Origin of the sequence: Yokenella regensburgei (assembly GCF_051486985.1) — a bacterium.
Lineage (GTDB): Bacteria > Pseudomonadota > Gammaproteobacteria > Enterobacterales > Enterobacteriaceae > CBFFRJ01.
Map to the genome: position 1 here is coordinate 1 of NZ_JAHVDV010000012.1, position 115,343 is coordinate 115,343.

General features: G+C 54.2%; 106 protein-coding genes, 1 rRNA gene and 1 pseudogene (1 of these 108 running past the window's edge). 47 read left to right on the forward strand and 61 right to left on the reverse strand.

What is annotated here, in order from left to right:
• Positions 1–19: 19 nt before the first annotated feature.
• Positions 20–135, forward strand: a 5S ribosomal RNA gene (gene rrf / locus KXR87_RS10355).
• Between the two features lie 86 nt (positions 136–221).
• Here rrf and mobB read toward each other — a convergent pair.
• Both mobB and mobA read right to left on the reverse strand, forming a co-directional pair.
• Entirely contained in the window at positions 222–755 is a 534-nt protein-coding gene (gene mobB / locus KXR87_RS10360; protein WP_437432182.1) for a molybdopterin-guanine dinucleotide biosynthesis protein MobB, read from the reverse strand.
• Complete coding sequence (gene mobA / locus KXR87_RS10365; protein WP_437432183.1) at positions 737–1,312, reverse strand: molybdenum cofactor guanylyltransferase MobA; 576 nt, start codon at positions 1,310–1,312, stop codon at positions 737–739. Before mobA ends, mobB begins: the two co-directional genes overlap by 19 nt.
• 77 nt (positions 1,313–1,389) lie before the next feature.
• Here mobA and KXR87_RS10370 point away from each other — a divergent pair, with 77 nt between their 5' ends.
• The 3 genes from KXR87_RS10370 to dsbA all read left to right on the forward strand — a co-directional run bounded on the left by KXR87_RS10370 (position 1,390) and on the right by dsbA (position 3,373).
• Entirely contained in the window at positions 1,390–1,659 is a 270-nt protein-coding gene (locus KXR87_RS10370) for a YihD family protein (protein WP_437432184.1), read from the forward strand.
• Positions 1,660–1,735: 76 nt separating this feature from the next.
• Complete coding sequence (locus tag KXR87_RS10375; protein ID WP_437432185.1) at positions 1,736–2,722, forward strand: serine/threonine protein kinase; 987 nt, start codon at positions 1,736–1,738, stop codon at positions 2,720–2,722.
• A 27-nt stretch (positions 2,723–2,749) separates the two neighbouring features.
• Positions 2,750–3,373, forward strand: a complete 624-nt coding sequence (gene dsbA / locus KXR87_RS10380; protein WP_437432186.1) for a thiol:disulfide interchange protein DsbA — start codon at positions 2,750–2,752, stop codon at positions 3,371–3,373.
• An 11-nt stretch (positions 3,374–3,384) separates the two neighbouring features.
• Here the strand turns inward: dsbA and KXR87_RS10385 are convergent, their stop codons facing one another.
• Positions 3,385–4,293, reverse strand: coding sequence for an acyltransferase (locus KXR87_RS10385; protein WP_437432287.1), 909 nt, complete (start codon positions 4,291–4,293; stop codon positions 3,385–3,387).
• A 422-nt stretch (positions 4,294–4,715) separates the two neighbouring features.
• Between KXR87_RS10385 and polA the strand changes: the two genes are divergently transcribed.
• Positions 4,716–7,499: a DNA polymerase I gene (polA, locus tag KXR87_RS10390; protein ID WP_437432187.1), complete on the forward strand. Its 2,784-nt coding sequence runs from the start codon at positions 4,716–4,718 to the stop codon at positions 7,497–7,499.
• Positions 7,500–7,800: 301 nt separating this feature from the next.
• Here the strand turns inward: polA and yihA are convergent, their stop codons facing one another.
• Positions 7,801–8,433 (reverse strand): ribosome biogenesis GTP-binding protein YihA/YsxC, encoded by a 633-nt coding sequence (yihA, locus tag KXR87_RS10395; RefSeq protein WP_437432188.1) that lies wholly within the window; start codon positions 8,431–8,433, stop codon positions 7,801–7,803.
• Between the two features lie 559 nt (positions 8,434–8,992).
• Between yihA and yihI the strand changes: the two genes are divergently transcribed.
• The gene (gene yihI / locus KXR87_RS10400; protein WP_437432189.1) at positions 8,993–9,493 is read left to right on the forward strand and encodes a Der GTPase-activating protein YihI; all 501 of its coding nucleotides are present in this window, start codon (positions 8,993–8,995) and stop codon (positions 9,491–9,493) included.
• Between the two features lie 185 nt (positions 9,494–9,678).
• Positions 9,679–11,052 carry an oxygen-independent coproporphyrinogen III oxidase gene (hemN, locus tag KXR87_RS10405; RefSeq protein WP_437432190.1) on the forward strand — a complete coding sequence of 458 codons (1,374 nt, stop codon included), beginning with the start codon at positions 9,679–9,681 and terminating at the stop codon, positions 11,050–11,052.
• A gap of 37 nt (positions 11,053–11,089) precedes the next feature.
• On the opposite strand, the gene KXR87_RS10410 is transcribed toward hemN, so the two are convergent.
• The 4 genes from KXR87_RS10410 to glnA form a co-directional block, all read right to left on the reverse strand.
• Positions 11,090–11,212, reverse strand: a complete 123-nt coding sequence (locus KXR87_RS10410; protein WP_437432191.1) for a YshB family small membrane protein — start codon at positions 11,210–11,212, stop codon at positions 11,090–11,092.
• Between the two features lie 111 nt (positions 11,213–11,323).
• The gene (gene glnG, locus KXR87_RS10415) at positions 11,324–12,733 is read right to left on the reverse strand and encodes a nitrogen regulation protein NR(I) (RefSeq protein ID WP_437432192.1); all 1,410 of its coding nucleotides are present in this window, start codon (positions 12,731–12,733) and stop codon (positions 11,324–11,326) included.
• A gap of 8 nt (positions 12,734–12,741) precedes the next feature.
• Entirely contained in the window at positions 12,742–13,791 is a 1,050-nt protein-coding gene (gene glnL / locus KXR87_RS10420; protein WP_437432193.1) for a nitrogen regulation protein NR(II), read from the reverse strand.
• A gap of 342 nt (positions 13,792–14,133) precedes the next feature.
• The gene (gene glnA / locus KXR87_RS10425) at positions 14,134–15,543 is read right to left on the reverse strand and encodes a glutamate--ammonia ligase (RefSeq protein WP_437432194.1); all 1,410 of its coding nucleotides are present in this window, start codon (positions 15,541–15,543) and stop codon (positions 14,134–14,136) included.
• Between the two features lie 382 nt (positions 15,544–15,925).
• Here glnA and typA point away from each other — a divergent pair, with 382 nt between their 5' ends.
• A complete protein-coding gene (gene typA, locus KXR87_RS10430) occupies positions 15,926–17,752 on the forward strand; it encodes a ribosome-dependent GTPase TypA (protein WP_437432195.1) in 1,827 nt (608 codons plus the stop codon).
• A 54-nt stretch (positions 17,753–17,806) separates the two neighbouring features.
• Here typA and ompL read toward each other — a convergent pair whose 3' ends face one another.
• From ompL to yihU, 7 genes are all read right to left on the reverse strand, one after another.
• Positions 17,807–18,493 (reverse strand): porin OmpL, encoded by a 687-nt coding sequence (ompL, locus tag KXR87_RS10435; protein WP_437432196.1) that lies wholly within the window; start codon positions 18,491–18,493, stop codon positions 17,807–17,809.
• 73 nt (positions 18,494–18,566) lie between these two features.
• Positions 18,567–19,991, reverse strand: a complete 1,425-nt coding sequence (locus tag KXR87_RS10440) for an MFS transporter (RefSeq protein ID WP_437432197.1) — start codon at positions 19,989–19,991, stop codon at positions 18,567–18,569.
• 45 nt (positions 19,992–20,036) lie between these two features.
• Positions 20,037–21,419, reverse strand: coding sequence for an MFS transporter (locus tag KXR87_RS10445; RefSeq protein WP_437432198.1), 1,383 nt, complete (start codon positions 21,417–21,419; stop codon positions 20,037–20,039).
• A gap of 44 nt (positions 21,420–21,463) precedes the next feature.
• Entirely contained in the window at positions 21,464–23,488 is a 2,025-nt protein-coding gene (locus KXR87_RS10450) for an alpha-glucosidase (RefSeq protein ID WP_437432199.1), read from the reverse strand.
• A gap of 118 nt (positions 23,489–23,606) precedes the next feature.
• On the reverse strand, positions 23,607–24,848 hold the full coding sequence (gene yihS / locus KXR87_RS10455; protein WP_437432200.1) for a sulfoquinovose isomerase: 1,242 nt from the start codon (positions 24,846–24,848) through the stop codon (positions 23,607–23,609).
• Between the two features lie 13 nt (positions 24,849–24,861).
• Positions 24,862–25,737 (reverse strand): sulfofructosephosphate aldolase, encoded by an 876-nt coding sequence (gene yihT, locus KXR87_RS10460; RefSeq protein WP_437432201.1) that lies wholly within the window; start codon positions 25,735–25,737, stop codon positions 24,862–24,864.
• A 27-nt stretch (positions 25,738–25,764) separates the two neighbouring features.
• Entirely contained in the window at positions 25,765–26,649 is an 885-nt protein-coding gene (yihU, locus tag KXR87_RS10465; protein WP_437432202.1) for a sulfolactaldehyde 3-reductase, read from the reverse strand.
• A gap of 169 nt (positions 26,650–26,818) precedes the next feature.
• Here yihU and KXR87_RS10470 point away from each other — a divergent pair, with 169 nt between their 5' ends.
• The 6 genes from KXR87_RS10470 to fabY all read left to right on the forward strand — a co-directional run bounded on the left by KXR87_RS10470 (position 26,819) and on the right by fabY (position 31,566).
• Entirely contained in the window at positions 26,819–27,715 is an 897-nt protein-coding gene (locus tag KXR87_RS10470; RefSeq protein WP_437432203.1) for a sugar kinase, read from the forward strand.
• A 34-nt stretch (positions 27,716–27,749) separates the two neighbouring features.
• On the forward strand, positions 27,750–28,559 hold the full coding sequence (locus KXR87_RS10475) for a DeoR/GlpR family DNA-binding transcription regulator (RefSeq protein WP_437432204.1): 810 nt from the start codon (positions 27,750–27,752) through the stop codon (positions 28,557–28,559).
• A 121-nt stretch (positions 28,560–28,680) separates the two neighbouring features.
• The gene (yihX, locus tag KXR87_RS10480; RefSeq protein ID WP_437432205.1) at positions 28,681–29,280 is read left to right on the forward strand and encodes a glucose-1-phosphatase; all 600 of its coding nucleotides are present in this window, start codon (positions 28,681–28,683) and stop codon (positions 29,278–29,280) included.
• Entirely contained in the window at positions 29,274–30,146 is an 873-nt protein-coding gene (locus KXR87_RS10485; protein WP_437432206.1) for a virulence factor BrkB family protein, read from the forward strand. The genes yihX and KXR87_RS10485 overlap by 7 nt, the downstream gene beginning before the upstream one ends.
• Positions 30,143–30,580 carry a D-aminoacyl-tRNA deacylase gene (gene dtd / locus KXR87_RS10490; protein WP_437432207.1) on the forward strand — a complete coding sequence of 146 codons (438 nt, stop codon included), beginning with the start codon at positions 30,143–30,145 and terminating at the stop codon, positions 30,578–30,580. Before KXR87_RS10485 ends, dtd begins: the two co-directional genes overlap by 4 nt.
• 44 nt (positions 30,581–30,624) lie before the next feature.
• Positions 30,625–31,566: a fatty acid biosynthesis protein FabY gene (gene fabY, locus KXR87_RS10495; protein WP_437432288.1), complete on the forward strand. Its 942-nt coding sequence runs from the start codon at positions 30,625–30,627 to the stop codon at positions 31,564–31,566.
• Positions 31,567–31,609: 43 nt separating this feature from the next.
• Here fabY and KXR87_RS10500 read toward each other — a convergent pair.
• Positions 31,610–32,517: pseudogene (locus KXR87_RS10500) on the reverse strand (alpha/beta hydrolase).
• A 226-nt stretch (positions 32,518–32,743) separates the two neighbouring features.
• Between KXR87_RS10500 and KXR87_RS10505 the strand changes: the two are divergent.
• Positions 32,744–33,055, forward strand: a complete 312-nt coding sequence (locus KXR87_RS10505) for a type II toxin-antitoxin system RelE/ParE family toxin (RefSeq protein ID WP_437432208.1) — start codon at positions 32,744–32,746, stop codon at positions 33,053–33,055.
• Positions 33,056–33,346, forward strand: a complete 291-nt coding sequence (gene nadS / locus KXR87_RS10510) for a NadS family protein (RefSeq protein WP_437432209.1) — start codon at positions 33,056–33,058, stop codon at positions 33,344–33,346.
• A gap of 37 nt (positions 33,347–33,383) precedes the next feature.
• Here the strand turns inward: nadS (KXR87_RS10510) and fdhE are convergent, their stop codons facing one another.
• Genes fdhE through fdnG form a run of 4 tightly spaced genes read right to left on the reverse strand, consistent with a single transcriptional unit; the run spans position 33,384 to position 38,907 of the window.
• On the reverse strand, positions 33,384–34,313 hold the full coding sequence (fdhE, locus tag KXR87_RS10515) for a formate dehydrogenase accessory protein FdhE (RefSeq protein WP_437432210.1): 930 nt from the start codon (positions 34,311–34,313) through the stop codon (positions 33,384–33,386).
• Positions 34,310–34,945 (reverse strand): formate dehydrogenase cytochrome b556 subunit, encoded by a 636-nt coding sequence (fdoI, locus tag KXR87_RS10520; protein ID WP_437432211.1) that lies wholly within the window; start codon positions 34,943–34,945, stop codon positions 34,310–34,312. The genes fdhE and fdoI overlap by 4 nt, the downstream gene beginning before the upstream one ends.
• On the reverse strand, positions 34,942–35,844 hold the full coding sequence (fdxH, locus tag KXR87_RS10525) for a formate dehydrogenase subunit beta (RefSeq protein WP_437432212.1): 903 nt from the start codon (positions 35,842–35,844) through the stop codon (positions 34,942–34,944). The genes fdoI and fdxH overlap by 4 nt, the downstream gene beginning before the upstream one ends.
• 12 nt (positions 35,845–35,856) lie before the next feature.
• Entirely contained in the window at positions 35,857–38,907 is a 3,051-nt protein-coding gene (fdnG, locus tag KXR87_RS10530) for a formate dehydrogenase-N subunit alpha (RefSeq protein ID WP_437432213.1), read from the reverse strand.
• Positions 38,908–39,098: 191 nt separating this feature from the next.
• Between fdnG and fdhD the strand changes: the two genes are divergently transcribed.
• Together fdhD and KXR87_RS10540 are read left to right on the forward strand one after the other, a co-directional pair.
• Positions 39,099–39,899, forward strand: coding sequence for a formate dehydrogenase accessory sulfurtransferase FdhD (gene fdhD / locus KXR87_RS10535; RefSeq protein ID WP_437432214.1), 801 nt, complete (start codon positions 39,099–39,101; stop codon positions 39,897–39,899).
• 129 nt (positions 39,900–40,028) lie between these two features.
• Positions 40,029–40,238, forward strand: a complete 210-nt coding sequence (locus KXR87_RS10540) for a YdgH/BhsA/McbA-like domain containing protein (protein ID WP_437432215.1) — start codon at positions 40,029–40,031, stop codon at positions 40,236–40,238.
• Between the two features lie 91 nt (positions 40,239–40,329).
• On the opposite strand, the gene nadS (KXR87_RS10545) is transcribed toward KXR87_RS10540, so the two are convergent.
• Positions 40,330–40,602, reverse strand: a complete 273-nt coding sequence (gene nadS, locus KXR87_RS10545; protein ID WP_437432216.1) for a NadS family protein — start codon at positions 40,600–40,602, stop codon at positions 40,330–40,332.
• A gap of 60 nt (positions 40,603–40,662) precedes the next feature.
• A complete protein-coding gene (locus tag KXR87_RS10550; RefSeq protein ID WP_437432217.1) occupies positions 40,663–40,944 on the reverse strand; it encodes a type II toxin-antitoxin system RelE/ParE family toxin in 282 nt (93 codons plus the stop codon).
• Between the two features lie 266 nt (positions 40,945–41,210).
• Here KXR87_RS10550 and KXR87_RS10555 point away from each other — a divergent pair, with 266 nt between their 5' ends.
• Positions 41,211–41,423, forward strand: coding sequence for a YdgH/BhsA/McbA-like domain containing protein (locus tag KXR87_RS10555; protein WP_437432218.1), 213 nt, complete (start codon positions 41,211–41,213; stop codon positions 41,421–41,423).
• Positions 41,424–41,502: 79 nt separating this feature from the next.
• Here the strand turns inward: KXR87_RS10555 and KXR87_RS10560 are convergent, their stop codons facing one another.
• Both KXR87_RS10560 and KXR87_RS10565 read right to left on the reverse strand, forming a co-directional pair.
• Positions 41,503–41,826: an AzlD domain-containing protein gene (locus KXR87_RS10560; RefSeq protein WP_437432219.1), complete on the reverse strand. Its 324-nt coding sequence runs from the start codon at positions 41,824–41,826 to the stop codon at positions 41,503–41,505.
• Positions 41,826–42,488 carry an AzlC family ABC transporter permease gene (locus KXR87_RS10565; RefSeq protein ID WP_437432220.1) on the reverse strand — a complete coding sequence of 221 codons (663 nt, stop codon included), beginning with the start codon at positions 42,486–42,488 and terminating at the stop codon, positions 41,826–41,828. The genes KXR87_RS10560 and KXR87_RS10565 overlap by 1 nt, the downstream gene beginning before the upstream one ends.
• A 104-nt stretch (positions 42,489–42,592) precedes the next feature.
• On the opposite strand from KXR87_RS10565, the gene KXR87_RS10570 reads away from it, so the two are divergent.
• The 6 genes from KXR87_RS10570 (at position 42,593) to KXR87_RS10595 (ending at position 48,377) form a co-directional block, all read left to right on the forward strand.
• On the forward strand, positions 42,593–43,141 hold the full coding sequence (locus KXR87_RS10570; protein WP_437432221.1) for a helix-turn-helix domain-containing protein: 549 nt from the start codon (positions 42,593–42,595) through the stop codon (positions 43,139–43,141).
• Between the two features lie 60 nt (positions 43,142–43,201).
• Complete coding sequence (locus KXR87_RS10575; RefSeq protein WP_437432222.1) at positions 43,202–44,197, forward strand: LacI family DNA-binding transcriptional regulator; 996 nt, start codon at positions 43,202–43,204, stop codon at positions 44,195–44,197.
• A gap of 114 nt (positions 44,198–44,311) precedes the next feature.
• Entirely contained in the window at positions 44,312–46,435 is a 2,124-nt protein-coding gene (locus KXR87_RS10580; RefSeq protein WP_437432223.1) for an alpha-galactosidase, read from the forward strand.
• 45 nt (positions 46,436–46,480) lie between these two features.
• Entirely contained in the window at positions 46,481–47,743 is a 1,263-nt protein-coding gene (locus tag KXR87_RS10585; protein ID WP_437432224.1) for an MFS transporter, read from the forward strand.
• 84 nt (positions 47,744–47,827) lie between these two features.
• Positions 47,828–48,094 carry a type II toxin-antitoxin system ParD family antitoxin gene (locus KXR87_RS10590; protein WP_437432225.1) on the forward strand — a complete coding sequence of 89 codons (267 nt, stop codon included), beginning with the start codon at positions 47,828–47,830 and terminating at the stop codon, positions 48,092–48,094.
• Positions 48,081–48,377: a type II toxin-antitoxin system RelE/ParE family toxin gene (locus KXR87_RS10595; RefSeq protein ID WP_437432226.1), complete on the forward strand. Its 297-nt coding sequence runs from the start codon at positions 48,081–48,083 to the stop codon at positions 48,375–48,377. Before KXR87_RS10590 ends, KXR87_RS10595 begins: the two co-directional genes overlap by 14 nt.
• Positions 48,378–48,403: 26 nt before the next feature.
• On the opposite strand, the gene rhaM is transcribed toward KXR87_RS10595, so the two are convergent.
• The 9 genes from rhaM to rhaB form a co-directional block, all read right to left on the reverse strand.
• Positions 48,404–48,718 carry an L-rhamnose mutarotase gene (gene rhaM, locus KXR87_RS10600; RefSeq protein ID WP_437432227.1) on the reverse strand — a complete coding sequence of 105 codons (315 nt, stop codon included), beginning with the start codon at positions 48,716–48,718 and terminating at the stop codon, positions 48,404–48,406.
• Positions 48,715–49,863, reverse strand: coding sequence for a lactaldehyde reductase (gene fucO / locus KXR87_RS10605; RefSeq protein ID WP_437432228.1), 1,149 nt, complete (start codon positions 49,861–49,863; stop codon positions 48,715–48,717). The genes rhaM and fucO overlap by 4 nt, the downstream gene beginning before the upstream one ends.
• A gap of 280 nt (positions 49,864–50,143) precedes the next feature.
• Complete coding sequence (locus tag KXR87_RS10610) at positions 50,144–51,148, reverse strand: ABC transporter permease (RefSeq protein ID WP_437432229.1); 1,005 nt, start codon at positions 51,146–51,148, stop codon at positions 50,144–50,146.
• On the reverse strand, positions 51,145–52,149 hold the full coding sequence (locus tag KXR87_RS10615) for an ABC transporter permease (RefSeq protein ID WP_437432230.1): 1,005 nt from the start codon (positions 52,147–52,149) through the stop codon (positions 51,145–51,147). Before KXR87_RS10615 ends, KXR87_RS10610 begins: the two co-directional genes overlap by 4 nt.
• A complete protein-coding gene (locus tag KXR87_RS10620; protein ID WP_437432231.1) occupies positions 52,149–53,660 on the reverse strand; it encodes a sugar ABC transporter ATP-binding protein in 1,512 nt (503 codons plus the stop codon). Before KXR87_RS10620 ends, KXR87_RS10615 begins: the two co-directional genes overlap by 1 nt.
• Positions 53,661–54,119: 459 nt before the next feature.
• Entirely contained in the window at positions 54,120–55,106 is a 987-nt protein-coding gene (gene rhaS, locus KXR87_RS10625; RefSeq protein ID WP_437432232.1) for a rhamnose ABC transporter substrate-binding protein, read from the reverse strand.
• A 333-nt stretch (positions 55,107–55,439) separates the two neighbouring features.
• Positions 55,440–56,270 carry a rhamnulose-1-phosphate aldolase gene (gene rhaD / locus KXR87_RS10630; protein WP_437432233.1) on the reverse strand — a complete coding sequence of 277 codons (831 nt, stop codon included), beginning with the start codon at positions 56,268–56,270 and terminating at the stop codon, positions 55,440–55,442.
• A gap of 257 nt (positions 56,271–56,527) precedes the next feature.
• Positions 56,528–57,787 (reverse strand): L-rhamnose isomerase, encoded by a 1,260-nt coding sequence (locus tag KXR87_RS10635; RefSeq protein ID WP_437432234.1) that lies wholly within the window; start codon positions 57,785–57,787, stop codon positions 56,528–56,530.
• Positions 57,784–59,253 carry a rhamnulokinase gene (gene rhaB, locus KXR87_RS10640; RefSeq protein WP_437432235.1) on the reverse strand — a complete coding sequence of 490 codons (1,470 nt, stop codon included), beginning with the start codon at positions 59,251–59,253 and terminating at the stop codon, positions 57,784–57,786. Before rhaB ends, KXR87_RS10635 begins: the two co-directional genes overlap by 4 nt.
• 303 nt (positions 59,254–59,556) lie before the next feature.
• Between rhaB and rhaS (KXR87_RS10645) the strand changes: the two genes are divergently transcribed.
• The 4 genes from rhaS (KXR87_RS10645) to kdgT all read left to right on the forward strand — a co-directional run bounded on the left by rhaS (KXR87_RS10645) (position 59,557) and on the right by kdgT (position 63,364).
• A complete protein-coding gene (gene rhaS / locus KXR87_RS10645) occupies positions 59,557–60,393 on the forward strand; it encodes an HTH-type transcriptional activator RhaS (RefSeq protein WP_437432236.1) in 837 nt (278 codons plus the stop codon).
• 79 nt (positions 60,394–60,472) lie between these two features.
• Positions 60,473–61,321, forward strand: a complete 849-nt coding sequence (gene rhaR, locus KXR87_RS10650) for an HTH-type transcriptional activator RhaR (protein WP_437432237.1) — start codon at positions 60,473–60,475, stop codon at positions 61,319–61,321.
• Positions 61,322–61,499: 178 nt separating this feature from the next.
• Complete coding sequence (gene sodA / locus KXR87_RS10655) at positions 61,500–62,120, forward strand: superoxide dismutase [Mn] (protein WP_437432238.1); 621 nt, start codon at positions 61,500–61,502, stop codon at positions 62,118–62,120.
• 260 nt (positions 62,121–62,380) lie between these two features.
• The gene (gene kdgT, locus KXR87_RS10660) at positions 62,381–63,364 is read left to right on the forward strand and encodes a 2-keto-3-deoxygluconate transporter (RefSeq protein ID WP_437432239.1); all 984 of its coding nucleotides are present in this window, start codon (positions 62,381–62,383) and stop codon (positions 63,362–63,364) included.
• A gap of 44 nt (positions 63,365–63,408) precedes the next feature.
• Here the strand turns inward: kdgT and KXR87_RS10665 are convergent, their stop codons facing one another.
• Entirely contained in the window at positions 63,409–64,305 is an 897-nt protein-coding gene (locus tag KXR87_RS10665) for a dihydrodipicolinate synthase family protein (protein ID WP_437432240.1), read from the reverse strand.
• A 157-nt stretch (positions 64,306–64,462) separates the two neighbouring features.
• On the opposite strand from KXR87_RS10665, the gene yiiM reads away from it, so the two are divergent.
• Positions 64,463–65,137 carry a 6-hydroxyaminopurine reductase gene (gene yiiM / locus KXR87_RS10670; RefSeq protein WP_437432241.1) on the forward strand — a complete coding sequence of 225 codons (675 nt, stop codon included), beginning with the start codon at positions 64,463–64,465 and terminating at the stop codon, positions 65,135–65,137.
• Positions 65,138–65,176: 39 nt separating this feature from the next.
• On the opposite strand, the gene cpxA is transcribed toward yiiM, so the two are convergent.
• Positions 65,177–66,550 carry an envelope stress sensor histidine kinase CpxA gene (gene cpxA, locus KXR87_RS10675; RefSeq protein ID WP_437432242.1) on the reverse strand — a complete coding sequence of 458 codons (1,374 nt, stop codon included), beginning with the start codon at positions 66,548–66,550 and terminating at the stop codon, positions 65,177–65,179.
• Entirely contained in the window at positions 66,547–67,245 is a 699-nt protein-coding gene (gene cpxR / locus KXR87_RS10680) for an envelope stress response regulator transcription factor CpxR (protein WP_437432243.1), read from the reverse strand. The genes cpxA and cpxR overlap by 4 nt, the downstream gene beginning before the upstream one ends.
• A gap of 150 nt (positions 67,246–67,395) precedes the next feature.
• Between cpxR and cpxP the strand changes: the two genes are divergently transcribed.
• The 6 genes from cpxP (at position 67,396) to KXR87_RS10710 (ending at position 73,474) form a co-directional block, all read left to right on the forward strand.
• Positions 67,396–67,899, forward strand: coding sequence for a cell-envelope stress modulator CpxP (gene cpxP, locus KXR87_RS10685; RefSeq protein ID WP_437432289.1), 504 nt, complete (start codon positions 67,396–67,398; stop codon positions 67,897–67,899).
• A 147-nt stretch (positions 67,900–68,046) separates the two neighbouring features.
• Positions 68,047–68,931 (forward strand): CDF family cation-efflux transporter FieF, encoded by an 885-nt coding sequence (gene fieF, locus KXR87_RS10690; protein WP_437432244.1) that lies wholly within the window; start codon positions 68,047–68,049, stop codon positions 68,929–68,931.
• A gap of 202 nt (positions 68,932–69,133) precedes the next feature.
• The gene (gene pfkA / locus KXR87_RS10695) at positions 69,134–70,096 is read left to right on the forward strand and encodes a 6-phosphofructokinase (RefSeq protein WP_437432245.1); all 963 of its coding nucleotides are present in this window, start codon (positions 69,134–69,136) and stop codon (positions 70,094–70,096) included.
• A 149-nt stretch (positions 70,097–70,245) separates the two neighbouring features.
• Positions 70,246–71,235, forward strand: a complete 990-nt coding sequence (locus KXR87_RS10700; RefSeq protein WP_437432246.1) for a sulfate ABC transporter substrate-binding protein — start codon at positions 70,246–70,248, stop codon at positions 71,233–71,235.
• Between the two features lie 105 nt (positions 71,236–71,340).
• Positions 71,341–72,096, forward strand: coding sequence for a CDP-diacylglycerol diphosphatase (locus tag KXR87_RS10705; RefSeq protein ID WP_437432247.1), 756 nt, complete (start codon positions 71,341–71,343; stop codon positions 72,094–72,096).
• A 73-nt stretch (positions 72,097–72,169) separates the two neighbouring features.
• Complete coding sequence (locus KXR87_RS10710; RefSeq protein WP_437432248.1) at positions 72,170–73,474, forward strand: SLC13 family permease; 1,305 nt, start codon at positions 72,170–72,172, stop codon at positions 73,472–73,474.
• Positions 73,475–73,523: 49 nt separating this feature from the next.
• Here KXR87_RS10710 and tpiA read toward each other — a convergent pair whose 3' ends face one another.
• Together tpiA and KXR87_RS10720 are read right to left on the reverse strand one after the other, a co-directional pair.
• Complete coding sequence (gene tpiA, locus KXR87_RS10715) at positions 73,524–74,288, reverse strand: triose-phosphate isomerase (RefSeq protein WP_437432249.1); 765 nt, start codon at positions 74,286–74,288, stop codon at positions 73,524–73,526.
• A 107-nt stretch (positions 74,289–74,395) separates the two neighbouring features.
• Positions 74,396–74,983 (reverse strand): DUF1454 family protein, encoded by a 588-nt coding sequence (locus KXR87_RS10720; protein ID WP_437432250.1) that lies wholly within the window; start codon positions 74,981–74,983, stop codon positions 74,396–74,398.
• A gap of 112 nt (positions 74,984–75,095) precedes the next feature.
• On the opposite strand from KXR87_RS10720, the gene KXR87_RS10725 reads away from it, so the two are divergent.
• Positions 75,096–75,515 (forward strand): DUF805 domain-containing protein, encoded by a 420-nt coding sequence (locus tag KXR87_RS10725; RefSeq protein WP_437432251.1) that lies wholly within the window; start codon positions 75,096–75,098, stop codon positions 75,513–75,515.
• On the opposite strand, the gene fpr is transcribed toward KXR87_RS10725, so the two are convergent.
• From fpr to KXR87_RS10745, 4 genes are all read right to left on the reverse strand, one after another.
• Positions 75,516–76,262, reverse strand: coding sequence for a ferredoxin--NADP(+) reductase (fpr, locus tag KXR87_RS10730; protein WP_437432252.1), 747 nt, complete (start codon positions 76,260–76,262; stop codon positions 75,516–75,518).
• Positions 76,263–76,479: 217 nt separating this feature from the next.
• Positions 76,480–77,490 (reverse strand): class II fructose-bisphosphatase, encoded by a 1,011-nt coding sequence (gene glpX / locus KXR87_RS10735; protein WP_437432253.1) that lies wholly within the window; start codon positions 77,488–77,490, stop codon positions 76,480–76,482.
• A 270-nt stretch (positions 77,491–77,760) separates the two neighbouring features.
• Positions 77,761–79,269: a glycerol kinase GlpK gene (glpK, locus tag KXR87_RS10740; protein WP_437432254.1), complete on the reverse strand. Its 1,509-nt coding sequence runs from the start codon at positions 79,267–79,269 to the stop codon at positions 77,761–77,763.
• 21 nt (positions 79,270–79,290) lie between these two features.
• Positions 79,291–80,136 carry an MIP/aquaporin family protein gene (locus KXR87_RS10745; protein WP_437432255.1) on the reverse strand — a complete coding sequence of 282 codons (846 nt, stop codon included), beginning with the start codon at positions 80,134–80,136 and terminating at the stop codon, positions 79,291–79,293.
• Between the two features lie 447 nt (positions 80,137–80,583).
• Between KXR87_RS10745 and zapB the strand changes: the two genes are divergently transcribed.
• Positions 80,584–80,829: a septal ring assembly protein ZapB gene (gene zapB / locus KXR87_RS10750; RefSeq protein ID WP_121497563.1), complete on the forward strand. Its 246-nt coding sequence runs from the start codon at positions 80,584–80,586 to the stop codon at positions 80,827–80,829.
• A 450-nt stretch (positions 80,830–81,279) separates the two neighbouring features.
• Here the strand turns inward: zapB and rraA are convergent, their stop codons facing one another.
• The 7 genes from rraA to priA all read right to left on the reverse strand — a co-directional run bounded on the left by rraA (position 81,280) and on the right by priA (position 89,231).
• Positions 81,280–81,765, reverse strand: coding sequence for a ribonuclease E activity regulator RraA (gene rraA / locus KXR87_RS10755; protein WP_437432256.1), 486 nt, complete (start codon positions 81,763–81,765; stop codon positions 81,280–81,282).
• Positions 81,766–81,857: 92 nt separating this feature from the next.
• Positions 81,858–82,787: a 1,4-dihydroxy-2-naphthoate polyprenyltransferase gene (gene menA / locus KXR87_RS10760; RefSeq protein WP_437432257.1), complete on the reverse strand. Its 930-nt coding sequence runs from the start codon at positions 82,785–82,787 to the stop codon at positions 81,858–81,860.
• A gap of 69 nt (positions 82,788–82,856) precedes the next feature.
• A complete protein-coding gene (gene hslU / locus KXR87_RS10765; protein ID WP_437432258.1) occupies positions 82,857–84,191 on the reverse strand; it encodes an HslU--HslV peptidase ATPase subunit in 1,335 nt (444 codons plus the stop codon).
• Positions 84,192–84,200: 9 nt separating this feature from the next.
• Complete coding sequence (hslV, locus tag KXR87_RS10770) at positions 84,201–84,731, reverse strand: ATP-dependent protease subunit HslV (protein WP_014072345.1); 531 nt, start codon at positions 84,729–84,731, stop codon at positions 84,201–84,203.
• Positions 84,732–84,821: 90 nt separating this feature from the next.
• Entirely contained in the window at positions 84,822–85,790 is a 969-nt protein-coding gene (gene ftsN / locus KXR87_RS10775) for a cell division protein FtsN (protein WP_437432259.1), read from the reverse strand.
• A gap of 95 nt (positions 85,791–85,885) precedes the next feature.
• A complete protein-coding gene (gene cytR, locus KXR87_RS10780) occupies positions 85,886–86,911 on the reverse strand; it encodes a DNA-binding transcriptional regulator CytR (RefSeq protein ID WP_437432260.1) in 1,026 nt (341 codons plus the stop codon).
• A gap of 124 nt (positions 86,912–87,035) precedes the next feature.
• Positions 87,036–89,231, reverse strand: a complete 2,196-nt coding sequence (gene priA, locus KXR87_RS10785; RefSeq protein WP_437432261.1) for a primosomal protein N' — start codon at positions 89,229–89,231, stop codon at positions 87,036–87,038.
• A 249-nt stretch (positions 89,232–89,480) separates the two neighbouring features.
• Between priA and rpmE the strand changes: the two genes are divergently transcribed.
• Both rpmE and KXR87_RS10795 read left to right on the forward strand, forming a co-directional pair.
• Positions 89,481–89,693: a 50S ribosomal protein L31 gene (gene rpmE / locus KXR87_RS10790; RefSeq protein WP_437432262.1), complete on the forward strand. Its 213-nt coding sequence runs from the start codon at positions 89,481–89,483 to the stop codon at positions 89,691–89,693.
• A 372-nt stretch (positions 89,694–90,065) separates the two neighbouring features.
• Positions 90,066–90,746 carry an oligogalacturonate-specific porin KdgM family protein gene (locus KXR87_RS10795; protein WP_437432263.1) on the forward strand — a complete coding sequence of 227 codons (681 nt, stop codon included), beginning with the start codon at positions 90,066–90,068 and terminating at the stop codon, positions 90,744–90,746.
• Positions 90,747–91,154: 408 nt separating this feature from the next.
• Here the strand turns inward: KXR87_RS10795 and metJ are convergent, their stop codons facing one another.
• Positions 91,155–91,472 carry a met regulon transcriptional regulator MetJ gene (gene metJ, locus KXR87_RS10800; RefSeq protein WP_437432264.1) on the reverse strand — a complete coding sequence of 106 codons (318 nt, stop codon included), beginning with the start codon at positions 91,470–91,472 and terminating at the stop codon, positions 91,155–91,157.
• A gap of 278 nt (positions 91,473–91,750) precedes the next feature.
• On the opposite strand from metJ, the gene metB reads away from it, so the two are divergent.
• The 3 genes from metB (at position 91,751) to metF (ending at position 96,506) form a co-directional block, all read left to right on the forward strand.
• The gene (metB, locus tag KXR87_RS10805) at positions 91,751–92,911 is read left to right on the forward strand and encodes a cystathionine gamma-synthase (RefSeq protein ID WP_437432265.1); all 1,161 of its coding nucleotides are present in this window, start codon (positions 91,751–91,753) and stop codon (positions 92,909–92,911) included.
• 2 nt (positions 92,912–92,913) lie between these two features.
• Positions 92,914–95,346, forward strand: a complete 2,433-nt coding sequence (locus KXR87_RS10810; RefSeq protein ID WP_437432266.1) for a bifunctional aspartate kinase/homoserine dehydrogenase II — start codon at positions 92,914–92,916, stop codon at positions 95,344–95,346.
• A 269-nt stretch (positions 95,347–95,615) separates the two neighbouring features.
• On the forward strand, positions 95,616–96,506 hold the full coding sequence (gene metF / locus KXR87_RS10815) for a methylenetetrahydrofolate reductase (protein ID WP_437432267.1): 891 nt from the start codon (positions 95,616–95,618) through the stop codon (positions 96,504–96,506).
• A 27-nt stretch (positions 96,507–96,533) separates the two neighbouring features.
• Here metF and nagA read toward each other — a convergent pair whose 3' ends face one another.
• The 10 genes from nagA to argE form a co-directional block, all read right to left on the reverse strand.
• Positions 96,534–97,679: an N-acetylglucosamine-6-phosphate deacetylase gene (gene nagA, locus KXR87_RS10820; protein WP_437432268.1), complete on the reverse strand. Its 1,146-nt coding sequence runs from the start codon at positions 97,677–97,679 to the stop codon at positions 96,534–96,536.
• Between the two features lie 4 nt (positions 97,680–97,683).
• On the reverse strand, positions 97,684–98,427 hold the full coding sequence (nagB, locus tag KXR87_RS10825; RefSeq protein ID WP_437432269.1) for a glucosamine-6-phosphate deaminase: 744 nt from the start codon (positions 98,425–98,427) through the stop codon (positions 97,684–97,686).
• 9 nt (positions 98,428–98,436) lie between these two features.
• A complete protein-coding gene (locus tag KXR87_RS10830; protein WP_437432270.1) occupies positions 98,437–99,351 on the reverse strand; it encodes a glycyl-radical enzyme activating protein in 915 nt (304 codons plus the stop codon).
• A gap of 30 nt (positions 99,352–99,381) precedes the next feature.
• The gene (locus tag KXR87_RS10835; RefSeq protein ID WP_437432271.1) at positions 99,382–101,805 is read right to left on the reverse strand and encodes a glycyl radical protein; all 2,424 of its coding nucleotides are present in this window, start codon (positions 101,803–101,805) and stop codon (positions 99,382–99,384) included.
• Positions 101,806–101,966: 161 nt separating this feature from the next.
• A complete protein-coding gene (locus tag KXR87_RS10840; RefSeq protein WP_437432290.1) occupies positions 101,967–102,716 on the reverse strand; it encodes a DeoR/GlpR family DNA-binding transcription regulator in 750 nt (249 codons plus the stop codon).
• Between the two features lie 572 nt (positions 102,717–103,288).
• Positions 103,289–104,392, reverse strand: a complete 1,104-nt coding sequence (gldA, locus tag KXR87_RS10845; RefSeq protein ID WP_437432272.1) for a bifunctional L-1,2-propanediol dehydrogenase/glycerol dehydrogenase — start codon at positions 104,390–104,392, stop codon at positions 103,289–103,291.
• A gap of 53 nt (positions 104,393–104,445) precedes the next feature.
• Positions 104,446–105,108, reverse strand: a complete 663-nt coding sequence (fsa, locus tag KXR87_RS10850) for a fructose-6-phosphate aldolase (RefSeq protein ID WP_437432273.1) — start codon at positions 105,106–105,108, stop codon at positions 104,446–104,448.
• Between the two features lie 249 nt (positions 105,109–105,357).
• The gene (locus tag KXR87_RS10855) at positions 105,358–106,212 is read right to left on the reverse strand and encodes a helix-turn-helix transcriptional regulator (RefSeq protein ID WP_437432274.1); all 855 of its coding nucleotides are present in this window, start codon (positions 106,210–106,212) and stop codon (positions 105,358–105,360) included.
• Between the two features lie 95 nt (positions 106,213–106,307).
• The gene (gene ppc, locus KXR87_RS10860; RefSeq protein ID WP_437432275.1) at positions 106,308–108,959 is read right to left on the reverse strand and encodes a phosphoenolpyruvate carboxylase; all 2,652 of its coding nucleotides are present in this window, start codon (positions 108,957–108,959) and stop codon (positions 106,308–106,310) included.
• A 260-nt stretch (positions 108,960–109,219) separates the two neighbouring features.
• Positions 109,220–110,371 carry an acetylornithine deacetylase gene (gene argE, locus KXR87_RS10865; RefSeq protein WP_437432276.1) on the reverse strand — a complete coding sequence of 384 codons (1,152 nt, stop codon included), beginning with the start codon at positions 110,369–110,371 and terminating at the stop codon, positions 109,220–109,222.
• 172 nt (positions 110,372–110,543) lie between these two features.
• On the opposite strand from argE, the gene argC reads away from it, so the two are divergent.
• The 4 genes from argC to oxyR all read left to right on the forward strand — a co-directional run bounded on the left by argC (position 110,544) and on the right by oxyR (position 115,027).
• Positions 110,544–111,548, forward strand: coding sequence for an N-acetyl-gamma-glutamyl-phosphate reductase (argC, locus tag KXR87_RS10870; RefSeq protein ID WP_437432277.1), 1,005 nt, complete (start codon positions 110,544–110,546; stop codon positions 111,546–111,548).
• Positions 111,549–111,563: 15 nt separating this feature from the next.
• A complete protein-coding gene (gene argB, locus KXR87_RS10875) occupies positions 111,564–112,340 on the forward strand; it encodes an acetylglutamate kinase (protein WP_437432278.1) in 777 nt (258 codons plus the stop codon).
• A gap of 86 nt (positions 112,341–112,426) precedes the next feature.
• Positions 112,427–113,800 carry an argininosuccinate lyase gene (argH, locus tag KXR87_RS10880; protein WP_437432279.1) on the forward strand — a complete coding sequence of 458 codons (1,374 nt, stop codon included), beginning with the start codon at positions 112,427–112,429 and terminating at the stop codon, positions 113,798–113,800.
• Between the two features lie 309 nt (positions 113,801–114,109).
• A complete protein-coding gene (gene oxyR / locus KXR87_RS10885; RefSeq protein ID WP_437432280.1) occupies positions 114,110–115,027 on the forward strand; it encodes a DNA-binding transcriptional regulator OxyR in 918 nt (305 codons plus the stop codon).
• Here oxyR and sthA read toward each other — a convergent pair.
• Positions 115,010–115,343, reverse strand: the 3' portion of a protein-coding gene (gene sthA, locus KXR87_RS10890; RefSeq protein WP_437432281.1) for a Si-specific NAD(P)(+) transhydrogenase. Its footprint extends 1,067 nt past the window's final position; the window shows 334 of its 1,401 coding nt (coding positions 1,068–1,401); the start codon falls outside the window, past its right edge; the stop codon is at positions 115,010–115,012. The two genes, oxyR and sthA, sit on opposite strands and share 18 nt — an antisense overlap.

Below are 115,343 nucleotides of genomic sequence, written 5' to 3' on the forward strand. Positions count from 1 at the left end.
ACAGAGCACAAAGAATTTGCCTGGCGGCACTAGCGCGGTGGTCCCACCTGACCCCATGCCGAACTCAGAAGTGAAACGCCGTAGCGCCGATGGTAGTGTGGGGTCTCCCCATGCGAGAGTAGGGAACTGCCAGGCATCAAACAAGTGAAGAGCCCATCCTGACGGATGGGCTTTTTGCGTTTCTGCTGCAAAAAAACCACCTGACGGTGGCTATCCTACGCTTATTCACCCCTTTTTGATGATTCCCGCCACTGGAGTACAAATTCCACGATCTGTGGAATATCATTAATATCCAAATTCGGTACATCCAGAGTAAGCGGAATATCACTGGCAACGGCAATAACATGTGTATCAACGCTGAGTTCGCTGATGTCATGCCCGCATCCCTGACGAAATAACAGGATTTTGGGAACGGCTTCATCTTTGAACCCTTCCACCAGCACCAAATCCAGCGTGGATGGATCCATCCGGCTGACTAACCAGGCAAGATCCACATCAGGTTCTTCAGGGGTTTCCGTGATCAATGCCCAACGACGAGCACTGGCCACAATGGTCTGCGCGGCACCTGCTTTACGTAACCTGTAACTGTCCTTTCCTGGTTCATCCACATCCATATCATGATGAGTATGCTTAATCAGCCCAGGCCGTAACCCCTTTTCACACAGCGCCGTGATGAGTGCTTCTAAGAGGGTCGTCTTACCTGTACCACTCCATGCGGCAATAGCCAGCAGTGGAATTACACTTTGTCTTCCCAACGTGCTAAATCCTCCGGCGTATTTACGTTAATAAACGCCTGCGGCCTGTCGCTGAAATCGACGGAACGTCCACCTGCGCTCTTTAAAAAAACCATGACTCTGCGCTCACCCCTATCAATATAGTGTTGAAGCTCTGGCACAATATCCCGATGCATTAATGCAATGGTTGGATGATCGCGTTCACCATCATGCACCCATATGGCCCGAGAGGCTGCTGTCGCAGGATATAAACGTATAGCCAGATCAGCAGGGATAAAAGGGGTATCGCAGGGCGAAAATAAAAACCAGTCACTGTCCCACTGCGACATCACTGAAAGCATTCCAGCCAAAGGACCCGGATAGTCGGCAATACAATCCTGAATTACGGGCAATCCACTCGCCCGGTACACTTCCAGGTTGCGGTTTGCACTGACAACAAGGTTATCCACTTGCGGCCTCAATAGGTGCGCCACGTGCTGCCATAAAGGTTTACCTTTTAATTCAAGCAGGCCCTTATCTTGCCCACCCATACGTGAGGCTTTGCCTCCCGCCAGAATGACACCCGTTACCCTACCCATGCCAATCACCTTACCGCCTCTTTTATTGTGGGTTTGACCCTGCTAACGTATCTGCACCCAGAGTAAGGAGCACGACCATGAAATGTAAACGTCTGAACGAAGTTATCGAACTCCTTCAGCCCGCATGGCAGAAAGAGCCGGAATTAAATCTGATCCAATTTTTGCAGAAACTGGCAAAGGAGTCAGGTTACGAAGGCGAACTGAGTGATTTAAGTGATGACATTCTGATCTACCATCTGAAGATGCGTGATTCTGAAAAAGATGCCGTCATCCCAGGACTTAAAAAAGACTATGAAGAGGACTTCAAAACCGCCTTACTGCGCGCGCGTGGCGTAATTAAAGAGTAAAAGCTTGTAAGAGGCGCCACCGAAAGCGCAGTGAAATGATATCCTGAATCATTCGTTTTTATTTGCGGATAATGGGATGAACCATAACGCTTTTACTTTCCAGACTCTTCATCCAGACACCATTATGGATGCGCTGTTTGAGCTGGGATTACGGGTCGATTCGGGCCTGACGCCGCTCAACAGCTATGAAAATCGGGTCTATCAGTTCCAGGATGAAGATCGTCACCGCTATGTGGTGAAGTTTTATCGCCCTGAGCGTTGGTCCGCCGATCAAATTCGGGAAGAGCATCAGTTTGCCGGGGAACTTCTGAATGACGAGGTTCCCGTCGCCGCCCCCCTTTCATTTCATCAGCACACGTTATTAACCCACCAGGGTTTTTACTACGCCGTTTTCCCCAGTATGGGGGGGAGGCAGTTTGAACCCGATAACCTTGATCAGATGGAGTGGGTGGGTCGTTACCTTGGACGCATGCATCAGACAGGGCGTAAATCCTGCTTTACCCATCGTCCTGACATTGGCGTGAAAGAATATCTCATTGAACCCAGGCAGGTATTTGAGACTACAACACTTATACCATCGGCATTAAAACCCGCTTTTCTGAGCGCGGCTGATAAGCTTATTGATGCAGTAATGGCGCAATGGCACTCCCGCTTTACCAGCCTCCGGCTGCACGGTGATTGTCATGCCGGGAATATACTCTGGCGAGATGGCCCTTTATTTGTGGATCTTGATGATGCCCGCAATGGCCCGGCCGTACAGGATCTCTGGATGCTTTTACATGGTGATAAAGCCGAACAGCGTATCCAGCTTGAGACAGTTATCGAAGCGTATGAAGAATTTTGTGAGTTCGATACGGCGGAATTAAGCCTTATTGAACCCTTACGGGCCATGCGCCAGGTGTATTACCTGGCATGGATAATCCGCCGTTGGGAAGATCCTGCTTTCCCAAAAAACTTCCCGTGGTTGACCGGAGAAGATTACTGGCGTGAACAAACTTCTACTTTTCTCTGGCAAGTGAAGGCGCTTCAAGAGCCGCCTTTGCAATTAACGCCATTTTATTAATGTGACACATCCTGGAGAGTATTAACCATGAAGAAAATTTGGCTGGCGCTGGCGGGAATGATTCTGGCATTTAGCGCATCTGCTGCTCAGTTCAGTGACGGCAAACAGTACATCACACTTGATAAGCCAGTAGCGGGAGAACCACAGGTACTTGAGTTTTTCTCATTTTATTGCCCACACTGCTACGATTTTGAACATGTCTGGCATATCGCGGATGCGGTAAAACAGAAGCTGCCGGAAGGCACTAAAATGACCAAATACCATGTGGAGTTCCTCGGCCCGCTGGGTAAAGAGATGACGCAGGCATGGGGCGTAGCAATGGCACTGGGAGTGGAAGATAAAATTACCGCGCCTATGTTCGAAGCGGTACAGAAAACACAAACCGTTCAGAGCGTTGCCGATATTCGCGATGTCTTTATTAAGGCGGGCGTAAAAGGTGAAGAGTACGACGCTGCCTGGAATAGTTTTGTGGTGAAATCCCTGGTTGCTCAGCAGGAAAAAGCAGCAGCCGACCTGCAGTTACGCGGCGTCCCTGCCATGTATGTCAACGGTAAATACCAGGTGAATATGCAGGGCATGGATACCAGTAGTATGGATATCTTTGTTCAGCAATATGCCGATACGGTAAAATTCCTGGTCGAGAAGAAATAAAAAAACGCCGGTCATTGACCGGCTTTTTTATATTCATTTTTTAGCGCGCTGAGTTGCTTGTCTTTTTCATCCCAAAGATTATTCAGCCATTGCTGAAAACCACGCTTGAAATGCTTATCTCCAACGTAATCGCCATGCAGTTCTTCTTGAACAGGCAATACGTTCACGCGAATGACAATGCGGGTGAGTTTCCCGCTAAGCATGTCATAAAACGGCTTTGCGTCATTTTCCGGATAGCACAAGGTGACGTTAAGTAATTTATCGAATTGCGAACCCAACACGCTCAGCGTCATTGCGATACCTGCGGCTTTTGGCGGTAACAGATTCGTAAATGACGAGCGGGTGTTAAGGCGTTTTTCTTCCGTAAAGCGTGAGCCTTCAACAAAGTTTACGATAGTTGTCGGGTGCGTACGAAATTTCTCGCATGAGCGGCGGGTTGTCTCGACATCTTTACCGCGACGCTCCGGGTGGCGGATAAGATAGTTGCGCGAGTACCGACGCATAAAAGGCATATCCAACGCCCAGCATGCGAGTCCGATAAAAGGCACCCAGGCGAGCTGTTGTTTAAGGAAATACTTATTCATGGGGATATGCTTACGAAAAAGCACACAGAGCACCACGATATCCGCCCAGCTGTGGTGGTTACAAATAAGCAGATACCAGTTTTTCTTATTAAGCCCATCCAGGCCTTCAATATCCCATTGTAAATGTGGATTCAGGCGCAACAACCGGGCCAGCCCCTGACACCAACAATACATCATGAAATTACAAAAAACGGAAATGGCGCGCCATAAGGGGGGTACAGGTAAAAGCAGCTTTATCATACCGGCCATAATGATGGGCACAGCACAGAGAATGGTCACCACGATGGTAAGCACACTGCTTATCATTAAGGTAAAAACAGCGAGTAATCTCGACATAATTAATTTATTCAAAACGTTAATAGCAAAATGGTGTTTTAACGAGGCGCAAGGCGGCGATTCTACCAGAATATGCCCGGCGTTTTTGTAGAAAGGAGGTCTGATTTCCGCAACGTCCGAACGAGGACGTAAGTAAGGCTTTTTTCTTATATCCACAAAGAGCAAATAATCGCCAAAACGCAATAATGATCGCTAATATTTTTTTAAGCTATTGAAAATAAAGTATAGATACAATTCTGCGATCGTCAGTAATGCACAATAATCCAGACCGGAAGAAACAATTCACAAACTTATCCACAGATAATTCGCGCATGCGATCTCCAGGATCGTCAATTCTTTGCGAGCAATGAGGGCGAAAAACTGATGTTTTTGCTCGTATGTGGCATCCTTTAACCATAAATTGATAAACAGGCATGGTCATCATGGTTCAGATCCCAGAAAACCCCCTTATCCTCGTAGACGGTTCTTCCTACCTTTATCGCGCCTACCACGCGTTTCCTCCGCTGACTAACTCAGCGGGAGATCCTACCGGTGCGATGTACGGCGTGTTGAATATGTTACGCAGCTTGATTTTGCAGTATCAGCCTACGCATGCGGCGGTGGTATTTGATGCGAAGGGTAAAACCTTCCGCGATGAACTCTTTGAACACTATAAATCTCACCGTCCTCCAATGCCGGACGATCTGCGCGCGCAGATTGAGCCTCTTCACGAAATGGTCCGGGCGATGGGGTTGCCGCTGATGGCGGTATCCGGGGTGGAAGCGGATGATGTCATTGGTACACTTGCCCGTGAAGCGGAAAAGATGGGGCGTCCGGTGTTGATAAGCACGGGTGATAAAGACATGGCGCAACTGGTAACACCAGGGATCACCCTCATTAATACGATGACCAATACCATTCTTGGGCCGGAAGAGGTGGTGACGAAATACGGTGTTCCACCTGAACTGATTATCGACTTCCTGGCGCTGATGGGTGACTCGTCGGACAACATTCCTGGCGTACCGGGCGTGGGGGAGAAAACTGCACAAGGTCTGCTTCAGGGGCTGGGTGGGCTGGATACGCTTTATGCAAATCCGGATAAAATTGCCGGACTCTCTTTCCGCGGAGCCAAAACTATGGCCGCGAAACTTGAGCAGAATAAAGAGGTCGCCTACCTCTCCTACAAACTGGCGACCATCAAGACGGATGTGGAACTCGAACTGACCTGCGAGCAGCTTGAGGTCCAGCAACCTTCAACTGAAGCGCTGGTGGATCTGTTTAAAAAGTATGAATTCAAGCGCTGGATTGTTGATGTCGAAGGCGGGAAGTGGCTGCAGGCAAAAGGGGCTAAACCCACTGCTACTCCTAAGGAACCTGTCGTTGTTGAAGAGGATGCAACGCCTGCCGTGCAGCTTTCAGCAGAGAATTATGTCACCATTCTTGATGAGTCTGTGCTGCAGGAGTGGATCACGAAGCTAAAAAAAGCGCCTCTCTTTGCCTTTGATACAGAAACAGACAGCCTGGACAATGTCAGTGCCAACCTGGTAGGACTCTCATTTGCAATCGAACCTGGCGTGGCGGCCTATGTGCCTGTCGCGCATGACTACCTCGATGCGCCTGAACAGATTTCGTGCGAAAGGGCACTGGCGTTGCTCAAGCCGCTGCTGGAGGACGAAAACGCGTTGAAAGTCGGGCAAAATCTGAAGTTCGACCGCGGCATCCTGCAAAACTACGATATTGAGCTTAGGGGGATCGCCTTTGACACTATGCTTGAGTCCTACATTCTCGACAGCGTAGCCGGGCGCCATGATATGGACAGCCTTTCTGACCGCTGGCTGAAGCATAAAACCGTCACCTTTGAAGAGATCGCAGGTAAAGGCAAGAACCAACTCACTTTCAATCAGATAGCGCTTGAACAGGCAGGGCATTATGCCGCGGAAGATGCGGACGTTACCCTTCAGCTGCATCTGAAAATGTGGCCGGAGCTGCAAAAACACGCAGGCCCCCTGAATGTCTTTCAGAATATTGAGATGCCGCTGGTGCCCGTCCTTTCGCGTATCGAGCGTAATGGCGTCAATATTGATCCCGCTGTTCTGCGTAAACACTCATCTGAGATTGCATTGCGCCTGACAGAACTGGAAAAGAAAGCGCACGAGATTGCCGGCGAGCCGTTTAATCTGGCCTCAACCAAACAGCTGCAAACCATCCTCTTTGAAAAGCAAGGCATAAAACCCCTGAAAAAAACGCCGGGCGGCGCGCCGTCTACGTCAGAAGAGGTGCTGGAGGAGCTGGCGCTGGATTATCCGCTGCCAAAAGTCATCCTCGAACACCGTGGTTTATCGAAGCTGAAATCAACCTATACCGACAAGCTGCCGCTGATGATCAGCGAGAAAACAGGCCGTGTGCACACCTCTTACCATCAGGCGGTGACGGCGACAGGGCGTTTGTCCTCAACCGATCCAAACCTGCAAAACATTCCGGTGCGTAACGAAGAAGGCCGTCGTATCCGTCAGGCGTTTATTGCGCCGAAGGATTATGTGATTGTCTCTGCCGACTATTCACAAATCGAGCTGCGTATCATGGCGCACCTGTCTCGTGACAAAGGCCTGCTGTCTGCATTTGCTGAAGGCAAAGACATTCACCGCGCCACCGCGGCCGAAGTCTTTGGTATGCCACTGGAAAGCGTGACGAATGACCAGCGTCGCAGCGCGAAAGCCATTAACTTTGGTCTGATCTACGGCATGAGCGCGTTTGGATTGTCGCGCCAGCTCAACATTCCGCGTAAAGAATCGCAGAAGTATATGGACCTCTATTTCGAACGTTATCCGGGCGTTCTGGACTATATGGAGCGTACCCGCGCACAAGCGAAAGAGCAGGGCTATGTTGAAACGCTTGAAGGACGCCGCCTCTACCTGCCAGATATTAAGTCCAGTAATGGTGCTCGTCGTGCCGGTGCTGAGCGTGCGGCAATTAACGCTCCGATGCAGGGTACTGCCGCTGACATCATCAAGCGCGCCATGATCGCGGTAGACGCCTGGCTGTTAAGCGAAAAACCCCGCGTGAAAATGATCATGCAGGTCCACGATGAACTGGTATTTGAAGTCCATAAGGATGATGTGGATGCGGTGTCGAAAAAGATCCATGAACTTATGGAAAGCAGCACCACCCTGGATGTGCCGTTGCTGGTGGAGGTAGGTAGTGGGCAAAACTGGGATCAAGCGCACTAAGTATTCGTCTGCAAAGGCCATTTTTATGTAAGTAAGCAACATAACCTATAGGTTTTGTGACGATCATTAGAAATCCCTATGTAAAGATTGAAAAAAAACTACAAAAAATGCTTTGTGCGGAATCGAAAAGGGAGTAGAGTTAAACGCGTAGGGTACAGAGGTAAGATGTTCTATCTTTCAGACCTTTTACTTCACGTAATCGGATTTGGCTGAATATTTAGCCGCCCCAGTCAGAAATGACTGGGGCGTTTTTTATTGGGCGAAAGAAAGAAAAAACGCGGGCAGATGCCGCGTCTGGGGGTTATGCTTCGCTGCTGTTTTCGGTAACTGGTGGGATCGTGTTAAACCAGTTGTCGAGTTTTTCACGCAGTTTATCCACACCTATCTTTTTCAGTGAGGAAAATGCTTCAACCTGCACATCTCCATTAAAAGCAATAACCGCTTCACGTACCATTTTCACCTGCGCCTTACGTGCGCCGCTGGCCAGTTTATCGGCCTTGGTCAATAACACCAGAATCTGCACGTTACTCTCTACAGCCCACTGGATCATCTGCTGATCGAGGTCTTTAAGCGGGTGGCGAATGTCCATCAGCACCACCAGACCCTGCAGACACTGACGCTTTTCCAGATACTCGCCGAGCGCGCGCTGCCACTTAATTTTCATCTCTTCCGGCACTTCAGCATAGCCATAGCCGGGAAGGTCAACGAGACGCTTGCCATCTGCAACCTGAAACAGGTTAATGAGCTGGGTTCGTCCCGGCGTCTTCGAAGTACGCGCCAGGCTCTTCTGATTGGTCAGCGTATTAAGCGCGCTGGATTTACCTGCGTTGGAGCGGCCGGCAAATGCCACCTCAATGCCTGTGTCAGAGGGTAAGTGGCGAATATCAGGCGCACTGGTCACGAAGTGCGTCTGTTGATAGTTCCAGGTAGTCAAAATGGTCGTCTCCGTAATCTTTAGCTTGGGTGGATTATACCTGAACCCACGTAAAAGACTGTTTTTCTCGAAAGGGGGTCATTAACCATCCTTCCTGTAAGAGATTGGCTACAGATGACCGACGACTTTTCGGAGAAGTTGCAGGGTTGAAAAAAGGTAAATCAAAGTAAATCAATGATTTGATTTTATGGAATTATCTGAATTTATCTTTTTTGGCCCTATTGTTGCTTGTGCGTTTGGATTTTGCAGGTAAAGTAGTTGTCAGGGCGAGGAAGCCAACAGGATAGAGACTTAAGGATGAGGGGTCAGGAGCGCCAGGAGGCGAAGACCAGGATACTGTCAGGATGGCAGTCATAAGGAAAAAGGACCGCAACAGGGATTGTGACACGCTAAGGGAAAAACAGGGTAGGTTGTTAGCAAACAAGGAATGTCATACCCCATGAGGGTAGAGGGTCAGAAAAAAAGGCGACAGATTGCTCTGTCGCCTTTTTTCTTTGCTTGCTTTCTGCTAGATTCCGCCGCAATTCTATACTGAATAAAACCATCAAAGCTGAGCATCATGAAAAAACCTTCGACCACTCCACGCGGTAAAACGCACCGTAAAACACGTGAAGAACTGAATCAGGAATCACGTGATCGCAAGCGTGATAAAAAACATCGCGGCAATGCGCCGGGCAGTCGTGCGAGTGGGGCAAGCGAAAGTACGGGCTCCGGCAAACGTTCTCAGCAGAACGATCCACGCATTGGCAGCAAAAAAGCCATCCCACTGGGCGTAACAGAGGCGCCCGTTAAGACGCAAAAAAAACCCAAGAGCGAGAAACCTATGCTTTCACCGCAAGCTGAACTGGATTCGCTGGAAACTGATGAGCGCCTGGACGCGCTGCTGGAACGTTTAGAAGAGGGCGAAAGCCTGAGTGCCGAAGAACAAAGCTGGGTGAACGCCAGACTTGATCGTATTGATGAGCTGATGCAACAGCTGGGGCTCTCTTACGATGATGAAGACGACGAAGAGGAAGAAGGCCGGGAAGATATGATGCGTCTGCTGAAAGGCGGCCAGTAACGGCCACGCATGGGCTTACCCGTCCTGCTTATAACCCTTCCGGTTATATGTTATCTGGTGTGGTTATTCGTTAAACTACAGCGGTTGTCGCAGCGCAAGGTGTGGCTGCGCAACCGGCTTCTGACCCGACAAGCGGTCAGGCCGGGCCGCCGTAAACGACAGCGGCATCATCGGAAGGAGTGAGCATGTCTGAGCAATGTATTGACTGGGATCTGGCCCTCATCCAGAAATATAACTATTCCGGGCCGCGCTATACGTCCTACCCTACCGCGCTCGAGTTTTCTGCCGATTACGGTGAAGATGATTTTCGTGCTGCCGTTGCCCGCTATCCGGGTCGTCCGCTCTCGCTCTATGTGCACATCCCGTTCTGCCACAAGCTCTGCTACTTCTGTGGCTGTAATAAGATTGTCACCCGCCAGCAGCACAAAGCCGATCAGTATCTGGATGCGCTTGAGCAGGAAATTATTCATCGTGCACCTCTGTTTACCGACCGCAGAGTCAGCCAGTTGCACTGGGGGGGCGGTACACCCACCTATCTGGATAAAACGCAAATAAGCCGCCTGATGGGGCTGTTGCGCGGCCATTTCCATTTTGACGAGCAAGCGGAAATCTCAATTGAAGTTGACCCGCGCGAGATTGAACTCGACGTGCTTGATCACCTTCGCGCGGAGGGCTTCAATCGCCTGAGCATGGGGGTGCAGGACTTCAACAAAGAGGTTCAGCGTCTGGTCAACCGTGAGCAGGATGAAGACTTTATTTTTGCGCTGATCAACCGCGCGCGTGAGATTGGCTTCACCTCAACCAATATCGACCTGATTTACGGCCTGCCTAAGCAAACACCTGAAAGTTTCGCCTTTACCCTTAACCGGGTCGCGGAGCTCAACCCGGACCGTCTGAGCGTGTTTAACTATGCGCATCTGCCCACCCTGTTTGCCGCGCAGCGTAAAATCAAAGACGCCGATCTGCCCTCCCCGCAACAAAAGCTGGATATTCTGCAGCAGACCATTACCTCGCTGACTGATGCGGGTTATCAGTTCATTGGCATGGACCACTTTGCCCGTCCGGATGATGAACTGGCCGTGGCGCAGCGGGAAGGCCTGTTGCACCGTAATTTCCAGGGGTACACCACCCAGGGTGATTCGGATCTGCTGGGAATGGGCGTGTCGGCCATCAGCATGATTGGTGACAGCTACGCCCAGAACCAGAAAGAGTTAAAGGCGTATTACCAGCAGGTTGATGAAACCGGCAATGCACTATGGCGTGGTATTGCGCTGACACGCGATGACTGCATACGACGTGACGTCATCAAAGCGCTGATTTGCCACTTCCGCCTGGATTTTGCGGCGGTGGAAAACCAGTGGGATCTTACCTTTAACGATTACTTTGCTGACGATCTGAAGCTGCTTGCGCCGCTGGCAAAAGATGGGCTGGTGGCTATTAACGAGCAGGGGATCAGGGTTACCGCAAAGGGGCGATTGCTCATCCGCAATATCTGTATGTGCTTTGACGTCTATTTGCGTCAGAAAGCGCGCATGCAGCAGTTCTCTCGGGTGATTTAGGGGTTTATCAGGCCTACAGAACGTAGGCCCGGTAAGGTTAGCTAAAAAGTCCAAACAGCGCAGCGCAGAGTACTGCCGCTACGGCTGCTTGCGGTGTATGACCTACCGCAGCGCCGACTTCAACGCTGCCCGACACCATATTAATTAATGATTCCAGCATGATTCAGTTCCCCCGTGAACGGGCAAGATCATACTGAACTCATCGGAACAGTAAAGTGCAAGATTGCAGCAATTTGCGCTCACTATTCAATCTTTACAATATGGCGAGCCGTTACTCCATTCCCAGCTCTTTCAGCTTGCGAGTCAGCGTGTTACGTCCCCACCCCAGCAGACGAGCGGCTTCCTGTTTATGCCCTTGAGTATGACGAAGCGCGGTCGTGAGCAGGGTGCGCTCCATCTCTGGCTGCGCTTCAGAAAGCAGGTTTTGATGACCGGAACGCAGCGCACGATCGGCCCACTGTGCCAGCAGCGTTGCCCAGCTGTCGGGCAGTGATTGTGATGGGTTGTCCGGCACGGTGGTTTCAAACAGTTCTGCTGGTAAATCCTGAATCAATACTTCCTGGCCTGCGGCCATCACGGTCAGCCAGCGACAGGTATTTTCCAGCTGGCGAACGTTACCCTGCCAGGCGAGACGGGTCAGGGCGGCTTCCGTTTCCGGATGTAGCAGCTTCGCTTCGACACCCAGTTCGCGGGCGGCGACCTGCAGGAAGTGACGTGCCAGACGAGGGATATCTTCACGACGTTCGCGCAACGGCGGCAGATGGACGCGAATGACATTCAGGCGATGGAACAGATCCTCACGGAATTTTCCCTCCTGCACACGCAGTTCGAGGTTCTGATGGGTCGCGGCAATAATACGCACATCCACTTTCACCGGCGCGTAGCCACCCACACGATAAAACTGGCCGTCTGCCAGCACACGCAGCAGGCGCGTCTGTACATCCAGCGGCATATCCCCGATCTCATCCAGGAACAACGTCCCGCCATCTGCCTGCTCAAAACGGCCCTGGCGAATCGTATTCGCGCCGGTAAAGGCCCCTTTCTCGTGACCAAACAGCTCAGATTCAATCAAGTCTTTGGGAATGGCCGCCATATTCAGCGCAATAAATGGCGCTTTAACGCGTGGGCTGTGACGATGCAACGCATGAGCCACAAGCTCTTTACCGGTTCCGGATTCCCCGTTAATCAGCACGCTGATGGAGGAGCGTGACAGGCGTCCAATGATGCGAAACACATCCTGCATAGCGGGCGCTTCACCAATAATGTCGGTGGTTGGGCCGCTTACCTGCACGTTGCGTGGCTGTTGCTGCTCCTGATAGTGACTGATGGCACGCTCTACCAGCGCTACCGCTTCGTCAATATCGAAGGGTTTTGGCAGATAATCAAACGCCCCTTGTTGATAGGCGCTGACGGCGGCGTCCAGATCCGAATGGGCGGTCATTATGATGACCGGAAGCATGGGATGACGCTGTTTTATCTGCTTTAACAGGGCAAGACCGTCCATCCCCGGCATACGGATATCCGACAGCAGTACGTCCGGGGTTTTGGTGGTCAGCGCATCAAGCACGTCAGTTGCATTTTCAAAGGTCGTGCAGCTCAAGCCAGCACCGGTGAGCGCGCGTTCAAGCACCCAACGGATGGAGCTATCATCATCAACGATCCAGACTATCCCTCGTTGCATAAACACCTCTATTTCCGAATAGGCAGGAACACCGAAAACTCGGTATGGCCTGGCCAACTGGTGAATTCAATTTTGCCAGAGTGTTGATCGATCAAACTGCGAGCGATGGATAAACCCAGTCCGGTGCCGCCTTCACGCCCGCTGACCATCGGGTAGAACAGCGTATCCTGTAAATGTGAGGGAATGCCCGGGCCGTTATCTTCCACATCAATGCGCGCGGCCAGGCGATAACGTACACCGTGCAGCGTTAACTGGAAGGCGGTGCGCGTCCGCAGAATGATCTCGCCGCCTTCCGGGCCAAGGGCCTGTAAAGCGTTGCGGACGATATTCAGTAACACCTGTTCTATTTGATCGGGGTCGTGCGCCAGTTCCGGTAAGCTCGGATCATAATCACGTACCAGAGTGACATTATCCGGCAGCTCCATCGACACCAGTTTCACCACGCGCTCAGCAACTTTGTGAATACTTTCGGTAACGTGCATGCCGGGCTGCTGCGGTCCGAGCAGTCTGTCGACCAGGTTACGTAACCGATCAGCCTGTTCGATAATCACCTTGGTATATTCCGTCAGCGAGGGGTCAGGCAGTGCTTTTGCAAGCAGCTGCGCCGCGCCGCGTAAACCACCGAGCGGGTTTTTGATTTCATGCGCCAGGCCACGAACCAGATCGCGCGCCGCCACCTGCTGAGCATGCTGTAACTGCTCCTGGCTAAGGCGTCGCTGATTATCCATCGGAGCCATCTCCAGCAGGATGAGGCCTTCAGGTAAGCGTTGTGCCGTTAACGAAAGAATGTGTGAGCGACCATCAATCACCAGGGTCACTTCGTTGTCGGTAAAGCCCTGACCAGCATTAAGGCTCTCGCGCATTAAGACGATGTTCAGTGAAAAATAACTCAGCAGTTCCGGCAGCGGCGTGCCGAATAATTTACGCGAACTCTGCGCCAGTAGTTGTTGTGCGGCTGGGTTGGCGTAATGCACCGCCAGCTCATCATCAACCAGCAAGATGCTGTTGATTAAAGAATTGAGGATCTGCCCAGCATCGGGCAACGAGCCACTCGCCATTCAGCAGTCTCCCAAAAGGTTGCACTAATTTAGTGCATTATAGCTTTTAACCGCTGTTAAAAGCCCGATATCTCAGGGTGGGCGGAGAAAAAAGCCCATCCGAAGATGGGCTACAGATGACGAACAAACTCTGCTACCAGGTGGCAAAGTTTGTTATCAATCTCAAGCCTGCCAGGGCAGGCTAAAAGTTTCCACGGCAACGAAATATCCTGCGTCTTTCTCGCCCCTGCCGCGTCGGCCGCTTTCGCGCACCCCAGTCACATAGGTTGCTATGCTCCTGGGGATTCGCTCAGTGGCCATCTTGCCGGGACAAGAAAAACGTTGGCTATTATTACTAAGGTATTAAACGCTGTAGTACAGTTCGAACTCTACCGGGTGCGGCGTCATGCGCACGCGGTCGTTTTCTTCGGTACGCAGTGCGATGTATGCATCGATAGCGTCGTCAGTGAACACGCCGCCCGCCGTCAGGAATTCGCGGTCTTCATTCAGTGCGTTCAGTGCTTCTTCCAGAGAGCCTGCAACCTGTGGGATCTCTTTCGCTTCTTCCGGCGGCAGGTCATACAGGTTTTTGTCCATTGCTTCGCCCGGGTGGATTTTGTTCTTGATACCATCAAGGCCAGCCATCAGCAGGGCAGCAAAGCACAGGTACGGGTTAGCAGCCGGGTCCGGGAAGCGCACTTCGATGCGACGTGCTTTCGGAGAGGCAACAACCGGGATACGGATAGAAGCAGAACGGTTACGGGCAGAGTAAGCCAGCATAACAGGTGCTTCATAACCCGGGACCAGACGCTTGTAGGAGTTGGTGGTCGGGTTTGCCAGGGCGTTGATCGCTTTAGCGTGTTTGATAACACCGCCAATGTAGTACAGCGCCTGCTCAGACAGACCGGCATATTTGTCACCAGAGAAGAGGTTTACGCCGTTCTTGGACAGGGACATATGGCAGTGCATACCGGAGCCGTTATCGCCGAACATCGGTTTCGGCATGAAGGTTGCTGTTTTGCCGAAACGGTGCGCAACGTTGTGCACTACATATTTATAAATCTGAATTTCGTCCGCTTTCTTGGTCATGGTGTTAAAGCGGGTTGCGATTTCGTTCTGACCTGCCGTCGCCACTTCGTGGTGATGCGCTTCAACCACCAGACCCATCTCTTCCATGATCAAACACATGGTGGAACGGATGTCCTGTGAAGAATCGACTGGCGGAACCGGGAAGTAACCGCCTTTCACACCCGGACGGTGGCCTTTGTTGCCGCCTTCGTATTTGGTGGAGGAGTTCCAGGCACCTTCGATATCATCGATAGCAACGTGAGAACCGGAGATGGACGCGCCAAAACGGATGTCGTCAAACAGGAAGAACTCTGGCTCTGGTCCGAAGAGAACGGTATCAGCAAGGCCGGTAGAACGCAGATATTCTTCAGCACGTTTAGCGATAGAACGTGGGTCACGATCGTAGCCCTGCAGAGTACCAGGTTCCAGGATGTCACAGCGAATGATCAGGGTCGATTCTTCGTAGAACGGGTCAATGAGCGCGGTAGAGGCATCCGGCATCAGAACCATGTCGGATTCGTTGATGCCTTTCCAGCCGCCAATCGAGGAGCCGTCAAACATTTTGCCTTCTTCAAAGAATTCGGCATTAACCTGATGAGCAGGAATAGTGACGTGCTGTTCTTTACCTTTGGTATCGGTGAAGCGCAAATCAACAAATTTCACTTCATGCTCATTCAGCATCGTCAATACGTGTTCAGCGGACATACTTAAACTCTCCCGGATTTTTTCATTGTCGTCGTGGTAACGAGGTCTGCAGATACTGCGTCAATCTGGCGGTGTTGCCATAAATTTTATAAAGCGAAATCTATGCCAACTTTTAAATGTCACTAAAAAGGCGCTATTATGCGCACCATAGTGCAAAAGGGCTGCACCATGATGGTCACATTGCACCAATATAGTGCTTTTATGTGAACAACAAGCACCGTATTGGTGCAATTTTTGTTAAAGTAGCCCAATTCCGCTTCGTGAAAGTGATCACAAAGCATCCCTGCGATACTTGTTTGCGGGGGATGTTTGTGATCCTGTTTTGTAGTGCGATTAATCCGTGTACAATAACGCGCTATTTCTAAATGCCTGAGGCAAAGTTGTGATCGAAAATCTGCGTAATATCGCCATCATCGCGCACGTTGACCATGGTAAAACTACCCTGGTTGATAAGCTGCTGCAGCAATCTGGTACCTTCAGTAACGAACGTGCTGAAGCCACCGAACGCGTGATGGACTCCAATGACCTGGAGAAAGAGCGTGGGATTACCATCCTCGCTAAAAACACCGCTATCAAATGGAATGACTACCGTATCAACATCGTTGATACCCCGGGTCACGCCGACTTCGGTGGTGAAGTTGAACGTGTAATGTCCATGGTAGACTCCGTACTGCTGGTTGTTGACGCAATGGATGGCCCAATGCCGCAGACGCGCTTCGTAACCAAAAAGGCCTTTGCCCACGGTTTGAAGCCAATTGTTGTTATCAACAAAGTTGACCGTCCTGGCGCGCGTCCTGACTGGGTTGTCGATCAGGTATTTGACCTGTTCGTAAACCTGGATGCGACTGACGAGCAGCTCGATTTCCCTATCATCTATGCATCCGCACTGATGGGTATCGCGGGTAACGATCACACTGAGATGGCGGAAGACATGACCCCGCTGTACCAGGCGATTGTTGACCACGTACCGGCACCGAACGTTGACCTGGACGGCCCGTTCCAGATGCAGATCTCTCAGCTCGATTACAACAACTATGTTGGTGTTATCGGCATTGGTCGTATCAAGCGCGGTAAAGTGAAACCTAACCAGCAGATCACCCTGATCGACAGCGAAGGTAAAACACGTAACGGTAAAGTCGGTAAAGTACTGACTCACCTCGGCCTGGAACGTATTGAGTCCACCGAAGCCGAAGCGGGTGACATCATCGCCATTACCGGTCTTGGCGAACTGAACATCTCAGACACGCTCTGCGATCCGCAGAACGTAGAAGCGCTGCCAGCGCTGTCTGTCGATGAACCGACTGTAACCATGTTCTTTAACGTCAACACCTCTCCGTTCTGTGGTAAAGAAGGTAAATTCGTTACCTCTCGTCAGATCCTTGAGCGTCTGAACAAAGAACTGGTACACAACGTGGCACTGCGCGTTGAAGAAACCGAAGACTCTGACGCATTCCGCGTTTCGGGTCGTGGTGAGCTGCACCTGTCCGTGCTTATCGAAAACATGCGTCGTGAAGGCTTCGAACTGGCTGTGTCCCGTCCGAAAGTTATCAACCGTATGATCGATGGCCGCATGCAGGAGCCGTTCGAGAACGTCACGCTGGATATCGAAGAGCAGCATCAGGGTTCTGTGATGCAGGCGATGGGCGAACGTAAGGGCGATGTCAAAGACATGATCCCTGACGGCAAAGGTCGTATCCGTCTGGACTACCTGATCCCGGCTCGTGGCCTGATCGGCTTCCGTACCGAGTTCATGACCATGACCTCCGGTACCGGTCTGCTGTACTCCACCTTCAGCCACTATGACGACGTGCGTCCGGGCGAAATCGGCCAGCGTAACAACGGCGTGCTGATCTCCAACGGTCAGGGTAAAGCTGTTGCGTTTGCCCTGTTCAGCCTGCAGGACCGCGGTAAGCTGTTCCTGGGTCACGGTGCAGAAGTCTATGAAGGCCAGATCATCGGTATTCACAGCCGTTCTAACGACCTGACGGTAAACTGCCTGACCGGTAAGAAACTGACCAACATGCGTGCGTCTGGTACAGACGAAGCAACGGTTCTGGTTCCGCCGATCAAGATGACGCTGGAACAGGCACTGGAATTTATCGATGACGACGAACTGGTAGAAGTGACTCCTACCTCCGTGCGTATCCGTAAACGCCATCTGACTGAAAACGACCGTAAACGTGCGGGTCGTGGTGCGAAAGAAGCGTAATTAACGCTCCCTTTCGTAAAAAAGCCGGGCACTGTGTTGCCCGGCTTTTTTGTTTCAGAACGAATACCGTAAACCTAAACGAATACGGTACTGCTCGCTATTGTAAGCGTTCCAGCGGTCCAGCCATTGCAGTTCGAGGTAGGGCATCCAGTTTGGGGTTATTTTGTAGCTAAATTTATTGGTTATCTCCCAGTGATGATCTTTGCCATTCTTACTATGGTAATCGTTTATGCGCTGGAAATAGTGTGGCTCAAAAGTGTAGAAAAACGAATCAGTCAATCTGAAATTCCAGTAGCTGGCAAATTCATGAGTATCGTTTTTATCCATCTTGCCATTAAGGTCGACGGTGTCGTAATTGCTGTGGTTATAACGATAACGGAACGTAAGGTTAAACCAGGGGACGAATTTATAATTTGTATCGAAATAAACTGCTCCGCCTGAACCATCTCGATTATCGTTAATCAAGCCACCCGGCTGAAAGGTTAATTTATCAGTAGGCTTAAATAACGGATACCAGCCCTCAATTTCATTGTAACTGTGCTTTATTTCATCCCAGCGCCCAACATTATAGGCATTCGTCGCCATTAACCCTGCGCCCATGTCAAAGTTATAGCCTGCACGGAGAATGACTTCATGCAGGTCAGAGGCGGTGTTATATGCTTCGCGTGTTTCAACATAAGCGCCAGCAAAGGCGGTGCCAGGGAGGGTCAAAACAAGCAGGGCGGTCATTATTTTATTCATAGTTTTTCCAGGTATCAGATACAAAGGGGCCACCCCTCCTGCAGAGCAGGAAGGGAGAGGTACATTTTTTTATTTATAAAGTCACTGTTGACGCTTTATTTTCTGCGTTTACCTCTGTGGATATAGTTTGGTTGTTTTTCCGGTTGCTGATTTCCTCAATAATAAAAGCAAAACGCTGCTCATTTAGTTTATAAAAGAATCCCATCGTGAGGGCGGCAATAATAGCGAGCGAACAAGGCCAAAGGAATATGAGCTGACGTAACCCCAACAACGTAGCATCGCTTTGCGCAATGTTAGGAATGTAACCAATTTGCGTCAGCATTATGCCAGGTAAAAAACCCGCCAGCGCGGCGGAAATTTTTCGTGAAAAGGTATAGCCAGTATAAACAGAGCCTTCTGCACGAATTCCCGTTTTCCATTCGCCATAATCGACGGTGTCTGGCACCAGGGCCCAGTTCAGGCTATTCACAAAAGCGGTGCCAAAAAATGCCATGCATGAAAAACAAATAAATAACAGAGAGTTAGTGCCGAGGAAAAAATTAAGCACATCGCCTACTGCCCAGAGTGCCAGCCCGCCCAGGTAAACCTGTTTTTTGCCAAAGCGTTTTACTGCACCCGGCACCAAGAATACGCCCACCAGAATGCAGCCCATGCTGAAAAAACCCATCCACGACAGCAGATGAATATCGTTCAGCACATACTGGGTGTAATAGACCTGGATAGCCAGTTTGATATTGAATGCGGCCAGGGTACAGAGGTTGGCGATACACAATACCAGCAGGGGAGGATTACGGAAGATGGCGTAAAACGATTTCATAATCCCAGGCTTATGCCCTTCCGGAGAGAGTTCGACATAACGCTCTTTTACGCCGCTATAACACCACCACATGCAGAACAAACCGCAGGTAACAAAAAGCAGTGCAGCAATGAGGTAGCCGAGTGACGATCTGCCAACAAAGAGTGATTGCACCGGCATAAAGCCCACCGTACACAGCAGAAGCCCTATCGTCGCTCCTCCCTGCCGCCAGGCAGCAAGATGCGCGCGTTCCTGCGGGTTTTTGGTGATCGCAGGTACCATGGCGCCGTATGAGCAGTTCATCAGACTGTAGAACAGTCCAAACATCATGAACAGCACCGTGGCAAGGGCGGTTTTAACCGTCAGACTGAAATCGTTGGTCATAAACTGTGCCGTGGCAACCAGCGCCACCGGGACAGAAGCATAAAGAATGAAGGGGCGGAACTTGCCTGCGGGTCCAATTTTACGCCGAGAGTCGAGCAACACCCCGGTTAACATATCGGTAAAGGCGGTAAAGAATTTCGCCACAAGGAAGATGATGCCGCCATAGAACGCCGGCATCCCCAGCTCATCGGTATAAAACTTCAGTAAATAGAGTGTGCCGATGCATAGCATCAAATTGGAGCCAAAATCACCCATTCCATAGGCGAACTTCTCGCGCAGGCTTAGTTTCAGGGTTAACGGATCAGTGATGTGGTTCATAAGCGATCCTCGTAGCGCCCCGCAGGGCGCTAACTTGTTGACTTATCAGGCGGTGCGTTTACGCGTTTCAATCTCTGTAACGATACGTATGTACATTTTTTCGTTGAGATTGTAGAAACAGCCCATGGCGACGATCGTGGCAACCGCGAGCGCGCAGGGATAGATGAAGATCAGTTGCCGTAATCCTTCCACCGTTCTCTCCGACTGCACGACGTTTGGCACATAGCCTATCTGGGTCAGCATCCATCCCGGGAAGAAGCCTGCCAGCGCTTGCGACACTTTACGGAAGAAGGTAAATCCGGTGTAGACCGTACCTTCGGAACGAACGCCGGTGCGCCACTCGCCATATTCGACCGTGTCGGAGACCAGCGCCCAGTTGAGGCTGTTAACAAAAGCAGAGCCAAAGAACGCAAGGCAGGAGAAGGCCACGAAGCTGACTGAACCGCCGCCGAACATGTAGTTGAGCAGGTCGCCCGCAACCCAGGTCAGCAGGCCGCCAATATAGACTTTCTTCTTACCGAAACGACGCACCGCACCGGGCATCAAAAAGACGCCGATGAAGATACAGCCCATGCTGAAGAAGCCCATGTAAGAAAGTAAAATAGGGTCATTCAGAACGTATTGGGTGTAGTAAACCTGGATGGCGAGCTTGACGTTAAACGCCCCCAGCGTACAAAGGTTGGCGATACACAGAATAAACAGCGGACGGTTACCGGCAATGGCGCGAAATGACTTCAGCAGGCCCGGTTTTTGCGCCGGATTAGCGGGTTGAGTTTCAACGTAGCGCTCCTTCACGCCGTAGAAGCACCACCACATAAAGAACAGACCAAACAGTGAAAACAGCGTGGCGGCGAAGATGTAGCCCAGCTGTTGATTCCCCTCAATCAGGTTCATCACCGGCACAAAACCCACTGTACACAGCAGTAACCCGAGGGTCGCCCCTCCCTGACGCCATGCCGCCAGCGAGGCACGTTCATCCGGATTTTTGGTAATGGCAGGCACCATTGCACCGTATGAACAGTTCATCATGCTAAAAAACAGGCCGTAAAGCATAAACAGCACCGTGGCCATGACGGTTTTACCGGTGACTTCGAAGGGGGTGCCAACAAAGTTCGCGATCGCCAGGAGCGTGACCGGGAAGGCCGCATAAAGCACAAAGGGACGAAACTTTCCTTTGGGGCCAATGTTACGGCGGGAATCCAGCATGATGCCGGTACCCATGTCGGTAAACGCGGTAAAGAATTTGGCGATCAGAAAAATGATGCCGCCATAGGTACCCGGAAGTCCCAGCACATCGGTATAAAACTTCAGAAGATAAAGCGTACCGATATCCAACAGGATATTGGAACCCAGGTCACCTATCCCATAGGCGAGTTTTTCTTTGAATGGCAATCGTAGGGTCGCCGGATCGGCAGAGGTCTGACTCATTGTTATTCTCCTGATGCCCGCAGTTTTCCTGCGGGCGAGCCTGATTAGATGTTCTTCAATGTGGCAAACAGTGAGGCCCATTCGCTTTGTGCGCGGTAAAAGACCGGGGGTTTGCCGAGCGGTGCATCAACCGTGATATCGCCGCCGGTATACTGCTCACCTGTCCATGCGTTGATCCAGTTGTCTTCTGGCAGATAAAGCGACCAGTCACTGCGGCCTTGTTCATGCACGGGGGCCACCAGCAGATCGCGGCCAAACAGGTACTGATATTTCAGGCTGTAGGCGCGAGCATCTCCTTCGTAATGCAGGAACAGTGGACGCATTACCGGCAGGCCGGTGGCGGCGTTTTGCGCAACCGCTTGTTTGATATAGGGTTTAAGCGTGGTGAACACGGTGGTCATACGGGCAAAGTGGGCGATGGTTTCTGCATCACCATCAAATTGCCAGTTATCGCCGGGACGGTTGCCTTCATGGGTGCGCATCATCGGCGTAAAAGCACTGAAGTCGCACCAGCGCAGCAGTAACTCTTTGCTGCGTTTCATCTCGAACAGGGTGGTGTAACCGCCGATATCGCTATGGTGCAGACCATGACCGGTCATCGCCAGGGACAGAGCAGCAGGAACGACGGAAGCCAGACCATCATCCAGACTCCAGTCCACATTCTGGTCGCCTGCCCACATCATCACGGAGTATTTCTGGCTGCCTGTCGAGCCGGCGCGCATAAAGAAGAGTATTTCCCCCAGCTTGCCGGTCTCCTGCAACGCTTCGTAGTTACATTTCGCCCAAAGTGCAGGCCAGGCGTTATGCATGATTTCCGCGCTGACCCCGTTGTGCAGGTAGGTATCGGTCGGCAGGTATTCGCCGAAATCGGCCATCCAGCCGTTACAGCCGAGCTCAATCAGGTTCTGCTTAATGACATTTTTGAACCAGTCATAGGCCTGCGGGTTAGTCAGATCGACCACGCCACCGTAGAACTCCCCGAACTCAACCAGGTAATCTTCTCCGGCGGCATCTTTTGCCAGATAACCCTGTGCAGCTGCTTCAGCACACAGATCTTTATCGCTGGCGACATAGGGGTTGATATAGGAGAGGAACTGAATGCCTTCACGGTTCCACTGCTTAATCTGCGTATCAAGCTGCGGGTAAAGCTCGCTGTTCCATTTCCAGTTCCACATGACGCGCTTACCAAAGGAGGTCATGCGGATGCCCGACCAGTCCTGCGCCCAGATGCCGTTCACTTTCACACCACCGTTGCGCATGGTGTCCAGCTTCTGCTGGCATACCTGCGTACCGCCCTGAATGCCCAGTGTGACGCCGTCGTAGACCCAATCCGGAAGCTCAGGCTGGCGGCCCAGTAACGCCGTCAGTTTTTCCAGCAAGGCAATGTAGTTGTCTGCGTGTTCGAAGCGCAGGGTTGCATTATCTTCCCACAATGCCAGTTCGTGATAGTCCGGCGCGCTGAAGTCGAAATTCATGTAGCAGCTGTTATCGACGTGGCAGTAGTACTTTTGCGTACTGACAAAAGTGGGCTGAGGGAAGAAGGTCCAGTAATAGTCGCCGCCCGCGTTCTCTTTACAGTCAGCAAGCCAGGTCACATGGCTCTGTTTATTGCGGCCCACGCCCTGTTCACTGGTCCAGAGCGGGAAGGGTTTGCCGCGCAGATCGAAACAGGAGAACTGTTCACCGCAGCCGTAAATATGGTCGTCCGGGTTAGCTGCAAGGCGTAGCCAGATACGGTTGTGGCTGGTGGCGTCGTTTTTGAGTTTAAACTGCAGGCGGCCTTCAGCGTCAGTACCAATGTGCAGTGTGGCACTGATGGCGTCGCCACGGGTAAAGCGGACCACCCAGCCTGAATCCTGTTTAACCACGGTCGCACTGGTAAGAGCGATTTTTTCGTTCAGTTTATCTTTAATGCTGAAGTTACCGCGGAACATATCGATGTCGGCAACACCGGCACCGACCCACAGGCAGGGATTCTCTGTGGTGTGGCGTAAGATGAGACGCTCCTGCCAGCTCAGGGTAAAACCGTTATCGGTCGTTATCAGAGTAATATTGTGTAGGGTACTCATAGGATCTCCATTCGTATGCTGACAGCGTCTTACCCCGCCTGTGAAAGAACAGATGGCACAGAGCGGGTAAGAGAAGCGCCGTCAGGTGATTCACGGTGTCTTCTTTATTTGGGTGTGGTTATCTGGCCTGGCTATCCAGCAGCCCCGCCGCAACGGCCGGTGCCAGACCCGGTGCGAGAGGAAGACGCGGTATTACCAGGCAGTGCAGGAGATGGTAGATGTCCTGTTTGCCATCCCAGACTTTTGTCGTCACCTTGTTGTGAATATCCAGCTCCTGCCACCAGGATCCGTTTTCGTAATCCATCAGGTATGTAATGCAGTAGTCCCACCAGCGCTGATACCAGGCTTCGTATTGCGGATCGCCGGTGACGGTATAAAGCGCGTAGGCGGTACCCATAGCTTCCACAATGGGCCAGCGCACACGTTCCCGCACGATAGGGGTGCCATCCCAGTCCACGGAGTAGACAAAACCGTCTGCGCCATCTGGTGCCCAGGCGTCGCGGATAGTGGCGTGGAAAAGACCTTTTGCATCTTCCAGCAGCCATTCAGGTGGGGTTTCGAAGCGGGCTTCCAGCGCGGCGCGCAGGTGCAGCATCAGGCGGCCCCACTCGATCCAGTGGCCTGGTGTGCCGCCGTAGGCGCGAAAGCGATGCGCCGGGTTGTCTTTGTTGTAATCCCGCAGGGGGTTCCAGTTGGCATCAAAATGTTCGTTAACGCGATATTCACCCCGGCGAGCGACGTCATGAATAATGACTGAGGCAATTCGCAGCGCGCGATCCAGCCATTTGCGGTCGTGCGTCACGTCATAAACAATCAAAAATGCCTCAACGGCATGCATGTTGGCGTTACCGCCGCGGTAATCTTCCGTTTTGCTGAAGGCTTCATCCCAGGACTCAAGGCACATCTGTTCCTCTTCGCTCCAGAAATAGCGCTCAATTACCGCAATCGCCTCATCGAGGAGAGGGCGTGCTTCAGGGTGTCCGGTAGTGACGGCGCTTGCCGCGCCCAGCAGAACGAAGAAGTGCTGATAGCCCTGTTTTGATGCATCAATCACGCCTTCATCATTGACGCAGGCGTACCAGCCGCCATGTTTTTTATCCCGCAGTGGCCCGTTCAGGGCTTTGATGCCATGCTCAACGAGCGCCAGGGCGCCCGGGCGACCCATCGCTGCCGCAACCGCATAGACATGCAACATGCGGGCGGTGATCCAAAGATGGGTGCCCATGTCCTCTCTGACCTGACCGTTATTGCCTAACCAGCCAAAACCGGTGGGGACGGCCGCGTTTTTGCCGAAATCCAAAATTCGGTCTGTTTCCTGCTCCAGCCAGCGGTTGTGGCTGAGTGTGTTAAACCATTTCATCGTTCCGTTCTCCTCAGCGACGGGCCATCATTTCGTCAACGATTTCACCCAGCCGCTGCAGTTTGGGCACGGAGATATCGCGAAGCATCATTTCAGTGTCGGGCAGACCAACCACCGAGGACCAGACAGCACGCCCCGCCAGGAAGCCCGATGCACCTGCTTTCATGGCGATGCTCACGGCGCGAGGGAATAATTTTTCGTCAATACCCGATGAGAGGATGACCCAGGGCATGCTGATGTTGTCATTCAGCCGTTGTGACGCGTTCAGGAGAGCCTCTTGGCTCCCTTTGCCAAACAGCGGCATCTCGACTTTATAGAGATCGGCACCGCTATCCCCCAGCTCTTTGGCGGCATCAATAATGGCCTGTTCGCGATCGAATGTTGCGCCACGGCGGGGGGGACGTACGACTGGCTCGATGATGCTGACCAGGCCGTGGGTGTGGCATATCTGATTAAATTCTTTAACCATCTCAAGGCGTTGTTGAGGGTCTTCATCGCTGCGCCACAGCACCAGCAGCTTCAGTGCCTTGCCGCCGTCACGTTTCACTGCCTGGGGGTCGACGCTTTTGTCGATGATGACGCTATCAACAGGAATTCCATTACCAGGAATAAATTCATCCGCTGCCACAATCATTGCGCAGCTCTGGGCAACGGCGTTCTGCTCCACCACCTGGCGGTAGCAGAATTGCTGATCAACCAGAATAGCCGAGGCATAAGGGGAAAGGATTCTGGCGGCGTTTACTTTAAAGTCGGTGAGAACCTGATCGGTCACCGGCTGCGGTGCGCCTGCGGCGGCAAACATCAAACGCATGGCCTCACGCTGGTCAACGGCCAGCATGGAGAAACCGCCAGAAGGGCGGGTTATATCTTTCAGGGTGTAGTGCGTCATTGTTTTGTCCTTAGTTATTCATGAATGCTATTGAGTCAACCCGGCGCTGTTGCGCACCTGTTCCAGGATGGCGGTCCAGTCTTCGCGACCACGTCCGGCGGCGCGTGCCTGGTTGTAAACTTCGCGGGAGGCCGCGCCCAGTGGCATGGGGACATGCAGTTGGTTGGCGACATCCAGCGCGATGCCAAGATCTTTGTGAGCAAGGTCGATCATGAAGGCAGGGGAAAGATCGCCTTTGAGCACCTTATTCGGCCAGGAGGTGGTGAAATGGCCTTTTCCGGCGGGCGTACCGCTCATGACTTTCAGCGCCACGTCGAAGGAGAGGCCAAGTGCCTCACATAACACCGCCGCTTCGGCTGACAACGCATTCAGTGCGATACTCATGTAGTTGTTAATCAGCTTCACGCGAATACCCATGCCTGGACCACCCGCATTGACCAGCTCATTACCCATGGCCATTAAAATGGGGGCGGCGCGTTCTACTTGCTGCTCGGTGCCCCCGGCCAGTAACAACAGCGTGCCGGCAATAGCATGGTCGGATGTACGTCCTACGGGGGCATCCATCATGGCGAAACCTTTTTTACGCATGTCGTTGATAAGCGCGTCGGTTTGCAGGGGGTGGATGGTTGACATATCGATAACCAGGGCGTCAGGAGATAACCCTTCGCAGACGCCGTGTTCGCCAAACAATACCGTGCGCACCAGGTCACCATTCGGAAGCATGGTTATCACGAACTCAGCATCGGTAGCGGCTTGTGCGGGTGTCGAAGCCTGTTGAGCGCCCTTACTCACCAGATGTTGCACTGCGGCAGGATTTACGTCGTAGACCTTTAACTGATGACCCTTTTTAAGCAGATTGCTCGCCATTGGCGCGCCCATCTGCCCAAGTCCTATAAATGCAATGACCGGCATACCGTTCTCCTGTAAGTGAGTAGATGTCATATTTTGTCAATTATTGCGCACTTGTGGTGTCTGTTTTTGATCGTATTTGTAATTTATGGTTGAAAAATTGACAGCTGTCACTTTTTAAACATTTCGTGAAATTAAAATGATCCCATCTCAAATCAGTGAAGGAATGACCATGATTCGCGTTGCTTGTGTAGGCATTACCGTGATGGATCGCATCTATTACGTGGAGGGATTACCAACGGAAGGCGGTAAATATGTGGCGAAACGTTATACGGAAGTGGGCGGAGGTCCGGCGGCGACTGCCGCAGTAGCGGCAGCGAAACTCGGTGCGCAGGTAGACTTCATTGGCCGCGTCGGAGATGACGACACCGGAAACAGCCTGCTGGCGGAGCTGGAATCCCAGGGGGTCAATACACGCTATACCCGACGCTACGCGGGGGCGAAGTCGTCACAATCGGCGATCATGGTGGATGCAAAAGGGGAGCGAATCATTGTTAACTTCCCCAGCCCGGATTTGCTGGCGGATGCTGACTGGTTAACGGAGATCGATTTCTCGCAGTGGGATGTCGTACTGGCGGATGTACGCTGGCATGACGGAGCAAAACAGGCCTTTACCTTAGCGCGCCAGCAGGGGGTGATGACGGTACTGGATGGTGACGTTACGCCACAGGATATCAGCGAGCTGGTGGCGCTCTGCGATCATGCGGCTTTCTCTGAGCCGGGTCTGGCGCGTCTGACGGGGCTGAAAGAGACGAACGCGGCCCTGAAGCAAGCGCAAACGCTCACAAATGGACATGTCTACGTGACCCGCGGCCGCGAAGGTTGTGACTGGATAGAGCACGGCCACTTACAGCATCAGTCCGGATTTGCTGTCGACGTTGTCGATACCACCGGAGCCGGGGATGTTTTTCATGGCGCCCTGGCATTCAGCCTGGCATCCGGCACCACAATAACGGAAGCGGTAAGGTTTGCCAGTGGCGTGGCAGCGCTTAAATGCACACGACCAGGTGGGCGTGCCGGGATCCCCGACTGTGATCAAACCCGCTCTTTCTTGTCACTTTTTGTATAAAATGCGGGGCACGATGGTGTTAAGAGGGATACCCATGAGCCTTACCGAACTAACCGGTAATCCACGGCATGACCACCTGCTGGCACTGATTGCCGAGCGTGGCTATATGAATATTGACGAACTGGCGCAACTGTTGGATGTGTCTACTCAAACCGTTCGACGCGATATCCGTAAGTTAAGCGATCAGGGGTTGATCACCCGCCATCACGGGGGGGCAGGGCGCGCCTCCAGTGTCGTGAACACGGCATTTGAACAGCGCGAAGTCTCTTTGCTGGATGAGAAAAAAGCGATTGCTGAAGCCATTGCCGATTACATCCCTGACGGTTCGACGGTGTTTATTACCATCGGGACAACGGTCGAGCATGTCGCCAGAGCCCTGCTTAATCATCAGCACCTTCGTATCATTACTAATAGCTTACGTGTAGCGCATATCCTGTATAAAAATCCGCAGTTTGAAGTGATGGTCCCTGGTGGAACGCTACGCGCGCACAATGGCGGAATTATTGGTCCGGCGGCGGCGAGTTTTGTGCAGGGGTTCCGGGCTGATTATCTGGTGACCAGTATTGGGGCCATTGAACATGACGGTGCGCTGCTGGAGTTTGATGTCAACGAGGCTGCTGTCGCCAAAGCGATGATGGCCCATTCGCGGCAAATTTTACTGGCGGTCGATCATACTAAATTCCATGCCTCTGCAGCCGTGGAAATTGGTAATATCAGCCAGATTACCGCCCTGTTTAGTGACAAAACGCCGCCAACACCGATCAACCTGGTGCTGAGAAGCAACCAAATCGAAATGAATCTCATCGCGGTTGAACAGATCGCGTCTGAGATAAATGCTGGATAGTCAGCCAGACCACGGTCTTACCACACCATTACTTTTCCCTTCGCCTGCGTGAGTGGGCGAACTATTCAACCTCAGACTTTCCCGCTACAGTTAACTTTCCACGGCAAACAAGGAGAGGAAAATGCTCTATATCTTTGATTTGGGTAATGTGATCGTCGATATCGACTTCAACCGGGTGCTGGGTGCATGGAGTGATTTCAGCCGCGTGCCGTTGGCAACACTGAAGCAGAGCTTTACGATGGGCGAACCGTTTCACCGGCACGAACGCGGGGAGATCAGTGATGAAGATTTTGCCAAAGCGCTGTGTGAAGAGATGGCATTGCCGCTCAGCTATGAGCAGTTTTCCACGGGATGGCAGACTGTCTTCGTTTCGCTGCGAAAAGAGGTCATCACTATCATGCAGAAACTGCGTGAGCAGGGGCATCGCGTCGTCGTGCTTTCAAACACTAATCGCCTTCACACCACGTACTGGCCCGACCAGTACCCGGAAATCCGCGCCGCCGCAGACCACATCTATCTCTCTCAGGAGATGGGCATGCGTAAGCCAGAGGCAAGGATTTATCAGCAGGTGCTGGCGCGTGAAGGGTTCAGTGCCGCAGATACGGTTTTCTTTGATGACAATCCTGACAATATCGAAGGGGCTAACCAGCTGGGGATCACCAGCATACTGGTCGTCGATAAACAGACCGTGACGGACTATTTTGCGAAGCAGCTATGTTAAAACTTTTTCGTCATAAGGCGAAACACCATTCAGGGCCGATCCTGGCCTGGCTCAAACTCCTCTGGCAGCGTATTGATGAAGACCATATGACGACGCTGGCGGGGAACCTGGCCTATGTGTCTTTGTTGTCACTGGTACCGCTGGTGGCAGTCATCTTTGCGTTGTTTGCGGCATTTCCGATGTTCTCAGATGTCAGTATTCAGCTGCGACACTTTGTCTTTGCCAACTTTATCCCTACCACGGGCGATGTCATTCAGAACTACATCGAGCAGTTTGTGGCAAACTCCAGCAAGATGACGGCGGTGGGGGCATGTGGCCTGATTGTCACCTCCCTGTTGTTAATGTATTCCATTGACAGTGCGCTCAATGCTATCTGGCGCAGCACCCGCGTGCGCCCACGCGTCTACTCTTTCGCCGTTTACTGGATGATATTAACGCTGGGGCCACTGCTGGCCGGAGCAAGTCTGGCTATTAGCTCATATCTGCTGTCGCTACGTTGGGCAAGCGAGCTGAATAGTGTCATTGATGATGTGCTGCGCATCTTTCCCCTGATTTTATCCTGGCTCTCTTTTTGGTTGCTTTACAGCGTTGTACCAACCACCCGGGTACCCAATCGGGACGCTATTATTGGTGCTTTTGTCGCTGCGGTACTCTTTGAGGCGGGTAAAAAAGGGTTCGCGCTTTATATCACCACATTTCCTTCTTATCAGCTTATCTATGGCGTGCTGGCTGTTATCCCTATTCTGTTTCTTTGGGTCTACTGGACCTGGTGTATCGTCTTGCTTGGTGCGGAAATAACTGTCACTCTCGGAGAATACCGAAAACTAAAAACCGCAGCAGAACAAGAAGAAGCAGACCAACCATGATTGCATTGATTCAGCGCGTATCTCAGGCCAGCGTGTCCGTGGCGGGAGAAGTGACGGGTGAAATCGGCCCGGGACTTTTGGTGTTGTTAGGTGTCGAAAAGGAAGATGATGAGCAGAAAGCGAACCGTCTTTGCGAGCGCGTTCTGGGATATCGCATTTTCAGTGACGCTGACGGCAAGATGAACCTCAACGTTCAACAATCCAGTGGTAGTCTACTGGTCGTATCACAATTTACGCTGGCGGCGGATACGGAACGCGGCATGCGTCCGGGCTTCTCCAGGGGGGCAGCCCCGGAAAAAGCCGAAGCCCTGTATGACTATTTCGTGAGTCGTTGCCGCAGCCAACAAATTGAAACACAAACCGGACGATTCGCTGCCGATATGCAGGTTTCGCTGGTCAACGATGGCCCCGTAACGTTCTGGTTGCAGGTATGAGCCAGCTTGCGGTGTTGCCCCGGGTCACAAGAGAGAATACAGCCATGTATCACCTTCGCGTACCGCAAACAGAAGAAGAGCTAGAGCTTTACTACCAGTTCCGTTGGGAGATGCTCCGCAAGCCGCTGCATCAGCCAAAAGGTTCCGAACGTGATGCCTGGGATGCCATGGCCCATCATCAAATGGTTGTGGATGAAGAGGGTAAGCTGGTGGCCGTAGGCCGGCTTTACATCAACGCGGATAACGAGGCGTCTATCCGCTTTATGGCGGTCCATCCCTCAGTGCAGGACAAGGGGTTAGGGACGCTGATGGCGATGACCCTGGAATCCGTCGCCCGTCAGGAAGGCGTCAAGCGTGTGACCTGCAGCGCACGTGAAGATGCCGTGGAGTTCTTTGCCAAACTGGGGTTCGTCAACGAGGGTGAGATAACCGCGCCACAGACCACCCCGGTGCGTCACTTTTTGATGATTAAACCCGTTGCCACCCTGGATGACATATTGCACCGCGGGGACTGGTGCGGGCAGTTGCAGCAGGCATGGTATGAACATATTCCGCTGAGCGAAAAGATGGGTGTTCGTATCCAGCAGTATACCGGGCAAAAATTTATCACCACGATGCCGGAAGCGGGCAACCAGAATCCGCACCACACGCTCTTTGCCGGAAGTCTGTTTTCGCTGGCAACGCTCACGGGCTGGGGGCTTATCTGGTTAATGCTGCGGGAACGCCACCTTGGTGGAACGATTATCCTCGCGGATGCGCATATTCGTTACAGTAGTCCTATCACCGGAAAACCGAGCGCAATTGCCGATCTGGGCTCGTTAAGTGGCGATCTCGACAGGCTGGCACGCGGGCGCAAGGCGCGCGTGCAACTTCAGGTTGAACTGTTTGGCGATGATAAACAGGGCGCTGTGTTTGAAGCGGTTTACATCGTTCTTCCCGCCACACCCTTTGGGCCGCTTGAAGAAGGTGGCAACGAAGAGGAGTAATAAACGCGTCCGGCGAAAGCCGGACTCTGTTTCTCCAGCTTCTTTAAACTGCTATTCGCCATGCCACGTCCCGTACTGCGCCACGGGCCGCCTCGCTAATGCCCCCTAACTGGAAGAAGCCGTGTGTCACCCCGAGGTAGTGCTGACAGGTGCATGCCACGCCTTGCTCAATGAATCACTGATAAAGCGCTTCGCCTTCGTCACTCAGTGGATCAAATTCCGCGGTAATGATGTGGGTGGGAGGAAGACCGTGAAAATCATCTCGCCAGAGTGGACTGGCTTCCGGGTGCATAAAATCGGTGTCACCAAGGTACATCTCGTAGCCGCTCAGGAGCGAATCGCGTGTGATGATATAGTCCGCGCCATTACTGACATAACTTTCAAAATAAGCCGTTGCGTCCAGCATCGGGTATATCAGGATCAACTGCGCAGGCTGCCATGTGTGGGCTGCTTTTAAGCGAAGCGCTGTGACCAGGGCCAGATGCCCTCCTGCGCTGTCACCCGCCAGCGTGATTTTCTGGCGGTCGACGCCAAGCCCGGCGGCATGGTGCCAGATAATGTCTGCCCCTTTCTGTGCGTCATCATGTGCCGCCGGGAATTGTGCTCGGGTGCGAGACGGTACTGGAGTGCAATGACCCGGCAGCCGCTGTAAAAGGCGAGTTGGCGTAATTGTTTGTCATGGGTAGCAAACTCTCCGCTGACAAAGCACCCACCATGATAGTAAATCAGCGTCGGTAATGCGCCAGCCGCAGCAAGGGGAGAGTAGAGACGAAATGCCATCCCCTCCCGTTCGATATCCTTCACGTTTACTCGGATTTCTGTCTCGTCGGCTAACACCACGCTCGCAAGATAACCCGCCCTCCGATCGTCAATACTCTGCGCCCGCACTGAAGGCCGCCCGGCGGCGATAAACGCTTTTACCTGCTCTGCAATACCCTTTTCCAGCGCCATGTCTAATGTCTCTTTCTGTATGAATATACAGTGTTACACCCTGAAAAAGTGCAGAGGAAAACGGTGATTTTCAGTAGGGGGCAGGTTCTGGAAAGCGGCTCGCAAAAGATTATTCCTGACGTTGTACTAGTCACTTTTTCGGTTCTAAATTCTGGATTTGAATTTACAGGTATACGTCATTGACGTATGAAAATCGTTGTCAGACTCAGCCAATGGCGTAGAATCCATGCTATTTATAGAGACGGAAATCTTTACTGAGGATGTAAAAAAGCTGCTGAAAGAGGAAGAGTATCATCGTCTTCAGGTTTTTCTTGCTACGCAGCCTGACTACGGCGACCTGATTCCAGAAACAGGCGGTTTGAGAAAGATGCGCTGGGGATCTTCAGGGAAAGGAAAGCGAGGCGGTGTCCGGGTTATTTACTTTTATCAAGCCCGTCGTTTCGAAATCAGGTTGCTTCTACTCTATCAAAAAGGCGTTAAAGATAATCTCTCATCGCAGGAAAAAGAGATGCTGAGGCTACTGAATAAGAGGTGGTAAATGGATAAGGCACTGTTTGAACGATTAACCAAAAGCATGGAACAAATGAATGAAATTGTTGACGGGAATCGACAGCCTTCCCGCACTTTTCATATTGATGCGATGAAGATTAAAGAAATCCGGCAGGTGTCGGGGTTATCGCAGACTAAATTTGCGAATCTCATTTCTGTAAGCGTAGATACTTTACGCAACTGGGAACAGGGCCGCCGTTCACCTACCGGGCCAGCAAAGGCTTTATTACGAGCCATTGCTAATGATCCTCAGCATGTCATTCCTGCATTGGCACAGTAGAGCGCCCGGGAGAACTCAGATCTGCCGGGCTTTTCAATTACTCCCCTTCACCAGGGAAGAGGAACGGGTTGATCGAGCTGCGGGCAAAACCCTCTTGCTCCATGCGTGCATCGAGCACCAGTGACGCCAGGTCATCGGCAACGGCTTCCACGTTCGGGTCTTTTTCCTGATAGAGAATTTTCAGGTAAGTCCCGCAATCGCCACAGGTTTCTGTTTTGATTGCCGCCTGTTCGCTGTCCAGTGACCAGTAATGCAGATCGCGGGTCTGTTCGCAGTTGCTGCATTTGATGCGTACCACGTGCCACTCGGTCTCACACAAATTACAGTGCAGATAGCGTAAACCCTGCGTGGAACCAATATGCACCATGCTTGAAACAGGCATGGAGCCGCATACCGGGCAAAACTGACGCTGCTCACCATATTCTGCGCGGGCTTTGCCGGGAATGAGGCTGGCCATCTGTGCCCAATAGAGCGACAGGGCCGCCCAGATGAACGGTGCCTTATCACTGCTGACAGCGCTAAAGTCAGCGGCAAAGAGCGCGCCTGCCATTGCTTCCAGCTCCTGCTCTGACGCCTTTTCGAGATTCTCGATAACCGCCAGCGCCGGGCCGCTCATCTCAGGCTTCAGCTCAGCAATGAGCGAATGCAGCAGCCGCTGCCAGTGCTTGTCGCGCGGCAGGACGTGAATATCCAACGGTGGCTTACCCTGATCGTTGGCCTCTTTGATGCGGGCGGTCAAATCCATCTGCAACGGGTGGTCGTACAGAACCACTTCCTGAGCATGGGCGATAAGAGCGGCGAAGCGCAGATAGTCGCCCAGCGGATTATTTTCAGCCAGTTCGCGCAGGCGTTCCGCCCGGCGGTTATAGAGATTTTTCAGCCTGGGGAATAATAACGGCGGAATCACTTCCGCCGTGCGTTTCTCGCTCTTCTCCAGCTCATCTTGCGGGATTATGCGAATACTCATTCAGTCGTATTTTCCTTTTTCTGGCGGACTTCCCGGTACCAGCGTGGGTGATGCTTTTTCGCCCACGTTCTGGTGACCCAGCCTTCCACCATGGCGGTAATGGTGCCTTTTACCCACAGGGCAGCATAGATATGCACCATGATAACCACAATTAACCCGACGGCGGCAAACGAATGCAACATGATGGCAAATCGGATAACCGGAATAGAGAACGCGGGTGCGAAATACGGACGCCACATGATGATGCCGCTCACTAGTAGCAGTACCAACAGAATAATAGCGGCCCAGAAGACACACTTCTGACCGAAATTATAGCGCCCGGTGTCACCGACTTCCTCGTTGACGACGATCTTATGAATATTCTTCGCCCAAAAGATATCATCCCGATTGATTAGGTTGTGGTGCCAGTAGCGGAAAAACATAATGATGAAGGAGGCAAACATCACCACCCCGACAAAGGGGTGCAGAATGCGCGCCAGCTGCGGTGTGCCGAGAATATGCATCAACCAGTTGAAGGATGGGAAGAAAAACCCCAGCCCGCTCACCGCTGCCAGCACGAAGCAGAAGGCGGTGACCCAGTGGTTAATACGTTCCGGCGCCGTGTAGCGCACGATGGTGTCACGTCTTTTCATTTGCGCACCTCGTCTTTCTCTTCATGCAGATTATCGTCTTCTTCCTCTGCACGGTTTGGACCCACACCGACATAGTGGAAGATGCTGGCGGCAAAGGTCGCGGCGAAGCCAACGGCAGCCAGTGGTTTCCAGATACCTTTCCAGAATTTCACGGTGGCGCTGATTTCCGGGTTTTCCGGCAAGCCGTGGTAAAGCGTCGGCTTGTCAGCATGGTGAAGCACATACATCACGTGCGTTCCCCCTACACCCGCCGGATCGTACAGACCGGCATTGTCATAACCACGGGTTTTCAGCTCAGCGACGCGCTCGCCTGCCAGTTCCTTCATATCCTCTTTAGACCCAAAGTGGATAGCGCCGGTCGGGCAGGTTTTCACGCAGGCCGGTTCCTGCCCGACGGTCACACGGTCTACGCACAGCGTACATTTGTAGACGCGGTTATCGTCCGGGTTCAGTCGCGGTACATCGAACGGGCAACCAGCGATACAGTAGCCACAACCGATGCACTGCTCTGACTGGAAATCGACAATCCCATTAGCATACTGAATGATAGCCCCTTCTGACGGGCACGCTTTCAGGCAGCCAGGATCGGCGCAGTGCATACAGCCATCCTTACGAATGAGCCACTCCAGTTTGTCGTTCTGCTCCACTTCTGAGAACCGCATCACCGTCCAGGATTTCGCGGTTAAGTCGGCAGGGTTATCGTAAACCCCCACGTTGTGTCCCACTTCATCACGGAGATCGTTCCACTCTGAACAGGCCACCTGGCAGGCCTTGCAGCCGATGCAGGTGGTGACGTCGATGAGCTTTGCCACTTCCTGTTGATGATCCCGCGCCTGAGGCGCGGGAGTGAAGCCGTTAGTCGCGGAACGACGGATAATATCTTGAGATTGATAAGCCATAAGTCGTCTCCGTTACACCTTTTCCACATTCACCAGGAACGCTTTAAACTCCGGCGTCTGGGTGTTGGCATCGCCAACAAACGGGGTGAGGGTATTGGCGATAAAGCCTTTCTTCGCCACGCCTTCATAGCCCCAGTGAATAGGAATGCCGATGGTATCCACATCCTGCCCGTGCACTTTCAATGTGCGAATACGCTTGGTCACCACGGCCTTGGCTTTGATATAGCCACGGTTTGAGGAGACTTTTACGGTGTCGCCCTGAACAATGCCGAGCTTGCCCGCCAGCTTTTCCCCTATCTCCACAAACTGTTCCGGCTGCGCGATGGCGTTCAGCAACGCGTGTTTCGTCCAGTAGTGGAAATGTTCGGTCAGACGATAGGTCGTACCGACATACGGGAATTTATCTGCTTTGCCCAGCGCGTCAGCATCGTCCTTGAAGATACGGGCGGCAGGGTTAGAGATAACGTTTGGATGCAGCGGGTTCGTACCGAGCGGCGTTTCAAAGGGTTCGTAATGTTCCGGGAACGGCCCTTCCGCCATCTTATCGGTAGCAAACAGACGCCCCATGCCCTCTGGTTGCATGATAAACGGCCCGACATTACTGCCCGGTGCGGCTGTGCTGTAGTCCGGAATATCCATCCCGCTCCATTTCGCCCCGTCCCATTTCAGGAGCTGGCGTTTAGGATCCCAGGGTTTACCCTGCGGGTCAGCAGAGGCGCGGTTATAAAGAATGCGGCGGTTGAGCGGCCACGCCCACGCCCAGCCCAGGGTGTTACCGAGGCCTGACGGATCGGCGTTATCACGACGCGCCATCTGGTTGCCTTCCGGCGTCCAGCTTCCGGCGAAGATCCAGCAACCGCTTGAGGTGGTGCCATCATCGCGCAATTGGGCAAACGAACTGAGCTGCTGACCTTTCTTCACGATCACGGCACCCGTTGCCGGGTCCATCACGTCTGCAAGGGCCTTGCCGTTGCTCTCCATCGCCACTTCTTCGGAAGCGGGTTCGTGAGGCGTGGTGTAATTCCAGGTCATATTAAGAACCTGTTCCGGATTAGCACCGCCTTCTTCGGCATACATTTTACGCAGACGCAGGAAGATGCCCGCCAGAATTTCGCCGTCCGTCACCGCATCGCCCGGCGCATCCTGACCTTTCCAGTGCCATTGCAGCCAGCGCCCGGAGTTAACGATAGAACCGTTTTCTTCGGCAAAGCAGGTGCAAGGCAGACGGAATACTTCGGTCTGGATTTTTGACGAGTCCACGTCGTTCGACTCACCGTGGTTTTGCCAGAAGGTGGACGTCTCGGTGTTGAGCGGATCGATGGTTACCAGGAATTTCAGTTTCGACAGCGCTGCGACGACCTTATTCTTGTTCGGGAACGACGCTACCGGATTGAAGCCCTGGCAGATATAGCCGTTCACCTGACCTTTGAACATCATGTCGAAATATTGCAGGACGTCATACCCTTTATCCCACTTCGGCAGCCAGTTGAAGCCCCAGTCATTCTCTTTCGTCGCCTTGTCGCCATAGAAGGCTTTCATGAGCGAGACAAAGAATTTCGGGTAATTGCTCCAGTAGTTTACCTGGCCTTCAAGCAGCGGTTTGGGCGTGTTCGCTGTCAGATAGGTCTGAAGGTCGCCCTGCTTCTCACTGGGAAGCGTCATGTAACCGGTCAGGCTTTGCGACAGCAGGCCAAGATCGGTCAGACCCTGAATATTGGAGTGGCCACGCAGGGCGTTGACGCCACCGCCTGCCATACCCATATTGCCGAGCAGCAACTGGATCATCGCCATGGTACGGATGTTTTGCGCACCGATGGAGTGTTGCGTCCAGCCCAGTGCATACAGGAACGATGCGGTTTTGTCGTGAGCGCTGGTTTCTGCGATGTACTCGCACACTTTCAGGAAATCCGCTTTCGGCGTCCCGCAGATGTTTTCAACCATTTCAGGCGTGTAACGGGAAACGTGCTGTTTCAGCAGATTCCATACACAGCGCGGATGCGTGAGCGTGGTATCCCGTTTCGCGAAGCCCTGTTCGTCCAGCTCATAGTTCCAGCTGGTTTTGTCATACTTACGTTTGTCAGCGTCATAACCGGTGAACAGGCCATCTTCGAAGCCAAAATCCTCACGCACGATCAGGCTGGCGTTGGTATAAGCCTCGGTGTATTCACGGTTATATTTTTCGTTAGTCAGCAGGTACAGCAGCACGCCGGAGAGGAAGGCAATATCCGTTCCTGAACGAATGGGCGTGTAAAAGTCCGCGACTGATGCCGTTCGCGTAAATCGGGGATCGATAACAATTAATTTGGCGCCATTATGGATTTTGGCTTCCATCGCCCAGCGGAATCCCACCGGATGCGCTTCAGCCGCGTTCCCACCCATCACAACGATGAGGTTGGCGTTTTTCATATCTACCCAGTGGTTGGTCATCGCACCGCGACCAAATGTTGGAGCAAGACTTGCTACCGTTGGTCCGTGTCAGACACGCGCCTGGTTATCCACGGCAAGCATGCCGAGGGCGCGGGTAAATTTCTGGGTTAAATAGCCGGTTTCATTACTGGATGCCGAGGCGCATAACATACCGGTGGAGAGCCAACGGTTAACGGTAGTGCCTTCGGCATTTTGCGCAATGTAGTTAGCATCGCGGTCTTCTTTAATCAGTTTGGCGATGCGGTCAAAGGCATCATCCCAGGTAATTTTCTGCCATTTATCAGAGCCAGGTGCGCGGTATTCCGGGTATTTCAAACGGCTTTCGGAATGCACGAAATCCAACAGACCTGCGCCTTTGGGACAGAGCGCCCCGCGGTTAACCGGATGATCCGGGTCGCCTTCAATATGGATAATGGATGCTTTGGCATTTTTCGCTCCGTCACCGAGGCTGTACATTAACAGCCCACAGCCAACGGAACAGTATGTGCAGGTGTTTCGGGTTTCACGGGTACGCAGCAGTTTGTACTGCCGCGTTTCCGCCAGCGCCACCCCTGGAGCAAAGCCCAGAGCCGCCGCTGTAGTACCTGCCATACCGCCAGCGCAGATCTTAAAGAACTGCCTTCTGCTGACCTGCATGGATTACTCCTTGATTCGACATTGTCACGCGTTGTTATTTACTTTGCGGTCGACGCCGCAAAGGTTCAGAATTGCTGTAAATCCCCTGGTCCAAAAGGGGTATGCCCCAGAATACCACATTGCGGGTACGCCTGTTTTAATTCGGTTAATACAACGTGAACAAAATCCATACTGAAGAAGACGAAATTGCTATGCAGATCACAGGTGCGCGCCAGGTCTCACTCTGGAAACGGGAAGATCTGCAGCATACCCAGCCTGACGTTCTGGCCGAAGAAGTGCCGGTGGCGTTGGTTTATAACGGCATTTCGCACGTCGTGATGATGGCATCGCCCAAAGAGCTCGAGTGGTTTGCTATTGGGTTTTCCTTATCCGAAGGGATTATTGAGAGCACATCAGACATCTATGGCATGGAGGTCGTCCCTTCCTGTAACGGCCTGGAGGTACAGATAGAGTTATCCAGCCGCCGCTTTATGGGATTAAAAGAGCGCCGCCGTGCGCTGGCCGGGCGAACAGGGTGTGGGGTCTGCGGTGTTGAGCAGCTTAATGACATCGGAAAACCGGTTACGCCGCTTTCTTTTACTCAAACGTTTGATCTGGCGAACCTTGATCAGGCTCTCCATCAGCTGACAGATTTTCAACCTGTCGGGACGCGCACGGGATGCACCCATGCCGCCGCCTGGATGTTACCGTCCGGTCAGCTGATTGCAGGGCATGAAGATGTGGGGCGCCATGTGGCGCTGGATAAACTGCTGGGGCATCGCGCGCACAAAGGAGAGCCCTGGACGCAGGGGGCGGCGCTGGTCTCCAGTCGGGCGAGTTATGAAATGGTGCAGAAAGCGGCGATGTGTGGCGTGGAAATTCTCTTTGCCGTCTCCGCAGCAACCACGCTGGCGGTTGAGGTTGCTGAACGCTGCAACCTGACGCTGGTGGGGTTTAGCAAACCGGGCAGGGCGACGGTTTACACGCATCCCCGGCGTTTAATTGCAGGTTGATGAGTTAGTCAATAATTTTGACAATTAAAAGCAAAACCTTCCGCTTTTTGTTGATGGGGTAGAGGTCTATTATCTATTCCATCGAGGCACGGTGCCTCACCCAAACAAATAACCTGAAGGATTTACATCATGAAAAGCATCAAAACTTTCGTTGCAGTTATCGCCCTTGCTACTTCTTTTGGTTCTTTCGCGGCACAAACCGTTACCGCAACCGGTTCAACAATGGATGGTGCGGAAGCCAAAATCGCCGCTCAGGCTCAGCAGGCGGGTGCGTCTTACCACATCACTGAAGCTTTCACCGGTGACCGTGTACATATGACCGCCCAATTGACCAAGTAAAAATCAGTACTGTCGAAAGAGCGCCTGCGGGCGCTTTTTTCGTTTTTGTAATGTCCGAAATCCACACTACTTTTTCAAACGGGAAAGGTTTTTAGGGTGTTGATAATTTGAGGCTTATTTCCAAAAGAAACAGGAGCTTCAACGCGATGCCTGATGGAACTCTACGCTGCTGTTCCCAGCTGCGAACAAGATCCACGCTTAGACCAATCGCATCCGCGAATTCAGCGTGTTTCATACCTGCATTTTTTCGAATGGCTTTAACATCAGGCAGAATATGACGATGAATATTTTCGGGTGCTGGAATTATCTGGCCTTTCTCAATGGCCACCATCTCTTCCAGGCTGGTCACAAGATCTGCAAACAATGTTTTATCCCGTTTTCTTTCCTCATAAGGAAGGCCGGGTACCCCTCAGGGCAATACCCCTTATTCCCGGAGCTGAGACCGTGTTTTCAAAATTGCTTTCTCAGCCTCGTTTAACTCATCTTTTACGTTTTTCGGGTATATGAGTATCAGGTAAATTCTCTCACTCGCTAATTTAACGTAGTAGCTAACCCTCACTCCCCCTCGCTTTCCTGTGCCTGGACGGGTCCAGCAGATCTTTTTACACCCACCAGTATGTCCAGTCACATCACCCCGTTCATATGCTTCCTGCAAATAGCTCTGAAGCGCCTGAAATTCATCATCCTGCATCAGGCTTCTCTTCATCGCGCTTCAGTCGGCAATACGAAAACTGCGCCTGTTAGATGTCCTGTCATTGCAAACGGTGTCGTCTCAGGAACCGTGTGCAAACGACTGTATTTGAAAAGTGGTTGCAGCCAGTCTGGCAGGTACTATTAATCTAAAAATTAATTCAATAAAATTGAATGATAAATGCAAATCATTCCACTTTCAGTTGAGGGTTAACAGGTCTATTATTTATTTCATCGAGGCGCGGTGCCTTAATTAAACAAACTTACTAAAGGATACATATCATGAAAAGCATCAAAACTTTTGTTGCAGTTATCGCTCTGGCTACTTCTTTCGGTTCTTTCGCGGCTCAAACTGTGACCGCAACGGATACCACTCTTTCTGGCGCAGAAGCCAAAATCGCCGCTCAGGCACAGCAGGCCGGCGCAGCCTCTTACCAGATTACCGAAGCCTTCTCTGGCAACCAGGTTCACATGACCGCTGAACTTAGCAAATAAGTTGTCCCGCACTGCCGCTGTCCCTTGCTCTTCGGAGCGGGGACAGGTTCTTTCCCATCCGGCTCTTTACACTCTCCCTTTATTGCACGCCCGCCAGACGCAACAGCGCCGTTACCACCGCGGCGGAAATAATCACCACAATTAACGGCATCTTGCGCCAGGCAAGAAACAGGGCAAACAGCACGCCCAGCACCCGCGCCATTCCGGCAAAATGTTCACCTTCATACAGCGTTGCCGCCAGCGCCACGGCAAACAGCAGGGTGGTAGCCGCATCCGAGAGCAGCGCCTGCGCGCGCTCCGACAGGGCCAGCTTACTGCCGAGCTTCGCCCCCCCCAGCCGCATCAGATAAGTGCCCGCCGATAAAATCGCAATGCCACCAATGATGAGCGTCGTGTTCGCCATTATTTCTTCCTCGCGAGCAGACCAAGTAAAGAGAGCAGCACCGGCAGCCCCACCGGCGTAAAGGGCACCGCCGCCAGCGAGATAACCGCCCCGCTGGCGGCGCGAATCAGCGTGGTTCGCTTCTTCAGTGCGGGTAGCACCAGTGCCAGTAAAATGGCGGGGAAGACCGCATCCAGGCCGATAGTTTCCGGCGCGGGCAACAGTTTTCCGACTCCGGCACCGACCAGCACCCCCGCCGGCCAGAACAGAGCCACACCCAAACCGCAGAGCCAGTAAGCCGCTTTGCGCTGTTCTGGCGTAGGCTGGGATAAACCAAACACCACGCTTTCATCGTTCATGATGTGGCAGCCTAAAAAGCCTGCCGCACGGCTGCCGACCAGTTCACGCACCGTCACCCCAAACGGCAGATGGCGGGCATTTACCAGCAAACCGGCTACTGCGGCAGCCAGCGGATTGCCGCCGCTGGCCACAATCCCGATAAACATAAACTCGGAAGCACCGGCGAGTACCAGCACGGAGAGGGTAAGGGGCACCCAGAGCGGAAAACCGTAGGCCATCGCCAGCGATCCATAGGAGACGCCCACCACGCCAACGGCGAGGCAAACGAGGAAAATGGCCCTGATCGTGTCGTTTGTGAGACTTGAAAAGTGATATCTGAACATAGGTTTTTTAGCTATATCGAACGAGAATCCATTATAATGAACACACTAAAATCGTTTTTCAAGAAGAACGATTCGTTCATTATAACGAACAATGGAGCCGTGTCATGACACAGCCTATTAGCGTGATTGCCAAAAGTCTGGTGCGGGAGCGCCTGAGAACCGGGCTGTCGTTGGCGGAGATCGCCCGCCGTGCCGGGATTGCGAAATCGACGCTTTCGCAGCTTGAGGCCGGGAACGGTAATCCTAGCCTGGAAACGTTATGGTCGCTTTGTGTGGCACTGGATATTCCCTTCGCCCGTTTGCTGGAGCCGCAGGCCAACAAGACGCAGGTGATCCGTCGCGGCGAAGGGACGAAAGTGGTCGCGGAACTGGCGCATTATCAGGCCACCTTGCTGGCTACCTGCCCGCCGGGTGCGCGGCGCGACCTCTATTTTCTGGACGCACAGCCCGGAGCCGATCGCATTTCGCAGCCGCACCCGCCAGGTTCCGTTGAGCACATTATTGTGACCCGGGGTCGGGCGATAGTGGGGCTGATGGAATCGCCGGAAGAACTCAGCGCAGGGGATTACATCTGTTACCCTGCCGATCTTGAGCATATTTTTAAGGCGCTGGAGCCTGACACCCAGGCCATTCTGGTCGCAGAACAGAATTAAGCCACCGCACCGCATGCCCGCTGGACGGGAACAGCTGCGCTGACAAAGACAGGGTAAGGTATGTCACTTAAAGCAATCGCCAAACAACTCGGTATTTCCGTCACCACCGTCAGCCGTGCGCTGAACGGCTATGATGATGTCTCGCAGGAGACGCGTGCCCGTGTGCAGGCTGAAGCGGACAGACGCGGCTATCGCCCTAATACCCTGGCCCGCCGCCTGAAGATGGGCAAAATCGATGCTGTCGGGCTGGTTTTTCCGGTACACCCGGTGCCGCTCAATAACAGCGTATTTATGGAAATGGTGGGGGAGATCAGCCGGGAGCTGGCGAACCACGATATCGATTTACTGTTGATTGCTGATGATGACCTGGCGGACAAGCACAGCTATTTGCGCATGGTGCAAAGTCGCCGGGTGGATGCGCTGATTGTTGCCCACACGCTGGACAATGACGTCCGGCTGGCGCAGTTGCAGGCCACCGGTTTTCCCTTCCTCGCGCTGGGGCGCAGCCAGCTTGCAAGGCCTTATGCGTGGTTTGATTTTGATAACTATGCCGGGACTTATCGCGCTACCCGTTACCTTATTGAAAAAGGCCATCAGCGTATTGCGCTACTGGGTGAGAACAACAATCAGGCGTTTATTACTCAGCGACGCCAGGGCTACCTGGATGCGCTGCGCGACAGCGGCTTATCGAGCGAATGGCTCCGCATGTTGCCCCCTTCACGCCGTGCGGGCTACCAGGCAGTAGAAGCCCTTCTTGCGCTGCCCGAACCGCCACAGGCCATTATTACCGACTGCAACACTCACGGGGACGGTGCCGCTATGGCACTGATCAAGCAAGGAAAACTGCTCGGTGACAACCGTGTGGCATTGGTGGTATATGACGGATTACCCGACGACAGCATTGTCGACGTGGATGTCGCCGCCGTCGTGCAGGCCACCCGCGAAGCGGTAGGTAAGCAGATTGCCGACATGGTACTTCAGCTTATTGCGGGCGAACCTGTAGGCCAATTACAGGTGCTCTGGCAGACCGAATTCCGCCCCGGCGTCACCGCCTGACTTCTCTCATTCAATGCGCAAATTTTTGAGTAGATCACATAACCAAAACGTTTCGGTTGTGATCCGAAACGTTTCGGATCAAGGATAGCGGCATCCCGAATCTGGAGACGCCCTATGGAAGCTCGTTATCTGCGCCTTGAAAGCGCAACAACCGATGTGGTTATTAAAACCCACCCTTTTGCTGAAATCGTTTACTGGGGGCCGCACCTCCATCACTACTCGCCCGAGGATGCGCAAAGCCTGGTACGCCCGGTTGCTAACGGCAGACTGGACGTAGATTCCCCGGTCACATTGATGGCGGAATCCGGGCATGGCCTGTTTGGTTCGCCGGGGCTGGAAGGGCACCGTAATGGGCTGGACGGCTCGCCGATTTTCACCACTATCGATGTGCAACATCATGAGCAAAGCGTGACCCTGACCAGCGAAGACGTGGTGGCGGGGCTGCAACTGACCAGCAAACTGCGTCTCGACGCGACCGGCGTGCTACAAATTCGCCATGGCCTGGCCAACCTGATGGCGGATGACTGGCAGGTGAATCGGCTGGCCGTGACGCTGCCGGTTGCGGAGTACGCTCGTGACGTGATGGCGTTTCATGGACGCTGGATCCGCGAATTTCAGCCGCACCGCGTCACCCTTGAACACGACAGCTTTGTGATTGAAAACCGTCGCGGGCGCACCTCTCATGAACACTTCCCGGCGCTGATGACTGGTAGCCCGCACTTCAGTGAATCGCAGGGCAGCGTCTGGGGCGTGCATCTGGGCTGGAGCGGCAACCACCGCCTGCGTGCGGAAGTGAAAACCGACGGCCGTCGCTATCTTCAGGCTGAAGCGCTCTATCTGCCTGGTGAAATGGCGCTAGCGGAAGGAGAAACCTTGTGGACCCCGTGGCTCTACGCCAGCCACTCCGCGCAGGGGCTGAACGGCATGAGCCAGCAGTTCCATCGATTCCTGCGTGCCAGGGTTATCCGTTTCGTCGGGGACAAGCCGCGCCCGGTGCACCTTAACACCTGGGAAGGCATCTATTTTGACCATAACCCGGCGCACATCATGAAGATGGCCGAAGAGGCTGCCGCGCTCGGCGTAGAGCGCTTCATCATTGATGACGGCTGGTACAAAGGGCGTAACGACGACTTTGCCGCGCTCGGCGACTGGTATCTGGATGAGGGGAAATACCCGGATGGGCTGCGGCCCGTTATCGACCATGTTAAAGCGCTGGGCATGGAGTTCGGCATCTGGGTTGAGCCGGAGATGATCAGTCCGAACTCGGATTTGTACCGTGCCCATCCCGACTGGGTGCTGGCGCTGGAGGGCTATTCGCAGATCCTCGGCCGCCATCAACTGGTACTGAACATCACGATCCCTGAGGCGTTTGATTACCTGCTGGCGCGTATGAGCTGGTTGCTTGGCGAGCATGAGATTGACTATGTGAAGTGGGACATGAACCGCGAACTGGTGCAGCCGGGTCAGGGGCGTCGCGCTGCGGCTGACGCGCAAACCCGCGCCTACTACCGCCTGCTCGACACCCTACGCAGCCGGTTCCCGCATATTGAATTTGAGTCCTGTTCGGCGGGCGGTGGACGCATCGATTATGAAGTATTGACCCGTTGCCACCGCTTCTGGGCATCGGATAACAACGATGCGCTGGAACGTAATATTATCCAGCGCGGCATGAGCTATTTCTTCCCGCCGGAAGTGATGGGTGCGCACATCGGCAATCACCGTTGCCATGCCACCTGGCGCCAGCACAGCATTGAGTTTCGCGGCCTGACGGCGCTGTTCGGGCATCTCGGTCTGGAGCTGGATCCGGTCAATGCCGATGCCAAAGAGCGTGCAGGCTACCGCCACTACGCCGCGCTCTATAAACAGTGGCGTGAAGTGATTCACAGCGGCACGCAGTGGCGTATTGATATGCCGGACAGCACCACGCTGGTACAAGGGATCGTGAGTCAGGATAAACGCCAGGCGCTGTATACCGTCAGCCAACTGGCGATGCCGGACTATACGCTGCTGGCCCCCCTGCGCCTTGCCGGTCTGGAGGCTCAGGCGCGGTATCGCATTACGCTTCTCGATCACCCGAACATCCGTATTACCGATGAGGGAGGCCACACCATGCGCCAGCTTCCGGCATGGATGACGGTACCGCAAATCGTCAGCGGGGAGTGGCTGATGCAGGCGGGGCTCGCGCTACCAGTGCTCGATCCGGAAAGCGCTATTTTGGTCGGTTTTGAACGCGTGTGACCCTAACGGGGCCGCGCTGCGGCCTCACTTCTGAGGATAATAAGAATGAACACGACCCCCTGTACCCATAAAAATAACCCGACGTTCTGGATCTTTGGCATCTTCGTATTTTTGTATTTCTTCATCATGGCCACCTGTTTTCCATTCCTGCCTATCTGGCTCTCGGATGAAATTGGCCTCAGTAAAACCCACACTGGCATTGTCTTTTCCTGCATGTCGCTTTCAGCCATCTCTTTCCAGCCGATTCTGGGCGTGGTTTCTGACAAACTTGGACTGAAGAAAAACATGCTGTGGGTGATCGTCAGCATGTTGGTACTCTTCGCGCCGTTCTTCCTGTACGTTTTCGCCCCGTTGTTGAAATTCAACATCTGGGCCGGTGCGCTGGCAGGAGGCTTATATATTGGCTTTGTCTTTTCTGCGGGCTCCGGTGCCATTGAAGCCTATGTGGAGAAGGTAAGCCGCCACAGCCATTTCGAATATGGTAAAGCACGCATGTTTGGCTGCCTCGGCTGGGGGCTGTGTGCTTCGACCGCTGGCATTCTGTTCAGCATTAACCCGGCGTTTGTCTTCTGGATGGGCTCTGCGGCAGCCGTCGTGTTAATGGTGTTGCTGGCGCTGGCGAAGGTGCAGTCGCAGGAAACCCTCACCGTGGGGACAGGTGAAAGCCGCCCGGCGACCATTAATATCCGTATGGTCATCGACCTGTTTCGCATGAAAAAGATGTGGATGTTTATTCTGTACGTGGTGGGCGTGGCCTGCGTGTATGACGTCTTCGACCAGCAGTTTGCCACCTTCTTTAAGTCCTTTTTTGATACCCCACAGGCGGGAACCAAAGCCTTTGGTTTTACCACCACGGCAGGGGAATTATGTAACGCAGTCATTATGTTCTGCTCGCCGTGGATCATTAACCGCATTGGTGCCAAAAACACGTTGCTGATTGCCGGACTGATGATGACAACTCGCATTATTGGTTCGTCGTTTGCCACTACGGTTTATGAAGTGATCGCGCTGAAAATGCTCCACGCGCTGGAGGTGCCGTTCCTGCTGGTGGGGGCATTCAAGTACATCACGGGCGTCTTTGATACCCGCCTGTCGGCGACTATCTATCTGATTGGTTTTAACTTCGCCAAACAGCTGGCGGCGATATTCCTCTCCGCGTTTGCCGGCAACATGTATGACCGGATTGGCTTCCAGGACACCTACTTAATCCTCGGCTGCTTTGTGCTGGCGATTACGCTGGTGTCAGCCTTTACGCTGAGCGGCAGGCAACCTACGGTGGTGACGGGGGGAACGCTGGAGGCGAGGTAAGGCAGAAAAACGCAGCTCTTATGGTGGCAAAACAGCATAAAGCTGTTTTAAAATGTAAGAATAGTTCTTACATCTGGAGCAGGTATGGCACGTACAATGACTGTAGATCTGGGCGATGAACTTCGTGAGTTTGTTGAGTCGCTGATCGCTACCGGGGATTATCGAACGCAAAGTGAAGTGGTTCGTGATTCCTTAAGACTGCTACGCGAGCAGCAGGCGCAATCGCGTTTAAATCAGCTAAGAGCGTTGTTATCTGAAGGGCTGGAAAGCGGTGAAGCGAAAAAATGGGAGCAGGATGCTTTCCTCAGAAACATCAAAGCCAGGGTGGCGACAAAGGATGAGAGAGATTGAGTTAACGCCGAAAGCGAATGAAGATCTTGAAAACATTTGGTTATACGGCTTTGAGATGTTCGGTATGGAAAAGGCAGATCGCTACATTCTGCATATCTCTTCCGTATTTGGTCATCTTGCACAACATAGTGCTGGCAAGCGAAGAGGGGAATTAGGGCAGGACATTCGTTCATTTCCCTGTCGGCAACATGTCATTTTCTATAAAGAAAACAGGCAAATGATATCCATTATCCGCGTATTACATCATTCGCGGGATGTCGAAACCCATCTGTATTGGCAATAGCTCCCCCTGCGAGGAGCTATTGCGTTTTACGCCAGGTAAAACACTTCGTTAAGCTCTGTGCTCACCGGGCTGTTGTCCGGGTTGGAGGGCATCACATCACTCATGTGTTTCCACCAGCGCTGGCAGACGTCGGTGTTAGCCACCGCGTTCCAGCGCTCTTCGGACTCAATTTCCACTGTCGCGAACAGCAGGTTACGGGCTTTATCAAGGTAAATGGCGTAGTGATGTGCGCCATGAGCCTTCAGCACAGCCTCAAGCTCAGGCCAGATGGGGTTATGACGACGCTCATACTCTTCGTGCGCGTCAGGATTTACCTGCATCACAAAGGCCTTACGGATCATAAAGCCTCCAGGTAGAGCTCGCGGACTTCATCACGGCTGGCGGTGCGCGGGTTGCATGGTGCGCAGGGGTCCGCCAGCGCCTTGTCCAGCCAGCCTTCGATATCCTCTTTGGTAACACCAAGCTGACTGAAGCCAGACGGAATGCCCACGCGTGCGCTGAGATCGCGAATGGCCTGAATCGCCGCCATGCTCGCCGCTTCATCGCTCATGCCACGGGTATCAACACCCATCGCCTGAGCCACGCGGGCAAAGCGGGCAACAGCATTCGGTCGGTTAAAGTTTTCGATTACCGGCAGCAGGATGGCGTTACAGACCCCGTGCGGCAGATTGTGAGTGGCGCCCGGCTGGTGAGCGAGAGCGTGGACCAGGCCCAGACCGGCGCTGTTAAACGCCATCCCCGCCAGGTACTGACCAAAGGCCATCTGTTCACGGGCTTCGATATTGTGACCATCGTCGACCGCTTTGGGCAGCCACAGATTGATGAGGCGGATGGCTTCCAGCGCATTAGCGTCAGTAAGCGGATGTGCGCCTACGGAAACATAGGCTTCTACAGCGTGAGTCAGGGCATCCATCCCGGTTGCGGCGGTTACAGATGCCGGGATTTCCAGCATCACGCTGGCATCGTCCACGGCAATATCCGGGATGATGTTCGGGTCGATGATGACCTCTTTCACCTGGCGAGCAGAGTCGATGATGACCGCGTTGCTGGTCATCTCGGCAGCGGTTCCGGCGGTGGTGTTGATGGCGACCAACGGCACGCCCGCATTTGTCACTTTGCCCACACCGGAATATGCAGTAGACGGGCCGGGGTTAGCGGTGAGGATTTTCACGGCTTTGGCGGTATCGATTGGGCTGCCGCCGCCGAAAGCGATCACGTAATCGCAGCCGGCAGTCTGGTAGGCTTCATAGCCTTTTTGCACCAGTTCTTCGGTCGGGTTAGGGAAGACGTCATCAAACAGGTGATATGACATCTGATGGGCGTCGAGTGCGGCGAAGAGGCTGTCCAGCAGGCCGAGTTTGACCAGCTGGCCGTCGGTCACAATCAGCGCTTTACCCCACTGTTTGCCTGCGACCAGGTTGACCATGTCACCGATTGCACCCGCACCATGCAGGCTGATTTTCGGAAGGGCTAACATAAAGCTCATAATGTATCTCCTTAATTACTTTTATTTTTTCCGGCGGCCAGACTCCATGCCGTCGGAGGTATTCTGTTCCCCTCACCCTAACCCTCTCCCCTTTGGAGCGAGGGGATGGTCCGGTACGCTCCAGCGCTCAGGAGCTAAACAATGGCTGAGAGCAGTTTTCACCCTCTCCCCTTTGGTGCGAGGGGATGGTCCGGTGCGCTCAAGCGCTCAGGAGCCAAACAATGGCTGAGAGCGGTTTTCACCCTCTCCCCTTTGGGGAGAGGGCAGGGGTGAGGGGCAATTAACCCCTTCTGCGCTGCATGACCCGGCGGTAGATAATTGGCAAAGAAATCACCACGATCAGCATCGCGCCGACGATAATCGACATCACAATGCCCGGCACGTTAAGCAGGCTCAGACCAAAGGTCACAAGCCCCATCAGGAAGGCGGCAATCACCACGCCCACCATGCTGCCAGAGCCGCCAAGAATGTTGACGCCGCCCAGCACCGCCATCGTCACCACCGCCAGCTCCCAGCCCATCGCAATCGTCGGACGGGTACTGCCCAGGCGTGACGTCAGCAACACCGACGCCAGGCCCGCCATCAGCCCCACCAGCGCAAACAGGATCAGGTTGTGGCGCTTCACATTGATGCCGGAATACCACGCGCCCGTCGGGTTGTTGCCGATGGCGTAAGTGCGACGACCAAAGTTGGTGCGATGCAGTACAAAAGCAAAGACGATGGCGAGCACAATAAACAGCGCAAACTCGAACGACAGCGCGCCGAAGACATAGCCCTGACCAAACCAGGCGAAGCTCTCCGGGTAAGCGTTAAGCGCCTGATCGCCCAGCAGAATGTAGGTGATGCCGCGGTACAGGCTCATGGTGCCGATGGTGATGACGATGGACGAGAGGTTAAAGCGCGTCACCAGCAGACCATTAAACAGCCCGCAAAGCAGACCTACCCCCAGTCCGACGCAGACCAGCAGCGGCGTGTCCAGACCCGCTGCGGCACAAAACCCCATCACCGTTGAACTCAGCGCGATGGTGGAGGCGACCGACAGGTCAATCTCACGAGCAATGATCAGCATCGCCATGGGCAGCACGATGATCGCCTTTTCCGTGAAGTTGAAGGTGGCGTCTGAGAGGTTCCAGATATTGAGGAAATAAGGTGAGGCCAGCGAGTTGGCAATGAACACCGCCAGCGTCACCGCCAGTAAAAAACCTTCCCAGCAGAGCAGGCGCTGCCAGAAGGACGTTGCGACGGGAACGTTGTTCACCGCGTCAGGCGTCAGCATTTTGGTCATGATTTCACCGCCACTTTCTGTCGTGCCAGGGCTGCATCGCGCAGGATCAGACGCCCTTTGCGTTTGTTGCCACGTTCATTCAGCAGAACCGCAATGACAATCACCGTGCCGGAAATCGCCATCTGCCAGAAGGGGGAAATACCGATGACAGGCAGCGCGTTGTTGATAACGCCAAGGAACAGCGCACCCAACAAACACCCGAGTACCCGGCCTGTTCCGCCCATGGTACTGATACCGCCAATTACACAGGCTGCCACGACCTGCAGTTCGAAACCGTTAGCCACGTCGACATAGGCGACAGCGAAGCGGGAAATCCACAGGTAGCCGCAAAAACCCGCCAGCGCCCCGGAAAGACAGAAACTGACGAACTGCATTTTTCCGGCGTTGATTCCGGTGTAGTACGCTGCCGTAGCGTTGCCGCCAGCGGTGTAGAGGGCACGCCCGGTGCGGCTGTAGCGCAGGAAATAGCCCACCAGCAGCAATGCCGCTACGGCACACCAGCTCAACAGCGGTAACCCGAGCAGGGAGGTGCGAGGCAGGCTGAGGAAGTCAGCGCTCATCTGGTGTGAGTTAATCCAGCCGCCATCTGAAAGCAGGAAGATAATGCCGCGATAGATGCTCATGGTACCGAGCGTCACCACAATCGCCGGAATGCCCATCTTCCAGACCAGCAGGCCGTTAATCATGCCCATCACCAGGCCGAGCGCAGTAGCCAGAATCAGCAGTGCCCAGACCGGAATTGTCGGGTAGTGGAAGTTCAGCAAAGCGACGATCATGCCGGTCAGTGCGAGGTTGGCCGCCATCGACAAATCAATGCCTTTGGTCAGCAGCACCATCATCTGCCCGAGCGCGAGGATGATAAGAATGGAGGTGTCGTTAAACATCTCCACCAGGTTGCCGGGACCGATAAACGACGGCACGCGGCTGCCGATAGCCAGCACCATCAGCACCACCACGCCGCCCAGCAGGGCTTCGCGATGTTTAAGAAGTTGTTGCCACATTATGCTGCCTCCTTACCGGCACCGCTGGCGGCGCTGACGATGGTTTCTGCCGTGGCTTCACCGGCGTTGTATTCCGCCACCATCAGCCCTTCATGCATCACAATGATCCTGTCCGCCATGCCCATCACCTCCGGCAGTTCCGACGACACCATGATCACCGCTAGTCCGTGGGAGACCAGTTCGGACATAAACTGGTGCACCGCCGCTTTCGAACCGATATCAATGCCTTTCGTCGGTTCGTCGAGGATGATCACATCCGGGTGGGTGGCGAGCCATTTGCCGATCACGACCTTTTGCTGATTGCCGCCGGAAAGGGTTTCCACTGGTTGTTTCCAGCTAAAGGCCTTCACCTGCAGGCGTCTGGCGTATTCATCCGCCAGCGCCCACTCTCTGGCATCGTTGAGCACGCCGTTGGGGTTGAGTTTGCCAAGCTGCGGCAGGCTGATGTTCTGGGCAATCGGCAGTTCAATGATCGCTCCCTGCTTTTGGCGCTCTTCCGGCACGCAGACAATCCCGGCCTGAATGGCATCCGCAGGCTGACGGAAATGCACCGCTTTGCCATTGAGGACGATCTCGCCAGAGGACGGGCGGGAAACGCCGGAGAGCGCCTGCATCAACTCGGTACGCCCGGCACCGACCAGACCGTAGAAGCCGAGGATTTCCCCCTTACGCAGAGAGAAATTGATATGGGCAAACTCGGTAGGGTGACAGAGATCTTTCACCTCCAGCACCGTGTTGCCCCTTTCACAGACCACTTTCGGGTAGGTCTGGGTGATGGCGCGCCCGACCATCATCGACACCATGCGTTCCTCGGTAATATCCTGCATCGCGCCGGAACCGATATAGACGCCGTCGCGCAGAATGGTGTAGTAGTCCGCCAGTTCGAAGATTTCATCGAACTTGTGCGAGATAAAGAGGATGGCTTTTCCCTCGTTTTTTAAACGCTCAACGATTTGATAAAACTCCAGAATTTCATGCTGAGACAGTGCCGCCGTGGGTTCGTCGAGAATCACTACCTGCGCTTCGAATGACAGCGCACGGGCAATCGCCACCATATGGCGCTGGGCGATGCTCAGGGTTTTGAGGGTGGCACGTGGATCAATCTGCACTTCGAGGCGGGTCAGGATATCCCGTGCCTTCTGATGCATGGCGGGCCAGTCGAGCTTTTTCAACAGACCCTTGCTGATGTACTGACCGACGAAAATGTTCTCGGTGACGGACAACTCGTCGAACAGTACGGTTTCCTGGTGTATGGCGGTGATCCCCACCTTGTGCGCAGATTCCGGTGTCGGAAGCTGAATGGGAATGGCTTTATAAAGGATTTCGCCCTCTTCAGGCTGGTAAATACCGGTCATGACTTTGACCAGCGTGGACTTGCCCGCGCCGTTTTCACCGATGAGGGCGGTGACGCTGCCGGGCCAGAGGTCGAGCTGCACGTTCTCAAGGGCACGCACACCAGGGAATACCTTGGTGATGCCTTTGAGGGACAGCAGGGGTGTGGATGCCGTCATAATGTTCTCCATAAAATTTCCCCTCACCCCACCCCCTCTCCCCATAGGGGCGAGGGGCTCGATCGGTTCCCTTCTCGCCTGAAGGGCGAAGGGCTCGATCGGTTCCCTTCTCGCCTTAAGGGCGAAGGGCTCGATCGGTTCCTTCTCGCCTTAAGGGCGAAGGGCTCGATCGGTTCCCTTCTCGCCTGAAGGGCAAGGGGCTCGATCGGTTCCTTCTCGCCTTAAGGGCAAGGGCTCGATCGGTTCCCTCTCGCCTTAAGGGCAAGGGCTCGATCGGTTCCTTCTCGCCTGAAGAGCAAGGGTTCGATCGGTTCCCTCTCGCCTTAAGGGCAAGGGCTCGATCGGTTCCTTCTCGCCTGAAGAGCAAGGGCTCGATCGGTTCCTTCTCGCCTGAAGAGCAAGGGCTCGATCAGTTCCCTCTCCCCTGTGGGGAGAGGGTTAGGGTGAGGGGCGAAGTTGTTAGAAAATTTTCGAGAACTTATCAATGTTGCTGGCGTCGTAGACGAACGGCTCTGCCATTGCGCCACTGCCGTCGGCATCCAGTTTCACCTTGCCGAGTTTGCCCATATTGGCCTCGGTTTTGGTCGCCGTCCCTTTCACTAAGTCATCGGCCAGGTACGTTGCGGCATAACCCAGATCGATGGGGTTCCAGATGGCGAAACTTTTCGTCGCCCCGGATTTCACCGCACCGGCCATTTCAGACGGCAGGCCAAGACCCGTGACGTACACTTTGCCAATCTTGCCCTGGTCTTTCACCGCCTGCGCTGCCGCCACGATGCCCACGGAGGACGGGGAGACAATCACCTTCAGGTCCGGGTAAGATTTCAGCAGGCCAACCGCTTCGCGGTAGCTCTTATCGGAGAGATCGTCACCGTAGGCAACGGTGACCAGATTGATGGACGGGTACTTCGGCAGCACCTTTTTCATCTCATCAATCCAGATGTTCTGGTTGGTGGAGGTCGGCGTTGCGCTGAGGATAGCCACGTCCCCCTTTTCCACATTCAGTGCTTTCAGCGCATCGGCCGCCAGCTTGACGTTGGTTTCGCCAATCAGGGCATTGTTAGACGGGTTCAGGTGAATCTGACGACCGCCTTTCGCCACGCCAGAGTCCCAGGAGACGACTTTAATGCCGCGCTGCATGGCTTTTTTCAGTACCGGGACCACGGCATCGGGATCGTTGGCGGAAATCGCGATCGCATCCACACCCTGAGCGATCAGGCCGTTAAGCACTTCGATCTGTGCTTCTGCGGTGGTGGTGGTCGGGCCGGTATAGATAACTTTGACATCACCTAACTCTTTGGCAGCTTCCTGCGCGCCGGTGTTTGCTGCTTCAAAAAAACCATTTCCTAATGATTTCGCTACAAGGGCAATTTTGACTTCTGCTAAAGCGGAACCGGACAACGCCAGAGCGGCAACGGTGAGGATTAAGCTTGTCTTTATTTTCATTGCTTTTACTCCACTGAGTTAGATTCCCGTCGTCATTCGCATTGCAGGTGCGTTGGCGTTCTCACGAACCCCGGTTACTTACTGTTGTAAGCGCCCGGAAATTCGCTGCGACGCTGCCTTCCTGCACTGCGAAATCCATAGGAATAGATTGTTTGCAGGTAACAGAGTTTCCCCTTCGGATCGTTGCCCGAAGGGGTTATATACCCGTCATACTTCAAGTTGCAGGTGCGTTGGCTTTCCTCGCTCACCCGGTCACTTACTCTTGTAAGCTCCCGGAGATTCACTGCGTCGCCGCCTTCCTGCAACTCAAATTATTTAGGGTATTAGACGTTCTTAGTGGTACAGCTCTAATGCACTGGCCAGCGGGGTGACGCCAAAGCGTTTACCCAACGCGATCAACTCTTCGCGGGTGATGGTCTGCTTCATGCCGCCCATGGAGTAGACTTTCACCAGCACTTCTGCAGATTTCTCCGCGGTATCGATAAGACCAAAGGTCTCGTCCAGCGTCGGGCCGCTGCCGAAAACGCCGTGGAACGGCCACAGCACCAGTGAATGTTTGTTCATCGCCTGGGCGGTAGCCTGACCGATTTCGTCAGTACCCGGCACCATCCACGGCAGAATGCCTACGCCGTCCGGGAAGACCACCAGACACTCGGTGCTCCCTTCCCACAGTTTGCGGGTGATAAGATCGGAATCATTCTCCAGCACGTAGGTCAGGGCGATCAGGTTGGTGGCATGACAGTGCATGATGACACGGTCTTTGCCGTCGGTAGCCTTGATGCGCTCGCAGTGTGACAGGAAGTGGGCCGGCAGTTCAGAGGTCGGCACCGCTTCGTTCGTCAGACCCCATAGAATGTGGTAGCCCGCGCCGTCGCTGTCCACTTTTACCACACCGAGGTTAGCGGCAGGGTCGAGCTGAACGTTACGGAAGAATTTGCCGGAACCGGTGACGATAAACGGCGTGTTGGCGAGCAGCGGCATCGGCTGGCTCAGCGCGATATAACGCGGCTCAGCATGGAAATCAGCTTCATAGGGGGCGATGTCAGCATCATCCAGACGCAGCGTCAGGTTACCGCCGTTGCGCTCATCCCAGCCTTTAAGCCAGGCATCGCTGGTGGCTTTGATCATGCCCTGGGTGAACCAGGCGTTGATAATGTTCTGCATAGTCTTTCGGTTCCTGTTTAATCGGCGAGGTTTTCCCCTCACCCTAACCCTCTCCCCAAAGGGGCGAGGGAACTGTTCGGTGCGTTCCATAACCCCGGTGCACTGGAGCGGGGGAACGGTTTGGTACTCTCCATAACCCCGGTGCACTGGAGCGGGGGAACGATTCGGTATTCTCCATAACCCCGGTGCACTGGGGCGAGGGAACGGTTCGGTCTTCTCCCTCTCCCTTTAAGGAAGGGGGTCGGGGCGAGGGTCAATCACCCGCGGTTACTCAACACCTCTTTCTCATAAGCGCGTACGCTCTGGAGCCACTGGCTACCGGCCGGTGTGTCGTGACGCTGGCAGTACATCTCCCACACGGCCTGCCACGGCAGGCATTTCTGCTCTTCCAGCAGTGCCAGGCGCGCGGTGTAATCACCTTCGGCTTCCAGTTGACGCAGTTGCTCAACCGGCTCCAGCAGGGCACGCAGCAGAGCTTTCTTCATATTGCGGGTACCGATGACCCAGGCGGCGATACGGTTGATAGAGGCATCAAAGAAATCGAGGCCGATGTGTACGCGGTCGAACAGGTTGTGACGCACAATCTCGCTGGCAATCGCCTGGGTTTCGTCGTCCAGCAGCACCACATGGTCACTGTCCCAGCGTACCGGGCGGCTGACGTGCAGCAGCAGGCGCGGCACATAGAGCATGGCGGCGGAGATTTTGTCGGAAATCACTTCGGTTGGGTGGAAGTGGCCGGCATCAAGACACAATGCAGTCTGGCGACTGGCGGCGTAGCCCAGGCAGAATTCGTTGGAGCCAACGGTGTAGCTCTCTGCCCCAATGCCAAACAGTTTGCTCTCAACGGCGTCAATGTGATGCGCCTGGTCGAACTTCTCGCTCAGCGCTTCGTCAAGGGCGGCCATTAAACGCTGACGGGGGGCGAGGCGGTCAACGGTGATGTCTTTCATGCCGTCCGGTACCCAGATGTTCATTACCGACGGCGTGCCAAGCTGCTCACCGAAGTACGCAGAAACGCGACGGCTGGCCTTCACGTGGTCAATCCAGAACTGACGGATTTTCGGGTCGGCATGGGAGAGGGTAAAGCCATCGGCGCTCAGCGGGTGTGAGAAACAGGAGGGGTTAAAGTCCAGACCCAGTTTGTTGGCTTTTGCCCACTCAACCCAGTTTTTGAAGTGTTCAGGCCTGATGGCATCGCGACTGACGGTGGGGCCTGCTTCATGATAAATCGCATGCAGGTTCAGGCGCTTAGGACCTGGGATCAAACTCAGTGCCTGTTCCAGATCCGCTCGCAATTCAGTGGCGCTACGCGCTTTGCCCGGATAGTTGCCGGTCGCCTGAATGCCGCCGGTCAGGCTGCCTTCCGGGTTTTCAAAACCAGCAACGTCATCGCCCTGCCAGCAGTGCATGGAGACCGGTAGTCTGTCGAGCTGGCGCAGCGCCTCTTCGACATCAATGCCTACTGCATTGAAGCGCTGTTTAGCGATTTCCCAGGCGTGTTCAAGTTGAGTGGTCATGCGCAAAGCTCCTTAGTCTGTCGTTTTTGCTGAAACCGCACGACGTAGCGGGCAATTTCGTTATCAGGATTGGGGGTGTAGGTTGTCAGCGCGTAGCTCGCGGCAACAACGTCACGAAAAGCATCGACACTCTTCAGTTCGTTCAGTGTCATCAGTTGCACGCCAATATTGCCAAGGGTGGAGGCTTCAATCGGGCCTGCCACCACGGGCAGACCGCAGGCATCGGCACAAAGTTGGTTCAGAAGCTGGTTCTGGCAGCCGCCGCCGACAATATGCAGTTGGGTAAAGGGTGTACCGCGAAGGCGGGCGAGCTCGCTCAGGACATCGGCATAGAGCAGCGCCAGGCTGTCAAAAATGCAGCGTGCCAGCTCGGCATCGCTGTGCGGCTCAGGCTGCTGGCTTTCGCGACAGGCGGCCTGGATCTCCTCACTCATATTGCGCGGGTTGATGAAGCGTTCGTCGTTGGGGTTGATAACGAACTGGCATGAAGGCAGCGCGCTGGCCCCGGCAATCAGCGCAGGCAGGTCTTCCACCTGATGCTCTTTCAGTACGCGCTGGAGCAGCCATAAGCCCATGATATTTTTTAGTACCCGGTAACGCCCTTCCGCCCCCCCTTCGTTAGTGATATTGGCGGCCAGGGCCTCGTCACCGGTGTAAGGCGTGGTGCTCTCAAAACCCATCAGCGACCAGGTGCCGGACGCGAGATAGGCGGCGCTGGTATGTTTCAGCGGCGAGGCGATGACGGCGCTGGCGGTATCATGGCTGGCAACGGCGACGACCGGAATGGCCTCGCCCTGTGGGCTGTTCCAGTGGCCGATCACATTGCCCGGATGCGTCGGAGTACCAAACCAGGATGCGGGTACGCCCGTCCAGTCGAGCAGCGTATCGTCCCAGTTGTCGGTTTCAATATTGACCAGTTGGGTGGTGGTGGCATTCGTGTATTCCCAGTTCAGATTACCGGTCAGGCGGAAGCTGAAATAGTCAGGGATCAGCAGAGCATGTTCTGTTGCGTTCACGACGTCCGGCTGCTGCTGGGCGAGGGCATAGAGCTGATAGAGCGTGTTAAAGGGGAGAAACTGAATCCCGCTGCGGCGATAGATGTCGGCTTTGCCGAGTGCCGCCTGGGCGCGTGCCATGATGCCATCGGTGCGGTGGTCGCGATAGGAGACGGGGAGGCCTACTCGCTGCCCGTGTTTATCAATCAGTACATAATCCACGCCCCAGGTGTCGATACCAATGCTGTCGATCTTCACACCCTCGGCACAGGCTTTTTCCAGCCCCAGACAGATTTCATCTTCAAGCGCGTCGATATCCCAGCAGTCGGCACCCTGTTTTTTTTCCAGATAATTGGCGAAGCGATGAACTTCACGCAGCGTGAGCATCCGCTGTTCTGTCGCGTAGCAGGCCAGCATTACGCGGCCGCTGGAAGCACCAAGATCGACGGCGACACAATGGCGAAAAGTCATGGTGAGGTCCTTGTGAGAGTTGTTACCCCCACTCTAAAAAAAGGACGCTCAGGTAACCTTCTTGTTACTGACAGTCGCCATGAGGGACTGGCAAGAAAGCAAAGGTGAAAGTGAGAGAGTTCACACTTTCGGGTAAAAGTGAGGCGCGTTACAGGTGTGACGGATGCCGCAATTCCTGATCTTTCACGCGCTTTCTTAAAAAACCGACAGGCTTTGCCGCGTTTGCGGTCAAAAATTCAAGGTGCGAATCGTTACCCTTAATTACTATTTTGAGAACATTTCTCATTAGTGAGTAGGGCAATCATGACCGTATTACACAGCGTGGATTTTTTTCCTTCGGGCATCACGCCAGTGGCTATCGAACCGCGATTGCCCCAGGCGGCATTTCCTGAGCATCACCATGATTTCCATGAGATTGTTATCGTAGAGCACGGCACGGGTATCCATGTTTTTAATGGTCAGTCGTATACCATAAGCGGTGGCACAGTCTGCTTCGTGCGCGATCATGACAGGCATTTATATGAACATACTGACAACCTCTGTCTGACCAATGTGCTCTACCGCTCGCCGGATGCGTTCAGGTTCCTGGCGGGCTTAAACGAACTGCTGCCACAGGAGCAGGATGGTCATTACCCGTCCCACTGGCGCGTTAATCAGTGTGTGCTTCAGCAGGTTCGCCAGATAATCGGCCAGATGGAAACGCTGGGGGATGGGCTGGATATGCCGACCACCGCTAACCGCGAAATTCTCTTTATGCAGTTGCTGGTGTTGCTGCGAAAAAGCAGCCTGGAAGAGGGGGCAATCAGTAACGATGCGCGACTGAATCAGTTGATGTCCTGGCTTGAGGATCATTTTGCAGAAGAGGTGTGCTGGGAGTCACTGGCAGACCAGTACGCGCTGTCACTGCGAACGCTGCACCGCCAGCTTAAAAGCTACACCGGCCTGACGCCGCAGCGTTATCTCAACCGCCTGAGACTGATTAAAGCGCGTCATATGCTGCGTCATGGGGATGATAGCATCACGGATATCGCTTATCGCTGCGGTTTTGGCGACAGTAACCACTTTTCAACGCTTTTTCGCCGGGAATTTAACTGGTCACCGCGTGATATTCGTCAGGGACGCGATGTGCAACTGCAATAACGGTAACGAGAAGGCTGTCACCGATTTTGTTTTGTAAATCAGCTAATAGTTACCGGTTGTCTTAGGCTGAGGTGATGTTGTGGCAAGCCAGTTAATTCTTCGTAGCGCCGATTTTTTCCCACGGGCAGGGCAGACCGTCGCTGTGGCGGATCGCTATCCGCAAAATGTGTTTGCGGAGCATACGCACGAGTTTTATGAACTGGTGCTGGTCTGGCGAGGCAATGGCCTGCACGTTCTTAACGATCGCCCCTGGCGCATTACCCGCGGCGATCTGTTTTACATTCGCGCTGAAGATAAACACTCCTATGCCTCGGTCAACGACCTGGTGCTGCAAAATATTATCTATTGCCCGGATCGACTATCACTCAATCTTGATTGGGCGGCGCACATTCCGGGGTGTCACGGTTCTGAATGGATGCCCCACTGGCGCATAGGCAGCACCGGCATGGCTCAGGCGCGCCAGGTCATTACGCAGCTTGAGCAGGAGAGTACGAAAAACGACCCTCTCGCGAACGCCATGGCGGAAGTCCTGTTCGCCCAACTGGTGATGACCTTAAAGCGTCATCGCTTTGCCACTGACAATCTGGCCGCGGTGAACAGTGAGCCATTGCTGGACAAACTCATCACCGCCCTCTCCGGTAGCCTTAACCGCAGCTTCCTGCTGGAACAGTTTTGTGAACAGGAGCAGTGCAGCGAACGGGCGCTTCGCCAGCAGTTTCGCACCCAGACCGGCATGACCATTAACCACTATCTGCGCCAGCTGCGGATTTGCCATGCGCAGTATTTATTGCAGCATAGCGAACTGATGATTGGCGAGGTCTCCACACGCTGTGGCTTTGAAGACAGTAACTATTTTTCTGTCGTCTTCACGCGCGAAACGGGTATGACGCCCAGCCAGTGGCGGCAGCGCCATAACGACGCGGCATAGTATCCTCGCGTCGCGACATTCCTTTATGCCACATAGACTTGTTTACATAACAGAATGTTATAACCATAATAAAACTACGGCATTGATAAACATTTTCAATAGCATTTAACTAACTATAATGAACCAACTGCTTACGCGGCGTTAACATACCTGCCGCCCGACAATAATGGAGATTAGTATGAGCTATACACTGCCATCCCTGCCTTATGCGTACGATGCACTTGAACCTCATTTCGACAAGCAGACGATGGAAATCCATCACACTAAACATCACCAGACCTACGTTAACAATGCCAACGCGGCGCTGGAAAGCCTGCCAGAATTTGCCAGCCTCCCTGTTGAAGAGCTGATCACCAAGCTGGATCAACTGCCGGCTGACAAAAAAACCGTACTGCGTAACAACGCAGGTGGTCATGCTAACCACAGCCTGTTCTGGAAAGGCCTGAAAAAAGACACCACCCTGCAGGGTGATCTGAAAGCGGCTATCGAGCGTGATTTCGGTTCTGTTGATAACTTCAAAGCTGAATTTGAAAAAGCAGCAGCGACGCGCTTCGGCTCTGGCTGGGCGTGGCTGGTGCTGAAAGGCGATAAACTGGCTGTGGTTTCTACTGCAAACCAGGATTCCCCGCTGATGGGTGAAGCTATCTCCGGTGCATCTGGCTTCCCGATTCTGGGTCTGGACGTGTGGGAACACGCCTACTACCTGAAATTCCAGAACCGCCGCCCGGACTACATCAAAGAGTTCTGGAACGTGGTGAACTGGGACGAAGCAGCAGCACGTTTCGCCGCTAAGAAGTAATTTCTCGTTATCTCCCGCGCCTTGCGGGTGAGTCCAGCCCCTGCTGACGTTGTCAGCAGGGGCTTTTTTATGGGCCAGACCGGGGGAAGGAATGATAGAAACGCTGATCTGATAAAAATGAAATATTGTTTTAATTTTGCATGTGAGATCACTTTTCCGGGTGTGACGAAGGTCTAACATTTCGCCATCAGCGCTGGAAACGTTTCGGTAAATGGGCGAGATGGCGCACAAAAATCAGTGATTTTTTGACAGGTGGCGATATGCAAATCAAACGTGCAATTGAAAAAATCCCCGGCGGGATGATGCTGGTTCCGCTGTTCCTTGGTGCGCTGTGCCATACCTTCTCTCCGGGTGCCGGTAAGTATTTTGGCTCCTTCACCAACGGCATGATCACCGGTACGGTGCCTATTCTGGCGGTGTGGTTCTTCTGCATGGGTGCATCCATCAAGCTCAGTGCAACCGGCACGGTGCTGCGAAAATCCGGTACCCTGGTGGTGACGAAAATTGCGGTGGCCTGGGTGGTCGCGGCGGTGACTTCACGTCTGATTCCGGCTCACGGTGTGGAGGCCGGCTTTTTTGCCGGGCTGTCGACGCTGGCGCTGGTCGCCTCAATGGACATGACCAACGGCGGTCTTTACGCCTCTATCATGCAGCAGTATGGCACTAAAGAGGAGGCCGGGGCGTTTGTGCTGATGTCTCTGGAATCGGGTCCGCTGATGACGATGGTTATCCTCGGTACGGCGGGTATCGCGTCATTTGAACCCCATGTCTTTGTTGGTGCCGTGCTACCGTTCCTGATTGGTTTTGGCCTCGGGAATCTCGACCCGGAACTGCGGGAGTTCTTTACCCGCGCGGTGCAGACTTTGATTCCCTTTTTCGCCTTCGCGCTTGGTAATACCATTGATTTAAGTGTGATAGCGCAGACCGGTTTGTTGGGGATTCTGCTGGGGCTGGCGGTCATTGTGATAACCGGCATCCCGTTGATTATTGCTGACAAGCTCATTGGCGGTGGCGATGGGACGGCGGGGATTGCAGCCTCCAGCTCGGCAGGTGCAGCGGTGGCAACACCGGTGCTGATTGCGGAGATGGTACCGGAGTTTAAAGCGATGGCACCGGCCGCTACTGCGCTGGTGGCGACATCGGTCATCGTGACCTCAATTCTTGTGCCGATCCTGACCTCTATCTGGTCACGTAGAGTGAAAGGAAACGCAGCAGCAGCTGAGCTACACAGTGCGGTAAAATAACACCGAAAAAGAGACATGAAGCCGGCCTGAAAAGGCCGGTTTTTTTAGCGCGTTGTCCCAAAAATTTCATCTGCCAGGGCACACTGCCCGGGCGTTAACTCACCGCCAAAATTGCGTGACGTGGCCCCACAATAGCCGAACTTACGTGACACCACGGTTTTGATGGTGGTAACAAAGTCTTCGCCAATGGTGTAAATCGACATAAACCGGCCAATGTCACGCTGGGCTCTGTGCAGTGCAGCCAGATCGTTTTGCTTCCAGGCTTGGCGGGCGCCGACAAATAACTCCGGCATTACGTTGTTCAGCCCGGAGATAACGCCTGCCCCGCCTGCCAGCAGGTTCGGAATGAAATATTCGTCATAGCCTGACAGCACGGCGAAATCATCGCGGATTTTTTCGGTCGCCAGAATGATATTGCGGGTATGCGACTGGCAGTCGACCGTGTCTTTGATGCCGACGAAGTTCGGGAATTCCGCTGCCAGCGTGGCGACCAGCTCAGGCGTCAGGTCACATCCCGTGCGTGCCGGGAAGTTATAGGCGAACCATTTGCCACGCAACTGTTGCCCCAGATGACGGAAGTAGCTCAGCAGTTGCGCCGACGTTTGTCCGTAGTAATAGGGCGGCAGCACCATCACGGCATCATAGCCGGTGCGGAAGGCCTCATCCGCCATTCGTTCTACATCATTCATGCAGGTTGAGGAGACGTTGGCGACCAGCGTGCCCGGCGTCATTTCCCGTACCTCTTTTATCAGCATAAGCCGTTCATCAAGCGTAAAAGAGGCGAATTCGCCAATGCTGCCCATTAGCAATACCACATCAATTCTGGCGTCGGTCAGGCGTGAAATATGCTGTCTCATTCCGTTCAGGTCGACTTTACCGTCGGGCGTCATTGGCGTAATGGACGGGCACCAGACGCCGCAAAATTCGTTTTCATTCTTCACGTCACTGTCTCCTTGAATGTGAAATAGCGTTTCAGTTATTCATTTAAGTGATAGCACGTCCCGATGAACCTCACGCGAACCGGTGTCTCATTTCTGCACGATTTCAGTGTAAAAAATGTGGTGTAATGCCAGGACACTTTACGCACCAGGGGGCCTTATGCGGCATGCGGTTAATGTTTATGTGGGAACAATACAGGATTATGCGGGAAGTAAGCCCAGTGCTATCGCCAAACGTCAGGTGGATGGAGAGTTAACGTTAACGAATCGCGGCCTGGTGGGGGATCAACAGGCGGAAAAAGTGATTCACGGCGGGCCGGACAGAGCCCTGTGCCATTATCCACGGGAGCATTATGCCTTCTGGCGACAGCAGTTTCCTGAGAACGAAACGCTCTATTATGCGCCCGCCTTTGGTGAGAATTTGTCGACGGAAGGGCTGACGGAACACAACGTATTTATCGGCGATATCTTTCGCTGGGGGGAGGCGTTAATCCAGGTCACTCAGCCACGCTCACCGTGCTATAAACTCAATTTTCACTTTAATGTCAGCGATATGGCCTCACAAATGCAGGCGAGCGGGCGCGTAGGCTGGCTGTACCGCGTGATTGCCGCCGGAAAGGTCGCCACTGACTCGCCGCTGGAGCTGGCCTCCCGTACCAGCGACGTCAGTGTGCAGGATGCCGCCGCCATTGCCTGGCATATGCCCTTTGATGACGCGCAGTACCATCGGTTACTTTCCGCAGCCGGGCTTTCAGCCAGTTGGGCAAGAACCATGCAAAAGCGACGTTTAAACGGCGTTATCGAAGATAATTCGCGAAGATTGCGCGGTAAATAGTGTCGGTTTCCCCTCGTATGCCGAGGGGAAACAATGCGGTTAAGCGCGTCTGTACAGCGGCAGCCAGATGGTCAGGCGTAACCCGCCCAGCGGGCTGTCATCCGCTTTTACCCAGCCACGGTGCTGCTGAATGGCGGTTTCGACGATAGCCAGCCCCAGACCCGTGCCCCCCGATTCACGATCGCGCGCCTCGTCGGTACGGTAGAAGGGGCGGAAAATTTGCTCTCTGTCTTCCGGGCTGACGCCAGGGCCGTCATCATCAACATTGATGGTAATGCCCTCTTTGTCGACGGCGAAGTTGACTTCGATTTTGGTGTGCGAATAACGCAGCGCGTTGCGCACGATATTCTCCAGCGCGCTTTCCAGCGCGTTGGGGTTGCCGTACAACGGCCACGGGCCCGGGGGGAAGTTGACCGTCAGCGTTTTGCCAACCTGCTCCGCCTCAAACGCGGCATTATCCAGCACCTCATTCCACAGGTGGTTCGCCTTCACGGTTTCGCTCACCAGGGCCGCTTTTTGCTGATTACGTGACATAACCAGCAGGTCATTAATCATACTGTCCAGGCGCTGTGCTTCGGTTTCAATACGCTCAAGCTCTTTGCTCTCCCCACTGCGGCGGCGCAGAAGCGCTGTCCCTAATTGCAAGCGGGTGAGGGGTGTACGCAGTTCGTGGGAGATATCAGAAAGCAGACGCTGTTGCGAGGTCATCATTCGCTCCAGCGCTGTGACCATCTGGTTAAAACTGGCCCCGGCGGCGATAAATTCCTGCGGCCCGGCTTCCAGCTCTGGCCGCTGGCGTAAATTGCCCTGGGCCACTTCATCCGCAGCGTTTTTCAACTTGCGGGCCGGTCTTGCGAGGCTCCATGCCAGCCAGAGCAGCAACGGCGAGCTAATAAGCATGGTGACGATAAGCAGCAGCAGCGGCCGGTCAAACAGCAGGTTGATAAAATCTGATTGAGAATTGCTGGCAGGGCGGATCAGATAGAGCTGGTAGCTATCCTCGCCGTCGCGGACGGAAAAGGGCCCTACCATCTCTACCCGCCCGTATTTTTTCTTCTGCGGGTGATCGGAGTTATCCGCCTGACCAATAAAGTTGCGGATAATCTGCATTTCATTGCGTTCTGCGCCTATCACGCGGCCTTCGCTGGTGACCAGCAGAAGGCGTTGTCCTGGCGGCGCCCATTTATCGATAGCGCGGAACAGTCTCCGCCACCACATCAGATCGTTCGGTGGGTCGTTGACCAGCTCCGCCTCGACGTGCTGTTCAATCATCACGCCCTGGCGCTGCTCGCTGTCGAGCAACTCCGTCATCTGGCGTGAATCAAGTTTTGGCACCATCAGAACCAGCATTAAAACCAGCGCCAGCGTCAGCCAGAAAATGGCGAAGATGCGGGCGGTCAAACTTCCTATCATGTAGCGGATACCATCAAATAGCCGCGACCACGTAAGGTTTTAAACCACGGATGGCCGTCCTTGCGGTCCGGTAGTTTGCGGCGCAGGTTAGAGATATGCATATCGATGGCGCGATCGAACGGCGTCAGGCGTTTGCCCAGCACTTCCTGGCTTAGATGCTCACGCGAAACCACCTGACCCAGGTGCTGCGCGAGCAGATAGAGCAGGGTAAATTCAGTGCCGGTAAGTTCAAGCGACTGACCATCGAAGCTGGCTTCCTGGCGACCCGGGTTCAGGCTCAGGCCATCTACTTCCAGGGTCGGAGAGCCGTTATCGGTGTTCTGCTGCTGTTCGCTCCAGTGGGAGCGACGCAAAATGGCGCGAATACGCGCGACCAGTTCGCGATCGTTAAAGGGTTTTGGCAAATAGTCATCAGCCCCCAGCTCAAGGCCGAGAACGCGATCCAACTCGCTGCCACGGGCCGTCAGCATAATGACGGGTGTCTGGTGTGTCTGGCGTAGCTCTTTAAGGGTGTCGATGCCATTTTTCTTCGGCATCATGACGTCGAGCAAAAGCAAATCGATACTGTCATCAAGGAGGTCGAGCGCCTGCTCCCCATCATGGGCAACCTGCACATTAAAACCTTCCATGTCGAGCAGCTCTTTTAACAGGGATGTAAGCTCTCGGTCATCATCTACTAAAAGAATCTTATTCATCGTTTAAATACCTCCGAGGCAGAAATTACGTCATCAAGAGTCGCTAATCCATGACTTTACGTTGTTTTACACCCCCTGACGCTTGTTTGCAGCCTGAATCGTAGACTGATTCTCGTTGATTCGCGACACATAAGATTTTGGGAGCAAATGATGCGCATTGTTACCGCTGCCGTCATGGCCTCAACACTGGCGCTCAGTACGATTGGCCAGGCAGCTGAAGTCGTAACAGGCGATAACTGGCACCCGACTGAGGGAATCGCGCAGCGTAATGGTCAGAACCATATGTTTGACGGCATAAATTTAACCGAGCATCAACGCCAGCAGATGCGAGATTTGATGCAGCAGGCACGGCACGACCAGCCCCCTGTTAATGTTAGCGAAGTGGAGGCAATGCATCGCCTTATCACCGCAGAAAATTTTGATGAAACCGCCGTGCGAAATCAGGCTGAAAAAATGGCGCAGGCACAGATAGCGCGTCAGGTTGAAATGGCTAAAGTCCGCAACCAGATGTATCACCTGCTCACGCCGGAGCAGCAGGCGGTTTTGAACCAGAAGCATCAACAACGGATGAACCAACTGCGCGACGTCGCGCAAATGCAGCAAGGTTCACCGTTGAAGTTCTTCAGTAGCAGCAGTACCCAGCGTTCCCAGTAATGAACCCTGTTTTCCTTGCCATAGACACCATCCCTGTCTTCCCCCACATGATGTGGGGGTTTTTTTTGCCCCGAATTCAGACCCCCTGATTTTGCGCCTGACAGGTGGCCTTTCGTTATACTACCCACACAAGAGTGGGGAGTCCTTATGAACGAATCTTACGGACGCCTGGTCAGCCGTGCTGCTATCGCAGCCACGATCATGGCGTCGTCATTATTGGTAATTAAAATCTTTGCATGGTGGTATACCGGTTCGGTCAGTATCCTGGCCGCGCTGGTCGATTCGTTAGTGGATATCGCCGCTTCGCTCACTAACCTTCTGGTGGTGCGTTATTCACTGCAACCGGCAGACGATGAACATACCTTTGGTCACGGCAAGGCTGAATCTCTCGCTGCGCTGGCGCAAAGTATGTTTATCTCCGGTTCGGCGCTGTTTCTGTTTTTAACCGGCATTCAGCATCTGGCGAACCCGGAACCTATGCATGCCCCTGGTATTGGTGTGGTTGTAACGCTGATTGCGCTGGTTAGCACTGTGATCCTGGTCACCTTTCAACGTTGGGTGGTGCGAAAAACCCAGAGTCAGGCGGTCAGGGCAGATATGCTTCATTATCAGTCTGATGTTATGATGAACGGTGCAATTTTGGTCGCGTTGTGGCTGTCGTGGTACGGCTGGCATCGTGCAGATGCCCTGTTTGCATTGGGCATCGGTTGTTATATTTTATACAGCGCGTTACGTATGGGATATGACGCCGTTCAGTCTCTGCTGGACAGAGCATTACCGGATGAAGAGCGTCAGGATATTTTCAATATTGTCACATCCTGGCCGGGCGTCAGTGGCGCACATGATCTTCGCACAAGGCAGTCCGGCCCAACACGGTTCATTCAAATCCATCTGGAGATGGAGGATAACCTCCCACTCTTTCAGGCGCATCTTGTGGCTGAACAGGTGGAACAGGCGATTCTGCAGCGTTTTCCAGGGTCCGATGTCATTATTCATCAGGATCCCTGCTCGGTAGTACCTCAAGGACGATAGGCGCGTTGAAGCTGTCGTATTTCGTTGTAAAAAAAGAGAGTCAGACCCGCATTTAGTGTATAAATTACCGCCATATGGTCTGACCTGAATCAATTCAGCAAAAAGCGATTGATATAATATTTGCATCATAGTCGTTTGCCCTGCGGGGCCTCGTTTTGGCCAACAGAACATTATTTTTGCATTCCTAAGTTCAGAGGTAGTCATGATTAAAAAAATCGGTGTGTTGACAAGTGGCGGTGATGCGCCGGGCATGAACGCAGCAATTCGTGGCGTTGTCCGTGCAGCATTAACTGAAGGTCTGGAAGTCGCGGGTATTTATGATGGTTACCTCGGCCTGTATGAAGACCGTATGATTCAACTGGATCGCTATAGCGTGTCAGACATGATTAACCGTGGCGGCACCTTCCTCGGCTCCGCGCGTTTCCCGGAGTTCCGTGAAGAGCACGTTCGCGCCGTGGCTATCGAGAACATGAAAAAACGCGGCATCGATGCGCTGGTGGTTATCGGCGGGGACGGTTCCTATATGGGCGCCAAACGTCTGACGGAAATGGGCTTCCCATGCATCGGCCTGCCAGGCACCATCGACAACGATGTGGCCGGTACTGACTACACCATCGGCTACTTCACTGCACTGCACACTGTGGTAGAAGCGATTGACCGCCTGCGTGACACCTCTTCTTCTCACCAGCGTATCTCTATTGTTGAAGTGATGGGGCGTTATTGTGGTGACCTGACTCTGGCGGCCGCCATCGCTGGTGGTTGTGAGTTTATCGTGCTGCCGGAAGTAGAATTCAGCCGTGAAGACCTGGTTGCCGAAATCAAAGCCGGTATTGCGAAGGGTAAAAAGCACGCCATTGTAGCTATTACTGAGCACATCTGTGATATCGATGAACTGGCGAAATATATCGAAACTGAAACTGAGCGTGAAACCCGTGCGACGGTGCTGGGTCACATTCAGCGCGGCGGCTCCCCGGTTCCTTACGACCGCATCCTGGCTTCCCGTATGGGTGCCTACGCCATCGAACTGCTGCTGCAGGGCCACGGTGGACGTTGCGTCGGTATTCAGAACGAAAAAATGGTGCACCATGACATCATTGACGCTATCGAGAATATGAAGCGTCCGTTCAAAGGCGACTGGCTGGACTGCGCTAAAAAACTCTACTAATCCTCATTAAACGCCCTCTGCACCGAGGGCGTTTCTTTTCGCTTCAGATATTCCCCAAAGTTATAGCCAATCTTCTTTTATTCTTTAATCATCGCATCGCTTTCTGGCAGGCTGAGTACATCAAAATACCTGACCTGAGAGAGTGGGCGATGAATAAATGGGGCGTGGGACTTACCTTACTGCTGGCATCCGGCAGCGTTCTGGCAAAGGACATTCAGTTATTAAATGTGTCGTATGATCCTACGCGTGAGTTGTACGAACAGTACAACAAAGCGTTCAGCGCACACTGGAAGCAGGAGACGGGCGATACTGTCACTATTCGTCAGTCTCATGGCGGTTCTGGTAAACAGGCGACCTCCGTCATTAATGGCCTGGATGCTGATGTCGTGACGCTGGCCCTGGCGTATGACGTGGATGCGATTGCCACGCGTGGCAGCATCGACAAAAACTGGATTAAACGCCTGCCGGATAACTCCGCGCCTTACACCTCGACCATTGTATTTCTGGTGCGTAAAGGCAACCCGAAACAGATTCATGACTGGAATGATTTGATCAAGCCGGGCGTGTCCGTCATCACCCCAAACCCGAAAAGCTCAGGCGGCGCGCGCTGGAACTACCTGGCGGCGTGGGGCTACGCGCTGCACCAGAACGGTGGCGATCAGGCAAAAGCGCAGGAATTTGTGAAGGCGCTGTTTAAAAATGTAGAAGTACTGGATTCCGGCGCACGTGGGGCAACCAACACCTTCGTAGAGCGCGGTATTGGCGATGTGCTGATTGCCTGGGAAAACGAAGCCCTGCTGGCGACGAAAGAACTCGGCAAAGATAAGTTTGAAATCGTGACCCCGAGTGAATCTATCCTCGCGGAACCGACGGTTTCCGTCGTTGATAAAGTGGTGGCGAAAAAAGGCACCCAGCAGGTGGCTGAAGCCTACCTGAAGTATCTCTACACGCCGGAAGGTCAGGAGATTGCAGCGAAGAACTTCTATCGTCCCCGTGACAAACAGGTTGCGGCGAAATATGAAAGCGAGTTCCCGAAACTGAAGCTGTTTACCATTGACGATGTCTTTGGTGGCTGGACAAAAGCGCAGAAAGCGCACTTCTCCAATGGCGGCACTTTCGACGAAATCAGTAAACGCTAATCCCCGGGCGGCCCTTAACGGGGCCGTTTTTGTTTTCCCCTTCGGACGTTATTTTCTTACCCTCCTGCGCTATGCTTCATGTTCTGCCTGAAATGAGGACGGCTAATGAAGATGGTGCTCCGAACCGTAAGCGTGCTGGTGATGTTAATGCTGCTGGCGGCGGCTTACGGCGCGTACTGGTGGCACAGCGGCGACAGGGATCAACTTCGCCAGACCGTGATCGGGCAATGCGTCCCTCATCAGCGTGATAAACAGCAGCCCGAACCCTGTGTTCAGGCTAACCTGGACGCGGGTTATGTGTTGCTCAAAGACCGACACGGCCCGCTGCAACATCTTCTTATGCCCACCTACCGTATTAACGGGATTGAAAGTCCACTGTTACTGCAGCCCTACACGCCGAACTTTTTCTGGCAGGCCTGGCAGTCGCGCGGGGTGATGGAAAAAAGGCACGGCGGCCCGGTTCCGAATAGTGCGATTTCACTGGCCATCAACTCCCGTACCGGGCGCACTCAAAACCACTTTCATATTCACATCTCCTGCCTGCGTAGCGACGTGCGAACCACGCTTGACCGTGAAGCAGCCAGTATTAGCAGCCGCTGGCTGGCGCTGCCCGGTGGACTGCTGAGGCATCACTATCTGGCGCGGCGGGTCACGGAAGCCGAACTGGTAAAGCGCAGTCCGTTCCTGATGCTGGCAGAAGAGGTGCCTGGTGCCCGTGACCATATGGGACGGTATTCACTGGCCCTGGTGCAGCAGGCTGATGGCTCCTTTGTGCTTCTGGCAACACAACGAGATGCGCTCACCTTTAACCGCGGGTTTGCGGAGGAACTCCAGGATCATCAGTGCACTATCCTGAACTGATCCCACCAGATTTGGCGTTTACCAGGCAAGTCTGTCGCCCTACACTTGCCGAAATTATCTACAGGAGACAGGCATGTCGCTCTGGTTTACTCACCCTCTGTTCCTTCCTTCCGTAATCGTTGGCATAACCATCGTGCTCTGGGCGACCTCGCTGTTGCCGGAGTTCATCACGGCGCTGTTGTTTTTCACCGCGGCAATGATTGCCAAAATTGCGCCGCCGGACGTTATCTTTGGCGGCTTCGCGTCTTCGGCGTTCTGGCTGGTGTTCAGCGGTTTCGTGCTCGGCGTGGCGATTCGCAAAACCGGGCTGGCCGACCGGGCCGCACGGGCATTGTCTTCTAAACTGACGGATTCGTGGTTGCTCATGGTGGCAAGCGTGGTTCTGCTAAGTTATGCGCTGGCCTTTGTGATGCCCTCCAATATGGGGCGTATTGCGCTGTTGATGCCCATTGTGGCGGCAATGGCAGCACGGGCGGGTATCGCGGAAGGCACGCGCGCCTGGTACGGACTGGCGCTGGCGGTCGGGTTTGGTACCTTCCAGCTCTCTGCGACCATTCTGCCTGCGAACGTCCCCAACCTTGTCATGAGCGGGGCGGCGGAAGGATCGTACGGCATTCACCTGAATTATGTTCCTTATCTGCTGTTGCACACGCCGGTGCTCGGCATACTCAAAGGTCTGATCCTGATTGGCCTGATTTGCTGGCTCTTCCCAGGCAAACCGCATGCTGCAAAAGAAATGGCACCGTCAGAACCCATGAGCCGGGCAGAGAAGCGGCTGGCATGGCTGCTGGCCGTTGTTCTGACGATGTGGGTGACGGAGAGCCTGCACGGCATTGGCCCGGCGTGGACGGGCCTGGTAGCGGCCTGCATTACGTTGTTGCCACGGGTCGGCTTTATCAATGGCGAGGAGTTTTCCAGCGGCGTGAATATTCGTACCTGTATCTACGTAGCCGGTATTCTGGGGCTGGCGATTACAGTGACGCAAACCGGGATCGGTGCGGCGGTGGGCAACGCCCTGCTGCATGTGATGCCGCTTGATCCGGAGAAGCCGTTCACCAGCTTCCTCGCGCTGACCGGCATCACGACGGCATTAAATTTCATCATGACCGCCAACGGCGTGCCGGCGCTTTTCACCACCCTGGCACAGAGTTTCTCCGATGCTACCGGGTTCCCGCTGCTGTCGGTAATTATGATTCAGGTGCTGGGCTATTCCACGCCGCTGCTGCCGTACCAGGCGTCACCGATTGTGGTGGCAATGGCGCTGGGTAAGGTGCCTGCCCGGGCGGGAATGTTGTTATGTTTCGCGCTGGCGGTGGCAACGTATCTGGTGCTGTTACCGCTGGATTATGCGTGGTTTAGCGTGCTGGGGAAATTGTAGGTCTTGATGGGTCTGTGCCCCTCTCCCTGCAGAGAGAGGGGCCAGGAAATTACGCTTTGGCGGCTTCTGCTGCTTTAACGATCACCGCAAAAGCGTCAGCTTTCAGGGATGCACCGCCAACCAGCGCGCCGTCGATGTCCGGCTGAGTGAAGAGTTCAGCCGCGTTGGACGCATTAACTGAACCGCCGTACTGGATGATCACTTGCTCAGCCACTTTCGCGTCGGCTTTAGCAATGTGGTCACGGATAAATTTGTGAACGGCCTGTGCCTGCGCCGGGGTAGCTGATTTGCCGGTGCCGATAGCCCATACAGGTTCGTATGCAATAACAGCGCCTTCGAAGGCCGCAGCGCCCTGGGTTGTCAGCACGGCGTCAATCTGACGCGCGCACACTTCTTCCGTTTTACCCGCTTCGTTTTCTGCTTCGGTTTCACCGATGCACAGAACCGGGATCAGACCCTGCTCTTTCAGCACGGCGAATTTCTTCGCGATGAATTCATCAGATTCTTTGTGGTAGGTACGACGCTCAGAGTGACCAATGATGATGTATTTCGCACCAATATCTTTCAGCATTTCAGCGGAGGTTTCGCCGGTGAATGCGCCAGACAGGTTAACGTCAACGTTCTGCGCGCCCAGCACGATGTGGCTGCCGTCAGCGGCGTGTTTTGCCAGATCGAGGTACATATCAGGTGGCGCGATGGCTACGCCACAACCGGTAACGCCAGCCAGCTCTTTACGCAGGTTAGCAACCAGTTCGTTTACCATATGGCGGCTGCCGTTCAGTTTCCAGTTACCCATCACCAAAGGATGTCGCATTTTTACTCTCCACGCACGAAGCGAATTAAGGAATATAGCTACCCCTCAGGGCAGCGTGGTCTGTGAAACAGTATAGAGATTCGTCCCTGCAAAGGCTTTGCTTTTTGTCATTTATTGTCGCCTTGGGTGCTCTCAGATAACGTCAGCTTAATCGGTTCAACTGCGAAGGTCAGCCCCTTTTCACCGTCATCTGCGACAACATAGCGAATCGCACCTTCCGTTTCGGCATACCATAATTTGTTTTTGCCGCTGTTCAGGAGCTTTTGCAGTTTTTGCAGGCTTTGCGCTTTTGTAAGACCGGGCGAAAACTCCCGCAGCACCGCAGCCATATACTCCTGCGCTTTCGCTCTGGACGATTTTTGCTCTGGTCCTCTGATGGGGAGCCAGGTTATCTGCATTGACTTAATTTTCAGCGTACCGCGCTCCAGTGCCGTGGACGCATAAAGATTGTCATTAATCCTGGTGGCCGCACGGGTGATACGCGCCGTGTCAGCACCCGATTCAATGGCGCGGAACTCATTCAACGCAAGCGCAGGATTGTCCTCATTAAAACTTTCCCGGAACTGGCTGATAGATTGTTCAAAGGTCGGGGCACCGGGCAATAAATAGGGTGCCGCCGGTACGGATGAGGCATCGTCTGCATGCGCAGGCGAAACTATCATCAGTGCCGCCAACAGGAGCCACCAGGTTTTCATCAACATCATCCTCATTTCATTTTGCTCACGATTAAAACGATAACCGCCGGGCTTGTCAAAAAGTCGCGCCGCCAGGGTAAACTAGCCGCATCACGATAATAAGGAACCTTACATGGGTATTCAGCAGTGGTTATTCTCAATTAAAGGGCGCATTGGCCGCCGTGACTTTTGGGTATGGATGGTCATCTGGGTGGTGGCAATGGCGGCGCTCTTTTATGCGGTCAGTTTCAGTCTGCTTGCCAGCCAGACTGCGGCGTTCATGCTGGTTTGTCTGCTCTGGCCGACCGCCTGCGTGGTCATTAAACGCCTGCACGATCGCGGCAAATCTGGCCCCTGGGCACTGTTATTTATACTCGCCTGGATGCTGCTTGCCGGGAACTGGGATATGTTAAACGCCACGTTGCAGTGGGCTGTCGGACGTTTTGTGCCTGCGCTTATCATGGTGGGAATGTTCATTGACCTGGGCGCCTTTGTGGGCACCCAGGGTGAAAACAAGTTTGGTAAAGATACGCTGGACGTAAAGTACCGCTAATCACCAGTAGTGTTCCGCCGTCATATGGCCCGGTCGACGGCGTAAGTGTTTGGCCATCTGCCGGGTCTCTTTCAGCAGTTGCTGCGTATCACGCACCATCTGCGGGTTACCGCACAGCATCACATGGCTGGTCTCTGGCGTCATCGGTAATCCGACGGCCTCCTCCAGTGCGCCGCTCTCGATAAGTGCCGGTACGCGCCCGGTCAGCGAACCTGAAACCGTTTCGCGGCTCACCACCGTCTGAATGCGTAATTTGCCTTCGTAGCGCTGCTGAAGCTCCAGCATCATCGGCAGGTAGCTGAGATCGGCGGCATAACGCACCGCATGTACCAGCACCAGATTTTTAAAGCGTTCGAGATCTTTGCCCTCCTGCAAAATCGACAGGTAAGGGCCAATAGCCGTGCCGGTGGCCAGCATCCACAGGGTTTCGCAGTCCGGCACCTCTTCAAGCACAAAGAAGCCAGCGGCTTCGCTAACGATCAGAATGTCATCCCCTGGCTGGAGTGCGGCCAGGCGAGGGCTAAGTTTGCCTTCCGGCACGGTGACCAGATAGAACTCAAGATCAGGATTTCCTGGCGCGTTAACGTGTGAGTAGGCGCGTTGCACCCGTTCCCCGTCGATTTCGAGCCCGAGCTTGGCGAACTGTCCGGCGGTGAAAGGAAGGATGGGGGCATGAACGGTCAGGCTGAACAACGCGTCGGTCCAGAACTCGACTTTAACCACTTTTCCTGTAACCCAGTCGGCCATGATTTTCTCCTGTTCAGAATCATTGCCTTATCTTCGTCGTGAATGGAGAGGATTTCCAGCCCGTGAGCACCGGAAAGCTCTCCCTGACAAATATACCCGCCCTGCGTAAGGTTGCAGATGCCTTGGCTACACGCCTTCACGCGAATCACTTACGAATAAGTTCATCGGGATGGCTCGCTGCCGTCAGCCTGCAACCTGGGTGATGCAGGAGACACACTTACAGAATATGGGTCTGCACGTCCGGGTCTTTGCGATCCAGATAATGAATTGACTGAATACGGCGAATGGTGCGTGATTTGCCGCGAATCAGCAGGGTTTCGGTGGTGGCGATATTGCCTTTGCGGCTGATACCGTCCAGCAGGTCGCCTTTGGTGATGCCGGTCGCGGAGAAAATCACATTGTCACTGCGCGCCATGTCGTCCAGACGTAACACGATACCCGCTTCGATACCCATCTCCTGGCAGCGTGCCAGCTCATTTTCCCCGATACGTCGGTTCGCTTCACTGTCACCTTTCACATGATGACGAGCCAGCAGGCGGCCCTGCATATCTCCGTCCAGTGCACGGATAACGGCAGCGGAGACCACACCTTCTGGTGCGCCGCCAATTCCGTAGAGCACGTCAACTTCGCTGTCCGGCATACAGGTCAGAATGGAGGCGGCAACGTCGCCGTCCGGAATGGCAAACACGCGCACGCCGAGTTTCTGCATGTCGGCAATGGTCGCTTCGTGACGTGGCTTCGCCAGAATGGTCACCGTCAGCTCAGCGAGCGGTTTACCCAGCGCAGCCGCGACGTTACGCAGGTTCTCATCCAGCGGCAGGTTGAGATCAATCGCGCCTTTTGCGCCCGGCCCGACAATCAGTTTTTCCATGTACATATCCGGTGCGTTGAGGAAGCACCCTCGATCGCCCACCGCCAGCACCGCCAGGGCATTCGCCTGGCCCATCGCGGTCATACGCGTACCTTCAATCGGGTCCACGGCGATGTCCACCGCATCCCCTTTGCCGGTACCGACTTTCTCACCGATGTAAAGCATTGGGGCTTCGTCTATCTCCCCTTCGCCAATGACGATGGTGCCGTCGATGTTGACCTGATTAAGCATGATGCGCATCGCGTGAACTGCTGCGCCGTCAGCTACGTTCTTATCACCGCGCCCCAGCCACTTGTAACCAGCAAGCGCCGCCGCTTCCGTCACGCGGGAAAATTCAATGGCAAGTTCTCGTCTCATTGCATACTCGTGAAGTCAAAGAAATTGCGCGAAGTTTAACACAGAGAGGGCGCGAGGGTGCGGCCGGGTCCCCTCACCCTAACCCTCTCCCCAAAGGGGCGAGGGGATGGTACGGTGCGGTTTTCTATCCAGGTGCAGCGGTGTCGGTTTTCATCCACTCCCAAAAGGATGAGGGGATTGTACAGCGCGGTTTTTTTCCGGAACGGAGGGTGAGTGAACGGGGCTGGTTTTCACCCTCTCCCCGTTGGGGAGAGGGCAGGGGTGAGGGGATTACTCGCCGTGATCTTCCCACGCCAGGGCGCGTTTTACTGCTTTCTTCCAGCCGTTGTAACGCACGTTACGCTCGGTGGTTTCAATACCGGGGCGGAATTCGCGCTCAATCACCGCCTTCTCTTGCAGTTCATCCAGATTCTGCCAGAAACCAACGGCCAGACCGGCCAGATAGGCGGCACCCAGCGCCGTCACTTCACGCACTTCGGGGCGCTCCACGCGGGTACCCAGAATGTCGGACTGGAACTGCATCAGGAAGTTGTTGGCGACGGCACCGCCGTCCACCCGCAAGGCGTGCAGACGAATGCCGGAGTCGGCCTGCATCGCTTCCAGCACATCCCGTGTCTGATAAGCAATGGATTCCAGGGTGGCGCGGATGATGTGGTTTGCATTCACCCCACGGGTCAGACCGAAGACTGCACCACGGGCATAGGGGTCCCAGTAAGGCGCGCCCAGACCGGTGAACGCAGGCACAACGTACACGCCATTTGTGTCTTTCACCTTGGTAGCAAAATACTCAGAGTCAAACGCATCGCTGATGAGTTTCACCTCGTCGCGCAGCCACTGAATAGACGCACCCGCCATGAACACCGCACCTTCCAGTGCATAGTTCACTTCACCGCTTGGGCCACAGGCGATGGTGGTCAGCAGACCATTTTCTGATTTCACCGCTTTCTCACCGGTGTTCATCAACATAAAGCAGCCGGTACCGTAAGTGTTCTTCGCCATCCCTTCTTTGACGCAAAGCTGGCCGAACAGCGCCGCCTGCTGGTCACCGGCAATCCCGGCGATCGGAATACGTGTACCACCTTTACCACCAATATTGGTCTGCCCGTAAACTTCAGAAGATTTGCGGACATCCGGCAGCATCGCGCGTGGAATATCCAGCGCTTCCAGCATCTTGTCATCCCATTCCAGCGTATTAATGTTGAACAGCATGGTACGGGAGGCGTTGGTGTAGTCGGTCACGTGTACGCGTCCCTGGGTCATTTTCCAGATAAGCCAGGTATCAACGGTACCAAACAGCAGTTCGCCGCGTTTTGCTCGCTCGCGTGAGCCTTCAACGTGGTCGAGGATCCATTTCACTTTCGTTCCGGAGAAGTACGGGTCAACCACAAGACCGGTGGCGCTACGCACGTATTCTTCCATACCATCACGTTTTAGTTGCTCGCAAATATCCGCGGTGCGGCGGCACTGCCAGACGATGGCGTTATAAATCGGTTTGCCGGTTTCACGTTCCCAGACAATCGCCGTTTCACGCTGGTTGGTAATACCAATCGCCGCGATCTGATCGGAGTTAATATCGGCTTTTGCCAGCACTTCAACCAGGGTGGAGCTCTGGGTAGCCCAGATTTCCAGGGGATCATGTTCAACCCAGCCTGGCTTCGGATAAATTTGTTCGAATTCGCGCTGGGATACGCTGATGATGTTGGCGTCATGGTCCATTACAACGGCGCGGGAGCTGGTAGTGCCCTGGTCGAGCGCAACGATATATTTTTTTTCAGTCATGATTTATGTCCCGTAGTCACATTACAGCGAAGCTTTTTGTTGAGCGGTAGGCGTGGAATCTTTCTCTTCCACGGCGCAAACATCACACGGCAGATGGCGGCCAATCAGTTTACGATAACCGAAGGCACCCAGCGCTGCGCCGACAATCGGCCCGAACAGCGGCACGAGGAAGTAAGGAATATCTTTACCGCCGGTGAAGGCAACATTGCCCCAACCTGCCAGCCAGGCGAACGCTTTCGGCCCGATATCACGTGCCGGATTCATCGCAAACCCGGTCAGTGGGCCCATAGAAGCACCAATAACCGCGATCAGCAGGCCGATCAGCAGTGGCGCAAGTGGACCACGTGGAATACCGTTACCATCGTCCCCTAACGCCATAATGACGCCCATCAGAATAGCGGTAATCACCATTTCAACCGCGAAGGCCTGCACAAAATTGATATGTGGGTTAGGGTAAGTTGAGAAAATGCCCGCGAGATCAATACTTTCAACCGTCCCACGTACCATGTGGTGAGTTTGTTCGTAATCGAGGAAAAGATTGTAATAAAGCCCGTAAACAAGCGCAGCAGCGCAGAACGCACCGGCAAACTGGGAAAAAATGAAAGGAGCAACTTTGCGCCCGTCAAAACAGGCAAAGAGCCACAACGCGATTGTCACTGCCGGGTTAAGGTGTGCGCCGGAAACCCCTGCGGTCAGGTAGATGGCCATCGCCACACCCAGGCCCCAAATGATACTGATTTCCCACTGTCCGAAGCTGGCGCCCGCCACTTTCAGCGCAGCAACGCATCCCACACCGAAGAAAATCAACAACCCGGTTCCGAGAAATTCGGCGATGCACTGGCCTTTTAAGGTTGAGGTTTGACTCATAATCGGATCCTGCCAAGAGTTTAATGGTTATTGTTTGCATGGAGGTCGGGCTCCACGATGTCGTGTAGACATACTGTTAATTTATCGTTAACGCTCACAAACGAGAAATATCGAAATTAAAATGTGTGTGCTACGTCAATAAAATGAGCGTTTTCGCGCTATGAGGCGCGTTTGCGAATGATGTGAACATTGAGTGAAGTGTGAACTGAATCATTTTTGTAACCCATAATTTAACAATTAAGGAGTAGGCCCGCCAGCAGCCCAGGCATAACCTGAAAAGTGTTGCAAAGCTTGATCTGCGCGGCTTGTCGCTGGACAGGGGCGGTAGGGCTTCATACAATCGGACACCAGGGCCATGCGCTAAACATTGAGGCGTCGCCGTTCACGGAACGAAGCTGTACCCGAGAGGTGCAACTGTTCATCAACGCCTTGCAATTCAGGAGAGGTATGACGATGTCATTAGAAGTATTCGAGAAACTGGAAGCAAAAGTACAGCAGGCGATTGATACCATCACGTTGTTGCAGATGGAAATCGAAGAGCTGAAAGAGAAGAACAACAGCCTGAGCCAGGAGATTCATTCTGCTCAGCAGGGTCGTGAAGAGCTGGAACGTGAAAACAACCAGCTTAAAGACCAACAGCATGGCTGGCAGGAGCGGTTGCAGGCTCTCTTAGGGCGCATGGAAGAAGTCTGATTACGCTTTATCTTTCGCGCCGTAGCGGCGTTGGCTGCATTCGCTCACCCCGGTCACATAGTTATCTATGCTCCCGGGGATTCGCTTACTGGCCGCCTTGCTACAACACGAAATCTTTCGCGTAATGTTGAGGTTATCTTTCGCGACGTAGCGGCGTTGGCTGCATTCGCTCACCCCGGTCACATAGTTATCTRTGCTCCCGGGGATTCGCGTACTGGCCGCCTTGCTACAACACGAAATCTTTCGCGTAATGTCGGGTTTATCTTTCGCGCCGTAGCGGCGTTGGCTGCATTCGCTCACCCCGGTCACATAGTTATCTGTGCTCCCGGGGATTCGCGTACTGGCCGCCTTGCTACAACACGAAATCTTTCGCGTAATTGTTGATTTCAACTTGCGCGTAAAATAAAAAGGGCACCCGAGGGTGCCCTTTTTATATAAAGCGAAAGCGAACTACTCGATATCTAACGCATCTTCGGAAAGGATAATACCGGTGTTGTCAGCATAGAGATGGTCGCCGGAGAAGAAGGTCACACCGCCAAAGTTGACGCGGACATCGCTCTCACCAATCCCTTCTCCTGCTGCTCCCACCGGGATGGCGGCAATGGCCTGAATACCCAGATCCAGTTCCTCAAGGTCATCAACCTGACGCACCGCGCCATAGACGACAATGCCTTCCCATTCGTTCTGGGCGGCGATGCGGGCAAGATCCGCATCAATCAGGGCACGGCGCACCGAACCACCGCCATCGACCAGCAGTACGCGACCACGGCCATTCTGTTCGAGCAGATCATAGAGCAACCCGTTATCCTCGAAACATTTCACCGTGATGATTTGACCGCCAAACGACGACCGTCCACCAAAATTGGAGAACAGCGGTTCCACGACGTTGACATCTTCCTGGTAGATGTCACAGAGCTCAGACGTATCGTATTTCATAGGCTTAACGTTCAGTTGCTGCGAGAATAGTCAGTATATCGCGCATCACGCGTTGTTGGCAAAATCATCAATTGTTAATTGACCTTCGTCAGTTAAAAATGCACCTGACTTAAGATAATCCCAATCACAAACAATAAGTTAGTTAACAACGCCCCTTTTACCGTGCGTTCGAGCATCGGCGGCATAGCGTTCGGATTCAGTTCGCGCATCACAAAGCGCGCCTGTTTGAATAACAGCGGAGTGGCAAGCAGGAACAACCAGCCCCAGACGCTCTGCAACGAAAGCAGGTTAAACAACGCCAGACAAAGGAGCGCGCCCGCCAGCAGGCCGGCATGATAACGTCGGGCATTCACCGGGCCTAAACGAACGACGAGGGTGATTTTGCCGTTCACCCTGTCGCTGTCGATGTCGCGCAGATTATTGATGTTAAGCACGGCCGTAGCCAGCAGGCCGCAGGCGGTAGCAGGCAGGAAAATCGCCGGGCTCAGCATGTGTGCCTGGAGATACCAGCTTCCCATGACGCTCAGCCAGCCGAAGAAAATCAGCACCGAGACATCACCCAGGCCAATATAACCATAGGGGCGCTTGCCGACGGTATAGGTGATAGCGGCCACAATTGACAATCCACCCAGTACTACGAAACCGATAAAGTCCATCAATGTATGGGTGGCGGTCAGCAGCAGTAGCAGACCTGAAATACAGCTCAGAACGATGACGATAATCAGCGCGCGTTTCATCTGCTCAAGGGAGATCGCCCCTTTTTGCATCCCACGCAGAGGGCCAATACGGTCAGGTTTATCGCTGCCTTTGACAGCATCGCCATAATCGTTAGCCAGATTGGAAAGAATTTGCAGGAGGCCGGCGGTGCTTAACGCGAGTATGGCAACCAGGGGATCAAAGAAACCCTGCCACCAGGCGAGTGCCGTGCCCACCACAATGGCGGCAAAAGCCAGCGGAAGGGTTTTAGGCCGCAGGCTTTCCAGCCAGGCCTGGGTGCGGCTCAAAGGTTGTGTCTCGGTCATAATCCCAGCCAATAATAAAAATGGGGGCATAAGCCCCCATCAAAAATGATGAAAACGTTGTGGCGGGGATTATAAGATAAAACGGCTCAGATCTTCATCTGCCACTAAAGCATCAAGATGCTTACTCACATAGTCGGCATCAATAGTAATACTTTCGCCATTCAGGTCGCTTGCGTCGTAAGAGATATCTTCCATCAGACGCTCCAGCACTGTGTGCAGACGACGCGCACCAATGTTCTCGGTGGTTTCGTTGACCTGCCACGCAGCCTGAGCGATACGCTTGATCCCATCATCGGTAAACTCAATGTTCACGCCTTCGGTCGCCATCAGCGCTTTGTACTGTACGGTAACAGAGGCGTTTGGCTCGGTCAGGATGCGCTCGAAATCTTCGGTGGTCAGCGCTTTCAGTTCAACGCGAATCGGCAGACGGCCCTGTAATTCCGGGATCAGGTCTGACGGGCTGGCAACCTGGAACGCACCGGAGGCGATAAACAGGATGTGGTCCGTTTTCACCATGCCGTGTTTTGTGGAGACAGTACAACCTTCCACCAGCGGCAGCAGGTCACGCTGAACGCCTTCACGGGAGACATCCGGGCCGGAGGTGTTGCCACCACGTTTACAGATTTTGTCGATTTCATCGATAAAGACGATACCGTGCTGCTCAACCGCGTCGATAGCATCCTGCTTCAGCTCTTCCGGATTGACCAGTTTGGCAGCTTCTTCTTCCACCAGCAGTTTCATCGCGTCTTTGATTTTCAGCTTGCGCGGCTTCTGCTTCTGACCGCCCAGGTTCTGGAACATCGACTGCAACTGACTGGTCATCTCTTCCATACCCGGAGGGGCCATGATTTCGACACCCATCGGGGCCGCGGCGAGATCGATCTCAATCTCTTTGTCATCCAGCTGCCCTTCACGCAATTTTTTGCGGAATGACTGGCGAGCGGCGGACGGTTCGGCAGGCTGCTCTGCTTGCCCCCAGTTGTTTTTTGCTGGTGGGATCAGCACATCCAGGATGCGCTCTTCGGCCATCTCTTCCGCGCGGTAACGGTTTTTCTCAATGGCCTGGACACGCACCATTTTTACCGCAGCATCGGTCAGATCGCGAATGATGGAATCCACTTCCTTACCAACATAGCCCACTTCGGTGAACTTTGTAGCTTCGACTTTAATGAAAGGCGCATTGGCCAGCTTCGCCAGACGGCGGGCAATTTCGGTTTTACCGACACCGGTCGGGCCAATCATCAGAATGTTTTTTGGGGTCACTTCATGGCGCAGCTCTTCATCAAGCTGCATACGGCGCCAGCGGTTACGCAGCGCGATAGCGACGGAGCGTTTCGCCGCGTCCTGACCGATGATGTGTTTGTTCAGTTCGCTGACAATTTCGCGTGGGGTCATTTCAGACATGGGAGATCCTTACGCCTTGGAGGTCAATTCTTCAATGGTGTGGTTATGGTTGGTATAGATGCAGATGTCTCCTGCAATATCCAACGCTTTCACCGCGATATCGCGCGCATTCATGTCGGTGTTTTCCAACAGTGCGCGGGCAGCTGCCTGGGCGTACGGGCCGCCGGAGCCGATAGCAATGAGGTCGTTTTCAGGCTGAATGACGTCACCGTTACCGGTGATGATCAAAGACGCGGTTTCGTCCGCGACGGCCAGTAGCGCTTCGAGCTTGCGCAGCATGCGATCTGTGCGCCAGTCTTTCGCCAGTTCAACGGCGGCTTTCACCAGATGGCCCTGGTGCATTTCCAGTTTACGTTCAAAGAGTTCAAACAAGGTGAACGCATCGGCGGTTCCGCCGGCGAAGCCCGCGATAACTTTGTCGTTATACAAACGACGGACTTTTTTCACATTGCCTTTCATAACGGTATTGCCCAGCGTGGCCTGGCCATCACCGGCGATAACGACCTGGCCGTTACGGCGTACGCTTACTATTGTTGTCACGAGCAGACCCCCTGGTTAGGAATACAGAACAGAAGCCCCGTACAGGTACGGGGCCGAATGCAAATATAGATGGGGGGGATTTTGGGGGTTTCAACCCCCGGAGGCGAGACGGATACAGTTTGTGTGGCCGGCAATCTTCAGGCGGCTGATGGTTCCATCTGCGTTATCTTTCCCTTTCACCGGGCCGATGACCACGCGGTTCCAGCCGTTGCTGCTGGTGATGCGGGAGTCAAAACCTTCGAAAGCGAGCTGAGCGCGCACGGTTTCAGCCTGCTCTGCCCCTTTAAACGACCCGCACTGCACCATCCAGCGGCGGTCATCTTTCTTCTCAGCGGCTGGCTTAGGCGCTTCGGTTTCATGGGTTATCGGCGCACTCTGCTGTGTTTTTGGCGCCGCTGCGGTCGTGTGTGCAGGCGTTTGCAGTAAATCCTGATAAGGCTGCTGGTTACTGCTCACGGGCCTCTGCGTCTGCGTCTGGCGCGGCGGCTGTTGTACCGGCGCATTTTGTACCGTACGTGCTGGCTGAGAAGGCTGCGAACGCGGCTGCTCCGCCCACTGCTGTTGCTGCTGAAGCTGTTGCTGTGCCTGACGCTGGCGCTGCAACGTTTGCTGGCGTTGCTCTGCCGTCTGTTCATTCCACGGCACCTCATTGAGCTGCGTGGGCTGCTGGCGCATATCAGCTTGCATCTGCGCGAGCAATTGACGTTGCTCGCCTGTCAGCTGATCGGCGTTCTGTACTTCGCCGCCGGCAGAGGGTTCCGTAGGCGCACGTACGCCCGGCTGGCGGCTTTCAAGTTCTTTGATATAACGCCAGCGCTCTTCTGGTTTTGGCGGTAAGCCATTGCCTGCCACTTTCTGGCTCTGCAGGGTTTCGGACTCTTCTTTTTTGTGGTGAGTAATAAAGTACAGACCACCGATAAAGGCCACCACCACGGCAGCGGCGATCGCGACCATCGCTGGCGAGACAGCAGACGAACTGCGTTGCTTTTTCCTTGGGCTACTCTTTTTCTGCCGCGAAGGAGCCGACTGGCTGCGGCGTACATAATCTCGTTGTGCCACTATCGTTTCGCTGTATTTATTTCGTTTATCAGCCCGCCATGTTACTTAAGCGACGGGCTTTTGACCAGAAGAGGGATTCTGATAACCCATTTACGTTAGGTCAGCGCTTTTGTCGAGCCACGAATGATCAATTCGCAGTCCAGCAAGCGGGAACCACTACTGACACTATGTCCTTGCAGCTGATCCAGCAAGAGCAACATCGATTCGCGGCCGATGTCGAAACGCGGCTGGGCGACGGTGGTCAGCGGCGGATCGCAAAACTCTGCCAGCGAGATGTTATCAAAACCAATAATGGATAAATCGCGTGGGACCTGGAGGCCGTGGCGTTTGGCATGCGACAGCGCGCCGAGCGCCATGATGTCGCTATGGCAAAATACAGCGGTTGGTGGCCTGGGTAGAGACAAAAGCTGCTCCAGCGCGTTGCTGCCTGCAGCAAAGGTAAAATCTCCACGCGCAATATAATGAGGATCAACGGTGAGTCCGGAGCGACGCAACGCCTGCACATAGCCCTGTAAACGGTAGTGACAGAGCGGCATCTCTTCCGGGCCGGCAATACAGCCAATCAACTGATGTCCCTGCTCATGCAAATAGTTAACGGCGTTGAAGGCAGCGGTGAGATTATCGATATGGACGGTGGGTAGCTCCAGCTCGGGCGCGAATTCGTTGGCCATGACCATCGGGGGCAGATTACGTTGCTCTTCAATACTGGCATCAAAGGGTAAACGCGAGCCCAGCAGCAACATACCGTCAATCTGCTTGGTGATAATCAAGTCGATAAAGGTCTTTTCCTGCTGGTTCTGATGGGCGCAGTCGCCAATCAAAACCAGATAACCGTTTTCTGCGGCGGTCACTTCGATGCCGCGAATTATTTCGCTAAAAAAGGGATCGCAAATGTCAGGGACAATCACCAGGATGGTCCGGGATTCATTGCGTTTAACATTGCGTCCCATCGCCTGCGGCAGGTAACCCACTTCCATTGCCGCCTGTTCCACCCGATTACGGGTTGCCTGCGATACCTTATCTGGATTCATTAACGCACGGGATACCGTTGCGGTCGAAACGTTCGCTTTAACGGCAACATCTTTCATGGTCGCAGTTGCAACCGGATTCCTGGTCTTCACCTTCTTCTCCTCGCCTGCGCGGCGCACGCGCAGAGACATTTTTATCAGATAGTTAACCAGACCGGTTACAGTATTTTCAGCAAAAGTGTGATGAAAGTTAAATTTTTAGACCCGCCTCGCAAGCTTAGCTCTCAGCCGGGTCCACATCCAGGGTCCACTTCACTTTACGCGCGTCGGGGAGGGTATTGATAAGCGCCAGCGTGCCGCTGATAACCTGTTGCAGACGAACGCGGGAGGGGTGCTGAAGTAAAAGCTGCCAGCGCCAGCGCCCGGCGCGCTTGGGTGCCAGGGCGGGCACCGGGCCTAACACCCACAGTTGCTGGTCTGCAAGCGGGCTCGATTGCAGCAAATTCTTCAATTGCTGGAGGAAGAGAGGGGCCTGCTGATTGTTATGATCTTCAGCACGGATGATCACATGGCTGGTCCAGGGGGGAAGTTGCATGGTCTGACGTTCTGCCAGCGCTTGCTCTGCGAAGGTGTCATAGCCTTTATATAACAGCGTTTGCAGCAGGGGATGCTCCGGGTGGTGGGTTTGTAATACAACCTCACCTTGTTTTCCCGCACGGCCCGCACGGCCGGAAACCTGCGTATAGAGCTGGGCGAAACGCTCAGCAGCGCGAAAATCCGCAGAGAACAGCGCGCCGTCCACGTCCAGCAAGGCAACCAGGGTGACGTCCGGAAAGTGGTGACCTTTCGCCAGCATCTGGGTACCAATCAGAATACGCGCACCACCCCGATGAACATCGGCAAGATGTTGCTCCAGTGCCCCCTTGCGGCTGGTAGTATCGCGGTCAACGCGGGAGAGGGGCACGTCGGGAAAGAGGGGCGTCAGGGCCTGTTCAAGCTGCTCGGTTCCCAGCCCCACCGGCACCAGATGCGTCGACCCACATGACGGACACTGGCGCGGGACCTGGCGCTGGCTGTCGCAATGGTGACAGCGAAGCTGGTGTTGAGACTGATGCAGCGTGTAGTAGTGATCGCAGCGGGGGCATTCGGCAATCCAGCCACAGTCATGGCAGAGCAGCGCAGGTGCGAACCCACGGCGATTAAGGAAAAGAATAACCTGATTACCCGCCTGCAGATGCTGGCGCATGCGGTTGATTAGCGCTGGCGCTAAACCAGCCTGTAACGCCTGCCCTTTTAAATCCAGCACATGCTGGACCGCAGGGCGAGCCCCACCGGCGCGGCGCGTCAGGCGCAGCATGTGGTATTTCCGCGCCCGTACGTTGTGCAACGTTTCCAGAGCGGGGGTGGCGGAGCCTAAAATAATCGGTATCTGTTCACTATGCGCACGGTATACCGCCAGATCCCGCGCATGGTAGCGCCACCCTTCCTGCTGTTTATAGGAGCTGTCGTGCTCTTCATCAATCACGATCACCCCGAGGTTCTTAAAGGGCGTGAACAGCGCCGAACGCGTGCCGATAACTATCGCCGCCTCGCCGTTTTTTGCTTTCAGCCAGGCGGACAGCCGCTCGCTGTCGTTAAGGCCGGAGTGCAGCACCTCAACGGGGGCGGAGAAGCGTTCGCGAAAGCGGGCGATAGTTTGAGGCGTCAGGCCGATTTCCGGCACCATCACCAGCGCCTGTTTACCCTGTGACAGCGTGTTTTCCAGCACGCTCAGGTAGACCTCGGTTTTCCCTGAACCGGTGACCCCCGCCAGTAGCCAGGCGGAGAATCGGTCATCGGCACTGCGGATCGCCCCGACGGCGGTAGCCTGCTCGGTATTGAGCCTTAAACGCTCGCCGCTGACGGAAAAGCCCACCCGCCAGTCCTGCCACGCCGGTTCCTCACTGTTAAGCTCCGCCAGCCCTTTTGCACGTAATGATTGCAGTGCGGCTTCAGTGAAATCGAGCTGCGTGACTTGATGACGCCAGATGCGCCCCTGGCGTAAAGCGGCAAGGGCCTGCTGCTGTTTGGGGGAGCGTTTGAGCGTATTAATGTCGACAGCCAGCCCCTGTTCGGTGGCAAACCAGAACCACTGCACGGTCGCGCTGGCAGGTTTGCCCTGACGCAGCAAAATTGGCAGTGCGTTGGAGAGCACGTCGCCAATCGGGTGGTGATAATAATCCGCTGCCCAGAGCAGAAGTCGCCAGAGTGAGCCAGCAATCACCGGTTCGCTGTCCAGGACCTCAATGACCTCTTTCAGTTCATGAACGGGGAGTTCACTCTGCTCGCTAACCGCGACCACAATGCCGACACGCTCCTGTTTACCGAAAGGTACACGCACGCGACAACCTGCACTGACGGGCATGCTCTCGGGCAGGCGGTAGTCAAAGGTGCGAGGCAAGGGTACAGGCAGCGCAACGTGGGCGACGGGCATTTGTGGATCCTGACTTGAAAACTGGCGGGATAGTATACACATTGTTAACGGTGGGGCGCGGATCAGTTTGCATACACTGGTTAATTTCTGTATGATTCGCCGCCTTTGGTGCGTATTCACGCAGCCAAAACATTATTGCCCGAGAATTTTGCGTCCCTGCGGCGTGAAAGGCGACGGGAAATTATTAACTTCGCGTGGTGTCTGGCGTTAGGGCTGGAAGAGCGACGCGGCCTTAAACTGAGGTTTCCCATGAAAAAAGGTATTCACCCAAATTACACTGAAATTACTGCTAACTGCTCTTGCGGTAATTCTATCAAAATCCGCTCAACCGTAGGTCACGACCTGAACCTCGACGTATGCGGCCAGTGCCACCCGTTCTACACCGGCAAACAGCGTGATGTTGCTACCGGTGGCCGTGTTGACCGCTTCAACAAGCGTTTCAGCATCCCAGGCAGCAAATAAGTTGCCCGATAAAAAGAGCGCCGAAAGGCGCTTTTTTTGTGCCTGATTTCTGCCTGGTACACCCTCACATCACCGCCTGATCGCCATCTTTCCTCCCCTGTTGCTACGTCATCTCTGGTGATTCGGCACGGCGTTTCTTTTTTTAAGACCTATTGTTTCAGTTGGTGATATGGCGCTTATCAACCTTTGCTTTTTTGCCACGAACCGAAAACCCTGGCAAAATTTAAAAGGTTTGTACATTTACACTAAAATACAATCCCTCGCGTAATGAAACCTTTTTAATCTGTAGCTTTGAATTTCACTTGTTGCGCTGGCCTGGGGATTATCAGCTACATATTTTCTTTTATTAGATTACGTCAAAGAGGAATTTCCATGAAGCTGAAATATGCCTTATTACTGCTTCCTGTATTAGCAGGTGCGGCCCATGCCGGTTATGTGGATTATCGTCACGAGTATTATGATGATGGTCGTAACTACGACCGTGTTTATATGTCCCAACGTTTTGCAAGTGGTTTTGGTGTGGCGGTAGAAGGCATTTCTCGCTCTAATGATACGCAGGCCAAAAAACCACTGAATAATATGGAGTCAAACGGGGTAGAGTATACGGCAAGCTATCAGGCGACCTGGAACAACCTGGTCTGGCAACCCGGCGTGGCGGTTGAAACCGGTGATAACATCGCGATTTATAAACCTTATATTCGTGTTCAATATAATATTAATGAAAACTGGTGGACCGCCTTCCGCTACCGTTATGAGTATGCAAGACGCAATGCCCAGGGGCGTGACGATCGTCATTTAAACCGGCCGGAAGCATGGATTGGATATAATACCGGGAACTGGATGTTTGAATTAAACGGTTTCTATAAATTCGCAGAAAACGAAAATATTTATAATAACTCTAAAACAGATTATGAATATAACTTCCGTGTAGCTTATAAATATGGCTCATGGGTGCCTTTTGCCGAAGTGGGTAATGTTTCCTCCGGCTATAATACTGCCACCACCGATGACCGTCAGACCCGTTACCGTATCGGTCTGGGATACAATTTCTAACCTTCCTCATTTATTTCTGTGTCTGTCTGAACGGCGGCAATATATTTGTCGCCGTTGTTCTGCGCATTCGTAAGAGGACGTCTCGCCCTTACCACCGTAGGCCTTCTATTTACCCGGTTGAGATTTTACTGGCGACAAAGGTGCCGGTGCTTTTGACGCGTTGCAGCTAGTTTTTGTGATATATGTCACAAAATTCTTGCCGGTCGCCTTCATCAGGCTTATGCTTTTCACAACAAACAGGCAATCGAATAACGTGTGAAAGGTGATGACTATGCTGAAAGCGTTCAAAAATGTCGTTGTGTCTTACTTTGTTTCACTGTCAGAAGTTCACCCCGAAGTGACCCGCTTCTGATTCAGACACCGCATAACCTACAAAAAAGGCAGAAGATATCTTCTGCCTTTTTCATATCAGTATTCCCACGTATCGGGGTCAATTCCCAGTTCACGCATGATCACTTTCGCTGCTTCCGGGATTTCGTCGCTGCGCTCTTTACGCAGGTCTTCATCGTTGGGCAGAGGCTGGCCGGTAAAGGCATGCAGGAAGGCCTCACACAGCAGCTCGCTATTGGTGGCATGACGCAGGTTATTGACCTGTCGACGGGTGCGCTCATCGGTGAGGATTTTTAACACCTTCAGAGGAATGGAAACCGTAATTTTTTTTACTTGTTCACTCTTCTTACCGTGCTCAGCGTAGGGGCTGATATATTCGCCGGTCCATTCAGCCATGAGATACCTTTAATCCTCTCAGTCATTAATAGAAGGTCTGAACCTGGACAATGCACAGTGCCCGGACCGTAATCCCGCATAGTTTACCGTAGAGTCACTATCGTGACACGGTGTATCGCGTGACGTTGCTTTACTAAAGCATATAATTTTAACGGCTATTGCGCATTTGCTCAATCTATACGCAAAGAAGTTTAGATGTCCAGATGTATTGACGTCCATTATCCGAGTGTTTACTCTGTGACCTGACTTTTCATCCATTAAGCCAGGAAGCCTTCACCATGACGCGTAAACAGGCCACCATTGCAGTGCGTAGCGGATTGAACGATGACGAGCAGTACGGCTGCGTTGTCCCGCCTATTCATCTCTCCAGCACCTACAACTTCACCGGATTCAACGAACCACGCGCGCATGACTATTCGCGCCGTGGTAACCCTACGCGTGATGTTACCCAGCGTGCGCTGGCAGAGCTGGAAGGCGGAGCCGGCGCAGTGCTGACCAACACCGGCATGTCGGCGATTCATCTGGTGACCACGGTGTACCTGAAACCTGGCGATCTGCTTGTTGCACCGCATGACTGTTATGGCGGCAGCTATCGACTGTTCGATAGTCTGGCAAAACGCGGGTGCTACAACGTTTTATTTGTCGATCAAAACGATGAGCAGGCACTACAGGCAGCGCTGGCGCAAAAACCCAGGCTGGTACTGGTGGAAAGTCCAAGCAACCCATTGTTGCGCGTCGTGGATATTGCGAAAATCTGTCAGCTGGCGCGTGAAGCCGGGGCGGTAAGCGTGGTAGATAACACCTTCCTGAGCCCGGCGTTGCAAAACCCGCTGGCGCTGGGTGCTGACCTGGTACTGCATTCCTGTACGAAGTACCTCAACGGTCACTCTGATGTTGTCGCCGGGGTCGTGATCGCAAAAGACCCGGAACGTGTCACGGAACTGGCATGGTGGGCGAATAATATTGGCGTCACCGCAGGCGCCTTCGACAGTTACCTGCTGCTGCGCGGCCTGCGTACGCTCTCACCACGAATGGAAGCGGCGCAGCGCAACGCCCAGGCGATTGTCGAGTTCCTGAAAACCCAGCCGCTGGTAAAAAAACTGTATCACCCGTCGCTGCCGGAAAATCAGGGTCACGACATTGCCGCTCGTCAGCAAAAAGGCTTTGGGGCAATGTTAAGTTTTGAGCTGGATGGCGATGAGCAAACACTGCGTCGCTTCTTAAGCGGGCTGTCACTCTTTACGCTGGCAGAATCTTTAGGTGGGGTTGAAAGCTTGATCTCCCACGCTGCCACCATGACGCACGCGGGCATGGCGCCGGAAGCACGTGCCGCCGCCGGCATTTCTGAGACGCTGCTGCGTATCTCAACCGGCATTGAAGATGGTGAAGATTTGATTGCCGATCTGGAAAATGGCTTCCGGATCGCAGCTGAGGGATAAACATGAGTGTGAATGCGCAGGCAGGGGCGACGGTTCGCCAGCTGCACAAATTTGGTGGGAGTAGTCTGGCTGATGTGAAGTGTTACCTGCGTGTCGCAGGGATCATGAACGAGTACTCGCAACCTGGCGACATGATGGTCGTCTCGGCGGCGGGCAGCACCACCAACCAGCTGATCAGCTGGCTGAAGTTAAGCCAGACCGACAGGCTCTCTGCGCATCAGGTTCAACAATCATTACGGCGCTATCAGAGTGAGTTGATCGCCGGACTGCTGCCCGCTGACGTGGCGGACGGCCTGACCAGCGATTTTATTCGTGACCTGGAGCGGCTGGCGGGTTTGCTGGATAGCGGAGTAACCGATGCCGTCTATGCCGAAGTGGTGGGGCACGGCGAAATCTGGTCAGCCCGTTTGATGTCTGCCGTGCTTAACCAGCAGGGGATGGAATCCGCCTGGCTTGATGCGCGTGACTTCCTTCGCGCCGAGCGGGCGGCTCAGCCTCAGGTTAACGAAGGTGCCTCCTGGCCACTGTTGCAACAGTTACTGGCGCAACATCCTGGCAAACGTCTGGTAGTCACCGGCTTCATCAGCCGCAACGACGCGGGTGAAACCGTGCTGCTGGGGCGTAACGGTTCTGACTATTCGGCCACCCAGGTCGGCGCGTTGGGCGGCGTGTCTCGCGTCACCATCTGGAGCGATGTGGCCGGGGTGTACAGCGCCGATCCCCGTAAGGTTAAGGATGCCTGTCTGCTGCCGCTGCTGCGTCTGGATGAGGCCAGTGAACTGGCACGTCTCGCCGCACCGGTACTGCATGCCCGCACGTTGCAGCCGGTTTCCGGCAGTAATATCGATTTGCAACTGCGTTGTAGCTACAACCCGGAACAGGGGTCCACGCGTATTGAACGGGTGCTGGCCTCCGGCACCGGCGCGCGTATTGTCACCAGTCATGACGATGTCTGCCTGATTGAGTTTCAGGTTCCCGCGGGGCACGATTTCAAACTGGCGCAAAAAGAGGTCGATCTGATCCTCAAACGCAGCCAGGTGCGCCCGCTGGCGACAGGCGTTCATGCCGACCGCAACCTGCTGCAACTTTGCTACACCTCGGAAGTGGTGGAGAGCGTCTTTAAACTGCTCACTGAAGCGGACTTACCCGGCGACCTGCGTTTGCGCCAGGGGCTGGCGCTGGTCGCGCTGGTGGGAGCCGGTGTCTGCCATAATCCGCTGCATTGCCACCGTTTCTGGCAGCAGCTCAAAGGACAACCGGTGGAGTTTATCACCCAGTCAGAAGAAGGCATCAGTCTGGTCGCGGTACTACGCGTCGGACCAACCGAAAGCCTGATTCAGGGGCTGCATCAGTCTCTGTTCCGGGCGGAAAAACGCATTGGTCTGGTGCTGTTTGGTAAAGGGAATATCGGTTCACGCTGGCTGGAACTCTTTGCTCGCGAACAACGCGCCCTCTCTGCGCGAACGGGTTTTGAATTTGTGCTTGCTGGCGTGGTGGACAGCCGCCGTAGCCTGCTGAACTACGATGGGCTGGACGCCAGTCGTGCGCTGGCTTTCTTTAATGACGATGCGGTTGAGCAGGATGAAGAGTCTCTCTTCCTCTGGATGCGGGCACACCCCTACGATGATCTGGTGGTGCTGGACGTGACCGCCAGTGAGCTGCTTGCCGACCAGTATCTGGATTTTGCCAGCCACGGTTTTCACGTTATTAGCGCCAATAAACTGGCCGGGGCGAGCGACAGCAATAAATACCGTCAGATCCACGACGCCTTTGAAAAAACCGGGCGTCGCTGGCTCTATAACGCCACCGTCGGTGCGGGTCTGCCGGTCAACCACACCGTGCGCGATCTTATCGACAGCGGTGACAGCATTCTGGCCATCAGCGGGATTTTTTCCGGCACGCTCTCCTGGCTGTTCCTGCAATTTGACGGCACCGTGCCGTTCACCGACCTGGTGGATCAGGCCTGGCAGCAGGGTCTGACCGAGCCGGACCCGCGCGTTGACCTTTCTGGTAAAGATGTGATGCGTAAGCTTGTGATCCTCGCCCGTGAAGCGGGTTATGACATCGAGCCGGATCAGGTGCGTGTGGAGTCGCTGGTGCCGGCGCACTGCGAAGAGGGCTCCGTTGATCACTTCTTTGAAAACGGCGATGAGCTGAACGAGCAGATGCTACAGCGTCTGGAGGCGGCGCGCGAAATGGGCCTGGTGCTGCGCTACGTGGCGCGTTTTGACGCTAATGGAAAAGCACGTGTCGGCGTTGAAGCGGTACGCGAAGAGCACCCGCTGGCGGCGCTGCTGCCCTGCGACAACGTTTTTGCCATCGAAAGCCGCTGGTATCGTGATAACCCACTGGTGATTCGCGGGCCGGGTGCCGGGCGCGATGTGACTGCCGGGGCGATTCAATCGGATATTAATCGCCTGGCGCAACTGTTGTAATCCGTATGTTTTCCCTCTCCCGGCGAAAAGCGGAATGCAGGGCCGGTTTTCTCCCTCTCCCCGTGGGAGAGGGCTGGGGTGAGGGCATCATCACGCACTTCCCCCAGCCCATCCTGAACCTTTTTCATCTTCGTTGAATATACCGCACACATAATCGTGATTTTCCGGTTGACGTTCGTCCGCTTTTCCGTCATTTTTACATCCAGACGTCTAAACGGATGGATGTTTATAGCGCAGCAAATAACAACACGCGATTGATGAGGTAAGGTATGAGCTTTTTTCACGCCAACCAGCGAGAAGCCCTGAATCAGAGCCTGGCTGAAGTGCACGGGCAGATTAATGTTTCTTTTGAATTTTTTCCGCCGCGTACCAGTGAAATGGAACAGACCCTCTGGAACTCCATCGATCGTTTGAGCAGCCTTAAGCCGAAGTTTGTCTCCGTGACTTACGGCGCGAACTCCGGTGAACGTGACCGTACCCACAGCATCATTAAAGGGATTAAGGACCGCACCGGTCTGGAAGCCGTGCCGCATTTGACCTGTATTGATGCCTCCCGTGATGAGCTGCGCGCTATCGCCAAAGATTACTGGGACAACGGCATTCGTCACATTGTGGCACTGCGCGGTGATTTACCGCCAGGCAGCGGTAAGCCGGACATGTATGCCGCCGATCTGGTGACGTTACTTAAAGAGGTGGCGGATTTTGATATCTCCGTTGCGGCCTACCCGGAAGTGCACCCGGAAGCGAAAAGCGCGCAGGCGGACCTGCTGAACCTGAAACGCAAAGTGGATGCGGGCGCTAACCGTGCCATTACACAGTTCTTTTTCGACGTCGAGAGCTATTTACGCTTTCGCGACCGCTCCGTGGCGGCGGGTATTGATGTGGAGATAATCCCAGGCATTCTGCCGGTCTCCAACTTTAAACAAGCGAAGAAATTTGCCGACATGACCAACGTGCGTATTCCGGCATGGATGTCACAGATGTTTGCCGGCCTTGATGACGATGCGGAAACCCGCAAGCTGGTGGGCGCCAGCATCGCCATGGACATGGTGAAAATACTTAGTCGTGAAGGGGTGAAGGACTTCCACTTCTATACCCTGAACCGTGCAGAAATGAGCTACGCCATTTGCCACACCCTGGGCGTTCGCCCGGCACTCTGAGTGAACATTCCTGGCCGGATATTTGGCTCATCCGGCCACGCTGAACGCCACGTTGCCAGCGCAGAAAGTGGTGTGCACATCGTAATTATCTTCCAGTACCACAATATCGGCATCATACCCGCGCTGCAGTTTGCCTTTGTGCCCGTCAACGCCGAGCAGTCTCGCCGGATTAAGGGTGCAGGATTTCAGCGCGGCGCCAAAAGGCACCATTGCCCCTTCAACCATATTGTATAGACCGCGATTGAGATGCAGCGTACTGCCGACCAGCACGCCATTCTCCCGACGTGTTGCACCGTCTTCGCCCAGGATCATCGGTTCGCCGCCAAACATATAGCACCCGGGTGGGCAGCCCTTGGATTTCATCGAATCACTGATCATGATGACATCGTTGTCATTTTTCAGTCGGTAGAGGTGAGAAGCGGAAACCAGACTGACAAAAATACCGTCAGCGATCACTTCGCCATAAAGTCCGTCCAGACGAAAAGCGGCCCCGAGCAGCCCCGGTTCGCGGTTCACATACTTCGCCATACCGTTATACACATGGGTGACGTTCTTCGCGCCATTGGCGACGGCATCAAGAACCTGCTCAAAGGACGCGTTTGAGTGCCCCATGTTGACGACTATTCCTTTTTGCGCGCAGTAGCGGGTGAGGGCGAGATCTTTATCCTCTTCCGGCGCAAGGGTAATGGCGATTATCCGGTTCCGGGCCGCTTTCTCAAAGAGGGCAAATTCGGCCACGCTTGCCGGGCGAATCTGATTCTCCGGCTGCGCGCCGCGATACTGCTGGCACAAAAACGGACCTTCAAAATGAATTCCCAGGATCTCCGCACCGCAGTAATCCTCATCCATCACCCGGGAAATATTACCAAGTGCGGCAAGCAGGGTGGCATCCTCGTCCGTCACCGTGGTGGGGCAGAATGCGGTGACACCTTCAGCGGGGAGGTGCTTCGCCCAACGGCGTAATCCCTGCGGATCGTCTTCATTGGTGTCGTAATCCCATCCGCCGTGAGCATGGCTGTCAATCAGGCCAGGGATAATGCGCCGCGTGCCAAAGTCGTGGGTTGCGTTGTCGACAAAACCTGTCGCGATGTGAGTAATACGGCCATCCTCAACGATAATATGTGCCGGGTAAAAACCACCGGAGAGCCAGACGCGCGCGCTTTGGATGATCATTGCATTACCTCGGAGAAGGAATGAGTGAGGCAGCTTCCCGATCGCAAATAATGGTGACATCAGGGTGCAGCAGCAGGAAGGAGGCCGGGAAAAGCGGGTCAATGGTGGCGCATTCGTAGAGTTGCTTCATCACCGGGGCTTTCGATACGCCGTTGGCAATCAGTACGATCTCTTTACTTCTGAGGATGGTCCCCATACCGAGCGTGATGGCCTGACGCGGCACATCTTCGCGACGCGCGAAGAAACGGGCATTCGCCTTAATGGTCTCCTCATTAAGATCGACAACGTGGCACACCGGACTATGCGTGGCGTGAGGTTCGTTAAAGCCAATATGGCCGTCATGACCGATACCCAGTACGGTCAGATCAAAATCGCCATGCGCCTGAATAGTCTGTTCGTAGCGCGCGCACTCGGCGAGAAGATCTGCTGCCAGAACATCCGGAACAAAACGGTTTTCCAGAGGCAGGCTGGCATGCTGATAGAAATAGTGGTCAAGGAACCAGTAATAACTCTGGGGATCCTCTTTTTTCAGCGCAATGTATTCATCAATGTTGAATGAGAATGCGCGGGAAAAATCGAGCTGCTCATCCCGCGCCATGCGGCTCATCTCCTGTAACAGGCCGACCGGCGTGCCGCCCGTAGGCAGCGCCATAACCAGAGCAGGTTTATGCTCCAGCGCTTTTGCGACGCGGTGTGCCGCCAGCCTGCTCATTTCTTGATAGTTTTGTGCAATGGTAAAATTCAGCATGGGTTTTCCTTAACCGCCGACAGTGGTCTTAAGACCTATCTCTTCAGCGTACTCTCTTGTCTGGTCAATCAACTCCCGCTTAAGCGGCGGAAGGTCATTGAGTAAATAGGGCATCCCAAGGCGGTGATACTTGCCGATGCCGTAAATGTGGTATTCGAGGATATCCACCTGCAGCACGGCACTGCCGAGAGTGCGGATAAAATCGAGGCGTTTACGGATGTCTTCCGGTTGATCGTTCTGCGTGGGCACGATCACCATCCGGACCTGCATGGATTTGCCCATCGCCGCGATCGCTCTGGCGTTTTCCAGGATCAAATGGTTATCCACACCGGTGCAGGCAAGGTGGATTTCTGGATCCAGAGCTTTAATGTCGTAAGAAACCAGATCGACCGCGTCTACGAGCGGCAATAGTTTTTCCGAACGAATATTGCCAGCCGTGTCGAGACAGACATGCACGCCCTCCGCTTTCAGCCACTGTACCGTTTCGCGAACAAATTCAGCCTGTAACGCAGGCTCACCGCCGGAAAACGTGACGCCGCCGCCGCTGGTGTCGTAAAAGGTCTTATCCCGCAGCAGCAGATCCGCCAGTTCTCGTGAAGTCATCTCCTTACCCACTTTTTCGTAAGCGTCGTAAGGGCAGATGTCCACCATCTCAAGAAGATTGCTGCACTGCTTGCGGTCAATGTTCACCCCTTCGCCTGGCTTAGCGAAGGTAATGGCTTGATTTGCTGCCGCCTGGACGCAGGAACCGCACTGGCGGCAGCGCTCTTTAAACCAGAAGACGTTGAAACCAGACCTGAGCGTTTCCGGGTTCGCGCACCACAGGCAGCGGAGGTTGCACTGCTGCATAAAAACCGTTGTTCGCAGACCAGGGCCGTCTTTAGTGGAATAGCGTTGAATACGGGATAGCAGGCCTGTTTTCATTGTATGTCCTTATTAATATGTCCAGGCGGTTTACCAGGCCAGTTCTGTACGGGCGATAATCGCGTCCTGCGCTTCCGGCATCAGCGTCGAGAACAGGGCACAATAACCGGCCACGCGGACCATCAGGTTCGGGTAATCTTCCGGATGCGCTTTCGCTGCCCGCAGGATGTTTGAGTCGATGATGTTGAACTGGTTATGGAAGATATTTTTCTCCCGGCTGGCTTCCATAAAGGTGGTGAATTTTTCCAGGTTATCGTCACCCTCCAGCGCGCTTGGGGTGAATTTCATGTTCAGCAGCTGACCGCCGGCGATTTTCTGATTTGGCAGCTTGGCCACGGAGTTGATCACTGCCGTTGGACCTTCTTTGTCTGCGCCAAGGCACGGCGATGCGCCTTCGTTCAGCGGCAGGGTTGCCAGACGACCATCCGGCGTGGCCCCGACGTCAAAACCGTTTGGTACATACGAGGTGATGTTGGAAGTGGACATGGTGTATCCACATCCTTTCGGCCCTTTACCATAGCGATCGGTTTTGTACTTCGGCAGTAACCTCAGATAGGACTCGAACACATCGGCGACAATGTGATCCACATAGTCGATATCGTTGCCGAACTTCGGTGCATTACGGCAAAGTTTGCGCACGCGAGCACCTTCAATACCCTCGAAGTTGCTGTCCAGAGCGTCACGCAGCTGTGTGAGGGTCAGAACTTTGTCATCAAAGACCAGTTTTTTCACCGCAGCGAGACTGTCGCCAACAACGGACGGGCCGATGTTGGAAGAGCTGACGAAATCATATTCTGCACCGCCATTTTTCAGGGTCTTACCACGCGCCAGCGAGCAGTTGATGGTGGCGGAAGCAAAGGCGTCGGCATCGTGATATTTCAGTGCCCGGTCGCAGACCAGATCGCAGTCCACCGCCAGGTCAGAGTAGAACTCCAGCAGCTGGTTCCACGCGGCCCATACTTCCTCATAAGAAGCATAATGGATCTCACGCCCTTCCTGGCCGTTAACTTTGACCAGCTGCACGCCAGTGGCCGGGTCGCAGCCGTTGTTCATCACCAGCTCAAGAATTTTGCCGAAGTTAACGTAGGTCATCCCGGTGGCGCGGTGACCCCAGCGGCCGGGTATGGCGGTTTCCACGCAGCCCATTGAGGCATATTCGCGCGCCACTTCTTCCGTCAGCCCCAGCGTCATCATTGCCGGTATGACCACTTCGTCACAGAAAATGGACGGCATACCGAAACCTTTGCGGATAAGTTTTGCTGCGTCCTGCATCAGCGAATGCGGAGTATCTTTTGAGAAGCGCACGCTGAGGTTTGGCTCCGGCAGGCCGGTCAGCGCCATCGCTTCCAGCGACAGATAGGAGAGGTCATTGGTGCCGTCGGTGCCATCCGGCTTCATACCGCCCACCATCAGGTTGGAATAAAGCGGGTAGCCGCCGCTGTACTGGGTGTGGCCCCACGGACGCACTTTATTGAGGCTATTGGTCATGATGAAGAAGTGGGTCAGGATCTCCAGCGCCTTCTCTTTACTGATTTTACCGGCCTTGATATCCGCGTCGTAAAACGGCCAGACGTACTGGTCAAAACGGCCAAAGGAGAAGGAGTGTCCGTTACTTTCGATCATCATCAACAGATGGGTCAGATAGACGGTTTGGACGGCTTCATAGAAGCTCTGCGCTTTGCCTTCCATCAGATGAGCGAACATGTCGCTCATGGTCAGCAGTTCATCACGGCGTTTGGCGTCGGCGGTTTTTGCAGCTTCGTCTTTCGCAAGAGCAGAGAACCGTTTGCAGTAAGTCAGCGCGGCATTCATGGTGATGATGACGGCCTGATAGAAATCGGTCTGTTCTTCGGTCAGGTCTTTGTCTTCCGCCAGATGCTGTTTCGCGATATCGCGCATCCCGCCGTAGCCCACTTCCAGCACGAAGTCATGATTAGGGATAATGTGTCCGTCGCCGGACATGCTGATGCCGCCTCGGTGCAGCACGCCCTGTTTTTCTGCCAGACGGTTCACCTGCGGCAGGTTAGCCAGCACTTCATCCTGATGGGTTTTTCCCTGCCAGTAATCCTGTAAAACACGCAGACGAGCTTTGGTCTCTTCGCTTACCTGGAAGCTGTCGCCGGTACGTTTATCAAACTCATCCAGTTCATCAATAACCCAGTTAAATGAGTATTCCGGGAAGACCGGCGCGGCAAAGTTGGCGCTGGCCTGGTTGCCGACAATCAGCATCTCCGGTTCGATGTAAATCGTCATCTTTTCCAGAATGTCGGCCAGCGCCTGCGCGCGGCGAAGGACAATCGATTTTCCTTCGGAGCGTCTGAAGGAGTCGGTAATGATTTCGGCACGTTCGGGGCAGATTGTCGCCACGCGGTGGAACATCTGATCCTGTTTTTTAGCGATGCGTGCAAAATCGCAGTCGTTACTGCTGGGTCTGAAGCTGAGTAATCCGTTCATAAATACCCTCACTGATGAAATGGTTTTAGCGCATTTCATGCCTGGGGTGTGTTTTTGTCAATCTTAAAGTGATTCATTTTGTTTCTTTAGTCACAAATAGATCTAAAAAGAACATTTAAAGCGACTAAAAGACACAGGCGCCCGTCTCCGGGCGCGAAGGTTCAGACGGGGCTGTCAGCGAGGATAAGTTCAGCAGGATAGCGGTCAAGAAGGGATAACACGTCGGCAGCAATGCCGTTTTGACTAACAATCACGTCAAAGTCGCCCAGATCTCCATGACCTGCGAGGAAGGTCTGACCGAATTTGCTTTTGTCAGCCAGCAGGATTTTCTCTCGTCCGGCACGGGCCAGCGCCCGCTTTACGTGGGCATCGGTCATTTTTGGCACCGTAAGTTCACCCTGCTCATTGATGCCCTGCGTGCTGAGAAAGACTTTATCGGCGTGCAGTGTCGTAAAAAACTCAGCGGTGCTAAAAGAGACCATCCCCTGGGTGTCGTCTTCATATTCACCAGGTGCCACAATCAGCTTAATGTTGCTGCGCCCTTTAAGCAGGTTTATCACTGGCACCGAGTTGGTAATGACCATGATTTTCTTATCAAAAATGCACTGCGCAAAGGCCAGTGCGGTGGTGCCGCAGTCGATAATAATGGTGTCGCCGTCTTCAACCCGCTCAGCAGCTTTTTGCCCGATCAGGTGTTTATCATCGACCATCTGTACCGATTTGAGCTGAAAACTGGGTTCCACGCTGGCACCGCTCGTCAGGTAGGCACCGCCGTAGCTGGTTTTCACGATGCCCTGCTTTTCAAAGAAGGAGAGGTCACGGCGGATAGTCATTTTGGTGACGCCAAACTTTTCCGCAAGGTCATTAACCACAACCTTCTTTTCCTGCTGCAGAATGGCATAGATACCCATTCTTCTGTCTGATGATTGCATGAAGAGGATTCACAAAAGGGAAAAACGCACTATAAAGCACATAAATTACCCTGACAATATGGCGTGAAAGGAACATAAAGAAACACTCCCGGACGGCTGAGATATCCCCGGTAATATGACGTTTTGCAGCGATAACATTGCGCAATAAGAATAAAACCGTCACCGCGATGACTGGGTCCGGCTGAAAATCGGCGACGCGTATCCGCCCGTCCCCGATAAGCCCGAAGGATTAAGCTGACAACATTGCCGGGAGCAATGTTGAATAGCGCCTGCGCCAGCCCTGAAAGAGTGAGCCCCGGGGATGGGGCGTATAATTGACCGCGCCGCGGCGATTTTCCTGGCCGGGAGCCCGGGTCGCCAGGGCGGTGGCGGTGAACCGCCCTGGCACGTTCACGAGTTCTGGCGTGACAGAAAAGCAAGGGACATATGGTGAACGGAATGCCCCTCAGAGGCGATGTTTCCCCTCACCCCAAAGGGGCGAGGGGACCAATCGTGCTCGCATTGTTTTCTGGGGATCCCTCAGCCCGGACGGAGCCGGGAGTATGTAGCGCTTATTCCCACTCTGCCAGGAAGCGCTGACCATACTGATCAGCAACCAGCAGCGCGGCATAAACCTGATCCGGGGTCGCACCACCCGGCATGTTATGGATGGTTTCCCCTTCGGCGCAGGCCGCTTCTGCCACGATGCGCATTTTGGCGTGGACATCCTCAGTGATATCCAGTTGCGCGAGGGTGACAGGCAAACCAACGGTATGGCAAAGCGCGGCGACGGTTTCAATCTCTTCCACAGCCGCGTTTTCCAGTACCAGTTGCGTGAGGGTGCCGAAAGCGACTTTCTCACCGTGATAGTAATGGTGCGCATCCGCAATCGCCGTCAGACCGTTGTGAATCGCATGTGCTGCCGCCAGCCCGCCGCTTTCAAAACCGACGCCGCTCAGGAAGGTATTCGCTTCCACCACCCGTTCCAGCGCAGGCGTGACCACATGCTGCCCGGCGGCGAGCATTGCTTTTTCGCCTTCATTGATCAGCGTGTTATAGCAAAGTTCCGCGAGTGCTAATGCCGCCTGAGTACACTGGCCACCGGCCATAGTAGTCGCACCGCTGCGGGAACAGGCGCGGGCTTCAAACCAGGTTGCCAGTGCATCACCGATACCCGCCGCCAGTAAGCGCGCCGGTGCGCCTGCCACGATTTTAGTGTCGACAATCACGCAGTCCGGGTTGTTCGGCAGCATCAGGTAACGTTCAAACTCGCCTTCATCGCTGTAGATGACCGACAGCGCGCTGCACGGTGCATCCGTGGAGGCGATGGTTGGTGCGACTGCTACCGGTACATTCATAAAATGGGCCAGCGCTTTTGCGGTATCAAGGGTTTTGCCGCCACCAATGCCGAGCACGGCACCGCATTTTGCGCTTTCTGCAATATTACGCAGACGATCGATCTCATTTTGTGAACATTCGCCGCCGAAAGGCACCACTTCACAGGCGAGCCCGGCATCGGCCAGGCTGTTTTGCAGCGCTTCCTGAGCGAAACCTAAAACAAATTTGTCACCCACCACCAGCCAGCGTGCCGCCAGTGGTTTGAGGTACTCGCCGAGACGGGTGATAACGTCTGCACCCTGAATATATTTACCTGGGGATTGAATAATGCGGTCCATACATTTCCTCCATGCGGGCTACTCAGGCCGCGGAGCACGGCCCTGTCGCCGGGTTACAGGTTGAGATTGCCAAAAGCGTGGTTCCAGTCCTGTTCAAATTTCTCCACTGCTGATTCTACGGCGGGAGTATTGAGCATTTGTTGCGCTACATCTAAGGGCAGGGTGATAGCTTCACAGCCTGCCAGCAGGCAGTCCAGCGCCTGGCGGGGCGTTTTGAAGCTGGCCGCCAGCACTTTACTGCCGGGTGCGTGTTGCTCCAGCAGGCTTTGCAGCTCCTGCACGGTGCGAATGCCGTCTCCGCCCTGGGCATCGACGCGGTTTACGTAAGGAGCGACATATTTTGCACCTGCCAGCGCGGCAAGCAGCCCTTGGGATGCGCTGTAGACAGCGGTGCCGAGCGTTGGAATACCTTCTCTCTTCAGAAGCTTAATGGCCGCCAGACCTTCAAAGGTGACCGGGATTTTCACGACAATGCCAGGCACGGCGTGGCTCAGGCGTTTTGCCTCAGACACCATGCCTTCTGCGTCACGGCTCATCACCTGTGCAAACAGCGTACCTTCCGGGCCGAGGGCTTTTTGCAGGCGCGGTAATACGTCCCAGATGGACGCTTTACCTGCCGCAATAATGCTCGGATTGGTAGTGACACCCGCCAGCGGGTAGATACGCGCCAGGCGTTCAACTTCTTCCACATTGGCCGTGTCCAGATACAGTTCCATGATAGCTCCTCTTAATTTCCCAATAATGTCTCTCTTCAGAATACGTGGGGAACGGGAGAAGGCGCTACGCGACATTTCTGCCAAAAACTGGACAAATGTAATATCCGAATGAAAGCATGATCTGCATCATGTTTACCTGCCATGAAGTTATCAAGCGGCTGATAAGGTGAGATTTAACGAATAGCAAGCAATAGTGATATTACAAAAATCCAGTAAAGCGCAGGTTAAGACGCCCGCTCAGGCGGCGCGCTACTGCGGTTTTTTCCCGGTCAACTGGCTGTGATAGTGCCGACGATATTCTGACGGGGAGCGCTCGGTGTGTTTGCGAAACAGGCGGCAGAAATAGTTGCTGTCCACAAAGCCGCAGGTGTGCGCGACCTCTTTTACTTTCAGGTCATAACCCTTAAGCAGGGCTTTGGCGTGTTCGAGGCGTGTGTGGGTAAGATACTCATTAAAGCCAATCGCGCCCGTTTTCTGAAACAGGTGGGAGAGGTAGTTAGGGGAGATATAAAAGAATTGCGCCACCGATTCGCGGGTCAGCGGCATGGCATAATGTTCGTCGATATAGTCGCGAATGGCTTCGAAAAGGGCCTGACTTTTGGAGGCGGTCTGAATTTGACTGCCGAGGAGATCGCTGCAATGGCTCAACAGGCTGGCAACGATTAAACGGGCGGTTTGCTGCTCCTTTGGTTGCATCTGCATTTCGTGGAGCGTCTGTAAGAGGAAGGAGCCGATACGCGGCCCACGGCGAGCAACATGCTGTTTCGTTAGAGTATGAAGCGCGCTCCCATCCCAGCGCGTCACGCTGAATCCCAGTTGCTGTTTGCCAAAGAGGATGCTCAAGGTGGTCACAGGTGTTGACCACTGCGGAAAGTTCCAGCCGCCTGCTGGCACATACAATACATCCTGCTCAACCATCACAGACGTGTCGCCGGCAATCCCCCGATCATTCAGCTTGCCTTCCAGCACAATTTCCAGCCGGGGGAAGTCCACCTGAAATGCCTGGTCGGGAATAGCGCTGCCTGCGCCTGCAAAACAGATATGGCGCAGGGGATAGGGGCCGCTAATCAGGCGAGAGAGAAGGTGGCTGACGTCGTCATTCATGATTTACTTTCCCGGGGACGCGAACCGCATAACCTTAACGGGCGGCATAAAAAAAGGCCACACCAGGTGTGGCCTTTTGCGCAGTGTAGTGAGGATTAGCCCGTATTACGCATACCCGCGGCGACACCGGCAATAGTGACCATCAGCGCCTGCTCGACGCAGCGATCCGGCTCTTTACCTTCTTCTTCCGCTTTACGCGAGCGGTGCAGCAACTCGGCCTGCAAAACGTTCAGCGGGTCGGTATAGATGTTACGCAGCTGAATAGACTCGGCGATCCACGGCAGGTCAGCCATCAGATGCGAATCGTTGGCGATAGCCAGCACCACGTTGATATCTGCCTCAAGCAGCTTACGCAGTTCGGCACCCAGCGCCCAAAGTTCAGGGGAAACCAGGCGCTGATCGTAATACTCAGCCAGCCACAGGTCGGCTTTGGAGAAGACCATTTCCAGCATACCCAGACGGGTAGAGAAGAACGGCCAGTCACGGCACATGGCTTCCAGTTCGCTCTGTTTGCCATCTTCCACCACTTTTTGCAGCGCGGCGCCCGCACCCAGCCAGGCCGGAAGCATCAGGCGGTTCTGCGTCCAGGCGAAGATCCACGGGATTGCCCGCAGGGACTCTACGCCACCGGTCGGGCGACGTTTCGCCGGACGGGAGCCAAGCGGCAATTTACCCAGTTCCTGTTCAGGCGTTGCCGAGCGGAAGTACGGCACGAAATGTTTGTTTTCACGCACATAGCCGCGGTACATATCGCAGGAGATGTCAGACAGCTCATCCATGATATGGCGCCAGTCATCTTTCGGCTCCGGCGGCGGCAGCAGGTTCGCTTCCAGAATGGCACTGGTATAAAGCGTCAGGCTGCTGATGGTGATCTCCGGCAGACCATACTTGAAGCGAATCATTTCGCCCTGTTCGGTCACGCGCAGGCCCCCTTTCAGGCTACCCGGCGGTTGGGAGAGCAGTGCTGCGTGAGCAGGCGCACCGCCACGGCCAATCGAGCCGCCGCGACCGTGGAACAGCGTCAGTTCGATGCCCGCTTTTTCGCAGGTTTTGATCAGCGCGTCCTGCGCCTGATACTGCGCCCATGAGGCCGCCATCACGCCCGCATCTTTTGCGGAGTCAGAGTAGCCAATCATGACCATCTGCTTGCCCTGAATGAAGCCGCGATACCAGTCGATGTTCAGCAACTGAGTCATGACATCATCGGCGTTGTTCAGGTCGTCGAGGGTTTCGAACAGCGGTGCGACCGGCAGCGCAAAACCAATACCCGCTTCTTTGAGCAGCAGATGTACGGCCAGCACGTCGGACGGCGTTTTCGCCATCGAAATAACATAAGCGGCCACGGAACCACGTGGTGCCTCGACGATAACTTTGCAGGTGTCGAGCACTTCGCGGGTCTCTTCGCTCGGCTCCCACTGGCGCGGCAGCAGAGGACGTTTGGAGTTCAGTTCACGGATCAGGAACGCTTGTTTGTCCGCTTCCGACCAGCTTTCATAGTCACCGATGCCGAGGTAACGGGTCAGTTCACCCAGCGCTTCAGTATGGCGGGTGCTCTCCTGACGCACATCAATGCGTACCAGCGGCACGCCAAAACATTTGACGCGGCGCAGGGTGTCGAGCAGTTCGCCGTTGGCGATGATGCCCATACCACAGGCCTGCAGCGATTTATAACAGGCGTAAAGCGGTTCCCAAAGCTGCTCATTCTGCGTCAGCAGACCAGCCGGTTTCGGCAGTTTTTGCCCTTTCAGACGGGCTTCCAGCCAGGCCTGGGTTGCCATTAACTGACTGCGAAGCTTCTTCATCAGGTAGCGGTATGGTTCCTGCGCCCCTTCGGCACCGGCCAGATCGCGCAGTTCATCAGTACACTCGACCATAGAGAGCTCGGAGATCAGCACCTGAATATCTTTCAGGAAGAGATCGGTCGCTTTCCAGCGGCTCAGCAGCAGAACGTGGCGTGTAATATCCGCGGTCACGTTCGGGTTGCCGTCACGGTCGCCGCCCATCCAGGAGGTGAAGCGGACCGGCACAAAATCGACTGGCAGTCTGTAACCGAGATTCTCTTCCAGCTGTTCGTTCAGTTCACGAAGGTAGTTGGGCACGCCTTCCCACAGACTGTTTTCCACCACGGCAAAGCCCCATTTGGCTTCATCAACCGGGCTGGGGCGGTGCTTACGGATTTCGTCGGTGTGCCAGGACTGCGCAATCAGCTGGCGCAAGCGGCGCATCAGCTGGTTACGCTCGTAATCAACAATATCTTTGTTATCCAGCTGTTTTAAGCAGGTGTTCACTTCCACCATTTTGTGGATCAGCGTACGGCGGGTGATCTCTGTCGGGTGAGCGGTCAGCACCAACTCCAGCGACAGCGACTCCACCGCTTTTTTAATGGTCGCTTCGTTGAGATCGGGTTGGTCTTTCAGTTTACGCAGCGTACGAGCAATCACTTCCGGGTTGTTTGCGGCTTCGCCTTTTGGCGAAATGCTGTGGTACTGCTCAGCGGTATTGGCAAGATTCAGAAACTGGCTGAAGGCACGAGCGACCGGCAGCAGTTCATCATTGGACAGGTTTTGCAGCGTATTGAGCAGCTCCTGACGGTTGGCCTCATTACCCGCGCGTGAAGATTTGGACAGCTTACGGATTGTTTCGACCCTATCAAGAATGTTCTCTCCCAGCGCATCCTTGATGGTATCTCCCAGCAGCTTGCCGAGCATACTGACATTACTACGCAAAGCGGAATATTGTTCGTTCATGTTAACCCAGACACCCCATCTCATTTTATTTTGTTATACCCACCGCCCTGCAACGTGAAACGGATAGATATCAGACACCGCCTTTTATAAAGCCACGTAAAATCCACGGCGTCAATTGCGGCGAAATCGGTTCAGCAAACGAATAAATGGCGTGAATTTACGAAATTTAATTCGCTTTGCGGCTGATAAGCGTTGCTTATGAAAATGTGAACAACGTCACTGCGATTTCACCTCACCCTGGCAGGGTGAGATGAGGTAAATCAGTGCCAGCAGAAGTGATGCACCACCTGGGTTATCAGCTCGCGGGTGGGCTTAATAAAGCGCGTCTCAAGATATTCATCAGGCTGATGTGCCTGATTAATGGAACCAGGACCTAACACCAACGTGGGGCAAAGGGTCTGGATGAAAGGCGCTTCGGTGCAGTAGTTCACCACTTCTGTCTCCATGCCCAGCAGTTTTTCCACCACTTCCACCAGTTGGTGATCGGGCGGGCATTCGTAGCCTGGAATCGGCGGGTGCAGTTCGGTGACGGTAAGACGACCCGGCCAGCGGCTGCTTACCGGCTCCAGGGCCTCAGCAAGCAGCCCGTTGAGATCGTTAAGGGTCATTCCCGGCAGCGGACGAATATCCATGTGCAGCTCGCAGCAGGCACAGATGCGGTTAGAGGCATCGCCACCGTTAATGCTGCCGAGGTTCAGCGTCGGGTAGGGGACGGTAAAGGCATCGTAGTGATAACGCGTTTTCAGGTTATCGCGCAGATGCAGGATATGGCCGATGGCGTCGTGCATCAGCTCTATGGCGTTTACGCCCCGTGCCGGATCGCTGGAGTGGCCCGATTGCCCAAGAATGCGGATCGCGCTTGAGATGTGACCTTTGTGGGCGCGCACCGGCTGCAGGGAGGTTGGCTCGCCAATGATGGCGCAGTCCGGGCGCAGCTGCGTGTTTTCGGCGAAGTAGCGTGCGCCTGCCATACTGGTCTCTTCGTCGGCAGTGGCCAGTACGTAGAGCGGCTTTTTCAGCGTCGTCACATCAATATCACGCAGGGCATCCAGGATGAAGGCGAAGAAGCCTTTCATATCCGCCGTCCCCAGCCCGTAGAGTTTGTTGTCGTGCTCGGTCAGCGTGAAGGGATCGCGCGTCCAGCGACCGTCATCAAAGGGGACGGTATCGGTGTGACCGGTTAACAGGAGGCCACCCGCCCCCTCACCAATGCTGGCTAACAGATTAAACTTATTGCGCGTGCCGGGAACGGGCTGAACTTCCACCTTGAACCCGAGGTCGCCAAACCATCCTGCCAGCAGATTGATTAAAGAAGCATTGCTTTGATCAAGGGCTTCTTCCGTTGCGCTGATGGACGGCGTGCCAATCAGGGCGCGGTAAATCTCGATAAATGGCGGCAAATTCATTTTCATTGTTGACATACCTGAGTTCGTGATAGTATCAATATTCATGCATTAATAGTGAATAAAAATACATTAATGTTGAGCGTAAAGGAACCCATTCGGCGCCTTTACAGAGCGACGTGGGATTGATGTCGAATCACTCCCTGGCAAACTTGACGCACTAAGAAGGTAGACTGCCCCGATGTTGAACACATTAATTGTGGGTGCCAGCGGATATGCCGGCGCAGAGCTAGTGACCTATGTAAATCGCCATCCTCATATGAACATAACCGCTTTGACGGTTTCAGCGCAAAGCAATGATGCAGGAAAATTGGTCTCCGATTTACATCCGCAGTTGAAAGGCATTGTTGATCTGCCGTTGCAGCCAATGTCCGACATCAACGAGTTCGTTGAAGGCGTTGACGTGGTGTTTCTGGCGACCGCGCACGAAGTGAGTCACGACCTGGCACCACAATTTCTTGCCGCTGGCTGCGTGGTGTTTGACCTCTCCGGTGCGTTCCGTGTTAACGACCCCGCGTTTTATGAAAAATTCTACGGCTTCACGCATCAGCACCCTGACCTGCTGGCGCAGGCGGTCTACGGGCTGGCGGAGTGGAGCACTGATGCGCTGAAAGCGGCGAATCTCATCGCGGTGCCGGGCTGTTACCCAACCGCAGCGCAACTCTCTCTTAAACCGCTGATTGATGCCGGCGTGCTGGATCTCAACCAGTGGCCGGTGATTAACGCAACCAGCGGTGTGAGCGGCGCAGGGCGCAAAGCGGCAGTCTCTAATAGCTTCTGTGAGGTCAGCCTGCAGCCTTATGGCGTGTTTAACCATCGCCATCATCCGGAAATCACCACCCACCTCGGCGCACCGGTGATTTTCACCCCGCATCTGGGTAATTTCGCCCGTGGCATTCTGGAAACCATCACCTGCCGCCTGAAGCCTGGCGTGACGCACGGGCAGATTGCAGAGATTTACCAGAAGGCCTACCGCAATAAGCCACTGGTGCGCCTGTATGAAAAAGGCGTGCCGGCGCTGAAAAACGTAGTGGGTCTGCCCTTCTGCGATATCGGCTTTGCGGTACAGGATGAGCACCTGATTGTGGTCGCGACCGAAGATAATCTTCTGAAGGGGGCGGCGGCTCAGGCTATGCAGTGTGCAAATATTCGTTTCGGCTATGCTGAAACCCAGTCTCTTATCTAATTGAGTGCAGGCGTGATGATGAACCCATTAATTATTAAACTCGGTGGCGTACTGCTGGATAGTGAAGAAGCGCTGGAGCGTCTGTTTACCGCGCTGGTGAATTACCGTGAATCCCATGAACGTCCGCTGGTGATTGTGCATGGCGGTGGCTGTGTGGTGGATGAGCTGATGAAAAAGCTCAGTTTACCGGTGACCAAGAAAAACGGTCTGCGCGTCACCCCTGCCGATCAAATCGACATTATTACCGGCGCCCTGGCGGGCACGGCCAACAAAACCCTGCTGGCCTGGGCGAAGAAACACAAGATTGCCTCTGTTGGCCTGTTCCTTGGCGACGGAGACAGCGTGAAAGTCACCGAGCTGGATAAAGAACTGGGCCATGTGGGTCAGGCGCTGCCCGGCTCGCCGAAGCTGGTGAATTCCCTGCTGGAAGGCGGCTTCCTGCCGGTTATCAGCTCGATTGGCGTGACCGACGATGGCCGCCTGATGAACGTCAATGCCGATCAGGCAGCGACGGCGCTGGCAGCAACGCTGGGAGCAGATTTGATTCTCCTTTCAGATGTGAGCGGGATTCTGGATGGCAAAGGCCAGCGTATCGCCGAAATGACGGCGGCCAAAGCAGAACAGCTTATTGCGCAGGGCATTATCACCGACGGCATGATTGTGAAGGTGAATGCGGCGCTGGATGCTGCGCGCGCCCTGAACCGCCCGGTGGATATCGCCTCCTGGCGTCATGCAGAGCAACTGCCTGCGCTGTTTAACGGCACGCCGATTGGCACGCGTATTCTCGCGTAAGCACAAGCAACCGAATCTTAAGGCCGGACAGGCGCAGCGCCATCCGGCATAAATATCAGAACGAAACGAATTTAAGGAAGCATGTTATGGCACTTTGGGGTGGGCGTTTTTCACAGGCAGCAGATCAACGGTTCAAACAGTTCAATGACTCTTTGCGCTTTGACTATCGCCTGGCGGAGCAGGATATCGTTGGCTCTGTGGCCTGGTCCAAAGCGCTGGTCACCGTGGGCGTGCTGAGCAGTGAAGAGCAGGCTCAGCTGGAAGGCGCGCTGAACGTTCTGTTAGAGGAAGTGCAGGCGAACCCACAGCAGATCCTCGAAAGCGATGCGGAAGACATCCATAGCTGGGTGGAAGGCAAGCTTATCGATAAAGTGGGTCAGCTGGGTAAAAAGCTGCACACCGGGCGTAGTCGTAATGACCAGGTGGCGACCGATCTCAAACTGTGGTGCAAGGATACAGTAGCAGAGCTGCTTGCCGCCTGCCGTCAGCTGCAAAGCGCGCTGGTGGAAACCGCAGAAAATAACCAGGACGCGGTGATGCCAGGTTACACCCACCTGCAACGTGCCCAGCCGGTAACCTTTGCCCACTGGTGCCTGGCCTACGTTGAGATGCTGGCGCGTGACGAAAGCCGTTTGCAGGACACGCTTAAGCGTCTGGATGTCAGCCCGCTGGGTTGTGGCGCGCTGGCGGGGACCGCTTATGAGATCGATCGTGAGCAACTCGCCGGTTGGCTGGGCTTTAGCTGCGCGACCCGTAACAGTCTGGATACCGTTTCTGACCGTGACCATGTGCTGGAGCTGCTCTCTGATGCTTCAATTAGCATGGTGCATCTGTCTCGTTTTGCCGAAGACCTGATTTTCTTTAACACTGGCGAAGCCGGATTTGTAGAGCTGTCCGATCGTGTAACGTCGGGCTCCTCGCTGATGCCGCAAAAGAAAAACCCGGATGCGCTTGAGCTTATCCGTGGTAAATGTGGCCGTGTGCAGGGGGCATTGACCGGCATGATGATGACCCTCAAAGGTCTGCCGCTGGCCTACAACAAAGACATGCAGGAAGACAAAGAAGGGCTGTTCGATGCGCTAGACACCTGGCTGGACTGCCTGCACATGGCGGCGCTGGTGCTGGATGGCATTCAGGTGAAGCGTCCGCGTTGCCAGGAAGCGGCGCAGCAGGGCTATGCTAATGCCACTGAGCTGGCGGATTATCTGGTCGCTAAAGGTGTGCCGTTCCGTGAAGCGCACCATATTGTGGGCGAAGCGGTGGTAGACGCTATCCGGCAGGGTAAGCCGCTGGAAGATCTGCCGCTGGCCGACCTGCAGAAATTCAGCGCCGTCATTGCCGAAGATGTCTATCCGATTCTGTCGCTGCAATCCTGTCTGGATAAGCGTGCCGCCAAAGGCGGAGTATCCCCGCAGCAGGTCGCGCAGGCGATTGCGGATGCGAAAAATCGTTTAGTTTGATCCCCTGCGGGCTGATGCCCTCACTCCAGCCCGCTCCCATAAGGAGAGGGCGCAGAGATAAAAAGGCAACCTGGGTTGCCTTTTTGCTTTTATTTATCAGGATTTTGACGCAAAAAAAAGCGGACGCAGAGGTCCGCAAAATGTTCACGTTGGCTTTAGTTATTCAGAGAGAAAGAGGCAGTGGCAACAAGGGTAATGGTGTCCGCTTCGTTTCTGATGCTAATTATTGTACAGAATGCTTGATAGGGATAATCGTTCATTGCTATTCTATCTATCGCCATGAACTATCGTGGCGATGGAGGATGAATAATGAATATTCGTGATCTTGAATATCTGGTGGCGTTAGCTGAACACCGCCATTTTCGCCGTGCCGCGGATTCCTGTCATGTCAGCCAGCCCACGCTGAGCGGGCAAATACGTAAGCTGGAAGACGAGCTTGGCGTGATGCTTTTAGAGCGCACCAGTCGCAAAGTCCTGTTTACGCAGGCTGGTCTGTTGCTGGTGGATCAGGCGCGCACCGTATTGCGTGAGGTCAAAGTGCTCAAGGAGATGGCAAGCCAGCAGGGGGAAGCCATGTCTGGTCCGCTGCATATTGGCTTAATCCCCACCGTTGGTCCTTATCTGCTGCCGCATATTATTCCTTTGCTGCATCAGACGTTCCCGAAACTGGAAATGTATCTGCACGAAGCGCAAACCCATCAGCTACTGGCCCAGCTGGATAGCGGTAAGCTCGACTGCGCCATTCTCGCGCTGGTAAAAGAGAGTGAAGCCTTTATTGAAGTACCGTTGTTCGATGAGCCGATGATGCTGGCGATTTATGCCGATCACCCCTGGGCAAACCGCGACCGCGTACCGATGGCAGACCTGGCGGGTGAAAAACTGCTGATGCTGGAAGATGGACACTGCCTGCGCGACCAGGCGATGGGCTTCTGTTTTGAGGCCGGCGCGGAAGAAGATACCCATTTCCGGGCGACCAGTCTTGAAACGCTGCGCAACATGGTTGCGGCAGGAAGCGGCATTACTTTGCTGCCTGCGCTGGCGGTTCCCCGTGAGCGTGAACGCGATGGCGTAATCTATCTGCCCTGCATCAAGCCGGAACCACGCCGTACCGTTGGGCTGGTCTATCGTCCAGGCTCCCCACTGCGCAGCCGTTATGAACACCTGGCAGAGGCCATCCGTGGTGCAATGGATGGCCACTTCGACAGCGCGTTAAAACAGGCGGTTTAAACCGTTTAGCGCCGCTACCCGATAGGCTTCGGCCATGGTCGGGTAGTTAAAGGTGGTGTTAACAAAGTACTCGATAGTGTTACCACCGCCTTTCTGCTCCATAATCGCCTGACCGATGTGAATGATTTCGGCCGCGCGTTCACCAAAGCAATGAATCCCCAAAATCTCTTTGGTTTCACGGTGGAACAGGATTTTCAGCGTGCCCACGCTCATGCCCACAATCTGCGCCCGCGCCAGGTGCTTAAACTGCGCGCGGCCCACTTCATAAGGCACTTTCATGGCGGTCAGCTGCTGTTCGGTTTTGCCGACAGAGCTG

Coding starts and splice junctions, on each gene's coding strand:
- hemN (WP_437432190.1), top strand. CDS start 9,679: ATGTCTGAGCAATGTATTGACTGGGATCTGGCCCTCATCCAGAAATAT.
- KXR87_RS10615 (WP_437432230.1), bottom strand. CDS start 52,149: ATGTGGCAACAACTTCTTAAACATCGCGAAGCCCTGCTGGGCGGCGTG.
- argB (WP_437432278.1), top strand. CDS start 111,564: ATGATGAACCCATTAATTATTAAACTCGGTGGCGTACTGCTGGATAGT.
- pfkA (WP_437432245.1), top strand. CDS start 69,134: ATGATTAAAAAAATCGGTGTGTTGACAAGTGGCGGTGATGCGCCGGGC.
- glnG (WP_437432192.1), bottom strand. CDS start 12,733: ATGCAACGAGGGATAGTCTGGATCGTTGATGATGATAGCTCCATCCGT.
- KXR87_RS10710 (WP_437432248.1), top strand. CDS start 72,170: ATGTCGCTCTGGTTTACTCACCCTCTGTTCCTTCCTTCCGTAATCGTT.
- KXR87_RS10410 (WP_437432191.1), bottom strand. CDS start 11,212: ATGCTGGAATCATTAATTAATATGGTGTCGGGCAGCGTTGAAGTCGGC.
- argC (WP_437432277.1), top strand. CDS start 110,544: ATGTTGAACACATTAATTGTGGGTGCCAGCGGATATGCCGGCGCAGAG.
- sodA (WP_437432238.1), top strand. CDS start 61,500: ATGAGCTATACACTGCCATCCCTGCCTTATGCGTACGATGCACTTGAA.
- fsa (WP_437432273.1), bottom strand. CDS start 105,108: ATGGAACTGTATCTGGACACGGCCAATGTGGAAGAAGTTGAACGCCTG.
- KXR87_RS10635 (WP_437432234.1), bottom strand. CDS start 57,787: ATGACCACTCAACTTGAACACGCCTGGGAAATCGCTAAACAGCGCTTC.
- nadS (WP_437432209.1), top strand. CDS start 33,056: ATGGATAAGGCACTGTTTGAACGATTAACCAAAAGCATGGAACAAATG.
- rhaS (WP_437432232.1), bottom strand. CDS start 55,106: ATGAAAATAAAGACAAGCTTAATCCTCACCGTTGCCGCTCTGGCGTTG.
- KXR87_RS10835 (WP_437432271.1), bottom strand. CDS start 101,805: ATGAACGGATTACTCAGCTTCAGACCCAGCAGTAACGACTGCGATTTT.
- KXR87_RS10450 (WP_437432199.1), bottom strand. CDS start 23,488: ATGAGTACCCTACACAATATTACTCTGATAACGACCGATAACGGTTTT.
- fdxH (WP_437432212.1), bottom strand. CDS start 35,844: ATGGCTTATCAATCTCAAGATATTATCCGTCGTTCCGCGACTAACGGC.
- glpK (WP_437432254.1), bottom strand. CDS start 79,269: ATGACTGAAAAAAAATATATCGTTGCGCTCGACCAGGGCACTACCAGC.
- tpiA (WP_437432249.1), bottom strand. CDS start 74,288: ATGCGACATCCTTTGGTGATGGGTAACTGGAAACTGAACGGCAGCCGC.
- KXR87_RS10855 (WP_437432274.1), bottom strand. CDS start 106,212: ATGAATGACGACGTCAGCCACCTTCTCTCTCGCCTGATTAGCGGCCCC.
- KXR87_RS10375 (WP_437432185.1), top strand. CDS start 1,736: ATGAACCATAACGCTTTTACTTTCCAGACTCTTCATCCAGACACCATT.
- rhaS (WP_437432236.1), top strand. CDS start 59,557: ATGACCGTATTACACAGCGTGGATTTTTTTCCTTCGGGCATCACGCCA.
- yihX (WP_437432205.1), top strand. CDS start 28,681: ATGCTCTATATCTTTGATTTGGGTAATGTGATCGTCGATATCGACTTC.
- KXR87_RS10830 (WP_437432270.1), bottom strand. CDS start 99,351: ATGAAAACAGGCCTGCTATCCCGTATTCAACGCTATTCCACTAAAGAC.
- metF (WP_437432267.1), top strand. CDS start 95,616: ATGAGCTTTTTTCACGCCAACCAGCGAGAAGCCCTGAATCAGAGCCTG.
- fdoI (WP_437432211.1), bottom strand. CDS start 34,945: ATGAAAAGACGTGACACCATCGTGCGCTACACGGCGCCGGAACGTATT.
- rraA (WP_437432256.1), bottom strand. CDS start 81,765: ATGAAATACGATACGTCTGAGCTCTGTGACATCTACCAGGAAGATGTC.
- argE (WP_437432276.1), bottom strand. CDS start 110,371: ATGAAAATGAATTTGCCGCCATTTATCGAGATTTACCGCGCCCTGATT.
- KXR87_RS10385 (WP_437432287.1), bottom strand. CDS start 4,293: ATGTCGAGATTACTCGCTGTTTTTACCTTAATGATAAGCAGTGTGCTT.
- polA (WP_437432187.1), top strand. CDS start 4,716: ATGGTTCAGATCCCAGAAAACCCCCTTATCCTCGTAGACGGTTCTTCC.
- metB (WP_437432265.1), top strand. CDS start 91,751: ATGACGCGTAAACAGGCCACCATTGCAGTGCGTAGCGGATTGAACGAT.
- KXR87_RS10505 (WP_437432208.1), top strand. CDS start 32,744: ATGCTATTTATAGAGACGGAAATCTTTACTGAGGATGTAAAAAAGCTG.
- zapB (WP_121497563.1), top strand. CDS start 80,584: ATGACGATGTCATTAGAAGTATTCGAGAAACTGGAAGCAAAAGTACAG.
- KXR87_RS10720 (WP_437432250.1), bottom strand. CDS start 74,983: ATGAAAACCTGGTGGCTCCTGTTGGCGGCACTGATGATAGTTTCGCCT.
- KXR87_RS10570 (WP_437432221.1), top strand. CDS start 42,593: ATGACACAGCCTATTAGCGTGATTGCCAAAAGTCTGGTGCGGGAGCGC.
- KXR87_RS10700 (WP_437432246.1), top strand. CDS start 70,246: ATGAATAAATGGGGCGTGGGACTTACCTTACTGCTGGCATCCGGCAGC.
- KXR87_RS10595 (WP_437432226.1), top strand. CDS start 48,081: ATGAGAGAGATTGAGTTAACGCCGAAAGCGAATGAAGATCTTGAAAAC.
- yihS (WP_437432200.1), bottom strand. CDS start 24,848: ATGAAATGGTTTAACACACTCAGCCACAACCGCTGGCTGGAGCAGGAA.
- KXR87_RS10580 (WP_437432223.1), top strand. CDS start 44,312: ATGGAAGCTCGTTATCTGCGCCTTGAAAGCGCAACAACCGATGTGGTT.
- KXR87_RS10565 (WP_437432220.1), bottom strand. CDS start 42,488: ATGTTCAGATATCACTTTTCAAGTCTCACAAACGACACGATCAGGGCC.
- glpX (WP_437432253.1), bottom strand. CDS start 77,490: ATGAGACGAGAACTTGCCATTGAATTTTCCCGCGTGACGGAAGCGGCG.
- KXR87_RS10705 (WP_437432247.1), top strand. CDS start 71,341: ATGAAGATGGTGCTCCGAACCGTAAGCGTGCTGGTGATGTTAATGCTG.
- KXR87_RS10485 (WP_437432206.1), top strand. CDS start 29,274: ATGTTAAAACTTTTTCGTCATAAGGCGAAACACCATTCAGGGCCGATC.
- nagB (WP_437432269.1), bottom strand. CDS start 98,427: ATGCTGAATTTTACCATTGCACAAAACTATCAAGAAATGAGCAGGCTG.
- nagA (WP_437432268.1), bottom strand. CDS start 97,679: ATGATCATCCAAAGCGCGCGCGTCTGGCTCTCCGGTGGTTTTTACCCG.
- yihI (WP_437432189.1), top strand. CDS start 8,993: ATGAAAAAACCTTCGACCACTCCACGCGGTAAAACGCACCGTAAAACA.
- glnL (WP_437432193.1), bottom strand. CDS start 13,791: ATGGCGAGTGGCTCGTTGCCCGATGCTGGGCAGATCCTCAATTCTTTA.
- KXR87_RS10540 (WP_437432215.1), top strand. CDS start 40,029: ATGAAAAGCATCAAAACTTTCGTTGCAGTTATCGCCCTTGCTACTTCT.
- KXR87_RS10475 (WP_437432204.1), top strand. CDS start 27,750: ATGAGCCTTACCGAACTAACCGGTAATCCACGGCATGACCACCTGCTG.
- KXR87_RS10575 (WP_437432222.1), top strand. CDS start 43,202: ATGTCACTTAAAGCAATCGCCAAACAACTCGGTATTTCCGTCACCACC.
- KXR87_RS10810 (WP_437432266.1), top strand. CDS start 92,914: ATGAGTGTGAATGCGCAGGCAGGGGCGACGGTTCGCCAGCTGCACAAA.
- glnA (WP_437432194.1), bottom strand. CDS start 15,543: ATGTCCGCTGAACACGTATTGACGATGCTGAATGAGCATGAAGTGAAA.
- fucO (WP_437432228.1), bottom strand. CDS start 49,863: ATGAGCTTTATGTTAGCCCTTCCGAAAATCAGCCTGCATGGTGCGGGT.
- fpr (WP_437432252.1), bottom strand. CDS start 76,262: ATGGCCGACTGGGTTACAGGAAAAGTGGTTAAAGTCGAGTTCTGGACC.
- KXR87_RS10440 (WP_437432197.1), bottom strand. CDS start 19,991: ATGAACCACATCACTGATCCGTTAACCCTGAAACTAAGCCTGCGCGAG.
- cpxA (WP_437432242.1), bottom strand. CDS start 66,550: ATGATAGGAAGTTTGACCGCCCGCATCTTCGCCATTTTCTGGCTGACG.
- KXR87_RS10370 (WP_437432184.1), top strand. CDS start 1,390: ATGAAATGTAAACGTCTGAACGAAGTTATCGAACTCCTTCAGCCCGCA.
- fieF (WP_437432244.1), top strand. CDS start 68,047: ATGAACGAATCTTACGGACGCCTGGTCAGCCGTGCTGCTATCGCAGCC.
- yiiM (WP_437432241.1), top strand. CDS start 64,463: ATGCGGCATGCGGTTAATGTTTATGTGGGAACAATACAGGATTATGCG.
- kdgT (WP_437432239.1), top strand. CDS start 62,381: ATGCAAATCAAACGTGCAATTGAAAAAATCCCCGGCGGGATGATGCTG.
- metJ (WP_437432264.1), bottom strand. CDS start 91,472: ATGGCTGAATGGACCGGCGAATATATCAGCCCCTACGCTGAGCACGGT.
- rhaB (WP_437432235.1), bottom strand. CDS start 59,253: ATGACTTTTCGCCATTGTGTCGCCGTCGATCTTGGTGCTTCCAGCGGC.
- mobA (WP_437432183.1), bottom strand. CDS start 1,312: ATGGGTAGGGTAACGGGTGTCATTCTGGCGGGAGGCAAAGCCTCACGT.
- rpmE (WP_437432262.1), top strand. CDS start 89,481: ATGAAAAAAGGTATTCACCCAAATTACACTGAAATTACTGCTAACTGC.
- gldA (WP_437432272.1), bottom strand. CDS start 104,392: ATGGACCGCATTATTCAATCCCCAGGTAAATATATTCAGGGTGCAGAC.
- KXR87_RS10550 (WP_437432217.1), bottom strand. CDS start 40,944: ATGAAGAGAAGCCTGATGCAGGATGATGAATTTCAGGCGCTTCAGAGC.
- priA (WP_437432261.1), bottom strand. CDS start 89,231: ATGCCCGTCGCCCACGTTGCGCTGCCTGTACCCTTGCCTCGCACCTTT.
- ompL (WP_437432196.1), bottom strand. CDS start 18,493: ATGAATAAAATAATGACCGCCCTGCTTGTTTTGACCCTCCCTGGCACC.
- cpxP (WP_437432289.1), top strand. CDS start 67,396: ATGCGCATTGTTACCGCTGCCGTCATGGCCTCAACACTGGCGCTCAGT.
- KXR87_RS10555 (WP_437432218.1), top strand. CDS start 41,211: ATGAAAAGCATCAAAACTTTTGTTGCAGTTATCGCTCTGGCTACTTCT.
- KXR87_RS10585 (WP_437432224.1), top strand. CDS start 46,481: ATGAACACGACCCCCTGTACCCATAAAAATAACCCGACGTTCTGGATC.
- KXR87_RS10590 (WP_437432225.1), top strand. CDS start 47,828: ATGGCACGTACAATGACTGTAGATCTGGGCGATGAACTTCGTGAGTTT.
- fdhE (WP_437432210.1), bottom strand. CDS start 34,313: ATGAGTATTCGCATAATCCCGCAAGATGAGCTGGAGAAGAGCGAGAAA.
- yihU (WP_437432202.1), bottom strand. CDS start 26,649: ATGCCGGTCATTGCATTTATAGGACTTGGGCAGATGGGCGCGCCAATG.
- KXR87_RS10725 (WP_437432251.1), top strand. CDS start 75,096: ATGGGTATTCAGCAGTGGTTATTCTCAATTAAAGGGCGCATTGGCCGC.
- KXR87_RS10560 (WP_437432219.1), bottom strand. CDS start 41,826: ATGGCGAACACGACGCTCATCATTGGTGGCATTGCGATTTTATCGGCG.
- yihT (WP_437432201.1), bottom strand. CDS start 25,737: ATGACGCACTACACCCTGAAAGATATAACCCGCCCTTCTGGCGGTTTC.
- rhaM (WP_437432227.1), bottom strand. CDS start 48,718: ATGATCCGTAAGGCCTTTGTGATGCAGGTAAATCCTGACGCGCACGAA.
- fdhD (WP_437432214.1), top strand. CDS start 39,099: ATGCAGATCACAGGTGCGCGCCAGGTCTCACTCTGGAAACGGGAAGAT.
- KXR87_RS10445 (WP_437432198.1), bottom strand. CDS start 21,419: ATGAGTCAGACCTCTGCCGATCCGGCGACCCTACGATTGCCATTCAAA.
- KXR87_RS10610 (WP_437432229.1), bottom strand. CDS start 51,148: ATGACCAAAATGCTGACGCCTGACGCGGTGAACAACGTTCCCGTCGCA.
- KXR87_RS10795 (WP_437432263.1), top strand. CDS start 90,066: ATGAAGCTGAAATATGCCTTATTACTGCTTCCTGTATTAGCAGGTGCG.
- dsbA (WP_437432186.1), top strand. CDS start 2,750: ATGAAGAAAATTTGGCTGGCGCTGGCGGGAATGATTCTGGCATTTAGC.
- oxyR (WP_437432280.1), top strand. CDS start 114,110: ATGAATATTCGTGATCTTGAATATCTGGTGGCGTTAGCTGAACACCGC.
- KXR87_RS10745 (WP_437432255.1), bottom strand. CDS start 80,136: ATGAGTCAAACCTCAACCTTAAAAGGCCAGTGCATCGCCGAATTTCTC.
- menA (WP_437432257.1), bottom strand. CDS start 82,787: ATGACCGAGACACAACCTTTGAGCCGCACCCAGGCCTGGCTGGAAAGC.
- argH (WP_437432279.1), top strand. CDS start 112,427: ATGGCACTTTGGGGTGGGCGTTTTTCACAGGCAGCAGATCAACGGTTC.
- KXR87_RS10470 (WP_437432203.1), top strand. CDS start 26,819: ATGATTCGCGTTGCTTGTGTAGGCATTACCGTGATGGATCGCATCTAT.
- dtd (WP_437432207.1), top strand. CDS start 30,143: ATGATTGCATTGATTCAGCGCGTATCTCAGGCCAGCGTGTCCGTGGCG.
- hslU (WP_437432258.1), bottom strand. CDS start 84,191: ATGTCTGAAATGACCCCACGCGAAATTGTCAGCGAACTGAACAAACAC.
- fabY (WP_437432288.1), top strand. CDS start 30,625: ATGTATCACCTTCGCGTACCGCAAACAGAAGAAGAGCTAGAGCTTTAC.
- KXR87_RS10620 (WP_437432231.1), bottom strand. CDS start 53,660: ATGACGGCATCCACACCCCTGCTGTCCCTCAAAGGCATCACCAAGGTA.
- cpxR (WP_437432243.1), bottom strand. CDS start 67,245: ATGAATAAGATTCTTTTAGTAGATGATGACCGAGAGCTTACATCCCTG.
- ppc (WP_437432275.1), bottom strand. CDS start 108,959: ATGAACGAACAATATTCCGCTTTGCGTAGTAATGTCAGTATGCTCGGC.
- KXR87_RS10840 (WP_437432290.1), bottom strand. CDS start 102,716: ATGGGTATCTATGCCATTCTGCAGCAGGAAAAGAAGGTTGTGGTTAAT.
- rhaD (WP_437432233.1), bottom strand. CDS start 56,270: ATGCAGAACATTATCAACGCCTGGTTCACCCAGGGCATGATCAAAGCC.